The following is a 115,343-nucleotide window of genomic DNA, read 5'->3' on the forward strand; positions in this document are numbered from 1 at the left end:
AGCACGGGGTATTACGATTAATACTGCTCACGTCGAATACGAAACCACAGGTCGGCACTATGCCCACGTAGATTGCCCCGGACACGCTGACTATGTGAAAAACATGATCACCGGTGCAGCTCAAATGGACGGCGGCATCTTAGTGGTATCAGCAGCAGACGGCCCCATGCCTCAAACTCGCGAACACATCCTGCTGGCAAAGCAAGTTGGCGTTCCCAGCTTGGTTGTGTTCTTGAACAAAGAAGACATGGTGGATGATGCTGAACTGTTGGAATTGGTAGAACTGGAAGTTCGCGAACTTTTGAGCTCTTACGATTTTCCGGGCGATGACATCCCCATCGTCACAGGTTCGGGATTGAAAGCTCTCGAAGCGATGCTTGCTAATCCCAAGACTGTAAAGGGCGAAAATGAGTGGGTTGACAAAATTTACAAGCTGATGGAAGAAGTAGATGCTTACATCCCCACCCCAGAGCGCGAAGTTGACAAGCCTTTCTTGATGGCAGTTGAAGACGTATTCTCGATTACTGGTCGGGGTACTGTCGCCACAGGCCGGATTGAGCGCGGAACCATCAAAGTCGGCGAAACAGTCGAATTGGTGGGTCTTAAGGACACTCGCAGCACTACGGTGACTGGTGTGGAAATGTTCACCAAGTCTCTGGAGGAAGGTTTGGCCGGCGATAACGTGGGCCTACTGCTGCGGGGGATTTTAAAGGCGGATATTGAACGCGGAATGGTGATTGCTAAGCCGAAAAGCATCCTGCCTCACACTCAGTTTGAATCTGAAGTGTACATCCTCAAGAAGGAAGAAGGCGGCCGGCACACGCCCTTTTTCTCTGGATATCGCCCTCAATTCTACGTCCGTACCACTGACGTGACCGGCACGATCGCACAGTTCACCGCTGATGACGGTAGTGAAGCAGAAATGGTGATGCCTGGTGACCGGATCAAAATGACTGTTGAGCTGATTCACCCGATCGCGATCGAACAAGGAATGCGCTTCGCTATCCGCGAAGGCGGACGCACCGTCGGCGCCGGCGTTGTTTCCAAAATCCTCAAGTAGGACTCCGATAACAGCTTAAATAGCAGAAAAGCCGCAAAATTTAATTAGGCTTTTCTGCTATTTAGTGATTAGTTATTACTCAGAAGTCTGCTGTTAGCAGTTAGCCCAAAAACAACTGCAAAAAGACAACAGACAACAGACAACAAATAACAAACTGAACCTAGAAAATTCAAGAAACAAAAATGGCAACAATTCAACAACAAAAAATTCGCATTCGCCTCAAAGCTTTCGATCGCCGAATTCTAGACGCATCCTGCGAAAAAATTGTAGATACAGCAAATCGCACAGCAGCCACAGCGATCGGCCCGATTCCCCTACCGACAAAACGGCGGATTTACTGCTTGCTGCGATCACCCCACGTAGACAAAGATTCTCGCGAACACTTTGAAACCCGCACGCACCGACGGATTATCGACATTCACCAGCCATCGGCCAAAACAATTGACGCTTTGATGAAACTGGATTTGCCAGCCGGCGTAGATATCGAAGTCAAGCTGTAGATTGACTTATCGAAAACTCGGAAAGAAGGAACAAAGATTAAATAAATTGTTCCTTCTTTTTGTAGAAATTTCCCTAGTCATTACTTATTAGGTATTAGTTATTAGTTAATAATCAGCAATAATTTCTGCTCCAACACGAACTTAAATAATTATTCTTAATTAAGGCGCGATCACTACAAAAACGCTCCTTTAGCAGTCGCTATCATCGCCTTCGGGATCACTTAGTTTAGCAAAAAGGTATATTTAACATTTTGACGAAATAACGCCTGTGTCAAGCTGCCAGCACCGGAGATAGCGAGCCGTCGCTCCCGTTGCCACCGAAAAACCCCGCTCGCTCCTGCCCCGGAATTGCCTTTAATCAGTTAAAGTAAGAAAAATAAGCGCAAGTACCGTCACTTTTGAGCGACAATGGCATCCTCTTCCTCTGTAGCAGTTCGCGAACTCCCCTTATTTCCGTTGCCGGAAGTGGTTCTATTTCCAGGTAGGCCACTCCCACTGCAAATCTTCGAGTTTCGCTATCGAATCATGATGAATACGATTCTGGAGGGCGATCGGCGTTTCGGTGTACTCATGTGGGACCCCAACCAAAACAAAGTCTCTGCCGTTGGCTGTTGCGCCGAAGTGATTCACTGCCAACGCCTGCCCGACGATCGCATGAAAATTATGACTCTCGGGCAGCAGCGGTTCCGAGTGCTCGACGCCGTTCGGGAAAAACCGTATTTAGTCGGTCTAGTAGAATGGATTGAAGACGAACCGCCCCAAAAAGACCTCAGACCTTTGGGAAAAGATGTCGAACAACTGCTGAGAGATGTAGTTCGCCTCTCCAGTAAATTGATGGATCAGCCGATCGACCTGCCGGAAGACATTCCTAGTTTGCCCACCGAATTGTCCTACTGGGTAGCCAGCTACCTTTACGGTGCAGCGACAGAACAGCAAACTCTTTTAGAATTGCAAGATACTGCTGCGAGATTGGAACGCGAAACCGAAATTTTGACTTCTACTCGCAATCACTTGGCAGCGAGGACTGTACTTAAAGATACCCTCAAGTAGCCAATTTGCCTAGGAAAAAGCACGATCGGTTTGACCTGCTTTGAAGAAAGAATTACACACAAATCATACCATTTTCGATTTTCGATTTTCGATAGGGAATGAGTTATGAACTAAGAGTTGGGAGATTGCCTACAGTTCCATTCTTTTTTGGACCTGGTATCTGTTTAATTCTTAACTTCAAACAGGTTCGGATAGGTTCCTTATAGCAGTAGCTTGTGTTAGACAATCACGACCAACCGAAACCATACGATGCAGTTAGAGGCGGTCAACTGCCACCTCCTGTGGGCGGTGTAGTGCTCGGCGGATTAGCAGGAGTTAAACATCGGCTGTCTAGTTCTGTCAGCGAACATCGAATCGCCGCCCTGAGAGAGACATTGAATTACGGCGATGCCGGCTTAAAAATAGTCATCAAGATTTGTCAAAGCGAAACAGGGCCAGTGCAGCGGGCGGCCTGCGATTTGCTTCGACAAAGGCTGAATTCGATCGCCCGCGAAAAATTACAGGCCTTTGTAGCTTCAAGTTCAGATTCAGAAGCTAAGGTAGACAGCAGTGAAAAAATATTAAAGCACTCATCCGGTGCAGTCTCAGAAAAAAATTACGATCGGCAAATGTCCGAAGCACAGTTAATATTTGAGACAGTTACGCAGCAGATGCAACCAAATTTGTTGCTCTTAGAAGCACTGGTAGCCTCTGTAGAACGCGAAGAATTTACCAGCGAACTGATGAATCTTTGGGAACTATTAATCTTAGAAATTCAGGAACCTCTCAAAGAACTGCGTCAGGCTGTTGGCACTGCGATTTCCGCCCAACTGCGGATTCAGTGGCTGTACAATCAAGCTGAATCTCAAGCCAACCAGTGGCAGCAACGAGCTTTGCTAGCTCTTCAGACACAGGATGAAAATTCAGTCCGCCTCGCCGTGGTTGGCAAGCAGGTTCAATTCGATCAGGTGGCAGAACTAAAAATTGACTTAGACTACCAAACTGTGCGAGTAGAAAATCTCAACCGCAACTTGCTGGCTTTGGAAAGTAAGATTGCTCAAGCTACTTCCAAGAAAGAGATCCTCAAGATGCAGCTTCATTTTGCTAAGGTACAGCAGCAAATAGACTTCACTTTCAGCCAAGTCAACAGTATATTTTTTAGTCCTTAGTTGTCGGATTCTCTGCTGATATATTGCCTGATGTCAGACTTGTCTGACGCAAAAATGTATTGTCCCACTGAAAATTGTTTCCTCATCTCGCTTAGCTCCTTCGAGATTAGCGCCGCACAAAAATGCCCCGCTCAAATTAGCACCCCTCAAGTCAGCTCCTCTCAAGTCTGCGGCCTCAAGGTTACTTTCACACAAAAAAGCGCCTTTCAAATTGGCTGTTCTCAGACTCGCTCCCCGCAGTTTAGCCTCGCTTAGATTGGCTTTTTCGAGGTTTGTATGGTCCAAGCAAGCATCTATGAGGTTTGCTTCCATTAGGTTGGCGGCGTACAAGGAAGCTCCGCTCAAATTAACACCTATCATTTTGGTGTCGCTCAAGTTGGCGTTTTCCAAGTTTGCTTCAATCAGGTCAGCTCCTGTTAATCTGGCGAAAGTGAGATCTGCTTGGCTCAGGTTAGCCCCATTGAGCTTTGTCATCACCAGGCAAGCATTCTTGAGGTTGGTACCTATTAAGTTTGCCCCCCCCAGGTTGGCCAAAGCAAAATTTATTTCTTTGAGATTCGCGCAGGCTAGATTAATATGAATTAGGAAAGCTTCTCGCAAAGAAGCGTCTTTCAAGTTGGTTTCATGAAAATTTCTTTCTCCGGCTGCGTATCGCTTGAGAAGTTCATCAGCATTCATCTCACCAGCCTCCTAAGCTTTACTTAAAAAGTATACTACATACAAGAAAATTATACTACTGACAGTAGACTATAGCAACCAAATATTTTTAAAGTTTCTGTGTGATTTTTTAATTCTTCGAGTGCCGATCGAACAAATGCTTGGCAGGCGTTAGCTTCAACGTCCATAAAGAAAATATATTCTCCGAGCGATCTTTTAGTAGGTCTAGATTCAATCCGACTTAAATTAATACCGCGACTGGCAAATACTTGCAAAGGTTTTACCAGTGATCCCGGCATATTGGCAGGTACGCTAAAAGCTAGTGAGGTATGGGTGCAATTAGACGGTGAAGCATCGAGGATCAACTTAGAAGCAGATTGTGTAATGGATTTAAGGGATGAGCGCTCCCCTGCTTCTACGTTGGCGATTTCTCCAAAACTCCTGCTGAGTACCCAAAATCGAGTGTAATTATCGGGATAATCATTAATGGGTTGAGCTAACACTGGCAAATGGTAAAGTTCAGCAGCTCTTGGCGAAGATATCGCTGCTACATTTCTATCTTCCAGATATTGCAATGCTTCCGTGGTAGAATTGGCCGGAATTAATTGAGCTGAGGGAATAAACTGCCCCAACCATACCTGACACTGAGCTAGCGCTTGCGGGTGAGAGTAAACTTTTTGAATCTCGTTAAAATTTTTAGCATTAGACACCAGAGCGTGGGAAATTGGCAAAACTAAGGCGTGTTGAATGCGGAGTTGATCGAGTCGCCACAGTGTATCTAAGGTGACAGTCACACTGCCTTCGATCGAATTTTCAACGGGCACAACTGAATAGTCAACCTGCCCTACGGCCGATGCCTCTAGCGCTTGGGAAATGGTGGAATAAGGACACAGGGTGCATTCCAAGTTAGTTTCCAAGCTCAACCAATTGACATAAGCTAGAGCCGCTGTTTCTGCATTTGTACCAACAGGGCCGAGATGTGCGATCGAAATTTTCATTTAGAGGCAATTTTAGGTTACAAATGTTTGCTTTACTCTCATCAGCTAGGAAGTATGATGAAAAATTAGCAATGTCCCGAAAGCTTTTATCGGTGATTTCTCGGATGACATTGCTGGGTACACGACTTAGTGCGCGACTTATGTCACCTTAGAAAAGGTGATACTTTATTAAGATATGCTTAGGAATCCTATATTTTGATATCTTCTCATGTATATACGCTTTAATGCTTCCCAATCGGTTGAGATCTCGGTACCAGAGGAACGGGTTCCCATTCAACATTATCTGCGCCAGCCGAGGCGACTGGTGAACGCCCTTGTCGATCAAAGTCGCACAGAACAGCTAAGCGATGACTGTTTCCGCCTAAAAATGCGACCGTTACAATTTATGATGCTGAGCCTTCAACCCACAGTAGACATGAGGGTGTGGGCGCAGTCGGACGGTACAATCAATTTGGAGTCCGTCGCGTGCGAAATTCGCGGCGTGGGTTATATCAACGATCGCTTTGCTCTCAATCTCAAAGGACAGCTTTGTGTACACCAAAGCAGCGGGGTAGCATACTTGAAGGGAAAAGCGGATTTGGAAGTGCAAGTAGAGTTACCGCCGCCGTTTTGGCTGACGCCCAAGCCCATTTTAGAAGCAACAGGCAATGCTTTGCTCAAGAGCGTACTGATGAGCGTCAAACAGCGGTTGATGCACCAGTTGCTCTCCGATTACCGTCGGTGGGCAAGCAGCGAAAGTGAGCTAAAATCGCTCGAGATCCCCCCAATCTTATCTTTAGAAGGGTGAAATCCTACTAGAGAACTTGTTAATTAATGTATAGGGATATGTAGGCACAAATCAGGTCTCTTACCCAAATATTAGTTAGACGCTCGAATTGGGTACCTGGAGCTTTGTTTGAACTAGCCCGCACGGATAGATAGCTGCCTGTCAGTCAAGATCGATTTGAGTGAGCCCCCCATGTTCATCGTCTTCGATGATTCCCACGCCCCCAGGCCAAGCAGTAGACCTGTTTTTTGAAACTTCGTCCTTTTGGCGGAGGTCCCGCTGCGGTGGCTTGATTATTTTGCCCGGTTGATTCGTGGCGCCCACCCCAATTCTGATTTTTGGCCCGGAATTGCCCAAGCGAATTGTCATCCCGTCCACAACTGACACCTGAGCGATCGGTCTATCATCTACATAAGTGCCGTTAGCACCAAAATTAATAATTTCCCAGCCATTGGCGTGATTCCACAGCTCTACATGGTGGCGGGAAACTACAGCGCTGTAAATAATTACATCATTGTCGTTCGATCGACCGATCCGAACCACCGGTTCTGATTCAAAACACCAACTTTGAACCGCGACAGACTGGATAGGATGTAAAAGAGTTAAGGTAATCACTGATGTTTAGACACTCCACCGCCAGACAGAAACGGGGATACTTCCAGAGAGATTTTTTGGGAGAAAACTGCAAAAAATTTGATTTTTAAAGGCGTCGTCAGTGGGCCCTGATTCCCTCGCTCTGCCGTAAAAGTTGAACTTTTGGCTGCTTGAGGCATTGGAACAAACTTTTGATGGTTAGCTTTTGGCGCAGGCGCAAATTTTTGCTGTCCTCGGTAACCACCAAACACGATGTTCTTAATCGGGTGAACGTCGCAGTGATTGACAGCGGTCTTAACCGCTTGATTAATGTGGTCTGGGAGGGAGCGATTGTTCGCATGGGTGAGCCGCTCAATTTGAGCGGCCAAATCACCCTTTTCCCGCTGACGAACCAGAGAATTTAACTCAGACCCGCGCTGGTTGCAGCCCTGATTCGAGTTCTCGATCGGGCGACAGTCAACGATCGAGGAATCGCTGTTTGTAAAGAAAGAAGTTAACCAATTATTAATGCTGGGGTCTCTAGATAAAATACTTGTTGGTTGTATCAAACAGCATAGGTCTTTTTGAGTTGCTAACATTTTCCTTATTGATGCGATACCTTTAAAATACAATGCTTTGAGCAGCACTGGAATTTTGAGCGACAACACATCAATCTCTCATAGCGAAAATACAGATCGACCTTCCTCGCGCGCGCCGGCCCAAAATGCGATCGGCAATTAGTCGCAGGGCGAGCGGGAAGGCCAAACTTCAGCTCAAATCTGACTCGGGCGGCTCCGGGTTCGGCTCTGGCGGGACAGATTCTTGTCTTTGCCGCTTCAACTCTGCAACTTTTTCTTGAGCTACATCCCTGACTTCTAGAGCTTTATCTTGGAATTTTTCCGCCAGACTTTGAGCGCCCCGCTTCACACCTGCCACATTTTTGAGAGTTCTGTCGAAATCTTCCTGTAAAAACTCTGCTACCAGACCGACTTTTTTGTGCAGTCCCTCCGCGTACTGCACTGGCTCCGATACAGCAGCTTCAGAGACGATCGCCCGCTTGCTGCCGATGGTCGAAATAGCTGCCACAGGTAACAAGTAAATGTCGTCTAAAACACCGCGCCAGCCGCTCGATTTAAATAGGTAGTGGGTGACTGAACCCGTGCGGACATCGAATAGGTAGTCAACCACTGCACCTGCCTGATTCCCAGCGTCCGTGAGCACCTCAAGCCCGATCGGACAAACAGCTTGTTCCGGCTGATGCAATTCCGGCAGTTCCGGGTTAATGGTGACAAAAACATTTTCCCCCACCGTATCAACTTGCGCCCAAGCGAACCAAGTTTTTTTGCTGCCCAAAAGTCCCGACTTGCAAGTAAAGCCGATCGCCCGCTGGGAGTGAGCATCGAGCCAAACCCGATCTACCCTGCCGACCTCTTCCGCCGTTCTGCGGTCGATCGTGCGGCGGTTGAGCAGTTCGCTGCGCCTAACAATCTGTGGTGATGTACTCATAAATAAACTCCTGAGTGCCGCCTTTGAAAAATGTCTATCGTCCAAAGAAGCCGATTTAATATTCTTCTTCCGAATAATGGCGATTATTATCTGCCTCGGTTAACTCCTCCTCTTCCCTGGAAGTGCCAACTTCTTTTTGGTCGGGAACAGGAATCGTGCTAATTTGCACGCCGCCCGAGGGAGCGTGAATTTCCTTAGCCTCCCTTGGCTTGACGCTAATTTGTCCTAACTGGACTGAGGACTGATTTGGGCCTACGTTGATTTGAATTTTCGGACCTGAGCGAGCCAAGTGAACGATCAGACCGTCCACAATGGGAACCTTAGCGATCGGCTTACCATCGAGGTAAGTGCCATTGGTACCTAAATTGATCAGTTCCCAAGTTATGCCGCTGCGCCGCAATTCGATGTGGCGACGAGAAACCACAGCGCTAAAAAGAACGACGTGGTTTTCGGTCGAGCGCCCGATCCGGACGACCTGCTCGTCTTCAAAGATCCAACTGCGGACGGGTATAGACTGGAGTGGATGTAGCAAGGTCAGCTTAATCACATTGGCAGCATTGAGTTTTGGTAGAGCGCCTCAAGATGCGATTTTAGATTTTAGACTTTCGATCGCCCAATCCAAACTCGCTCTAAGAGATTTGAAATAAAAACGTAACCAGGTCTCCTTTGCCCAGAGAGATGCGGTCTCCCGGTCGCAACCGGTGGCGGTTTCCCTTGGGTAGCGGAGTATTGTTGACGTAAGTGCCGTTAGAACTGCCTACATCTTCTAGGTAGCAAGCATCTCCCTCCACCCGGAGATTTGCGTGTACCCGAGAAACTATCTCAGAATTAGCAAATCCCGAAACATCAATATCCGGCGGTACTAAGTCATTTGGCTTGCCTATGTGAACCACAGAGAGACTGTGAGGCAATTCCATCGGCGTATTTGTCTGAACGTGTAGCAGGCGCGCCGACTGCTGTTGCAGTTGAGTTTTAGCTACACCTGCTGGCTGTGGGCCCGGAACCGGAGGAGAGATATTTACTGGTGTTGCCACCGATTCAGTTGTAACAGGAACCGAGGGCGAAGGCGGGGGATCTGGAATCGTCGGAATGCTGGCGGGACTTTTTTCCAAGTTGAGTCCCTTATTCAGGGTAACTAGAGGTTCGGCCATCAGGGGAGCGGGTGGCACTAAATCCGGCGCCGGTGACGATACCACTGTGGGGCCTACAGGCGAGGGGGACGGTACTGTCACCTCAACTTCTGGAACTATGGAACCCGGACGCAAGTTAAAGCCACACTGGCCGCAAAATGCTGCATCTGTCTGAACTGCTGCACCGCAGTTCGAGCAACTTGCGGTAACAGGTAAAGGCGTGTAGCAAGCCTCACACTGGCTGGCCCCGTCGGGGTTCTGGTGATTGCAATTGGGACAGACAATCATCGATTTCTCCTTGCTATCGGCCAGATTTTCAAATCAGCCTCATAAAAATACTCGTGTATATGGTCAAATTTTAACTTTAACCGCCACAATTCTTATATTGCTTCGCTAATACTAGCAACTGAGCTGACGCCGTGACGTTAGCTGTGATGGGCAAGATTGAGTTAGTGATAATGCTGACTGTGTTGGCACGCTTGCGGCTCTGTCGGCTATTTTACTGCTTGGCCAGCCGCCGCATCGAGCAGCCACCAAAGTTCGCCCTCTGGTTGAACGAGTCTGGCTGGATAGGTCATTTCGTCGGCTGCGGGGGCAAAAATTTGAGCTAGGGCCGGTTGTTTGCTGGCTCCTGCGACCATGAACATGACGCACCGGGCCCGGTTGATTAAGGGGACTGTAAAGGTAATGCGGGGTTGACCGTCTTTGTTGCCGACAGTTACTAGGGCATCCCGGACTTCCAAGGCTGCTGTGCCGGGAAATAGAGAGGCGGTGTGGGCGTCGTCTCCTATGCCCAATAAAATGATGTCGAAGGCAGGAAACTCGCCCTCGGATACTTTGAAGAACTGCTGTAATTCGGTTTGGTGTGCCGCAGCGTCGGCTGCGGGGTCGCCGGCGCCTGTGGGCATGGGGTGGATGTTGCTGGCGGGGATATTCACTCGATCGAGCCACGCGAGGCGCGCCATTTTTTGATTGCTGTCTGGGTGTTCTGGGGGAACGTAGCGTTCGTCGCCCCAGAAAACGTGAATTTTGTCCCAAGGCAGGTCTTGGGCTGCGATCGCTCTGTAGAGCGGTTCCGGTGTGCTTCCGCCCGCTGCGGCGATCGTACAAAGTCCGCGTTCTGCTATGGCTTCTGAGATTTTCGACAGCACAATCTCCAGCGATCGATCTATTAGTTGTTCCCGATTTGCTAATACTTCAACTACTTTTTTCATTCATTTCCTCTCAACTTTCCTTGGGGGTTATTCTCAGCAATTGCCAATTTTACCTTAACATTTTGGTTTGAGGTCGATCTACTGACAGACCCGGCAGGCCTGGCACCGCATCGCATAACATTTTATCATCTTATGCCCCTTGATTTGAGGAAAGCAAGACATATTTCTACCAGTGCTTTATGGATTTTCACCCGTTGCATTGAGCTTTCGCAACTTTCAATCAAAAGTTTGATCGTACTCGGAGCATCTCTGCAGAAAGTAAAAAGCGTTTTTTGGGAATCCGATCCGTCCCGCACAGCAAAGTCTATAAATATAGCGAGCCGGACGATCGCACACCGGCAGTAAAAGCCAAACCGAGATGCTCCCGATCGCACTTACCCCGGCATAGCAAAAATAATCAAGATTGATGTGGTAGAGTAGGAAAAATAGTTTTAAATCCGCACGCTCGGATGGAAGCAAAACTATGTCAAGTTTTAAGCGATTTCCTACATCTGTCCGCTATCTGATAGCGCGGTTGCGCCACTGGACCCAACCGGCGGTTTGGGCTCCCCTAGCCGTACTCTGTGCAGGGGGGTTATTTATCTGGGAGGTCTCTGTAAATCCAGAAAGGTTGAGCATAGATGGCGAAGAAGAACCAGCCTCAAACTCTCCAGCTTCGCTATCGGGGCTATCGGCTGAAGATACCGCCATTGCGGCTGAAATCGACAGCTTACCAGTGCTAGTCAATCAGTTTAATGGCTCTACTGCTTCTGAAGTGAACTTGTTAAATTCATCAGTAGTAAAAAGCAAAGGTTTATTCGAGGAACTTCGATCTCGGGGCTTAGAAACTCCTCAGCCATCTTCAGCCCCCAAGCGGGTAGGAAGCAGCGGATTTTTGCCTGTGCCAAATTTAGCAACTCCTGCTGTCGATGATGCCGGAAACAATAACCCTCAAAATTCCAGCTTGCCAAGTTCAAACGCAACATCAGCATTGAGTTTATCGGGCAGTGGGAGAGTGACTTCCGGGATAAAAACGATCCAGCCTGAGTCTGGGGGTACAGCGACAGCAACTTTATCGCAGGCGTCGAGTGATGCTAATTCAGATAAACAAAACGAAAATTCTCTGCCTTTGAGTCCGCTGCAAGCAGCTATGAAAAAATACGTCGTTGCTAACACTTCGGCAACGGCGGCTTCGGCTGAGAAAACAGCAGACTCGGCTACATTGCTCGATCGACCGGCTTCCGATCCAGCAGCAGTAAATGCGACAAATTTGCTCCCAACGACCGCTAAAGCTCAAGCTGGAGCAAATCCTGTGAATGTTCCCACAGCACTTCCCCCACTTGTGGCTCCAACAACTACTGTGAGCAAGGAATCTCAAGAATTCTTAAAACCGACTGCTACAGTCCCTGAATCATTGGCGGGGTTAACTTCCCGAGTACCGACCCTCCCCGAAATTAATGCAGGGGCTGCAACGGTGGCTTTGCCGAAAAATCCCTACCAAACTAATTTATCTGGCTCAGGCTTCGCACCTGAAGTTCAACCTGTGGCACTTCCAGTAGCCATACCTTCGCCAACACCTCTACTTCCAAATGTCGATCCATCTCCCTTTCCAAGTGGGATTGGGGGAAGCAAGATAATTAGCCCTCAATTCTCTCCCAATGCAGCGAATTCTCAATTTCAAACAGCTCCACCGAGTCAGCTTAATTTGCCGGAGCCACCTAACTTTGGAGTGGTTCCCCAAAATACAAATCAGGGCGTGCAGCCCATTCAACCTCAACCTTTTTCTACACCCCGCTCCCTGCGTCCGGGACGCTACATTGGCGGTGGCGAAATCAATACTTTTTCTAATCCTTAAATGAAGGAAGTTCGGCCACGAAAACTATATTATCAATTCCCAATACTTAGGCTACGCGGTTCCTGCCCTTGGACTTAGGTTCTCCTCAGGCTAGTCGAAGAGCTCGCGTAGTTGAAGGGCAGGGAGCCGAAGGCAGTGGAAGGGCAGTACAAGTTCCGAATTACCCATTGCCAATGTTAGTGGTAAAACTTACCTAGCGGCTGCCCGCACCAACAACAATCCCCCGATTCCCAAGCCAAACATTATCGGCAGCCAAGCCGACAGAATCGGAGTCAAAACAGCTTTCACGCCCATAGAACTCGTGATGAAAGAAAATACGTAGTAAGTAAAAATCACAATTACGCTAATACCAAAACTCGTTCCTCGACCGGAGCGGCGCGGTTGAGTTCCCAAAGCGGCTCCCACTAAACCAAATACCATGCACACGAAAGGAAAAGCATATTTTTCTTGAATTCGCACCTTTAATTTGCGAATTTGCGGTTCGTCGCCGCTGTTTTTAATGATATCTAAACGCTCTAAAGCTTGGGCAATATTCATTTCCTTGAAATCCCGCGCTCTAGCCGCTAAATCTAAGGGCGTGCGGGGGAGTTGCAATTGCTGGTGTTGAAACCTAACTATATTGCGGTAAGAGCCATCAGGAGCTACTATATAAGCGGTTCCGTTGAAAAAATCCCAGGTATTTTCTGAGGGATTCCAAGTAGCTGATTCTGAAGAAACGATTTGATTGAGGCCGGGGGTGGAGCGATCGATAATTGTTAAACCTTTCATTCGCTGGCCGTCAAATTGTTCTGCATAAAAAAAGCGGGCCAGGATTTCGTCGCCGCCTTTTTCTGGTTTGCGAAATTCTGTGTAGATAATATTTCTATCTTGAAATATCGGTTTTTCTCGCTTCAGGGCTCTGTCTAAAGTCAGAGTAGCTCTGTAGCTGGCGGCGGGTACAACTAACTCTTGCAAAGCAAAGGTGAAGCCTGCAACAATTAAACTCATTATCACAGCAGGCAGTATCAATCGGTAAACGCTAACTCCGCAACTGCGGAGGGCGATGAGTTCGCTGTCGCTGGACATTCGGCTGTAGGCCATTAAGGTTGCTAGCAGCATTGACATGGGGAAAGCCAATACTACGAAGTAGGGAATTTGGAGGAGAAAAATTTCTATGGCGGCGCTGTAGGGGAGGCCGGATTCTGTGACTCTGCGGACTAATTCAAATAAGGCTCCAACTGTGACGGCGACGGATGTAAAGAGTCCGACGCCAAAGAGAAATGGCCCGATTAGTTCTTTGGTAATGTACCAGTCCATTACTGAAATTCTCGGCAGCCAGTTGATGGGATTCAAAGAATTGGATATTGCTATTTTCATAGTTGCGCGTTCTCGCCGATTGCTCCTCAATCTAAAATCTAAAATTCTGCTGTTTGCCGAATGCCTTCAAAAGACTAGCGCACGAAGCTGTCGCCCAAGTAATACTGACGCACTAAAGGATTGCTGTAGAGTTCTTCTTCAGCCCCGGAGGCTAAAATTTGGCCGTCTCGCATGATGTAGGCTCGATCGGTAATTTCGAGGGTTTCTCGGACGTTGTGATCTGTGATGAGGATGCCGATTTTGCGATCGCGCAGTTTGGAAATAATGGTTTGAATTTCGTCTACGGCGATCGGATCGACGCCTGCAAACGGTTCGTCTAAAAATAGGAACATCGGCCCGTCTCGTCCCGCGGCTAATGCTCTGGCCAGTTCAGTCCGCCGCCTTTCTCCCCCTGATATTTGAATTCCCAAACTGGATGCTATTTTTTCTAAGCGAAATTCTTGCAATAGGAAATCGACTCGATCGCGCCATTCCCAGCGCGGCACTTGAGTTTGTTCTAGGACTAACAAAATGTTGTCGCGCACGCTCATGTTTCGGAAAATGCTTGCTTCTTGAGCGAGATAGCCAATTCCCAAATGCGCTCGCTGGTGCATCGCCAATTTAGTGATGTCTAAATCATTTAGCCAAACGGTGCCTTGATTTGGTTTTTCTAATCCGGTTGCTATGTAAAATGTGGTGGTTTTGCCCGCACCGTTGGGGCCTAGCAGTCCTACGATTTCTCCTTGGGCTACCGAAAGGTTGACGCGACTGACTACATTGCGTTTTCCGTAGGATTTGTGAATATTTTCGAGTACAATTTTCATGTTCGCCGAGGCAACCTCTACAAGCTAAATTTCAGACTGCGGGTTTGTGCGATCGAGTCTCTAATTTAAATTTTACCTTTTCAAGTTTGTTAGGTTTATAAAGACGAAATTTCGCATCTATCCCAAGTAGTATGTTTTGGCTGAGGCGAAATTTCGCTGCTGCGAGCCACTGTTACCGGGGGGCTGTAGTTGGACGTGGGGAGCCAACTGCTTTTTGGGCTGCTGCATCTTGTTCCGGGGCAACCAGATAGACAGATTCTACCTGTCCTGGGTTGTCTGGCAGGGCAATAAACCGCCCTTCGTCAATGAGGTATGTTATGGTTTCGCCGCGCAGGCTGTTGCCCTGCTGCAATACGTAAACATCTCCGCTGAGAATGATCCGGCGCTCGCGGCTGAAATATTGTGCTTGAGCTGCGGTTGCTTGTATTTGGCGGGCTGGATAGTTGATTTGGACGTTGCCGCGGGCTGTCACGATGCCGGTTTTGGAGTCGGCTTCTTGAATGTCCGATCGCACACTGAGAGTGCGGGGCGGCGCGGCTTGCGGGTAGGTGGGAGAGGCAATCGCGCCTGCCAGGGTGAGGGGCAACAGCAGCGATAATCCTTTGAATATTCTGGAATTGAGTAGTTTAGCGGAGGGCATCATAAGCTTGGAGCCTCAAATTTTGTGAAATTGCTGAAGGGTATTATCTCCAGTTAGGTATTTTATCTTAACGGCCAGAAAGATTCCCGTGAGGTCGATCGATTGACCCGAGAGTCTCAACCAATTATCCTAGCAAGACAACAGCGAATTTAATTGATTATTTTGCTGAGTGGCTGCAACTGTCTTAACCGGGAACGGGCAAGAGGCTCGTTCCACAGCAAATTAATATACTTGGGCAGCCGGCAAGAAAGCCAGCCCTCCTCTGTGTAGAGGCCAAGTATACTGCACACCCTAATACAAACATTTATTTAACTTTTTGGTAGTTTGATAATTCGCGGCAATTGCAAGCCTGCAACTTCTGTACCTGCAAACAACTGTTGAAATTTAGCTACTTCTTCCGGGCCAGCTTGTTGCAAAGCGCTCAAAAGTTTAGCACTTTGTCCGAGCAAGTCTTCAACGGCAATTCCGGCATAACTTGGCTGATAATAACTGAGCCGATTTATTCCTTCTCCCAGCAAGATTACCGCACCGCGCCAGTTTTGATTTCCTAAGTGATAAAGCGCGACCGCAATTTGCAATATTCCCTGATAAAACCTTTTTTCCGGCTCGCCGGCTTCCATCCACAAAGCCTCTAAAGTATCGTGACAAGCGTAAAATTCTTGGCTGTTAAACTGTTCGATACATTGGCAAAACTCCAGCGAGATATCCTCTGTCATTCCATTGAAAATTGGGGATTTTCGATTGCGGATGTGTGTTTGAGTAGGCGGCGATCGATTTCTTTTAAATAGCTAAGTCTTAAAAATAGGAAAAATAACAACCTGTTTTCAAAACTGCTGCCATTTCACGACCGCCTACTTAACCGATTACATAGTGTCTCTGACAGCTTTAATCTGATCCATTCCAATTTCCTGAGTAGTTCCAGCGAAATCGTTATCTGGTGTCAGAAATAACATACAGTGACACTCTTTGCGCTCGCGCATGGGAATGCACGGACAGTTCCAGTAGGCGGCTTTTACTTCGGCTTCTTTATCTTCGTAATGGCGACAAGGGCATAAAGGAGCACCTAGTTCATCCTTGTGTTTTGCTAGTCCTTCTATGACGACAGCAGTGACAGAAGGCTCGGAACAAAAGTAAGTTCCGGTGCGCTTGGCGTAGGTTTCGGAGAAATTCTTCATCGCCTCCAAAGTTTTTTCGTTGGAGAGTTTAGATTTTTCTGTTGTGTTCATAGTTTAGGATCGGAGTTGAGGATGCTACGAGCTTTTGACAATTGTAGCGCAGAATAGGATTTTAAACACTTGTATATTTCTGTTTACTTACAAGGAGGAAAACCTTGACAAAGATTGAGTTTTAGGTTGTCGGTTTTTTACTGGTTTTTCTCTATCCCGGACGGTGCGCGAAACTGGCGGCCGACCGGGTTTTTGGAGTGCCCAAAAGATGGGGGCAGTCGATCGCCCTCAACAATCATCCCCCAAAGGGGATAAAAATCGGACAAGATAGCACAGCCCTGTCCCTGTTAGTGGCATCTGATGGCAACTTCCCCGAACCGCACGCGCACCCGCGATCGAAAATCTCCTCCGTCTGGGCTGATTGGGCCGGCTGACACCGAGTTAGTCGGATTAGTGTTTGAATTGACTCCCGGCGCTGCTAGCTATCTGTACGCGCAGTATGCTATTGGCTTGCACGCTTGGTTTTTAGGTCAAGTGCAGCAAACTGACCCGGATTTATCGCAACTTTTGCACAATGAACAGTCCGAAAAAGCCTTTACTATTTCGGGATTGGAAGGTGATTTGCTCCCTGGCGGCAAAGAATTTCAGCTTTTGGGCGATCGAATTTATCGCTGGTACGTAACAGGACTTTCAAAGCGAGTAGTGCAGTGGCTGAGTCAGTGGCTGCAAAATTTGCCCCAATAGATAGATTTGCGAAATGCTCCGCTGCTAATTCCCTCTTGGGATATTGCTTTTGCTCCCACAACTTACCAGCAATTATTAACAGCAGAACCCGCATTGTCGCCAACCATCAAACTTAGTTTTGTGACTCCTACAAGCTTTCGTAGCAAAGGCTATCACTTCCCTTTGCCAGTTCCCGAAAAGGTTTTTCACAGCTATTTGCGCCGCTGGAATAACTTTTCGGGGCTAAATTTTGACCAAGCAGAATTTTTGAATTGGATTGATGAAAATGCAATTATTAGCCGCCACAAATTGGAGTCGCAAAAGGTAGCGGCGGGCAAAAAAGGCATGGTAACGGGATTCACTGGGGCTGTGGAATTTGGGCTAGGGCGATCGGCTCACAATCGCCCTGATTTTGTACAATTATTTTATGCTTTGGGGCGGTTAGCGCCTTACTGCGGCACGGGTCACAAAACAACTTTTGGATTGGGACAAACGCGAGCACAATGGTTGACAGAAGCGCTACCTGAAGTGTCGATACAAAGCGTATTGGCGACGCGAATAGATGAATTGACACAGAAGTTTATGGCGCACAGAAAGCGTACAGGTGGAAGTCGCGCTGCTGAGATTGCTGAAACTTGGGCGACGATTTTGGCGCGCCGGGAATTGGGGGAATCTTTGTTTGATATTGCTGCTGATTTGGAAATGCCTTACGAAACCGTGAAAACTTACGTGAAGTTGGCAAGAAGGGCTTTGAAAGTGGAGCAGTAAGGTTAAATTGATTTGTAAATGATATTTGTTTTACGAACCGCTTTCGTCGCGAAGGGCGCGCAGGAGGAGAAGATGATTTATTTGTTAGCGTTTTGGGTAAATAGGTATATGTCGTCTCGCTGATATTTTAGTTGAAATTGAGGGGTGTTTTTTAGTTGAGTTACTAGGTTTTTAACAAATTCTCGATCGCTCATCCAGCCAGGATATCTGAGATTCAGCAATACATAATCAAATTCTGCGAGATTGGCAGGCGGCGCGTTAGCCTGAGTTAATTTTACTACAGGGCGGTGCGCTAAATGCGGAGCAATCTGAACATTTGTTAAAACACTGCCTTTGGTTTCAACAAGAGAAATTGCCTCTCGGGTAGCGGGCAAAGTGTCGATCCCATTTAAATAAATAGTCCAAAAATAGCCGTATTTCGCTAAAGCTAAGAAAGCAATCAACGACCAAATTACAATGACTCTAGGCAATGGATAATTAGGAATTGGCAATCTCTCAAATATTGTCTTTCCCTTTTGCTGATTGCTAGCTGCTAAACTGGAAATTACGGCAACCAACAAAAACGGCAATATCGGCACAGAATATTGATGAATTAAATCCCGCTGAGCGGGGCTATCGGAAAGAATATTCATCGCCAACATCGGCACAGCACTAATTAAAGATGACAGATGACGCGGGGACAGCCACCAAATTACTGGTAATAGCAATAAGGCTAAATATTCAAAAGTATCTAAAGAAAACAAACGCTCTAAAACTAGATAGGGTTTCACTATTAAATTAATAGCAATTTCAAAAACCGAGTTCCCCAAATATTGATACCGCCCGATTCCCGCGAGTTCTCTTGGATTAAAATACGGTATAACTGCCTGAGTAGCTACCAGGAACCAACCCGCGCCTAGAAATAGAGCTATGAGTCCACAATTGCGTTTTTTGTCAAAACACAACAGCCACAAACCCATCCCAGCCACAGTTAAAGATAGCATGTCCTTGCAAATCAAAACTAATACAATAGCAGCACAAAACCACAAGGTTTGATTCAGCCTCGCGGCTAAGATTGCTGCTAGCAGTGCTGGTAAAGCAATTACTTCTGGGTGGAAGTCGAAGAGATTGACATTAAATACTGCGGGATAAAGCAGATATAGGGCGGAAATTGCAATTGCTTTTCGTTCGTTTAATCCCGCTTGACGTGCCAAACTCCAAGTCGGCCAAGCGCCTAAAGCTAGGGAAACAGCTTGCACTAAAAAAAGCCAGTGAACATCTGGATATATTTTGTAAAGTAAAGCTAGTGGATAGAAAATAAAAGCGGCGTGATCGCCCCAAATATTTATTGCGATTAAAGAGGAAAATGGCGTTTGATTTTGGGAGATTAAATAAATTGCTTGGTCAAAAATTGCTAAGTCGAATGCAGTTGAATGAAACAAAGCGTGCCGCGCGCTGCTGGCGGTAAATAAGACTATCGTTGTCACGACAATCATTAAAAATACTGGATGAGATTTTAGGGATTTTAAAGTTAGCATTTTATTGGTTTAATCAGCCATTCGTTTAAATAGGAGAACTTGGTTTTTTTGATAAGTTAATTTAAAATCGGGAGATTTTTTAAGTTGATTTGCTAAGGTATCACCAATTTTTTCAGTATCAGGCCAGGGATGGCGCAGGTTTAATAATATGTATTGAAATTCAGCTAAATTGGTTTGCGGCGAAATTTGTGAAAGCAATTTTACTATTGGGCGGTGGGCAAAGTGAGGGGCAAGTCTATTATCTGTTAAAATACTGCTTTGGGGTTGAACTTGTGCGACTGCTTCGCGTGTAGCTTGCCAGGTATCTAGTCGATTTATGTACAGATAAAAATCTTTATATTCGCCCATACATAGGAAAATTAGTAATGACCAAATTATCATGATTCTCGGCAATTGAATTCCCTGCCAAAGTTGAGAAATTCGGAAGTTTTTAAATTGTGGCAGATTGACCCATGTTAAAAACTGTTGCTTATTTGCTTTATCCTCTTCCTGGTTGCCTTTTATTCCTTCCCTGTTCCTTGTTTCTTCCTTCGCGATTACTGCTAAAAATAAAAATGGAATTACAGGCACTGAGTACTGATAGGCTAAGCTGCGTTGAAATGACAAGTCTGAGAGGATATTGATGAGCAGGGTAGGGATGGCAGGAATTAGCGCTGTTAAATATTTTAGGCGTAGTTTGCCCGAGAATGGCAATAGCAGCCAAATCACAGGTAAGGTGAGGAAAAATAAATATTTGAAGGTATCGAAGGAAAGGATTTTTCCTAATACTAACTGTGGTTTTAATATGAGATTGATGATGATTTCTAGTACGGATTTGCCTAAATAGCTGTAGCGCCCGACTCCAGCGACTTCGCTGCCGCTAAAGAAGGGGATGATTTTCTGGGAAGCTATCAAAAACCAAGCTGCACCGAGCAAAAGTGCGATCGCCCAGTACCGTTGCTTTTTTTCGCAAAAAAACAGCCAGACACCCATAGCAACAACGGTTAGGGACAAAACCGCCTTGCAACTGAGAACTAACACAATAGCGCTACAAAACCACACAATTTTATTTAAACGCGCCGCCAAAATTGCTGCCAAAAGTGCGGGTAAAGCGATTACTTCCGGGTGAAAATCAAATAAATTGATGTTAAATACCACCGGATAGAGCAAATAAATCAATGCGATCGCACGGGATTGTTCTTGATTTAAACCTGCCAAACGCGCTAAACTCCACGTAGGCCAAGCCCCCAGGGATAAAGCAACTGCTTGTACCAACAGTAGCCAATGCACATCCGGGGAAATTTTGTACAGCCAAGCTAGCGGATAATAGATTACCGCTGCGTGATCCCCCAAAATATGAATCCCCATTAAAGAAGAAAAAGGCGTTTGGTTTTGGCTGATCAAGTAAATTGCTTGGTCAAAAATTCCCAAATCGAAAGCAGTTGATTGGAATAAAGCGTGCCGTAAACTGCTACACAAAAAGAAAATTGTCGCAGCAGTAGCGATCGCCCAAACCAAACTCGACGGTAGCTGCGATCGACCTTCCTCTATATTTTCGGCGATCGAGACACTGATGTCCTCACTCGAATCAGCAAAATTTTCCCTATTCTGCATGAAATCTGGCACTAGGTGGTCACTCAAAATATGATTCCATCGAATGTGCTTTCCACGCAATAGTTAACCACTAATTTTTATCCCCGCAATCGTAATATTAGAATAATCCACAAAACCTTAAAAAATTGTGAAAGCAATAACTCTTCTCGGCTCGACAGGCTCCATCGGCACTCAGACTCTGGATATTGTAGCTCAATACCCCGACAAATTTCGGATTGTCGGGTTAACCGCCGGACGAAATGTAACGTTGCTGGCCCAGCAAATTCGCCAGTTTCGACCGGAAATTGTCGCGGTTTGCGACGAAGATAAATTACTGGAATTGAAGGAGGCGATCGCAGATCTCGACCCTCTACCTATTTTACTTGCTGGCGAGTCAGGCGTTGTCGAAGTTGCCCAATACGGTGACGCTCAAGCCGTCGTCACCGGCATAGTTGGCTGTGCCGGTTTGCTGCCAACAATTGCGGCTATCAAAGCAGGCAAAGATATCGCCTTAGCCAATAAAGAAACATTAATCGCAGGGGGTCCGGTTGTCAACCCCCTCATCGAAAAATACGGCGTTAAAATATTACCTGCTGACTCGGAACATTCGGCAATTTTTCAGTGCCTCCAAGGTGTTATGGTTGGCGGGTTGCGGCGAATTATTCTCACGGCTTCGGGGGGTTCTTTTCGAGATTTGCCGATCGACAAATTAGCAGGAGTAACAGTAGCCGATGCTTTGAAACATCCGAATTGGTCGATGGGGCAGAAAATCACGATCGATTCTGCTACTTTGATGAATAAAGGATTAGAAGTAATTGAGGCTCATTACTTGTTCGGAATGGATTATGACGACATTGATATTGTCATCCATCCTCAGAGCATAATTCACTCGTTAATTGAGCTGCAAGATACCTCTGTTTTGGCGCAATTGGGCTGGCCGGATATGCGCTTGCCGCTGCTTTACGCTTTGTCTTGGCCGGAGCGAATTCATACAGATTGGGAACGGCTGGATTTGGTAAAAGCTGGCGATTTAACTTTCCGAGAACCAGACCACGAAAAGTATCCTTGTATGCAGTTGGCTTATGCAGCGGGACGTGCGGGCGGTTCGATGCCTGCGGTGCTGAATGCGGCAAACGAACAGGCGGTCGCGCTATTTTTGGAGGAGAAGATTCAGTTTTTGGATATTCCCAAGTTGATTGAAAAGGCGTGCGACAAACATCAAACCGATAACTGTGAAAGTCCTGGTTTAGACGATATTTTGGCCGCGGATAGGTGGGCGCGGCAGGAAGTTTTGGCAGATAGTATGGAATTGGGCGATCGTATTCTTTCGGTTCGCTAATTGTATCAGCCGACTTGCACTTACCCACAAGCCCGCCGGGAATTAATTCCCCGTCTCAGAGCTAAAGTTGGTTGAAAATGAGATATTGCACCATTCTCAAGAACAGGCAAGATGCCTGTTCCACAAAGAGTGAATTTTGTTGTGGGCCGTTGCTCCTAGCCCGCCCATAAAAGGCTTATTGAGAATGGTGCAATATCAGAGTTGAAACAGACTGCCAAACCTTAATAAATATTCACTTTTCTTTGAGAGGACTTTAGCTATGAGACAGGGGTTGAAACCCCGGACGGACTATGCCAAAAAGTGCAAAATATCCCCCCAACCATGTTAAAAGTTGACCAGATGTTAGCCTTTTATTGACTAACTCCCAACTTTCGTCGCCAAATCAGCCGCACTCATCTTTTCGTACATTTCAAAAGGTTGGTGAATCCAAGGATTGTCAGCCAAATAATCTACATAATAATCCGGCTTTGCAACAGAACAAGCCTTGTACCAGAGTACAGCAGTCCGAATTTCCTGAATATCCTCGCCGTAGCGACTCTTCAGCCAAGCGATACTTTGATCTAAACTAATTCCCGAATCCACCAAATCGTCAATCAGGAGAATGTGGCTGCCCAAATTATCCCCCACCATTGTCAAATCGCGGGCAAACTCGATCGCACCCCGGACATTTCCCTCGGCCCCACCATAGGACGAGGCAGCTAAAATCGCCAGAGGTTTGTCGAAAATCCGCGACAGAGTATCCCCAACCCGCAGCCCTCCCCTCGCCAGACAGACAATGCGATCGAATTTCCACTGAGATTCATCAATTTTTACAGCCAAATCCTCAATTTTTAGATGGTACTCAGGCCAAGAAACGTAAAGGTCGCTCATTCCTAATATTATTGAAATATCAAAGGTATTATTAAATATTTTGGGGAAAATGACATGGATGCAGAGGAACTTCTCAGACGCTATGCAGCCGGAGAACGGGTTTTTCACAAAGTAGACCTGACCGGGGTCAATATGTCAAGGACAAACTTGCGCGATATTGACCTGAGTCACGCTAATTTAAAAGGTGCAAATTCGATCGGCCTCACCCTCTACAGAGCTAATCTGTATCAAGCAGATATCAGCCAAGCCAACCTCTCCCAAGCCAACCTCATGTCCGCTAATTTTGGCGAATGCGACGCAGTGGGAGCGAACTTGAGCGGAGCCATTTTGCGGAGTGTCGTGTTCAGCGGGGCCGATTTAACGGGGGCGAGTCTCAGGGGTGCAGACATGAGAGATGCAAACCTTCAGGGGGCAATTTTGATTCAAGTTTATGCAGTTAACGCTAACTTGCAAGGTGCAAACTTGACAGAAGTAAAACTTTGCGGAATCAACCTCAGTAAAGCAAATTTAACCGACGCGAACTTAACACAAGCTGACCTTAGCCGTGCTAACTTAACTCAAGCAAATCTGAGCTGGGCAAATTTGACGGAAGCAAATCTGGAAAAAGCGGATTTGAAGGGAGCCGATTTGAGCGGAGCTAACTTGAGCTGTGCAAATCTCCATCAAGCAGATTTGAGCGGAGTTTCCCTTAAGGGAGCAAATCTCCGGGGAGCAAACTTACATCAAGCTTCTTTGCGCGGGACAAATTTGAATGAAGCGAATCTGAGAGAGGCGATGATGCCTGACGGCAACATCTGTGAGTAAATAAGCTGGCCAAATAGAAGTTAAAACCGCAGGGTGCTGGTGGCGCACCCTACATTTAGGCTAATGCCTGATTTTTTTAAGGGGATTTAATTCTGCGTTAATCTCATGCGCCCAAAAATCGAGAGAAGCCCCGGACTCCTGTTGTGGAGAGGCAAAAATTTTAGAGTCTTGTTCAACCTCCCAGATTCATCTGTGGAGTAAATCTAAAATCTCAAATTGTTAGAGTGAGCGGGACTCCACGGTTCGACTGAGCGCTTGCGGAAGTCTAAAATCCAAAATTGACTGACAGTTCATTTAAAGAGAGTGGCCAAAAAAATTGGCGATAATTTAATCTACAACCTTCAGCCAGCCCCGGCGAACGGCGTGGAGCAAGCGGTTGATGGCTATTTGATCTTCTTCGGTAAGACAGTCATTTAAGAGCGCTGTCTGGAGTTGTTGTCGGTGAGTGGGAGTCAGCAGACCGGAGTGATATACCTGAAAGACTAGCTCTGCAATAGTAAATTGAGGTAAAAGCGTTTGGGTTGTCATCATGTGTTTTTTTTTTGAACTCACTTTTGACAGTATTGACTGATTTTTCCAAAATTTATGTGATTCAACTACGGAAGTAAATGTGATCGATTGGCTCTTGATGAGTGATTTGTGTCAGCCGAACTAGGCGATCGGATATTTCCTCGATAGCCCTGCTACTTGAAACACAAACCCCGTCCCGATTCCTCGCTTCTGGCAACCCCCACATCTCTACTTTTGGTTAAGAAACGGTGACAAATAAATTAATATTTATCTATCAAGAGATTACTAAGGACTGCTAGCCAAATCGCTCGGCTTAATTCAACGTAAAACTTTTAGCGTGTTTATAAGCCCGCTTTTACCTACATTTACCTAGTTTCTTGGTGTGGTCTTTTTTCCGTGTATATACTTAATGACCCGCCCAAAGACAGATACAAGTTTTCGATAGGAGCCCCCAGCAGCCCCAAATTTTAGGCCCTAGTTCAAGCTCCCAGATTCATATGTGAAGTCCATCTAAAATCTAAAATCTAAAATCTAAAATCTAAAATCGACTGACTGCTTCAAATCAAAAATCCCGGCTTCTTCAAGAAACCGGGTCGAGCTTTTCGATCGCAGTACAATTTTTTTTGGAGAGGGTTAATGGAGCGACCTACTCATGAAAATCTTATTGTTGGCAAAGCTTGACAGGAGAGAAAGTAGAAATACTGATCTCAACTTCTTGTGTGAGGGGACTAATCGGAAATCCTGACCCATCCGCGGCGGATGGCGTGCAGCAGGCGGTTGACTGCATCTCGGGCGTCTTCGCTGAGAGCGCTTTGGCAGAGTTCGCGCAGTCCGTGGCTTTCAGTGCGAGTCAGATTGCCTGAATGAGTGACTTGATAGAACAGTTCAGCGATCGCGCGATCAGATTTTAAAGTCAGAGCTTGCATGAAATCTCGTTGAACTCGACTATTATAATATCGAACATTTGAGAAAAGAGTAGGGTGATTGCAGTCGGGTAAGCTGTGTGATCGTTCTTGGCTCGATTTGTGACCGAAATCTCCGAGTATACGTGAGTTAAATCACAGTAAACCAAAGACCTCGATCGCATAAGCTATGATTGGGGTGGTAGCCTCAAGGTTTGACAAAACCTCGAAAAGCACTGAAAGCAAGGCTTTGAGTTCCCAAGACCGCCGCGCAGCGGGAGTAAGTCCGCTCTACATCGCAGGTCTGGACTCGGAGAGCTGTGAAACTTTGGGTTTTAGACACTTGCAGCTTGCAGCTCAGGGCATAAAGTTGCGATCTGCGAGCCACGGCCTGAGATACAATAATTATAAATACTTCTATCTCATCTATAGGCAGGCAGGTAAAAAAATGATAATGATTAGCTACTTTTCGATTGCCTTAATCGTTTTTCTTGTTTGGTTCAAAAGTTTTTGGAATGATACAGCGACATCTAAAAAAGACGTGATATCTTGGATAGCCTTAATAATGGGGCCTCTGTTTTGGCCTGTTGTTGTGCCCCTATCCCTTTTGCAAATTACCAGCAAAAAGTCTGTTGTAAAAACAGCTCAGTGCGATCAAGAATTATAATAAATTGTGGAAGTAACTGGCTTCAACATAGTTGGTTATCTCGTCCTAAATTATTCGGCAGGCATCGCTCCTGGCAGCGAGTAAATGAGCTTGTTTCCTTGTAAAAAAAATGCAGCTAGAAGGTAGAATTCAATAAAAATTCTGAATCCTAAAACAGTATTTTTTTACCGATATCAAATTCTGCCTTCGGCTTTTTGACCCCGCCCACAAACGGATACAAGTTTCCGACAGGAGCCGGCAGCAGCCCAAAATTTTAGGATCTTGTTCAAGCTCTCAGATTCATCTGTGGAATAAATCTCAAATCTCAAATCGTTCAACTGAGCGAGATTGACTGAGCGCTAGCCGAACGTCTCACGCCGAAGTCTCCAATCTACTGATGCCTACTTTTCTTCTGTCACATCGTGATTTAAGGGTGGGGCTCAGTCAAAATTGTCAGATCCAAATTCTCGGACAGCCACAGCAACATTTTTTTATTCAAAAAATATCGACCACCTCAACCAAGCTCAAAATTAATATGTAATGTAACAGGGCTTGTTGCTTGCAAAAATATAACTTCAGACATATTTTCGCCTTCCGCTGACTAACTTAAGAATTTTTATTACTTCCGGCCACGGCGTACCATTAATCGAATGTGGGAAAATCCTGGCTAGGCGTTGAAAAACAGCTACGCTCTTGGGTCTGTAACCTTTTCCAGAGTCTTCTCTTCAAATCGTAGCAGCTCTAAACAGAAAATTGTAGAGTTCGTTTATCCCCCAATTGCCTAACTCTTACCGCAGTTAGATAGACTATTCAAGGCAGAGACTGCAATATGAAATAGGCAACAAAAACTGTTTCAAATCTCAAGTACGACTTATTTTAGGCGATCGGGCATCAGGAGTGTATAACGCGAGCCCGCTAAATTTTTAGAGGTGCGAGATGTTTGGGAACATCTAAAAAAAAACTGCCGTCACGGTATCCAAATTCGTTATTTGCATAAAAAGTAGGAGTCAAAATGAACGAAGTATCTGAGAAACCAATTTATAGAGTTCTTAATCTATTGTCGCTGCTAGCGCTGACCTACTATGCAGCTACTTCCATCAATTATATTTTCGAGAGTGACGCTCAAATCTACAGGTACGATAGCCAGAGCACTTCCAACGGCTCAACAGCGCAACTAGCAGCACACCGCTAGGAATAAATAGTAGCGATTTTCTCTGAATGAATGAGGAACCAAATTTCATGAAAATTGCTAATCGTTAATGATCAGCTCGAATTTAACAACAATTAGTAAACAACTCTTGGCTAAAAACTTAATATTTTAACTCACAGGTATTAGCCATCGAATGTACCACAAAAATTAACTATTTAATTAGTTCTCAAAAGAGACCAGAGTGATGAAAGGATGGCCAAGCATTTTCATGAGTAAAAGCATTAACAGCTTTAGTAATCGCTTCATCAAGAACATTTGAAGGTGGATAGGCTTCAGAACGGAAAATCGCTTTGATTTTGGCCCACTACAACTCTATCGGAAATAAATCCGGCGAGTATGGAGGTAAGAATTTTACCTTGGCTCCGATAGATGCAATCAAAAAACTGCTGGCTTCACCATTATCAACAGGTAAATTATTCATAACTACAATTGCGCCAACCCATAACTGGGGCAGGATTCGCCAGCAGCCCAAAATTTTATATCCTAGTTCCAGTTCCCAAATTTATCTCTGGACTAAATCTAAAATCTCAAATCTAAAAATCTAGTGACAGTATCGTCACAAATCTACCGGCCCACCGTTCATCCCAACTTCACCAAAAGACGAGCGCTGCCTTGTCTGATTGTCCGGATGGATGTGGATCATGGTTGAAATGAGGGATTGTGGTTGAAAAACTGGGTTTTTTAGCCAAAATCCTGCGTTGAGCGTCAGGGATTTGGCTGGAAACATCAAGGTGAGGAGGCTAAAAAGCCCGTCCGGGACTGTGTTGGGAGGCACTTTTGATTGAATGCGACCTCCAGCGTGCACGGGCTTGCTTTGAAAGCCAGCTAAAAAATTTTGATTTCTGGGGAACTATTAGCAAAAATCAAAAGTCAGGTCAACTATAGTGTACTCAAAAGAAATCGCAGCTCAGTTCCAGCCCCATTGCGGGCGATCGAACTATCCGGCGATCGACAGTGCCAAGGGCCCGGTGCAAGTTCTCAATCTTGAGAGCATACTCAGATTAAAAATGGTCTCTGTGTATCTTCCGGCTATTGTTTTAATAATGACTAGCCACGCCGACGGTCATTATGGTAAACTCGCAAACGTTTAACGGGAATATTTTCGTGTTAGAGGAGGCAGTGGTGGAGTCGAGAGTCAAAAGCAGGAAACAACCGATATTTGCTGCTCAACGAATACAGGATTCTACTCGCGCTCCGAGGCTCGCTGCTGACAATTTAAATTACATGACAGCTTATAGCAGCCGGGTCAATTAGGGTCTCAACCGATGTCCGGTTTCATTTATTGAATCCCTTTGGAGGGAAAAGTGTATTGTAGAAAAATGATTGATCTTTTAGGAGGAGTGTAAATGACACAGGTAACTAATCCAACACAACCAGCAAGTTCACTACCTGGAGGTGGCGGTGGTTCAAACATTATCGGCATCCAGACCGCTAACAGGTTGAACGGCAGCTCCGGGGATGACATCATCCTGACTTTTGGGGCCCCAGATGTCATCGCCGGTGGCGCTGGCAACGACGTCATTTTGTCCGGTGGCCAAAATGACAGTGTCGGTGGCGGCGACGGCAACGATATCATCGCTTCTGGTTCGGGCAACGATGTGGTCGCTGGTGGCAGCGGCGACGATCGGATATTTGCCGGTAAAGGCGATGATCTCGTCGACGGTGGTGATGGCAATGACTTGGTTTCTGGCGACAGAGGCAACGACACCGTACTCGGCGGATCGGGCAGCGATACAGTCTACGGTGGCCAAGGCAACGATATTGTCGATGGCGGCGACGGCAACGACACTGTATACGGCGGTAAAGAAAACGATACTGTCAATGGTGGCGGTGGCAATGACTTTATCTCTGGCGACAGAGGCGCTGATGTCCTGACCGGCGGTGCTGGCAGCGATACGTTCTTCTTCTTCTCCAGCGGTGGCGATTATGGGCTAGACACGATCACTGACTTTGCCCCAGGTGAAGATAAGATCCGCTTGAAGCAGGGTGGTGTGTTCTCTGGTTTGGGCAGCAGCTTCGAGGCAAGCGAGTTTGTCGTCGTTTCTAATTTCAACGAAGGTACTCCAGGAACAGCCACGAGCAACAAGTTAGTCTACGACCCAACAAGCGGTAAGTTGTTCTTCAACGGCACCAGCGGCGTGCTAACTATTGCTCAGTTGCAGCCTGGCCTGACAATTACCTCGAACAACTTCGAGTTGTTCTAAAACAACTGGCTGTTGTGGGGCAGCACCGGATAAGATTCGGGGCTGTTCTCACAAAACCGGTAGTTTTAAAGGATTTCAACCTCACTCTGCCACAAGCGGGGTGAGGTTGAAATATTCAATGCAGGAACTGAAGCAGGGGCAGTTAAAAAAAATCGATCGACAGTTATTGATAAAATTAATTGATCGCCCGATCAGGCAAAATATAAATACAAAGTTTTTAAATTAGAATTTCTAGGTTTTACTGAAGCGGTAAAGAAACCGCAACTGCTGGCTAGCAATGAGCACTGAAGAATATATCCGGCAAGCGCAAATTTATTTGAACCGGGGTAAGTTAACTGAGGCGATCGATTGTTGCAAAAGGGCGATCGAACTTCAACCGTTTTCGCCCTCGGCTTACACGACTTTAGGCGAAATTCTCGAAGCTCAAGGCGATCCGACGGCGGCAAGAGACGCTTTTGTGCAAGCTTTGGAGATTTCGCCGCAGTTTTTTCTGGCTCATGCTTATTTGGGTCAACTTTACAGCGACTATTCGTGGCTGGATGAGGCGGTTTTTCACTACCGACAAGCTCTGGATTTGAAACCAGATTGGGCGGAAGTTCATTATAACTTGGGAAATATTTTTCACAAGCAGGGTAATTTGTTGGGGGCGATCGACTGTTACCGAAATGCGATCGCCAAAAAACCGGATTATCTGGATGCTTTCTACAATCTGGCTGTGGTTTTAGATGAAAATAGTCAGCTCGAAGCGGCAATGGATACCTACCGACAGGTGATTGCTCTGAAGCCGGATTACGTGGAAGCTTACAGCAATCTGGGTGTGATTTTGCTCAAGGACGATCGGGCTGCTGAGGCGATCGAGGTTTACCAGCGGGCGATGGAGATTAAGCCGGATTGGGCGACACTGCACAATAATTTGGGTCAAGCCTTGCTGGACAAAAGTCCGGAAAGGGCGATCGCATCTTACCTCACAGCTATTGAGTTGGAGCCGGACATGGTTTTGGCTCACTACAATTTGGGGAAAGCGTGGCAATTACAGGGGGAACATTCGGCGGCGGTTGCTTGTTTCGATCGCGCGATCGAGATCAATTCCGACTATATTTCGGGCTATACAGACGCCGGGTTTTCTTTGATGGTTTTGGGCAAAATTGCTGAAGCCATGCCTTATTTTGAGCGGGCAATAGCTCTGAAGCCTGATTTTGTTGAGGCTTACTGCCGCTTGGGAGACAGTCGCAGAGTTGCGGCGGTAGAAGATGATGAATTGTCAAGGGCGATCGCTGCGTGCGATCGATTTCTCACAGCACTAACTGGAAGGAACAGAGAAGACACCACACCAATTTTGACAGGGATACACGGATTAATTATCGAGCATGAGTCTGATGTTGAAAGAACAGGGAAGAAGTCCGAGGGAAGGCACGACACGGATTTTGACACGGATACACCGATAAATTCTCCACAACAGGGAAGAGGGAAGCAGGAAAAATTATCCATGCCCAATGCCCCATGCCCAATGCCCAATGCCCAATTACCAATTGCTGAAATTTGCGATAATTTAGCCGAAATTTACTTGCATTTGGGAAATGCTTTAACAGAGTACGGCGGACATGAATCTGCCGCCGCTTATTATCAAAAAGCTTTGCAAATTCAGCCACAGAATGCAGAGATTTACTGGCGGCTGGGAAATTCCTTAGCTCAGGAAAAGCGGTTCAGTGCAGCAATTGCAGTTTACCGCATGGCTTTGACGATTCAACCTGCTTTACCCCAGGTTTATTTTGAGTTGGCAAAACTGCTGGAAAAACAGGGGCGCTGGGAACGGGCGATTGATTATTATCAAAAGGTTTTAGATCTGCAAGTACACGGGTATGGGGAGCAGAAACAGTGGAAAAAAGAGAGTTTTATCTCGCCCGCTCACAATTCTCTAAAACCTCCTCACGGAATTTATTTATCGAGTTGGGATTGGCTGGTTAATGCTAATTTGGATGCTGATAATTATGTGGAATTATTTTGGAAATCTCCACAAAAAGCAAGTGCAGAAAATATTCCGAATTCCCAATTTGCGATCGCCAATTCCAAATTGGCAAATTCCGAGTGTGCCGGCTTAACTTGCGGGCTGTGTTTGCAGCGACTTTCTAAGTGGTTCGATCCTGTGCATTTGGGTTGGGGAGTTTGCCGTTTGTCCAACTCGCAACCGATACCTGTGGCGCAGCCAAAGACTTTTGTGGCCGCAATTCCCAACGGGCGAGTTTGGAGTGTTCCGCAGGAAAATTATTGGCTGATTTGCAAGGCGATAGCTGTAATTACTCCTGACAATTATTTGTTGGCTGATGTGTCGAGAGATTATCCGGGGTTTTTACCTGGATGCGAAAAGCATGATGTTAGAAAACACAGCGTGTTTAAGTTAGAATCCTTCCCGTCTCTCAAGCAAATTGACGGCAGGGTGGCCGTGCTTTCGGGTTTGTCGGGAAATGTCTATTTTCACTGGATGGTTGATGTTTTGCCGAGGATAGAATTGCTGCGGCACAGCGGTAGGGATTTGGCGGAAATTGATTGGTTTTTGGTGAATAGTTGTCAGCACCAATTTCAGCGGGAAAGTCTGAGAATTTTGGGCATTCCTGAAGAAAAAGTCTTGGAGAGCGATCGCTTGCCTCACATACAAGCAACCGAGTTGATTGTACCTTCTTTTGCGGGATATTTGGGCTGGCCTTCTGGGTGGGGGATGGATTTTTTGAGGCGGGAGTTTCTCAAGGGAATTCTACCTAGTTCGAGCTATCCAAAACGCATTTATATCAGCCGCAGCAAAGCAAGATATCGACGAGTTTTGAATGAGGAAGATGTGGTTGAGGTTTTGGAGAAGTTTGGCTTTGTTTCTATTTTACCTGAGTCCCTGTCTTTGGCAGAGCAAATTGCTCATTTTTACCACGCTGAGGTGATAGTGGCTGCCCACGGTAGTGGCTTGACAAATACAATTTTTTGTAGCCAGGGAACTAAAGTAATTGAGTTGGTGTCGCCTCACTATATCAGCCATTATTACTGGGGAATCAGTCAATATTTGCAGTTGGAACATTACTTTTTAACGGGCGAGGCTTTTGAATGCTATCCTATTAGACAGTTGATGTATCAGAATTCGCTGACTGAAGATATTTTAGTGAACTTGAGTTCGCTGAAAAAGATGGTTGAGGTGGTGGGTTTGGGTTAGTTGGTGTCTGGAGCAAGTTTAATTATGCCCTCGATTGAGAAGATGGAAAAGGCAGCGGTTGATTTGAGTCGGCAAGCAGAAGTTTATTTAGCCGAAGGAAAGTTGAATGAGGCAGTTGCTGCTTGCGAGTCAGCGTTGAAAATTGAACCGAATTTGGCGGCAGCTTGCCAGACGCTGGGAAAGGTGATGCAGGTTCGAGGTGAAATCGAGCAAGCTAAGCAGTGGTATGAAGCGGCAATTGATCGTAATCCAAATTTGCCGGAAGTTTATGCTAATCTCGGCATTTTGTATTCTCAGGGGAAACAGTGGGGAAAGGCGATCGCTAATTGTGAAAAAGCAATTTCGCTAGCACCGAATTTTGCTGCTGCTTATCGGCAGTTGGCGAGAGTTTGGACGCAGTTGGAGAAGCAAGAAGAGGCGGCAGACTGTTGGTATCAAGCTTTTAATATAGACCCGAATTGGGCAACTGCTGAGGAGCACGTAACTCTGGGAAATAGTTTGGTTGAATTGGGAAAGTTCGATCGCGCTATTGAGTGTTATTCGCGGGCAATTAAGTTAAACCCAACCCTGGCAAAAGCTTATCACAATTTGGGGGAAATGCTGATTGGCCAAAAGCGATGGGATGAGGCGATCGCCAATTACCGACAAGCTATTGCCATCAATCCAAATTCGTTTGAATCTTACCACAGTTTGGGTAAAACTTGGGCGGAGCGAGGAGAATTCGATCGGGCGATCGCCTGTTACAACAAAAGCCTCGAACTCAATCCCAACTACGCTCGTGCTTACGTGGGTTTAGGTAATGTTTTCGCGCAAAAACGCGACTTTGATGCAGCCATTAAATGTTACCGTCAGACTCTGGAAATTAATGATAATTCCTACTGGGCATACAATTGCTTAGGGGACGCTTTTGCTCAAAAACAAATGTGGCAGGAAGCTATTAGTTGCTACCGCAAAGCTATTGAAATAAATCCAAATATTCCTTGGTTTTATGTCAATTTGGGAATTGCCTTCACCTGCGAAAAATCCTGGGATGAAGCTGTGGCTGCTTTCCTGCACGCGGTTCAGATTGAGCCGAATTTGACGGGAATCAATCAGAGGTTGGGATATGTTTTGCGGAAGCGCAGCGAATCGGGTTTAGACAGCACAATCGCAACTTACTGTCAAGCTATTGAGGTACTTGCAAGCGGGAAAATTTACCAGAACTTGCTGGGAATTGAGTTAGATGGAGCGGAGTTTTATATAAATTTAGGAAATAGTTTAGCAAAACAGAAGCAGTTGGAAGGTGCGATCGTATTTTATAGCATGGCACTGCAAATTGAACCCAATGCTGCGGAAGTTGTCGCCCAACTGGATAAGGTGCGGGCGAAACAACAGGAGTTATACGCACAAATTGCCGCTTACCGCCACCAAATAGAAATCGAGCCGACCAATTCTAAGCCTTACAACGATTTAGGAAATATTTTACCGCAATTAGGGGAATTAGAAGAAGCAATTATTTGCCACCAAAAAGCGAGCGAATTGAGGGGTTGGCCTGAGTGTGCAGCGAAAGATTATCAATTTACCCAAGATTGGTTTACCCACAATATTCCTATTTGGCAACGGCATTTGCATGAATTTACCGGAATTCCGGAATTTCAAGTAGTGGAAATCGGCAGTTTTCAAGGAATGTCGGCTTGCTGGCTGCTGGATAATATTTTAACTCATCCGACGGCAAAGATTACTTGTATTGATTTGTATTTCCAAGAACATTTTAAGGGCAATATTGTTAAAACGGGAGCAGCAGAGCGGGTAATTGAATTAGAAGGTTACTCTCAAGAGTTGTTAATTAATTTGGCTTCGGAATATTACGAGGTTGCTTACATTGACGGCTGTCATAAACCCACCAGTGCTCTGCAAGATGCGATTTTATCTTGGAGGTTAGTGAAAGTTGGGGGGTTGATGATTTTTGATGATTACGAGTTTACGTTTCCCGACAGCCCGGAGCACGATACTAAAATTGGGATAGATGTTTTTTTGGAGATGTTTGGAAGCCAGTTAGAAGTTGTACATAAAGGCTATCAACTGATTGTCAAAAAAATTGGCAATCAAAGTTTGGGCGAAGAGCAAACTCTGTTGTCTCTGGGTTGGGAAAAGTTAGGGGATATTGCGGCCAATACGGGTTATTTGGATGAGGCGAGCGCCCGCTATCAAACAGCTATTAAAATTAAGTCGGGCAACTACTTAACTTACCACAAGTTGGGTAAAGCTCTGCAAGAGAAAGAACTGTTTGACGAAGCTCGGGCCGCTTACCAACGGGCGATCGAACTAAACCCTAATTTTAGTTGGGCTTACCACTTTTTGGGGGAAACTTTACAGGCGCTTGAGGAATACGACGAAGCCACTGCTGCTTACCGCAAAGCTATTGAGTTAAATCCCGATTTTTGTTGGACTTACAACAATTTAGGCGATGTGCTGATGGAGCTTTCTGAGTGGGAGGAAGCTGCTGTTGCTTACCGCAAGTTAGTTGAACTAAATCCCGATTTTTGTTGGTCTTACGAGAGATTAGGTAAGGCTTGGGTTGCACTGGAAAATTGGGAGGACGCGACGGAGGCTTACCGCAAAGCTATTGAATTAAATCCTGATGATTGTTGGTTGTACAATAGTTTGGGGGAAGTTCTGGAATTCCAAGAAAATTGGCCCGAAGCAGCAGTTGCTTTTGGTCGTGCTATTGAGCTAGAACATGAGCATAGTTGGCTGTACAAAAAGTTGGGTGATGCACTGCGGAATCAAGGGGAATTGGAAAGGGCGATCGCCATTTACGAAAAAGGTATCAATCTCGATCCAAAATCTTGTTGGTGTTACGAAGGATTGGGTTTGAGTTTAATTGCAAAACAGCAGTGGGAACCTGCAATCACTAATTTAGTTCAAGCCCTGCAAATTAAACCCGATTTGTTTGAAGCTTACGATAATATAGGTTATGCTCTGGAACAACAAGGAGAAGGCGATGAGAGCGATCGGGCAAAATGCAGTAATCAAAATTTACCCTTAAGTATTCTCGAAAAATACTGTGCGTTTACAGAAGATTTGACCGTTGCAGCAGAATCAAATCCTAACCTCACCTGCATTGACATCCATCCTGCGAGTCAAATCAATTTATCTGATTCCAAAACAATCGACAGCAGCCGCAGATTTTGGGAACATCAAAGTCATTCCAGAAAAGCTTTTGTTGCCGTCTTGCCAAACGGACGAGCTTGGGCAGATGTTGTGACTACCGCCGTGATTACTTCAGACAATAAACTTGTTGCTGATATTTCAATGGGTTGTGCGGAATTGGTAATCACTTCCGACAAATTGCCTCCCGCTGAACACGTCGATGGAAATGTAGCTTTTTTATCTGCTCGCTGGGGTGGAGCAGCTTATTTTCATTGGATGTTTGATGTGATTACGCGATTTGACCTTTTACAGCGGAGCGGATTTATAGAAACTATAGATAAGTTTGTTGTCAATGCCTCGGATTCTTCCTATCAAGCAGAAACTTTAGATACTTTAGGAATTTCTCAAGATAAACTTTTAGAAAGTCGCTGTAATTTACACATTACCGCCGATAAATTAATAGTTCCGTCAATATCTTATGACGGATCGGGGGCGGTTTCTAAATGGAAGTGTGAATATCTCAAACAGACATTTTTAAATGAACAACCGCCAATAAATACAGACTATTCAGAGCGCATTTATATCAGCCGACAACAAGCATCCTATCGGCGAATCGTCAATGATGAAGAGGTAATTAAATACTTAGAAAAATTAGGGTTCCGCAGTGTCAAGTTGGAAACGATGTCGATAGCGGAACAAGCATCGTGTTTGGCTGCTGCTAAAGTAGTTGTCGCACCCCACGGAGGGGGGCTGACAAATCTAGTTTTTTGCAGTCCGGGAACTAAGGTAATTGAGATTTTTTCTCCCCTTTACGTGCCGCATTGTTATTGGATGATTAGCAATTTGTGCGGTTTGGAACATTACTATTTAATTGGTGATTTGGTTGATGATGGAGCTCAGACCAAACCTTTACATAAAGATATGCAGTTGGATTTGAACTCGCTGGAAAAATTACTAGCTATGGCAGGAGTTTTGCATGGATAATGACTACCACAATTTGGGTAATTCTCTGCAAGAAATCGGTCGCTTTGATGAGGCTGTTGCTGCTTACAAAAAAGCTATTGAATTAAATCCAAATTTTTCTTGGTCTTATCACAGTTTGGGCGATGTTTTGCTGAAACTTGAAAAATGCGAGGAAGCTGTCGCTGCTTACAAAAAAGCGGTTGAGTTAAATCCCGATTTTTCATGGTCTTATCACAATTTGGGCGATGCTTTGCTGAAACTTCGGCAATGGGAAGAAGCTGCTGCTGCTTACCGCTGCGAGATTGCACTCAATTCGGATTTTGCTTGGTCTTTTTGCAATTTAGGTGACGCTTTAACTAAAATAAAGCAGTGGGATGAAGCTATCCCTATGTATTTAAAAGCTATTGAAATTGACGGAAATTTGCCGGGAATTTACGATAAGTTGGGATATGCTCTCGGACAAACAGAGTCGGATTTAAATTTAGTGTTAGAACAATCTCAATTGCAAATTACACCGGAAAATTGGGAGTTTTATTTGCAGTTAGGAAAGAATTTAGCCAAGTACGATCGCCCAAAAAGCGCAATTATTTTTTACAAATGGCTATTGACAAATAGGTCGAGTTGTGCAGAACGGTCAGCGGAATTAGAGGAGTTGTTGCAGCACCAAGAAAAGTGCGTAAGCGTTGCCCTCGAAGAGGAGCGCGCATTAGCCTCATCTCGCGCAACTGTCGCCCAAAAACCAGATGATTGCTGGTCTTATTACAATTTAGGTGCGGTTTTGAGCCACCAAAAATATTGGGAGGAAGCCGCGGCGGCCTTTTTCCAAGCAATAGAAATAAATCCCGATCTTCCTTGGTGGTTTTATTACAATTTGTGGGAAGTTTTTGTTAGGCAAAACAAGCTAGATGAAGTTGAGAACTTGTGCCGCGAAGTTGTTGCAGCTAAACCGGAGGCTTTTTGGCCTTATCTGAATTTGGGAGAAGCTTTGACGAGGCAAGGTAAAATTCCCGAGGCGATTGAGTTTTATCGAACTGTCAGTTTTAAACAAAGTTTTGCATCTATTATAAGTAATAGAACAGGCAAGATGCCTGTTCTACAAGCAGATACAGGCAAGATGCCTGTTCTACAAAATTGGAACTTAAAACCAGTCCAATTTCCTAACTTTATAATTATTGGTTCTCAGCGGTGCGGCACCACTTCTCTTTATACTTATTTAGCCCAACACCCGCAAATTTTGACTCCGATTAAAAAGGAGATGGATTTTTTCTCGTGGCACTTTGAGAGAGGGATTGATTGGTATTTGGCTCATTTTCCGCCAATGCCTCCGGGAGAGCAATTTTTGACTGGTGAAGCAAGTCCCAGCTATTTTGATTCTCGGGAAGCACCGGAACGTCTCTACAGCCTGTTTCCAGAGGCTAAACTGATTGTACTTTTGCGAAATCCGGTCGATCGGGCGATTTCTCAATTTTACCGCTTGACGGGCTTAAATTGGGAAGCGCGATCGCTCGATCGAGTAATTAGCGATGAAATTGAACGATTGAGTCAAAATCCAGAATACATCATAGGCGAGGAACCAGGAAATTATTTAGCTCGCGGTAGGTACATAGAATTTATAAAAAACTGGCGGGCTTTCTTTCCCCAAGAACAGTTGTTAATTTTGAAAAGCGAAGATTTTTATGCAGATGCGGCGACAACAGTCAAGCAAGTTTTAGAATTCTTAGATTTGCCAGAATATCAATTGTCTGACTACCAAAATGCTAATCCCGGTTCTTACCAGCCGGTCAATCAATCGGTTCGGGATTGGTTGAGGGATTATTTTCGACCTTACAATCAGCAGCTAGAGGAGTATTTGGGGACCAAGTTTGATTGGTAATTGGGCATTGGGCATTGGGCATTGGGCATTGGGCATGGTTAGCTGTTGACTGTTGACTGGAAAGCTGTTGAGTGTTGACTGGAAAGCTCACCACAGTCAACTGAGAACCGTCAACACTCACCAGCTAACTGAGAACCGTCAACTGACAACTGACTAAAAAAAACCCGCCTACCCTTGACAAGTCATACTCGTTATGAGTACGCTAAAGTAAGCAAAGGAATTGAACCCAAGTACCCAAGAATTTAAAATCATGCTGACGAACCAAGAAGGTCAAAGAGTACCCAAAGTCACCTTTCGCACTCGCAAAGACAATGAGTGGGTCGATGTCACCACGGATGATATATTTGCAGGTAAAACCGTAGTAGTCTTCTCGCTGCCGGGAGCTTTTACTCCCACTTGTTCGTCAACACACCTCCCCGGTTACAACGAATTGGCCAAAGTTTTCAAAGAAAACGGCGTAGATGATATCGTTTGTATTTCCGTCAACGACACCTTTGTGATGAACGAATGGGCAAAAAACCAAGAATCAGACAATCTGACGTTAATTCCCGACGGTAACGGCGAATTTACCCAAGGCATGGGAATGCTGGTAGACAAAACAGATTTAGGCTTTGGGAAGCGGTCTTGGCGTTATTCGATGCTGGTAAAAGATGGCGTGGTTGAAAAAATGTTTATTGAGCCACAGGAACCAGGAGACCCTTTCAAAGTGTCCGATGCCGACACCATGCTCAACTACATCAACTCCGCAGCAACCAAGCCGAAGCTAATTTCGCTGTTTACAAAAATGGGCTGTCCCTTCTGCGCTAAGGCTAAGGGAATGCTGAGTCAAAAGGGCTTGGATTATGAAGAAATCGTCTTGGGTCGGGAGATCACAACCAAATCGCTCCGGGCTATGACTGGGGCTACAACTGTGCCGCAAGTATTTATCGACGGCAAGTTGATCGGTGGTTCCGAAGCCCTAGAGTCTTATTTGGCAGTTGCTTAGTTAAACCAAAATACTTAGCCTGCAGGTGCCCAGTGCAAACCTTCGTTGTAGGGTGCGTACTGTGCGCCTTTGCCGTATTTAGCGGTATTTAGCCCGATCGAGCTTTCGCGTCCAAAGTTTGATCGGTCTATTGATCCATTCTCGTGCCACAATTACTGGGGAAGTAATATCAAAAACGCAAGAAATGGGAGTTACCTATCGTGGATTTGAGTTTAGTAGCGTCAAATATCTTAAATCCCCCAATATTAGCTTTTTTCATGGGAATGCTGGCAATTTTTCTCAAATCTGATTTAGAAATTCCAGCGCCCATCCCCAAACTGTTTTCGCTGTACCTGCTGTTTGCGATCGGATTTAAAGGCGGCGTCGAACTGTCCAGAAGCGGAATTGACCAGCAAGTCGCCCTGACAATTTTGGCAGCGATGCTGATGTCAATGCTAGTACCAATTTATACTTTTTTCATACTGAGAATCAAACTCGACTCCTACAATGCCGCCGCGATCGCAGCTACCTATGGTTCCATCAGCGCCGTCACATTTATCACCGCAACCTCCTTCCTCACAGCACAGGGGATCGACTTTGACGGTTACATGGTAGCCGCGCTAGCATTAATGGAATCCCCAGCAATTATAGTCGGTCTCATTCTAGTCAGTGTATTTGGCGGGGAAGAAGGAAAACGCGAAATAGTTTGGCCAGAAGTGCTACAAGAAGCATTCTTAAACAGTTCAGTTTTTCTGCTGATTGGCAGCCTAATTATGGGAATACTGACAGGAGAACATGGTTGGGAAGTTATGAGTCCGTTTACTCAAGACTTATTTTACGGAGTTTTGACTTTTTTCTTGCTAGACATGGGGCTGGTTGCTGCTAGCAGAATTAAAGATTTGCAAGAAGCAGGAATTTTTCTGATCGGCTTTGCAATCCTAATTCCGATAGTCAACGCAGTAATTGCTTTGCTAATAGCGAAATTAATCGGAATGCCACAGGGAGACACTTTGCTGTTTGCCGTATTGTGCGCGAGTGCTTCTTATATAGCAGTACCAGCAGCCATGCGCCTAACTGTTCCCGAAGCGAATCCAAGCCTTTACATTTCAACTGCCTTAGCAGTGACATTTCCCTTTAATATCATTGTAGGCATCCCCATGTATCTATACGGAATCAATATGTTTTGGAGGTGAGATGATGGAGTCAGTCAAAAGAGTAGAAATCATAGCCCACTCAGTGGAACTAGGCAAGATTTTAGACGGTTTAGACAAAGCTGGCGTACCCGGTTATTCGGTGATTCGTGATGTCGCTGGAAAAAGCACCAGGGATCACGTTTCTCGTGGTTCATCAATGACGGCACTGGATAACATTTATGTGCTTGCTTTTTGTTCACCAGCTCAAGTATCAGCAGTTGCAGAAAACATTAGACCAGTGCTCAATAAATTTGGTGGGTCGTGTTTTATTTCCGATGCGGTGGAATTGCTAATTACTAGGTGCGTCGGGTAGTCATTAGTCCTTAGTGATTGGTGATTATACCGCTTCCCAAAAGTAGAGCTGCATATAGATTGTACGCCATATGTGTAAGGACACGGCATTGCCGTGTCTTTGCGCGTATCTGCGACTTGAATCCTAGGCTTCGGGCCCGGACAGCCGCTGGTGAGAATGCCACTGCGTTTTTGCTTTGGCCTAAGTTTTTTCTAATTACTTTAGCGTGATTAAAAAAAGGCGATTTTGAAAATAATTTCTGTCTATTATAGCACTTTTACCAGTTTATAATCATCAGGCATCAGCCATTAGCCAGCGGTCATTTCAGGATTAATTGCGCTTCCCGGCGGCAGAATTCAGAATTATTAAGAGATAGAAAAGAATCAGTTGCCAAAATCCATTAGCGTGGTAAATTCTAAGCCACCACAGGCGATCGCCCGATCGACTAACGATATTTTCAATAGGAGTTTAAACATGGCTGCATTAAAAGTTGGCATCAACGGATTTGGTCGCATCGGACGGCTAGTCATGCGTGCCGGCATCAAAAACCCCAACATCGAATTTGTCGGCATTAACGACTTAGTTTCGCCAGAAAACCTGGCTTATCTTTTCAAATACGACTCCACCCACGGCATTTACGACGGCGAAGTTGAAAGCAAACCAGACGGGATTATCGTTGACGGACATTTTATCCCCTGTACAGCGATTAGAAATCCTGCCGAATTGCCCTGGGGTAAATCCGGCGCCGATTATGTTGTAGAATCTACCGGATTGTTTACAGATTTTGAAGGCGCATCCAAACACTTGACGGCAGGAGCAAAACGAGTAATACTTTCAGCACCGACAAAAGATCCGGAAAAAGTACCAACATATCTAGTAGGCGTCAACCACCACAAATTTGACCAGGCAAAAGATACTGTTGTTTCTAATGCTAGCTGTACGACGAATTGTTTAGCACCAATTGCCAAAGTTATCAACGATAACTTCGGTTTGGAAGAAGGTTTAATGACGACAGTTCACGCAATGACAGCCACTCAACCAACTGTAGACGGCCCAAGCCAAAAAGATTGGCGGGGAGGACGCGGTGCGGCTCAAAATATTATTCCATCTTCGACCGGTGCAGCGAAAGCTGTTACTTTGGTGTTGCCAGAATTGAAAGGAAAATTGACGGGAATGGCTTTGCGGGTGCCAACTCCCGACGTGTCTGTGGTTGACCTTACTTTCAAAACGGCGAAGGAAACTAGCTATAAAGAAATTTGCGAGGCCATGAAAAAAGCTTCGGAGGGGGAACTCAAAAACATTCTTGGATATACTGAGGATGCGGTGGTTTCGACAGATTTTCAGGGCGACGCGCGATCGAGCATTTTCGATGCAGGTGCGGGAATTGAACTGAATTCTAAGTTTTTCAAAGTCGTTTCTTGGTACGACAACGAGTGGGGTTATTCTAGCCGCGTGATTGACTTAATGCTGTCGATGGCCGAGAAAGACGGAATTTTGAATAATTGATTTTTTGTGAGGTGGCATTTTGCGCGGACTCGCTTGCCCACCCCACAAACAAATTCCTATGATTGTTTGTGGAACGGGCTCGCGTACCCGTTCCTGATAATGTTATCTAATGTGAGTTAAACTTTTTTTATTTTCGATTCGATCGCGCTCATGTCTGAATTACCACCGCTGAATAACGAAACTATTTGGGCTATCCTCAACGAAGAGATAGACGATGCTGCTGTCAACCGATTAGTTTGGCAGTATCTGGGCTACCGCTGCGATGCCGAGACTGGCAAGTGGAACAGTGCAGGTGTTGCACCCGAGTGGCGTCAAGAGTACCCGGAACCGCCCGATTTTATCGATTCTAGGCCGGCGACGGTGAAATTGACTCGATCGACTCCTCCAGAAAACAAGCAGTTGCTGAAGGAAAAATTGGGGTTTAAAGGCTATAAAATTGGGGAATTTGGGCCCCGACAGACTCGCAGGGCGACAATGGCTAATTGGCTGATGGGTTTTATGGAAGCTGGGGCGTAAAAGGAATTTTGGATGGCTGTGCGGTTGTGGCCACCGTTACAGTACAGAGATATTAGATTTTTTGGCAGGAAAACCAGCATTTCCCTCGCTACCCTAATGCTAGCAGGCGTTTGAGTCAATGCGATCGCTACACCAGCCACCACCCAACCCGCAACCCAACTCGCCCAAGCAACTGCCAAAAAATGCCTCGTCGTCATGGACTTCGACTACGGCACCACCAACAGTTATTACACTTCCTACAGGGGAGTCGGCGCTGCCAAAGGCATCAGCGAACTGCTAATCAACGAACTCGTCAACAATGGCACTTATACAGTAGTCGATCGTAGCAAACTCGAACAAGTGCTCAAACAGCAAAATCGCAGCGGCGCGATAGATGCCGGCACAGCAGCCGAAATTGGCAAACAATTAGGAGTTGACGCCGTACTCATCGGCACCATTACCAAGTTTAATATCGACAAACAATCCGGCGGCGGCAGTTTCATTGGAATCGGCGCCGGTTCACAAAAAACCAAAGCTACCGTTCAAATAGACGTGCGGTTAATCGGTACAGATTCGGGAGATATGATTGCCACTGCGAAAGCAGTAGGAGAAGCGGCTCAAAGCGCTTCTAATGTTTCCGTTAGGGGTATGGGCGGCAATTCCAGCAATAGCAATGAAGACTCACTTTTGAGCGAGGCCGTTGACAAAGCCGTATCCCAAATGGTGACTAAACTGGCAGAAGTCTCTAAGAAATTAGGTTAAAAATTTTTCAGCTCCTTGACCTGCAATTGTACCCGTTAATATTAGTTTTGTTTAGGAATCTGCATTTTCCTTTAGACTAAACTTTATCAATTTTGCTCAACCTACTCAAGCATTAACAGTTTAATTAGCATTGGGATTTGAGTCAGCATCAACGCATTTTCCCTTTTGAGTGGGGTTTAAGGCTAGGTTAGAGACTACTTTAGAAACGCCAGCTTGTTCTTGAATCCATCCGATTTCCCCCGGTTGCAGCTTGGCGCTTTCTACTTCAACTGTTGGCTTAACTGCCGGCGAAGGCGACGGAGTTGCCACAGCGGCAGATGGAGTCAGTGCGGGTTTTGAAACTGTAGAAAAATCTTTATTTGGCTCGGGTTTGGGAGAGTTCGATCGCACTATTTCAGGAATCGAACAAACTTTCAATTCCAGCCAATTGCCTTGAGGCGTAAGCTGTTTGTTTGTCACCTGTAAAACGCTGCCGGGTGGGACTGTTCCTTTGACAGTCAACTCACCCATTGCGACTCGCAAATCCAAGCGATCGCCCTCTTTTTCCACTTCCCCAGCCCCAGAACTTTTAATCTCTATAAACGAGCCGATTTCTAAAGATTTGACCGGAGAAGGTACAGATTCAACAGCTTTTTCTGGCGTGCTTCCAGGATTAATTAAACCGCGTTTCCCAAAAATCGACTCCCCGGCAGTATCGATCGCCCGACCCACCGGAGGGATGAAAAAATAAGCAAATACACCTCCCAAGCCTAATAAAAATAAAATTTTCAGCAGCAGCGAAAATGGGCTTTTGCTTTTTTCCGGCTGTAACAACTGCGTTTTTCCTTCAGAATTCCCACGGCCAAAGGTTGTGATACCGGTCAAATCCGTTGGCATATCCTCGCTGTCGGAAATTAGTTCGATCGGCGTATCTAAAGGTGGGACAGACAGTTCTGTCAAAGTATTGCCGTCTTCCCTCAAATGTGCTTGACAGTGAATTAAAGCAACAGTGACGTTATCGTGACCGTTTCTAGTATTAGCAATCTCAATCAGCCGATCGCGCGCCTTAGCCAAATTAATGCTACCGTCGAGAATTGGCAAAATCTCCGCTTCCCAACATTCCTCAACCCGGTCTTTATCACTCAAACCGTCGGAACACAGCAGCAAAACGCAGTCTTCATCCACCGGAAAACGCTGCACAGTCGGGTGCAAAGTGTTGGACGAAGTAATCCCCAAAGCTTGAATCAGAGCTCCGGCGGCCACTTGTTCCAAAGCATCCCGGTAGAGAGAGAAGCCCAAACGCACCTCGCGGCAAGCCACATTATCATCGAGAGTAACTTGATAGCAGCCGGTGCGGGTAATCCAGTAAGCGCGACTGTCTCCGACGTGGGCGACGTAGAGTTCGTGAATGTGGGCTAAACCCATAACTAGGGTAGTTCCCATCCGCTGGCGGCCTTGGCGGTGTTCGCTGTCGTTGCGACTGGCTATCTTGTCGTTAGCAGCACAAGCCGCCCGTTCCAGCTTGGAAGTCAGGCTCAACGGGTCCCAATTAGCCTGATGCAGGGGCATTTGCTGCAACTTGTCGCGCAGCACACCAATTGCTTCTTCCGAAGCGACTTCGCCGCCGTCTTGTCCGCCGATACCGTCGCAGACGATCGCGCAAGCTTCCGCACCCGGGTTTCCTGCGAACAGCGTACCGCTGGGCGGATAGCAAGCATCTTCGTTGTGAGCCCGGGATCTGCCTACATCCGTGCCCGTGGCAATTTCAACGTGACGATCGTACAATTTGCCGCACTTTGCCAGAGCTTTATCCAACTGGCTCATCAGTTGTTCGCCGTGGCGCACTTGACCAGCAACCATTTGCTGGCAAAGTTGCCTCAAAAAATTGGCAATAGCCGGGTGAGCATCTTCGAGCCACTGCTGCCACAATTTGCCCAACTGCGACAAATGAGGCGGTTTGCGATCGGGCTGCAATTCCAGAAACCGCACTAATTGCCCTTCCACCCGTAGCAGTTCCGGAGTCAGCAGCGTCGAAGCCACGCCCTGAGCGATACACGGCTGCCACAACTGGGCCATTTGCCACAGCCAATTGAGCTGGCGCATCGCTGCGGCGCCTTTCCAGGAATCCGCCAATTCCGGCATTAAAGATTCCGTCACCTTCAAAATAGGCCCGTTTTCCAGCAGCCAGATATCTCCCGAGAGCTTGCTCATCTTGGACGATACCAGGCCGTATACTTGAGGTACGTGCAACTGATAGGCAAACAGTCTCAGATAAGGAGTGACAACACTCGGAATCTCTTCGGGCAGTTCCGGCAAGTGTTCGGGTTGAGTATCGACAAGAAGTCGATCGCGCTTGACCAAGTAGCGACCAGCGATCAGATCGCCTGGCTTACACCCTTTGATCCCTTCACCTAAAGCCCATAAGTAGTGTTTTGCCACAGAGTTTTGCATAAGGGTTCCTGACGCCTTTGGGCAAGCGTGCTGATCTGAACTATTTTAGCGATTGAACCTCGACGGGTTGATACGTGGCGATTATTTGACACCCCCGCTTTCTCAACAGACGGAGATTCTTAAGACTTCGCAGTCCTAATATCCTGATTTTTCAGGTTCCCGGGCTCACCACGTTTCCACTGTTGTGTGCGTAGTGATATCTCCTGACAATGTTTTAGGCGTGACTTTCCCCCAGTCCAGGGGTAGGTTTTAATGTCTTGTACTGACACAAATAGTCTACCATTTTGTTAACCCACCGATGAATTTTGCTAGGAGCTTTCAGAGTTAGACGATCGCGCTATGCCCAAGTCCTCGGCTTGAAATCACGCTGTTTTCAGCATATTCCTGATAGTGGCCATTTCCGAAGAAATCGCAGCACTCAAGGGAATTGAAATTTTAGACTAACTATAATGGTATGATGCAGCTAGGTAGAAATCACCTGACCCGACAGGTATAAATAAATATCAATTCTCGGTTTTCTCGTCAAGGGTGTTCATTACCTCGTTCCCGAGTTTCGCAAGTAAAGTTAAATTTAACCTGACCCAAAGACGGATAAAAGCCCCCAGATTCATCTGTGGAATCCATCTAAAGTATAAAATCTACAATCTCACATCTCACATCTACTGACCGATGCAAGCCCCCGACAGTAGTCGTGGAGAGCAAAAAAAATTAGATATTAGTTCAAGCCCCCAGATTCATCTGTGGAATCAGTCTAAAATCTAAAATCTAAAATCTAAAATCGACTGACCGGCCTCTGCAAGCTGTTGAGTATTTAACCATGCCCCCACAGGAACCCAGCGCCTTTCCCAAGAAGTTGCCCGATCCGAAGCTACTGCCTGCAGTGGAAATAGACGAAATACTCACTAGCATTCAACATTCTCACAGTTTTTATTACAAAGTGATGAATCTTGAGGTTTGGGCGCTGGTGGAAACCTTGGATGGGCTGTTTCCCGGCGCTTGGGGTCAGTTTATGACCAACCGCCAGGTTGCAGTTAAACAGTTTTTGGAACGCGATCGCGTTCCACATTCTCCGGTTGATGCTGGGGAGGCGGGGGAGAAGTCCGATGACCGTCGGAAGAACGAAGAAGCCGGGAGTCAGGAGTCAGAAAGAAGCAGGAAGAAGCAGGAAGAAGAATAAAAGCAGATTTTCCCAATTCTCCCCATCTCCACCTTTCCTCGGTATCCAAGTCTAAATCCCCCTCAATCCCCAAAGCGAGAGACGAAACAGAACCCTCTTTTCCCCCCGTACTCCCCTGATTAAGAGCAGTAGGAGGGATCAAAACTCAGCTACAAGCGACATTTATTATGGGTTTCAATCTTAAGTTGACATAAATGCCGATCGCCCGATCACCCTTACAGGTGAACTTTGGAATCAACTTGAGGCAATCCCATGCTGTAGTTAACAGCGCGGCCGTTGAGGTTGTAGCTGATTTGGCCTTTTTGTAGGAGCGATCGTACCAAGTGTTCCAAGTCCGAACCGATACGGCGGAGGTTGTACTCGGTCAAATCTTGGCCCTCGTATGCGTCTACGAGTTGGTCGAATTTGGCCTGTACCTGTTTGACTGACTCGTCGTTCCAGTTAAGTTCGTTATCTGGGTCAATATCGAGCGTCAAAAGGTCATTGCTGGGTACGAGTTCGTTATCTTCGAGGATGGCGGTGTATATGCGAATATGGCGGGTTGTTGACTTGAGCTGCATGAGTTCTTATGTGTAAAGATTTTTTGCTGAGTTTATTGTAATGGCTGAGAGATGCGCGGGGAGGGCGGGCGATCGTCAATTTCTCGGAATCCCCAAATATTTTAGTTGTTCGGCAGTCCAATTTTTGTAATATTCAGTTTTCTCTAAAGAATCGGAAGCTGGCTTCAGCTTAGAATTTACTTGAACAGTGAAGCCCGGATAGGGCATCCTCCTAGTATGAAGCCCGTCAATATTAAAATCTTCTTCGGGATGGACGTGAAAAGCCAGCAAGCCCAACTCTGAAATCTGATTATTCAGTTTGTCTATCAATTCTTTAGTTTCTGGCGCAGTAATTGCTGTTTTTTCGGGATTAATTACTACCATTATTTCAAATTCCGAATTGTAAAATTCATCAATCGATTTCATTATGGCACAATCGCGATCGAACTCAGTCAGCGCTGAAAAAGGCTCGATTTTGAATAAAATTTGATTTGCCAAGCGTGCTTTTTTAGTGAAGGGACAAATCGGTAAATCGCTGAAAACTGGATGCGGGAACTCGACAAACTCGGTCATCCATCTGAGGGTCGATTCTATGATTTCTGTGTCTAATTCATTCATCGAAAATCTATGTATTTGACATTTCACACTAATCATACTCTATTTGTAGGCTCGGCCTTGCCAGCGGTTAAAACCACTACTACACAAACAAAGTCCGCCTACGCGGACTAAAGAATAAAGCAGGATTTGGTATGAGTTATTCAGTCCTCTTGAGAGGACTTGAGCTATGAGGCAGGGGTTGAAACCCCTGCCGGACTTCGGGAAACAGCGTTAAATTCACACCAATACATTGCCCACCTTGCTGTTTAATATTTGCGCTCGAATTCATTCGTGAATTGTCCCATCTGGCATAATTGCACCTGCGAGTTTTGCATTGTCCAGATTGGCTCCAACCAGTTTAGCTTCCTTCAGGTTAGTTTTCTCTAAGTTTGCATAGCTCAAATTTGCCCCACACAAGTTTGCAGAATGTAAGTCTGCTTCACTTAAGTTTGCAGAATGTAGGTTAACCCCAGAGAGATTAAACGCACTCAAGTTTTGCGCGCTCAGATTAACGCTCTGTAAGTTTACCCCAATCAAATTTACTCCAGTGAGGTTAGCACCATCCAAGTTAGCACCTACACAGTTTGCCCCACTCAAACTTGCTCCACTTAAGTTAATCCCAATCAACTTGGCATAACTTAGATTTGTGCCAGTCAAATTTACCCCACTCAAATTCATGCCACTAAGGTTAACTCCTTGAAGGTTTACCCCAGTCAAACTTACCCCTGTTAAGTTAACACCACTGAGGTTTGCACCACTAAGGTTGACTTTAGTTACCTTTGATTGGCTTAAATCGGCTCCTGTCAGGTTAGCACTACCTAGACTTGCCTGAGTTAAGTTAGCTCTACTGAGGTTTGCTGTAGTCAAGTTTGCCTTATCTAACTTTGCTTCACTTAAGTTGGCTTGACTCAAATTTGCGTGGATTAGTCTTGCATAATACAAGATTGCCTTAGTTAAGTTAGCCCCACTTAAGTTAGCTTCAATCAAATCAGCACTTTGCAAGTTGGTTGAGTTCAAATTTGCGCCTTGCAAGTTAGATCCAATCAAATTTACTTGAATCAACTTGGCATTTGCTAAATTGGCACTGCTCAGGTTTGCTTGACTTAGACTGACATTAGAGTCGAGAGTTTTGCCACTTAGATCCACTCCTGCTAGGTTAATCCCTGTAAAGTCGCGTTCTCCTTCTTCATACCGTTTCCAAAATTCATCAGCAGTAACAGCGGCTTCTTGACTTTTGTGACTAGAATGATCAGTTATTTTGTCAGCATCAGATTCTACAGTATCCGCATTTACAGGAGTAGCAGCCGGCTGTTCTACCGCTTCGCTAGATACTGGAATCGGTGTCTCCTCGATCGCCTCTTCGCGCAATAGCCTGTCCACCCGATCGCTAAACTGCCTCAAAACCTCAGCATCATCAACCTTCTCACTAACCTTGGAGCCTTTCTCAACCGCATTTTCAACATAATACTTGTCTACAAAACTTTGCAACCCAGCATTATATCCCTGTCCTACGGCCTGAAACCTCCATTCGCCATTCTTCTTATACAACCGTCCAAATTCTAAAGCCGTTTCTTGCGAAAATATCTGATTTAAATTGTACCGAACCAATTCGCTAAGAGTCTCCGAATTGTAAAGCCGGATAAAAGCATTTTCAACTTGACTAAAACTTTGATTTTTTTCCTGTCCGTCGTGCATAGTCACCACAAACACAATTTCCTGAATCGCCGAATTAATTTTACTCAAATCTAGATAAACCGTCTCATCATCTCCCTCAATTTGTCCATTCCGGCTGTCTCCTGAATGTCGCACCGCACCGTCCGGTGATGTCAGATTGTTGTAAAATACAAAATACTTTTCATCGGGAATGCGACCGTCCGCGGCTAACATAAAAACAGATGCGTCAATGTCGCAGTTTTGGGCTGTCTGGCTGACTTGCCACCCCAGGGCGATCGCAATTTTACTGAAATTAGGAGTTTCTTTAGAAAGATTGAATCTTTCACCCTTAGTTAATTCGATGCTCATGTGCGATAATTCCCTTACCTGAGAAATGGTATTAATTATCTTATCTATGTTAACCCGAGCGCAAATTGGATTTTATCTCGAAGACATCGAAACCCCAATTGGCAGAACCGTCAATTTAACTCTTACCGGACTCATTCTTTTATCTTCCGCCAGCTTCATCGCCGAAACTTACCCGCTTTCGGGGCCTGTTAGAATTAATTTCCAAACTCTCGATACTGTTCTTTTAATCGTTTTTGTAGTTGAGTATTTATTGCGGCTGTGGTGTGCAGAAAATCGAGTTAAATTTATTTTTAGTTTTTTTTCAATTATTGATTTGCTGGCAATATTACCATTTTTGCTGGGATTTGTCAACGTTAGTTTTATCCGAATTTTTCGCTGGTTTAGAATTCTCCGACTCATCCGTTTTCTGGAATTAAAAATTTCTATTTTCCGCATCAGCAGCGAAGATGGGGTTATTTTTGCTCGGATTTTGTTTACTTTGCTGGCAATAATTTTTGTTTATTCTGGTTTGATTTATCAAGTCGAACATCCGGCAAATCCCGAAGGTTTTGGGACTTTTTTGGATGCGGTTTATTTCTCGGTTGTCACGATGACGACGGTGGGATTTGGCGATGTTACTCCGATTTCGGAATCCGGTCGTTTTCTGACTATTTTGATGATTTTGACAGGAATTGCTCTGATTCCTTGGCAATTGGGGGATTTGATTAAACAATTAGTTAAAAGTGCTAATCACGGAGAAGCTGTTTGTAAAGGTTGCGGTTGGTCTGTACACGATGCTAATGCTAGATTTTGTAAAATGTGCGGCAGTCAATTAGATAATGGTTGACGGTTGACTGTTGACAGTTACAGCAGTTTTCAGTTGAGTGCAGTACAGATAATCGGTAGGGAGACGGCATTTCCGTGTCCTATACTTCATAAATCAGGAATACACTGTAACTTCTTCCCTCTAGCTGACATCCGTTACATTCGTTACATCCGTTACAGAATCCGTTGCCGAACTTCCTTCTTCCTGAGATCCGTTAAATCCGTTACATCCGTTACAGAATCCGTTGCCGAACTTCCCTCTTCCTTCTTTAAGCTAAGGGTAACAAAATTTCAAATTCAGTGCCTCTGCCTAACTCGGATCGCATTCTGAATGCACCGCCGTGTTTGCCCGTCACTATTTGATAGCTAACTGCTAAACTGGTTTCTTTGAGGGCGCGTTTTTCCGTAGAGAATGATTCTATGATTTTTTTGTACTTGCTAGGGGACATTCCTGGCCCGTTATCTGCTATGCAAATCGAAACCCAGCGAAGATGAAGTTTGTCTAAATCCGGCGCAGGTTCGGGACAGCAGACTTGAGTTGTGATTTCAATTTTAGGCTGGCGATCGGCGTCTCTGAGTCCTCCACCTTTGAACTCTTTCGCCAATTCTTGACCGACTGCTTCATTAATTAATGTATGAATAGCATTGGTCAAGATATTCATAAATACTTGGTTTAGTTGCCCTGCATAGCAGGGCACTGGCGGCAGGTAGCCGTAGTTTTTCACTACTTTAATTTCCCGGGTCAAACGACTTTTGAGCAGCAAAAGTATGCTATCTATGTTGGCGTGCAAGTCGGTCGGTTTGGGATAAATATCGTCGATGTGGCAGAAGTTTTGCAAACTGGTTGCCAACTTGCTCAAACGTTCTGCTCCCGATTTGATACTGGCAACAGTTCGGAGGAAATCGTTTTGCAAAAAGTCATAGTCGATCTCTTCCTTGAGCCTTGCTATTTCCGGCGGGGGCTCAGTACAGTATGCGTCGTAAACTGAGAGCAACTCCATCAAGTTTTTGCTGTAGTCGCTTACGTAGGTTAAATTCCCCCAGATAAAGCCTACCGGATCTAAAATTTCGTGGGCTACTCCGTTGACTAAACGCCCCAAACTAGCCATTTTTTCGCTTTGAATCATTTGAGTTTGGGCTCTTTCGTAGCGGACTTGAGTTTCTATGCCACGAATTTGCCAGTACGCGATGTTTAGTGCGTTAGGGTCTAAGAGTCGGTAAGATTGGGAGTCTATTTGGACGACGATTGGTTCTGACTGCAATTCGGGCGATCGACGCAGAGCTTGTGGAGCGGCTGCCAAAATGGTTGTACTCTCTGGAACCAATAATATTTCGAGGCGAGCGTAACTGTAGAGAACTTTTAGCGGTAGGTGCAAAAATAGCTCGGGGCCTTGGGGTTTGAGCAAATATTCCAGCAGTTGCCTGCGAGATATCATGCCAGCAAACTCTCCTGCTTCCATCAACACGACTCCCGGCACTAGGGGATGCTGTTCAAACATTTCGGCAACTGCCACAGCCAAGCAGCTCGATTTAACCTGAAAGTCATACAGGGGCAAATCCCAGAGCGTAGACTCTAGGGAAAGGTCTTGATGGCTGCCTTCGGAGACTGAAGGGCCAATGAGTTTGGAACTGAATTTATTTGCCACTGGAACTTTTAGTTGCCGAAACGCTGGGAAAGTGAATTTGAGAACCTACTACTAAGCTACCCTATCATTTCACCGCAGGAGGGAACAACCGAGAATATTCTTGAGTTAATCATGTTTTGGGAACTATGGGCAGGAGAATTTCAAATTCAGTGTTCTTACCTGGTTGCGATCGCAATTTCAGTTGGCCGCCGTGCTTTTCTGTGACGATTTGATTGCAGATAGCCAGCCCCATACCGCTGCCTTTGCCTGCTGGTTTAGTGGTAAAAAAGGTGTCAAATATCTGCTGGTGATTTTCTGGAGGAATGCCGGGCCCGTTATCGGCAATGCAAATTGCCACCCGCTTGCCGTGTTCGGTTTCTATCACTTTAGTGGTAATTTCGATTTGGGGCTGCCAGTTTTCCCGGCACGGGGTGTGTATTTCTTGATCGGCTGCGTACTCTGTCAGGGCGTCTAGAGCATTAACTAACAAATTCAAAAACACCTGACTCAACTGACCGGAGTAGCCGCTAACTAGCGGCAGTTCGCCGTAATTTTTAACCACTTCTATGCTGTTTTTAAAGCGGTTTTTCAAAATTAACAGCGTCATCTCCACGCATTCGTGAATGTCTGTCTCCACTGGTTTTGTCTCGTCCATGTGAGAGAAGTGGTGCAGCCCGTTAACTATTTTTAGCAATTGCGAGGCTCCCAACTCCATCCCTTCTAAGGTGATAGGCAAATCTTCTTGTAAAAAATCAAATTCAATTTCTTTTTTAAGGGCTTCAATTCGGGGACACGGCGCCGAATATTCTTCTTCATAAACCGACATGAGCTGAAGCAGGTGTTCAAAATAGGACAGCAGAAAAGTTAAATTTCCCCAAATACAGTTCAGCGGATTTCTGATTTCGTGAGCGACTTCTGCTACAATCCTCCCCAAACTCGCCATTTTTTCTGTTTGGATGAGTTTGGCTTGGGTTTGTTTGTGGAGTAACTTATTTGTTAATTCGTGGATTCTTGATTGAGCGACCATTAATTGGTGTACGTCTAATAGTTTGTAGCTCTGAGGTGCTACTTCCACTACTACAGGTTCGTAAATTAATTCTGCGGATCTGTAAAGCGATTCCTGTGCGGCTTCTACTATTAATTTACTGCCTGGAAGGATCAGCGGATCTGGCTTGGAAAACTTGTATAATACCTCTATTGGTCGCTTAAAAAACATTTCTAATCCGTAGCGGCGGTTAACTTTTTCAAAAAAGAGACGCCTGGATATTATGCCGACAAAATTACCCCGCTCTGTCAAAATGACGCCGGGAAGCATGGAATTGTCTTCAAAAGCCTGGGCTACTTCTTTTGCCTGTTGAGTTAATTCAATTTGGCAGTTGTAGAGCGGCAGGTCTAGGAGAGTTGATTCTAAGGAGATGTTCCAACTACAAATCTCAGCTATATGCAACACTGATAACTCCGAGCTAGTCTCACGCACAGCAAACATCGAGGAAACCCCTGTTAAAAATTGTATTCATGAACAACTTAAGTTGCTATTAATTCGTAACGGGTAATGGGTAGCGGGTAGTTGCTAATTTGTGAAATTACAACAGCACCCGATGGGAAAACCCGATCGCAGTAGCATTGTCTGCTAAAGATTTTGTTTCTAACTCAATATTAAACGATCGAAGCTTTTGTGGAACTTACGGAGTAGGCGCTTTAAACTTTTTACCATCATATACCTGCGATCGGGTGTTTTCCGAAAATTTTTAATATTTATAACTAATTATTGTGATAAATTATACCATTTTTCTAGTGATAGAAGGGAATTGGAGAACCGCGAGCGGGTTATCAGTGAATATACGGGCATCCTTCGAGGGTTGGAGGGCCCGGATTAGCCATCGTCCAAGGGGCTTGAGGCTCCAACTGTACCGTCAAGACAGGGGTCCAGGCAACAATCGGCAGATTGTACAGCAGAAAGAAGTTCGGCCACGGATTCGCTTTCTTCGGATGTAACCGAATGTAACGGATGGGAGGCTTTAGTTATCTAGCAGAGAAGGAAGAAGCAATGTTCCGCAAGGGTTTGTGCAATTAAGAACGTTCTAACCGTATTGGCGGTTGCTATACCACTCAAAAGAAATGCAACTTTAGGCAACTTCCAACCTCGATGGTAGTCGGTTTTTTGCAATCTGCCATCGGCCATCGGCCATCGGCCATCTGCCATCTCAAATCGTCTTAGGGTTCCACCTCCGGCCAGAGGCGTTCTAGCTGATACCGCCAAGCGGCGAGAGTCTTTTCGCTAGACTCTCGCCCTAGTTCCATTTCACCCATCAACCCCTCTGCGTAGAAACGGTCTAAAGTCTGAAGGGTAGTTTCCACAGACTGTCCCTGCGCCTTCGCAGCTTTGATGATTTGACGGATGCGGCTTTCTATCAAACCGCCGAAAAAGTCGGATAAACCTCGCTCTTGCAAAGCCAGCACTCTGGCGACGGCGGCCGAGAAATCTGCGGCCGCGAGTGTGGCACAACTGTGCTGAAATACTCCCCACAAAACGTTTTGATGTAAGGCGTAGCGAGTTTCCAGGGTGGTGTCAAAGTTAGCTTCTAGGAGTTTATCAAAAAATGGTTGAGCTTCCTGGGCATCGGCGATCGGCAGCAAAATCCGCAGCCAAGTCCCGTCTTCTGAAAGGAGGACTAACAGGCGAAAATAGGGGGTTTCTACTTGCCAAGAAGTAGCAGCCGGCATCTCAACACTGTCACCAAATAAGTCTTTAAGGGTATTGCTAATTTCTTCGGGAGTCATGCGAATTTTAGATTTTAGGTTTGAGGTTTTAGATGTGGAATTGCAGGCTGGTGAGTTGGTTTCAAAAGTTTGTAATATTTACCAGTATGGCTTAGTATCCACTCAATTTCAAATCTCAAATCTCAAATCTCCAATCAATTTAGTAAAAGTAGGGTGTGCACCGCGCACATTTCAACGCTTGGTGTTTATGGGCGCACCTTACCCTATTGATATTTACCCATATCGGTCAATCTCAAATCTCAAATCTCAAATCTCAAATCGATTTAGGGGAGCCAGCGGGGGTGATAGCCGGCAAAGGGAAGTTCTTCTGGCTGTAGTTTGGCGGGAGAACCCTCTGCAGGTATTTCTACTAAGGGTAGCAGCCAGAGGCGGCTGGTGGCGATCGACTGTCCACTATCGTTGCGGGGACTGTCTGCTGCTGAGGGAGTTGCTGCTGTGACTGATTGGTCGAAAATTAATGCCAGTCCGTCGGGAGATAAACTGATTTGGGTATCTAATTGGTTGGGCAAAATCAGCAGCGGTTTGATGGTTCCTACCAAACGAGCACCCTCTTTTTTGAGGTCGATGGTGGCGATGAAAGGCTGTTCTTTGTAGCTTTCTGTTTTGAGGCGTTGGGCTAACAAACAGTAGAGACGCTGAACTTGGTTGTCTTCGCTTTTGCGGGGGTCGAAATAAACGGCCATAATGCTGCCGGGAATACGCAATATTTCTTGTTCTACACCTTGGTTATCTAAGATGAAAAGCGATCGAGTAAAGTCGCTGTTGTATTTAACATAGGCGGCGGCAGAGTTGTCGCGGGCCATGCCCAATACTTGTTCGTATTTTGGCAAAAATTCTACTGGGTCTGCTTCCGGTTTGAGGGGGACGATCGCTAATCCTTGTTTTTGAGATATTACCATGGATTTGCTGTCGGGGCGAATCATAAAATCTCCGCCTTGTTCATTTTCCAATGGTCGGGGTGGCACTTTTTCTTCTAAAATCCAAGGACTGAAATCGCCGGGATTGCTGCGGTTGACGCGCTGGACAACTATGATTTTTCCGTCGGCTGAGAGGTCGAATTTGAGGTTTTGGTAATCTTTGGAGTCTAAGATTTTGTCGATTCTACCCGCTGGGTATTTTTGTTGAGTTCCTGAGCCCGATTGGGGGTTGAGGCCGGTGGTGACTGTGAATAGTTCTTGATTTAGAGTGCCGCGAGTACGGGCGATTGATCGATCTGTGGCGGAGAATAAAATGCGATCGCTGTCGGGATACGGTTTAAAATCGGTAACGACTAAATCTTTGGGAGTCAGCGCTATCGGTTTCGATTCGCTGCTGGTGAGATTGACTAGCATTAATCTGCTTTCTGTTTCGCCTTGGACACCGATGTAAGCAAAAGCTCGATCGCGGCTGCGAAAGGAACTGCTAAACGGTTGCATTGGCGTTCCTTTATTTTCGTTGTTGTCTCCGAAATACTTGTCCGTTGCTCCTGCGAGTTTTACTGTGTAGGTAACGCCGTAGGGTGCTGGATCTTGGAGGGTGTAAGCCATGCGTCTTCCCGCCCAACTAAATTTACCGGGGAGGGGGGGTTCTAGCTTTAAGTTTTCCTCAACGGTGGACTGGTTCATCGGCCGAAAGAATGTGAGGATAAAGCCGGTATCTTCGGCGCCGATTTGTTTGTTTTCCCAGGTAAATTCTCGCACTCTGGGTGCTGTGCGATCGCCGCTCAGCAGCAGCAGTCCGATTAAGACGCTCAGCACTAGCATGAGGAAGATGGCCGTGCGGTCGATCGGCTGTTTGAATGGCAGATTAGCGAAGGGTGAAGGATTAATTTTTTTCTTAAAAATACTCACAAATCTTTCTCTCCTACTTTCTGCTGAAAATTAACTGCCAAATTTTCCCTCTTAAATTTTACTGCCTTGGGCGTACTCCCGACCCTCTGAAACGTTTTTTTTACCAGCGAAAAGGAATGCAACGAAGTATCTTGGTAAAAAACTCGGTTTCTGAAAGTGTTGGTGTCTCCAGGACTGAATTAAACTCACAAGCTTAAATCCGTGGAGTATGCGGCACTTCCAACCCTATCAACCGAGTGGAGATTTGAAATTATAGATTTTACCTTTTAGAATGCCTCAGAGCTAAAAATTGCTCGATCGAGAGAGGCTTTGAGGAAAGTAGAGCACCCTACCATTGTGCCAGTTGCGTCCAACACTGTTTGAAATTTTAGATTTTTAATTTAATCTCAAATCTCAAATCGCTAGTTCTTTAATAGGTTGAGGGGTAACCCTGGCGCTGTACCCATCCTACTAAGAATCATGACCACTACTTATCTCCCTTTCACGAATCCTTGACGCTTGGTGGGTGGGAATTATTAACCGCTGATAGTGTATACGGAGATTCCGGTTCGGGATATAGCTTAGAATATTTGCTATCGTAATGCCTGACCTCAAAATAGTTTAAGTTTGACGGGTGAGGCTTATATATGGAGAAACATTCCAAAAGACAAAAAGTTGCTGCACTCTCTAAAGGCCCGACATTCACTACTTGATTTTTGAAGATGCGACCTGATTTTATCCAGTGTTTCATCTGGCTTTTTGACAAGCAGTAAAATGCTGAATGAGTATGGCTAGATTCAGCAAATTTTACACTTTCTATCTCTACACTAGATAGCTGATTCCACCATACTGGCGGCTCAATGGTCAAATCAATGTATCTCTTGGTTCCTTGATACATTTCAAAACGGTTTGGGTAAAGAATAGCATTCTCATACCCGCTTTGTCGGTTAAAGTTTTCTAATTTTTCTAGAATGAAAGCATCGTACAAAACAATGTCATCTTCTATGAATAAAAACCAGTCAAATTTTTCTACTCTTTCGACAAATTCTTCCTGAAGTCTAAACTCTACAAACATGGGGTCGCATTCAGGGCCTTCTTGTATCTGAATGCACTTAAGTTGATATTCAGGTAAGTAGGCTGTAACGTGCCTGTTCGGTAGAGTTTGGATAGTAATAGTCAGGTCGCAATGAGCAAAACTCGTCAACAGTCCATCTATTGTGTGCCTGAGTCTCTCTATTTTTGCTGCGCCTTTTTCTGGATTGTTAGATTCTTCAACTGATGTAATGTGTGCGACAGCGGCAAAGACTTTGGCGCGTTCTTTTTCGGGCTGTTCGTTTTCTTTGAATAAATTTATAATGCGATTTCTTTGATAAAAAAACATCAGTTTAGTATACCTCGTGGCTACTCGCGATATTTCTTGTAAGAGAGCCATTTGTAAAAAGATAAAGTGCATTACTTTTCTTCTTGTATTGTGTTCGGCTGACATAGAGACAATCTCCTTTTTGTTTACTGAAACAGTTGATTGATTGGAACTAAATCCATCGGTGATATTTTATCGATCGGCAGACCCAAACCAAAAGCGACTCTACACCAAAGTAGAGTTGCCAGCACCCCTACAAACAGCCCTGTTAATTGAATATCCTGCCAAAAACAAGTTAGTCCTTCTTTCCACAAACCGTAGTTAGTTACTGCATAGGTAGGAAGGTCGCCGAGAGCTACAGCAATCACGGCACCTAAATTACCTTTTAAGTGGTATCCCAGCGGTATACTTATACATAGATTCACAAAAGTCAGCAGATTGCCCATAGCTGGGTACTGAGACTTTCCTACGGCTAGCAGACAAGAACCCATCATATTGTGCAGCGTGGTGTGCCAGATACCTAACGCCAAGATTGGCATCATCCAAGATGCAGCCTCATACTCTTTCCGATACAGTATTAAAATTAACTGATCTCCAAAGCTCACAAAAATTGCTAAACCTACGGCTAATGGTATTAGAATTAGCTTGCGGTTGTTGAGTATCTTGGCGCGCAACTCCTCCCGCGGCAAATCGGCCAGCATAGAAATTGAGGGAAAAATCACCCGGCCACTAATTGCGATGATGACTTGGCGTGGCATATCCCCCAGGGTAAAAGCGATTCCGTAAATGCCCAACATTGTTAAAGTAAATATTTTCCCGAGGATGAGTCTATCGGCTTGAGAACACAAGAAAAACAAAGCCGTAGACACAAAGATCCATTTGCCATAAGAAAATATTTCTTTAGCTGCTTCTTTATCCCAAGCAAAGCGGTTTGACTTGCCGGGAATCAAAAAATGGCTCCATACTAGCTCCATTAAAGCTGCAGTAAAGCCGGCGACGAGGATCGCCCAGATGCTGCGATCGAACCAGGCCCAGACAATCATCACTGTTGTAGAAACAATCTGTATGCCCAACTCAAAAATTACTACTTTCTTCACTGCCATTTTGCGTTCTAGGCTGGCTGTGGCAGTGGATTTAAACCCTCCTATTACGGAATTTATACCTATTATTGGAATCAACCACCGAAGACGGGGATCTTCATAAAAACTAGCAACGGGCTGGGCAATTATAATCAAACAAATGAAAATGAACAAGCTGCGAATAACTTGCAGTGTCCAAGCGGTGTTGAGAAATTGAGGATCTTCCCCGCGCTTATTCTGGATTATGCTTGGGGCCAGACCTATGTCTGAGAATAAGTTAATCCCTGTGATGAAAACGTAGGCTAGACCTACCAGACCAAATAATTCGGGCAAAAGCAGACGCGTCAGGATTAAGTTACTGCCAAATCGGATAATTTGACTGCTTCCATAGCTGGCGATCGTCCAGGCAGCACCTTTGATAGCTAATTTTTTTTCTGATGACATATACTCAGAATTTATTTCCTAATTACGAGTGTAGTTGCTGAACTTGTTATTTGCAACTCCTACAGGATGCTGCTGCCACTTTTATTGCTGACTTTACCATATCTTCATCTGTATACGGATGTTGGATCTGGACTGTCCATCTCGCAATAAAGGTAAATTTTAATCTGATACTTACTCCACATCTAATAATCATAAGGATTTTTTGGTTCAGGAATTGGTTTGAGGGAGGATGCTTGAATGATTAATTTGCGCTTGCCTTGAAGTTCTTCTACGATCGTTTCTCCTTCTATTTCTAGCCAACTGTCTGGGGCAAAGGTGGTGCGGCTTTGACCGATAAGTAATTTTACTGGCAACCCGATCGGATAGGCGTCTGCCGCGCAGCAGGTAATGATAAAACGCCCGATCCACATATATTGTTCTGCTAGGTTAGGGGGATGAATTACAAACCCTTGAACTTTGACTTTTTGACCTCTGTATGTATCCGGTTCGGGGTTGAAATTTAACAGCCGCACCCATTCGACGAGCGATCGCAGTTCGGGTTTTGTAGTATTGCGAAATTCTTGGGGTTGCAGTCTGGTGATTGGCAGGGATTCGGTGAGGCCTCGTTCTAATGCTGTCTGGCTGGTAAAAGTGCGTGGCGTTGTTAGTAAACCTATTAATGCGACGCTCAACATTAAGGTGCTGCCGATGCTGGGGGGAAACAAAGTCACGTGTTCAACTTCTGTAATTCTGAGAGAGTTATTTGCTGGTGATGTCCGCGATTGCTTTGTGGTGCGATCGAGTTTTAAGAGTTCCCAAGTTTTTAAACCCCCAATAACCATTAAGCCGATTCCTCCAGCTAAAGTCAAGCCAAAGTAATGGGGGTGAATGAGAATGCTTAATTTGCCGGTGATCCAATATTTAAGAAGCAGTATTCCCCACGCTAAGATAGCTAGGGCGTCCAGCCAGGGGCTAATTTTTTTAAGATTCATTTTTTAAGAGTCATTGAGAATTGGAAACTAGAACGTGGCAGTAAGGAAAAAAGAAGAAAAAGACGAAATAAGGAACAAGGAAGAAGGAAAAAATAGCTATCTGTATATCGATTTCCGTGTCGTGGCTCCAAATAATTAAAGATCGAAAATCTACAATGGTATTAGTTCTCTGTTCCCGCTAATTTATTAACCTAAATGCAAGTTTACAGCGAGGGTCATTAAAAAGGTTAACTGAGCTGCCAAGACAATGATGTAAACTACGGCTCGACTTTTAAAAATTGACAGCATTAAACCGATGCCTTTGAGGTCAATCATCGGGCCGAAAACGAGAAATGCTAACAGCGAACCGCTGGTGAATGTGGAAGCAAAAGACAGGGCAAAAAAGGCATCTACTGTAGAACAAATCGATACGACTGCGCCTAAGAGCAGCATGGCTAGAATCGAGGAAACGGGGCCTTGGCCGAGGTTGAGAATTAGTTCGCGGGGGGCGCCAACTTGAATGATGGCTGCGATCGCACTTCCGATTACCAACACTCCTCCCAATTCGCGCAACTCCTGTACCATAGTATCTAAAAGCAGACGCAGACGCTCTTTAGAAACGCGGTGGAACATCGAGGAACGTTTCGAGGTTTTTTCTGTTTGGTCTGTTTGTAATGGCTTCCAGTCGTCTTGTAGCAAGGATTCGATCGGCACCGCCCCCCCTGGCTGACCGAGCATAAATGTTCCCGACTGCAACAGCAGCGGAGTGTTAGCTTGGACGAGTTTTTTTTCGGAAAACTCTGGTTTTGGCAGGGGGATAGCGCGGGCTACAGAGGGTTGCAGCAGCGGCCGCAAGTCTTTTTGGGCGCTGAACACCCAGCCGATAATTGTGGCTGTGACTAGAGAAAATACCACCCGCAAAACTACAATTTCTGGCTGATCGCGAAATGCCGTCCAAGTCGCCCAAATTACCACGGGGTTGATGGTGGGGGCCGCAAGCAAAAAGCCGATCGCGGCTGGTGCGGGCACTCCCTGCATCAGTAGCCTGCGGGCTACGGGCACGTTACCGCACTCGCACACGGGAAACAAAAAGCCGATCGAACTGCCCATCAAAGCCGCCAGCAGCGGGTTTGGCGGGATGCGCGATACGAGTTTGCGTTCGTCTACAAACCCCAGCAGCAAACCTGAGAATAAAACTCCCAGCAGCAGAAAAGGTATTGCCTCTACTAACAAGCTGAGAAAAAGGGTAAAAGCATTGTTTAACTGATTCGTGAGGGCGGGTTGCATCGAGCACCTACTGGTAAATTGCTATTTAGTTACACGTCTTTGGCAGAACCCCCTGTCGATCATACCAAAGCACAGCACTAAGTTAAGATTTAGTTGAAACTTTTTTCCTCCAATCCTCTATCTTATACCCATCATTAAAAGTCGCAGAGCCTGGTAAGGACACGGCCGTACCGTTTCCCTATAGAGATGGCGTACAATATATATGTGTCCCTACTTTTCACCATTGGTATATGATTAAATTTTAAATTTAATAATGCCTTTTCTGGGCTGCAATTGGTACAGTTTATAATTTAATCAATGCTAGGTAGTAAATAATTTGGAATGGTTAAAGTTGTTTGAATTACACTCAAATTTTCTGCCTGATATCTAATTCGGTGGCATGGGAATTGATATTACCCACAGTCATGACACCGCGCCTGGTCGTTTCCCTACAATTAATCGGCGGGCGATGGTTAAATATTTCATCGAAAAAAAGTGATTATGGTGGGGTAGGGAAACGGCAATGCCGTTTCCCCCGGTGTCTTCAGTTTCCAATGCCGTAGCTTGTGGGGCGGGACACCATCGCGGTTATTTTGCGACCTAAAACTCAGGGACGCGCACCCACGGGTACATTCGGCCGCGAGGCGGGCGATCGGGCAATTCCGATTTTCCTCTATTGTGACTTTATTATATTTGGGAAAAATGTAATCTTATTATTAAAAATAGGTTAAGACGAGAACTCCAGGTTAATGAATAATTAAATAGTCGAACCAAGCGTTAATACCCCTCAAGTCAGTATAAAATAAAGTCAGGTATAGCCAGGGCGCATTTATATCGGTAATACTTAAGATTGCCTCATACTTTAAGTGGTAAAATCCCATTTACTACAGTCAGTTTTTTGTGTAATTAAAAAAGCAGTTTGTCAGGATGATCCCGGTCAAAGCACTCAGCAACTTATCTGCTGACCTTTGGTAGCTGAATGTCTGCTAGCAAATAGAACCCCAAAAAAGCGTACTGATGAATTTATGTTGAATACCTCCTGCGTAGAAAGACCAGTCCCACCCATCTCCGAGGCTGACCTAGGAGAACTTTGTTTAGACTCTACTCTCAAAGAATTGTCGCTTTACGATTTTCAGGTAGAAGCTACGGATTGGGGAATGCGAATTTCTCAGATGTTAGAAGCTAATCCGCTGTTACCGGGAGTCATTGTGACCCATCAAGGTGAATTTGCGGGTATGATTTCCCGGCGGAGATTTTTAGAATTTATCAGCCGTCCTTTTGGGCGAGAATTATTTTTAAAGCGACCTGTGAGGGCTTTGTACCGCTTTGCCGAAACTGAGAGTTTAATTTTTCCCAGCAATACTTTAATCGTGGATGCAGCAAGGAAGTCGCTGTTGCGATCGAAAGAACTGCTTTACGAACCTATTGTAGTTCAAGTGTCGCCTCAAACTTATAGTTTGCTAGATGTACACGAACTGTTAGTAGCCCAATCCAACATTCACGAACTAGCGACAAAATTGCTGAGGCAGCAAACTCAATCTCAACTAATTCAAACCGAAAAACTAGCCAGTTTGGGGCAGATGGTAGCTGGAGTCGCCCACGAAATTAGAAATCCCGTCACCTGCATCAGCGGAAATCTAGGCTTTTTGTCCAACTATTCGACAGACATCATGGACTTGCTGTCTGCTTACGAACACATTGTCGGTGAAAACGAAAAAATTAACCAACTCAAAAAACACATAGAATTTGATTTTTTGCAAGAAGATTGGGTGGAAATTCTCAAAAGCATGAAAGTTTCATCACAGAGGCTGACCGAACTCGTTACCAGCCTCCATACCTTTTCTCACATGGACGAAACCCACTTGAAACAAGCTAACATCCATGAATGTATTGACAGTACGCTGCTAATTATGAAAAACCGTCTCAAGTACGGAATTGAAGTAGTTAAAAGCTATGGTGATTTGCCTTTAGTCAAGTGTTACTCGGGTCAGTTGAGCCAGGTATTTATGAATATCGTCAGCAATGCGATCGACGCTTTGGAAGAGGTAAAAGAAGAAAAAGATTTTGTGCCTTCGATTACTATTGAAACCGAGGTAATAGACAGTTCTGACGGAGACTGCGTGAATTCAGAATTAATTCAAAATTATGTTATGGGCGATCGACAAAATTCAAAACAGCTATCCTGCACCACCCAAAACGCCGGTTTCAGCCCAGAAACAGGCGAAAAAAATCCAAATAACGCTTGGATAGCCATCAGAATTGCCGATAACGGGCCGGGAATTCCGCCAGAAATTCAGCGGCGGATTTTTGAGACATTTTTTACTACTAAACCTGCCGGCAAAGGTACCGGTTTGGGATTGGCAATTACCCATCAAATTGTTACGGAAAAGCATAAAGGCAAGTTGAATTTGCATTCAACCCCCGGTACGGGTACGGAATTTGAAATTTTGTTGCCATTGATTTGAAGGGCAGGGGGACTGGTCGATATGGATTTACCGCCCAAGCGGGGGCGGGTTTATTAGACGAGCAATTTTAGGCGGAGATTGTTTGTAAAACCCCCCCCTATTAATCGGTTACGCTCGAAGCTGAACTGGCATCACCAAGAATGTAGCATTGACTCCACCCAAAGGCTGGAAAATTACGGGGGCTAAAGCACCGTTTAATTGCAGTTGAATTTCTGGGGATTGAGCCGTTTTTAAGATATCAATCAGATATTTCACGTTGAAAGCAATATCTATACTGTCTCCAGAAATTTGTGCGGGCATTGACTCTTTGCCACAGCCGACATCTTTAGCATCTACAGACAAAGTAATTTCCTGATTCTCCTCATCGATGCTGCATTTGAGAATATTATTTTTTTGGTCTGCAAACACTGCAATTCTTTCTACTGCTGCTAAGAACGATCGCCTTTCTAAGGTAATTTGCCGCTCAAAGGAGGGCGGAATCAACTGGCGATATGCGGGATACTGCCCTTCCAAGGTGCGGGTTGTCAGCCGCTGGTCTGCCCATTCAAACACTACTTGACCGTGTTCAAAATGCAGGGTGACAGGTTCAGTCCACTGCCGCATCACCAGCATTCTTTCTACTTCCCGCAATGCTTTAGCGGGGACTGTCACCTCAAATTCTTCTTGCGTTTCTTCGCCTTCAGCTTTTTCATTTGCAGTTTGAACTACTGCCAATCTGTGGCCGTCTGTAGCTGCAAATTCCAGGCAATCTTGCAATACCTTTAAATGCACGCCTGCAAGTACCTGTTTTGCCTCGTCGGGGCTAGTAGCAAATAAAGTTCCTTTGAGTCCTTCTATCAAGGCTTCCGGCGGCAATTTGAGGATTGTTCCGGCTTCGATTGCGGGCAATTCTGGGAATTCTTCCGGGCCCATGCCTCTAACTTGATAGCTGCCAGAACTGCAAGTGAGATATGCTACGGTGTCCCCCGCTTCGTCTTCTAAAGTAATCTCTCCATCTGGGAGTCTCGAAACAATATCGTTAAGTAATTTTGCGGGTATGGTAAAACTGCCGCCGCCAGTCACTTCTGCTGCGAAGCTGGTACGGATGCCCAAACTGAGATCGAAAGCTGTCAAGCTAACCCGCTGATTTTCCTCATCCGCTACTAAGAGCACGTTGGCTAGTACCGGATGTGTCGGGCGGGAGGGAACGGCCCGACTTACCAACGAGAGGTTGGCGTTGAGGTCACTTTGGGTGCAAACCAATTTCATGGTAGGAAGGTTAATTAACCGGATTTGAAACAGAAACAAATCGTATCACAGAAAGCCGGCGGGTCAGTTTTTCTGTGTGTAGGGGTTAATCATGGGCCTAGAAACCCGGTTTCTAGGCAAAATTTTGCCTGTAAAAACGAGAAATCTTCGTAGAAACCGGGTTTCTGAGGTCAGCGCGCGTGGCGAACTATGTGTGTAGGGTACGCAGGGATCACCAGTTTTTTTTAATTTATTCAATTATTTTTGTATCGATCGCCCTGTGGAAACTGTGGAAAAAAAAGCTAACTGCTGGCTGGGCATCACCTCTAGGTAATAAATACCTGTGGAAAACTTGTGGAAAAGCTGTTGCGGTCGATCGCCCGCCCATTTTTGTGCAAAAACTGTTTCGGGCGATCAAGTAAAGTTTTCCACAAATGGAGGGCAAATTTTCCACAGGTTTTTCCACAGGCAATATCAAATCTGGTGGCATCGAAATTGATATTACCCACACTCGGGACAGGGCGCGGTGCCGTTTCCCTACAATTAATCGGGCGATGGTTACATCTCTCATGGAGTGCTCATGATTATTTGGGGGTAGGGAAACGGCATTGCCGTGTCCTACGTTGCCTATCTGTTTATCCGTGTCCGAATCACTGGTTTTGCTTTCCTTCTTCCTTAAAACTCACATCTTGCACCATTCTCAAGAACGGGCAAGATGCCCGTTCCACAAAGAGTAGATTTTCTTGTGGGGTGGGCATCCTGCCCGCCCATGAAAAGATTATTGAGAATGGTGCAACATCTCAGTTCAAATTAACTTTTGCGGCTGACAACATTAATTCGATCGCTCAACTGACGCAAAGTTTGAGCCAAATTCGGGTCAGTGTTCCGCAACTGAGCAATTTTTTCGCAACTGTAAAGCACAGTCGTGTGATCTTTGCCACCGAATACTTCGCCAACTTTCGGCAAACTCAAACCAGTATGCTGCCGAATTAAATACATCCCTATTTGACGTGCCAGACTAATTTCTCGTCGGCGGGAAATTCCTTTCAAATCTTCAACAGAAACATCAAACTCCTCAGCCACAACTGCAATTACTGCATCTGGCGTTGCCTCTACGCTTTCAGTTTGCGGATTCAAAACCGGGGCAATATTTTCCACGGTCATCGGCAAACCAGTAATTGAAAGATATGCTACCGCCCGAATCAAAGCACCTTCCAATTCCCGAACGTTGGAAGTGTAACTAGAAGCAATGTATTCAATCACATCTCGCGGCAGCCGCATATTTTCATACTCGGCTTTTTTCTGCAAAATTGCCATCCTAGTTTCCAAGTCGGGCAATTGAATGTCGGCAATTAATCCCATGGAAAATCGGGAACACAAACGCTCTTGCAGACGGGGGATTTGCTGTGGCGGACGGTCAGAAGCTAAAACTACTTGGTTTCCGGATTCGTGCAGCGTATTAAAAGTGTGAAAAAATTCTTCTTGAGTGTATTCTTTGCCTTCAATAAATTGGATGTCATCTATTAATAAAACATCTGCGGCCCGATAATGATCGCGGAAAGTTTGCATACTGTCTTTGCGAATGGCGGCGATTAAATCGTTAGTAAATTTCTCAGTAGAAACGTAAAAAATCTTGGCGTTGGGGTCAATTTCCAAGCGATAATGACCGATCGCCTGCATCAAATGAGTTTTGCCCAAACCGACGCCACCGCACAAAAATAGGGGATTGAATTCTCTGCCCGGCGACTCGGCTACCGCGAGGGAGGCAGCGTGAGCCATGCGGTTGTTAGAACCGACAACAAAGCGGGAAAATAGGTATTTGGGGTTTAAATTGGCGGGTTTGGGGGGGTGAAGCGAGTGGCTTTCCGGGACATCCGCGATGGGGGAGGGCCAAATCATGCCGGAGTCATTGCTGCCGCCTGTTTCGTTTCCCCCGGCAATTGTCAAGTAAATTTCTACGGGATAGCCGAGAATTTCGTAGACTGCATCGGCAATGGTTTTGACGTAATATTTTTGCAACCAATTGCGAGCAAAGGGGTTGGGGGCGCTGACAATCAAACAGTTATTTTCGAGTTGTTCAGCCCTGGCAGTTTTGATCCACGTCTCAAAGCTAGGTCTGCTAAGTTGTACCTGGAGACGTTCAAGTATCTGATTCCACAGACTTTCGAGCGGAATGTCCACTGCTCACCTCTGCCGATCGGCATTCAAGATATTAATTCTACAGTCTAGAGAGTTTAGTCCTCAGATGCTAAAGTTTAAGGGAGTCTGCCGATCGCCCAAAAATTTGGCGGCTCTGCAGCCCAAACCAGGTATCGAGGAGCTGCTCAGCAAATATTTAGATTTGGCAGGAAAGCCTTAAAACATGGCAATGAAGAGTTCTACTGGCAAATTTTGGAAGCAACCGGCAATTTACATATTGCTGCTGGTAACGGGAGCCGGGGCCGCCATGTTGGGCGATCGTCTGACGGTTTCTCAATTTCGTGCAAATTCTGGCGATTCGGGACAAAGGGCGCTGGAACCGAAATTGCAACTGCCTCGTAATACAAAGGATCAAGCTAGCAAAGTCTTGCCGCCTGCTTCCTTGTCGGGGGACGGGACTAATGTGAATTTTATTGTGGCTGCGGTGGCAAAAGTTGGGCCGGCAGTGGTTCGGATCGATGCTTCGCGGCGGGTGAAACCGGGAAATAGAGGCTTGTCGCCGGAAGATTTTTTTGGCATAGAACCGAATTCGGGTGGCAGGGGCGGGATCGAACGGGGCACGGGTTCGGGTTTTGTCATCGGTGCCGACGGCGTGATTCTCACTAACGCTCACGTTGTAGAGGGAGCCGATACGGTAAATGTAACTCTCAAGGACGGCCGCAGCTTTCAGGGGCGGGTGTTGGGGGCGGATAAGGTGACGGATGTGGCTGTAGTGAAGATTGAGGCGAATAATGTGCCTGTGGTGGCGATCGGCAATTCGGATAAGCTGTTGTCTGGGGAATGGGCGATCGCGATCGGTAATCCTTTGGGTTTGGACAATTCCGTAACTGCGGGGATTATTAGCGCTACGGGGCGATCGAGCTCTGATGTGGGCGTACCCGACAAGCGAGTCGGTTTTATTCAAACAGACGCTGCAATTAATCCGGGGAATTCTGGTGGCCCGCTGCTGAATGCTTCGGGCCAAGTTATTGGCATGAATACGGCGATTATTCAAGGTGCTCAAGGATTGGGGTTTGCCATTCCCATTCAGGCGGCCCAACAGGTGGCCAAGGAACTGATTACGACTGGGAAAGTCGAACACGCTTATTTGGGAATTGAAATGGCGACGCTGACTCCGGATGTTAAGGAGCAAATTAACAGCAACGCTAACAGCAGCCTGCGAGTTGCAGTCGATCGGGGTGTGGCTATTGTTAGTGTAGTTCCTGCTTCTCCCGCTGCGGCGGCAGGTTTGCGGGCTGGAGATGTGATTCAAAAAATTAACAATCAGCCAATTATTCAGTCGGAAGCTGTTCAGGAGTTCGTGCAAAATGCTAAGGTTGGCGGGCTGTTGCAAATGGAAATCAACCGCAACGGGCAAATAGTTAATTTGAGTGTTAAACCGGGGAGTTTGCCGGTTCAAAAAGTTAGATAGGAAGGAAGAAGGAAGAAGGAAGAAGGAAGAAGGAAGAAGGAAATAATAATTTGTCAGTAGTTAACGACTAACCAATAACCACTAACCAATAACTATGGCAGAACTCTTACAAATCTCACAATTAGGAAATCCTGTACTGCGCCGCAAGTCGCAACTTGTCGAGAATATTAAGGACGATCGCATTCAAGAGTTGATTGACAGCTTAATCTCCACCGTACAACACGCGAACGGAGTGGGGATTGCCGCCCCTCAAGCGGCTCAGTCCGATCGCCTGTTCATCGTCGCATCCCGTCCCAATTTGCGGTATCCTCAAGCACCCCACATGGAACCCACAGCGATGATTAATCCCCGGATTGTGGCTGCATCAACAGAGACAGTCAAAGACTGGGAAGGCTGTTTGAGCATTCCAGGGATTCGGGGATTGGTGCCCAGAAGTAGGGCGATCGAGATAGAATACACCAGTAGAGACGGCAAACTCCACCAACAAGAATTGACAGACTTTGTGGCTCGAATTTTTCAACACGAACACGACCATTTAGATGGAATCGTGTTTTTAGACAGAGTGGAAAATACCCACGAACTGATGACAGAAGATGAGTACCAAAAGCAAATTGTCAACCTGCTATAGCCGCAAACATTCAGGGTACAAAGCGCCCGGATTTATGCGTGGGGTCAATTCTAAAATCTAAAATCTAAAATCGATTGACAGAAGATAAGTACCAGCAGCAATTTGTCAAGCTCCTCTAATAATTGATATAATTGCGATCAATAACGCCATTGATGTTGTGAATAGGAGGGCGAATGTCTATCAATTTGGAAAAAGGCGGGAGAATCAATCTCTCTAAAGAAGCACCGGGGCTAAAAAATGCCGGGATTGGTTTGGGATGGGATACCAATGCTACAGACACCGGCGCAGCATTTGACTTAGATGCTTCCGTGTTTATGTTGGGGGCTACTGGCAAAATTCCTAGCGAAAAATACTTTGTTTTCTACAACAACAAGGAGTCGCCGGACACTGCTGTAATACATCTGGGAGATAGCAGAACCGGAGAAGGATTTGGCGATGATGAAACCGTTACCGTCGATTTAACCAAAGTCGATCCGGCGGTGCAAGAAATTGTGTTTGTGGTAACTATCCACGAAGCAGAATTGAGAAGGCAAAACTTCGGTCAAGTGCGGAATGCTTTTATCAGGATTTACGACACTACTACCAACACAGAGGTAGCGAAGTACGATTTGGACGAGGATTATGCTAAGGAGACAGCGGTAGAATTTGGCAGACTTTACAAGAAAGACGGCGAGTGGAGGTTCCAAGCTGTAGGAGATGGCTACAATTCCGGCTTGCAAAGCTTTGTAGATAAGTATGCCTGATAAAAGGTCGATCGCTAGTAGCTAAATAAATCGAGGGGAAATTCGGAACCAGGAATGTTTCCCTCGATTTTAAGCAATCAGACTCATGAGGTGATAAACCAGATGGGCATTCAATTAAAGAAAGGTGAAAGATTTAATCTTTCTAAAACATCTCCAACTTTAACAAAAGTTGCGATCGCCCTGGGATGGGAAATAGCAACTGACCTCAATTTATCGGAATCAAACCAGCAAAGCTGCGATATCGATGCCTCTGTTTTTGCATTAGGTTCGGACGGCAAAATTCCCGATGAAAGATACTTTGTATTTTACAATAACTCGCAGTCGCCGGACGGAGCAATCGCCCATTCGGGAGATAATCAAACGGGTCAAACTCAAGGAGATGACGAGACAATTTATGTAGACTTAGAAAAGGTAACGGCTGCTGTTGAGGAAATGGTTTTTGTGGTCACGATTCACGACGCACAAGCTAAACATCAAAATTTTAGCCAAATCAGAAATGCTTTTATCCGATTGTACGATCGCGAAACCGGCAGCGAACTAGCCCGCTATGATTTAACAGAAGGTTTTTCTGAAGAAACAGCAGTCGAGTTCGGACGGTTGTATAAAAAAGATGCAGCTTGGAGATTTCAGGCCGTAGGACAAGGATATAAAGCAGGGTTACAGAGTTTTGTTGACAAGTATCATTCTGAGATTCAACAGCAAGAAAACCCAGCAAAAATTACAGTAGAACTGCCTAAATTACCAGTTATTGAAGATAGCCACAAAAGTCATAAATCTATAGCATTAGACAAAAAGCTTCAGGAAAAAGCGCCGCACATTTTCAATCTGGCGAAGAAAGCCGATATCTCGCTAAAAAAGGCAAATCTCACAAATCACGATGCTCAAGTAGCGCTTTGCCTCGATATTTCTGCTTCTATGTCTTCCCTATACCGTTCAGGAAAAATTCAGCGTTTGGCAGAGAAGATTTTGGCTTTGGGGTGTCGGTTTGATGACAACGGATCGATCGACATATTTCTGTTCGGAGTCAACCCCCACAATCCCGGTGAAATGTCGATAGACAATTTCTCAAACTTCATTCACCATATATTGCAACAGTATCCTTTAGAAGGAGGTACTTACTACGGTAAAGTGATGAAGGAAATTAGAAAGTTCTATTTTCCTGATGGTCGCGGTAGCAGGCGCTACGCAGCTATGAAAGCCGATCGACCTGTCTACGTGATGTTTGTAACGGATGGAGAAACTGCTGACGAATCGGAAAGCAAGCAGCAGCTACAATGGTCGTCCCACGAGCCGATATTTTGGCAGTTTATGGCGATCGGCACGTCGCAGAAAGATGTCAAAAGTAAGGGAGTTCGAGGGTGGTTAGCAAGATCCGTAGCCAGCGATTTTAGCTTTCTAGAACAGCTTGACGAAATGGGCGCTCGCTACCTAGACAACGCCGATTTCTTCAGTTTAGAAGACCCGGAACATATTGCCGATGAGGAATTATACGATTTGTTGACCGCCGAATATCCGCATTGGGTAAAATCAGCACGAATCAAAAATCTCTTACCCTAGAAACAGCTTTTGCCGCCCAACAAAATGCTAGCTTAGGGCAATCATTCAACTTCCCAATAAACCTTACACAATCACAAAACTATGGCTATCAACTTGACAAAAGGACAATCGATCGTTCTCAGCAAAAGCGAATACGACTTATCCCGATTAACAATGGCTTTGGGTTGGGATGTAGCGCAAGCTAAAAAAGGTCTTTTCGGCCGCAGCAGCGGTGCAAATTTTGACTTAGATTCCTACGCTCTGCTGCTGGGAGAAAATGGCAAATTAAAGAACTACAAAGAAGATGTAATTTATTACTCTCATTTGGAGTCAAATGACAAAACAGTGGTTCACTCCGGCGACAATCTCACGGGAGAGGGAGAAGGAGATGACGAACAAATATTGGTGAAACTGAGTTCTTTGCCAGCACAATATCACAAAATAATTTTGGGCGTAAATATTTACGATGGAAAAGAGAGAAAACAGCATTTTGGTCTGGTACAAAATGCTTTCGTGAGAGCTGTAGATGCCGCCGGGAAAGAAATAGCTCGCTATCGCTTGTCAAATGACCCTTCTTATGAAGGAAAATTAAATATGTTGATGGGAGAAGTTTATCGAGAAGGCGGCGAGTGGAAGTTTAAGGCTTTGGGAAATCCTTTGGCTGAAGATTTGAACGGTGTTGTCGGTTCGTTTATGCGGTGATATCAAAAATGTTTTTTTAACCGCCGATCAAGGCAGATAAACGCAGATAAACGCAGATGGAATTTCATCTGCGTTTATCTGTGTTAATCCGCTGATATCTGCGGTTAACAAATCCCCATTTACTTATTAGACATCTCCAAAAAAGCTACTCCCATCAATCTTTAATCGGCCGCATTGTTGGGAACATCACCGCATCGCGGATGCTTTGAGTATTAGTTAAAAGCATCACCAATCTGTCTACACCGATGCCCATCCCCGCACAGTTAGGCATTCCCAAAGATAGCGCTTGAATAAAGTCTTCATCCATTGGATGCGCTTCATCATCGCCCGCATTTTTCTGTGCTAACTGTTCCTCAAACCGCTTTCTTTGCTCTTTCGGATCGTTCAATTCTGAGAAGCCGTTCGAGTATTCTGTACCGTTGATAAATAGCTCGAAACGTTCTACAAATCCCGGCTTGCTGCGATGTCCTTTTGCTAAGGGACTGACTTCAACAGGGTAGTCGATGATGAATGTAGGTTGAATTAGTTTGGGAACAACTAATTTGTCAAAAACCGCGTACAGCACGTAGCCTAGACTCTGTTGTTCTAACTTAGACAGGTGCAATTCTAGTTTGGTTGCAGAAGCGATCGCACTTTCCAAGTCTAAAGTGTCAAAATCCAGCCCAAACTCGTCTCTGACAGCTTCTACCATCGTTTTCACTTGCCAGTGTTTGCCACTAAAACCGGGATATTTTTCGCTGTAGTCGAACTTGCGTTCTAAACTAATCGTTTCCCCCTGATTTTCAATTTCCTTGACATCCCCAAATACCGCCGCCGCTGCGAAACACATCACGTCTTCGACAACTGTTAAAATGTCGAAAACATCAGCATAAGCTTGGTAAACTTCTAAAGAGGTAAACTCTGGATTGTGGGTGCTGTCAATTCCCTCATTTCTAAATGCTTTCCCTAGTTCAAATACTCGCTCGAAACCGCCGCAAATTGCTCTTTTTAAGAATAATTCGGGAGCCACTCGCAAATACAAATCCACATCCAAAGCATTGTGGTGAGTGATGAAGGGCTTAGCAGCAGCACCGCCGTAAATAGCTTGCAGTGTTGGCGTTTCTATTTCGTAAAAATTGGCTTGCCAGAGATAGGAACGGATGCTTTGAACGATGCGGCTGCGAAGCATAAAACGGTTGAGCGCATCTTGGTTGCTTGCCAAATCCATTTCGCGGTGACGGCGGCAAACTTCGGGGTCGTTAATTCCGTAATAAGCATCGGGAAATTGAATGGTAGCTTTTGATAAAAGCTTTAATTCCCTCACTAAAATAGAAAGTTCTCCCCTGGGGGTGCGGCAGCCGATACCTTCGACGCCGACAAAATCCCCAACATCGAGCAATTTTTTAATTTGTTCAAAGCTCAAACCGACTTCGCCGGTGACGATTGCTTTCTCGATTTTGAGTTGAATTTTGTCTGTGGCGTCTTTTAAATCGATAAAACCAATTTTGCCGCTGTCTCGCTTGGAAGTGATGCGGCCAGCTAATCGCAGGGAAATTTCTTCGGGGTCAGTTTCTCCGTTTTCGAGTTCTTTTCCCGGCTGACTAAATATTTCGCGAACTTGCTTGGCTGTGTGCGATCGCGCGTAGGATTCACTGGGATACGGTTCTATGCCTTGCGATCGCAGTTCGTCTACTTTTTGACTGCGGACTTCGGCTTCACTGAGAGTCATTAGTTATTGCCTGATTAAAATTACAAATATCTGACATCTTGCACTATTCTGGCGATCGTGCGATCGGGTGGGCTAGAAGAGCCCAACCCCTACTCCCCACAAGAAAATTCACTCTTTGTGGAACAGGCATCTTGCCGGTTCCTGACAAAGCTGCAAGATGTCAGAAACACCAAACTCTATCATAACAGGGTGGTTTTGAGAGCCAATTTGCCAAATAATAAGTTACACCCTCTCGTAACCCGATCGCACAGAGCCGCACTCGCCCCAGAAATATCTCCGATAACAATTTGTGATCGACTGCACAAAGCGACCGAAACATTAAAAAATTAAGTTGTCTGTCGAGCGCAACTGGTGAGATGATAAGTAGTGCAGCCTCACGGCAGTTCCATAGAAACTGAACAGCAGAAACGCGAGCGATCGAACTCGGCTCATCGCACCTCTGTCAGAATCGACCACACACACTCTCTCTTAACATATAAAAACCAGAATTATGGCTGTTGCAACCCAATCACTCGAAGAACTCTGCATCAACTCTATCCGCTTTTTGGCCATCGATGCGGTAGAAAAAGCAAAATCAGGACACCCGGGACTGCCGATGGGCGCTGCCCCTATGGCCTTTGTGCTGTGGGATCGGTTCATGCGGTTCAACCCCAAAAACCCCAAGTGGTTTAATCGCGATCGCTTCGTCCTCTCCGCCGGCCACGGCTGTATGCTACAGTACGCCCTCCTGTACTTGACCGGCTACGAGAGCGTCACCATCGACGACATCAAGCAATTTCGCCAGTGGGAATCCAGAACCCCCGGACACCCCGAAAACTTCATGACCGAAGGCGTAGAAGTTACCACCGGCCCCCTGGGACAAGGAATTGCTAATGGCGTCGGTTTGGCAATGGCAGAAGCTCACCTCGCTGCTAAGTTTAACAAGCCCGACCACACAATTGTTGACCACTACACCTATGTAATTTTGGGTGACGGCTGCCACATGGAAGGTGTTTCTGCCGAAGCTTGTTCTTTGGCCGGACACCTCGGACTCGGCAAATTAATTGCCTTGTACGATGACAATCACATTTCTATTGAAGGCGACACAAGCTTGGCCTTTACTGAAGATGTGGGCAAGCGTTTTGAAGCTTACAACTGGCACGTTATTACAGTAGACAATACCGCTCTAGACGAAGATACTAACCTAGAAGCAGTTCACAAAGCTATTGAAGAAGCCAAAAAAGTCACGGACAAACCGTCCATGATTAAAGTCCGCACCGTCATTGGTTACGGTTCTCCAAACAAGCGCAATTCCTACAGTGCTCACGGTGCTGCTTTGGGTACCGATGAAGTGCAAGCAACTCGCGATTTCTTGAAGTGGGAACACGCACCGTTTGAGATTCCTGAGGATGCTTTGTCACACTTCCGCAAAGCAGTCGAACGAGGCGCTCAAGCTGAGCAAGAATGGCAGAAAGCTTTTGATGCTTATAAAGCAGCATATCCTGCAGAAGCTGCAGAATATGAGCGCACGGTTGCCGGCAAACTTCCTGAAGGTTGGGATAAAGTTTTGCCGACATACAACCCGGAAGATAAGGCAGATTCGACTCGGAATCATTCTGGAAAATGTTTGAATGCTTTGGCAGGTGTCCTACCTGAATTGATCGGGGGTTCCGCTGACTTGGCATCTTCTAACATGACTTTGCTCAAGGGTGAAAAAGACTTCCAAAAAGGTCAGTACGAAGGACGTAACCTGCGCTTTGGTGTGCGGGAACACGGCATGGGTGCGATCGCGAACGGTATGCTTCTGCACGGTGGTTTAATTCCTTACTGCGCCACTTTCTTGGTATTTGCTGACTATATGCGGGGAGCAATTCGCCTCTCTGCACTATCGGAAGCTGGAGTTATTTACGTAATGACTCACGACTCCGTAGCCTTGGGCGAAGACGGCCCCACTCACCAACCCGTGGAAACCATCGCTTCTCTGCGAGTAATTCCCGATTTGTTGGTAATGCGCCCTGCGGATGGTAATGAAACATCCGGCGCTTACAAAGTGGCAGTTGAAAGCCGCACTCGCCCAACTTTAATGGCTTTGTCGCGCCAAAACTTGCCTAACTTAGCTGGAAGCTCGATCGAAGGAACTGCCAAAGGCGCTTACGTTTTGTCTGACGACGGCGGCACTCCCGACATCATTTTAATCGGCACCGGCGGCGAAACATACCTCTGCGTTGATGCCGCTGAAAAATTGCGCGCCGCAGGCAATAAAGTGCGCGTAGTTTCGATGCCTTGCTGGGAATTGTTTGACTTACAAGATGCCGCTTACCGCGAATCTGTACTGCCGAAAGCTGTTACTAAACGGTTGGCAGTTGAAGCAGCTTGTAGCTTCGGCTGGGGACGTTATTTGGGTTCCGAAGGCGACAGCATCAGCATCGACACATTCGGCGCTTCTGCACCGGGCCCCGTTGCTTTAGAAAAGTTTGGCTACACCGTTGATAATGTGGTAGCTAAGGCTCAGGCGCTGTTGGGTTAATAGCAGCAGCATAATTTTTGGTGGGGCGGGCTTTGAGCTCGCCCCATTTTTTATAGAAGAAGGAAGAAGTTCGACAACGGATTCTGTAACGGATGTAACGGATGTAACAGATGGATGGAAGAAGGCTTTAGTTATCTAGGAGAAAAGGCTTTAGTTATCTAGAAGATAAGGAAGAAGGAAGGAAAAGCTAAAATCTAAAATCTAAAATCGGAATATGGGGTTTCACTTCGTTCTACCCAACCTAGAGCTCGCTACAGCTCGCGAATCATTGAGAATTGCTATATTAAGAGTTACGGAAGAAAAACCAGTTTCTACCACAATATTCGGTTTGGCAACGAGGCATCCAACCAGAAACCGGGTTTTTAGCCCCCGGTGCGTTCAAGACTGTATCTTTCAAAAATTTGAGATAGGTTATAAGTCATTGGGTTAAATTACCAATTACCAATTCCCGCTTACCAATTACCCATTACCCATTACCAATTCTCGATTACCCATTCCATTTATGATGATTTGGAAATTTTTAAATCACCTATTATTCACCGGGAATTATATTCCTCAAGGCTACTGTTACCTTTGGCAGCGAGAGCTAGTCGCGCTCCACATAGTGTCAGACTCTATAATTGCCCTGGCCTACTATTCAATACCGCTATCCCTAATTTATTTTATCGGTCAGCGAAAAGACTTGCCCTTCCGTAACATCTTTTGGCTGCTTGCAGCCTTTATTATCTCTTGCGGCACTACTCATATAATGGAAGTTTGGACGCTTTGGCATCCTGTTTATTGGGTTTCTGGCAGTCTGAAAATTATTACCGCCGCGATTTCTGCTTACACCGCTTTTGCATTAATTCCTTTAGTTCCCCAAGCATTAACTCTCCTCAGTCCAACTCAATTAGGGATGATCGATTCAATACTGCAAAAAGAAATCATTGAGCGCCGAGAAACGGAAGCTCGCTATCAAACTTTAACTGAAGCTTCGCCGGTGGGAATATTTTATGCAGATGCTGTAGGAGACTGCTTGTATGTCAACGAGCGCTGGTGTCAAATTTCGGGAATTACCTGCGATGAAGCTTTGGGCAAAGGGTGGTTGCAAGGCATTCATCCAGACGACCGCGAGCGGGTTTTTACTGAATGGTATAGCCCCACGCAGGACAAATTGCCGTTTAAATCTGAGTACCGCTTTCAAGGTATTAATCACACTCAAATCATTTGGGTATTCGGTCAAGCTGTCGGTCAAATCGGAGAAAAGGGGGAGGTTAAAAGTTATGTTTGTACTATTACTGATATTACAGAACGCAAGCAGGTAGAAGAGGAAAATCGACTGCTCAATGAAACTCTGGAGCATCGAGTTGCTGAGCGCACTGCTCAAATTGAAATTTCTAACCAGACATTGCAAAAAGAAATAGCCTACCGCGAAAAAATTGCACTCACTTTGTTGGAATTGACGCAACTGCAAAATGCAATTCTTAATAGCGCTAACTACACAATTATTTCTACAGATCCCGACGGTACAATTAAAACATTTAATCGGGCGGCAGAGCAACTTTTAGGTTATTCGCTAGAAGAAGTGGTCGGAAAAGTCACGTTAGCAATAATTCACGAGCCTCTGGAGATAGCTAAAAGAGCTGAAGTTCTTTCTCAAGAATTGGGAGTGAAAATAGAGCCGGGAATTCAAGTATTATTTGCCTTGCCGTGCCGGCAAATAGCTGACGAAAATGAATGGACTTACATTCGCAAAGATGGTTCGCGGTTTCCGGTACTGCTGTCGGTGACTGCCTTATTTGACAGCAACGGAAATATTAACGGTTTTTTGGGTATCGGCCAGGATATTAGCGATCGCAAACAAGCTGAAAAAGAGCTGCGCGACCTCACCAGTGCCATGCAAAATGCGGTGGAAGGCATTTCGCGGCTGGATATTGAGGGGCGCTACGTGAATGTTAACCGAGCTTACGCTCATAAATGCGGTTACGAACCGGAACAAATGCTTGGCATGAAATGGCAGCTCACCGTACATCCGGGCGATGTTGAGATGATGCTCTCAGCTTATCAGGAAATGCTAATTTTTGGCAAAGTAGAAGTAGAAGCTAGAGGCGTTCGGAAAAATGGCTCGTCTTTTTACAAGCAATTAACGATGGTAAAAGCTTGCGATGCACAAGGTATCTTTAACGGTCACCACTGTTTTATGAAAGATATCACCGAGCGCAAACTAACTGAAACAGCTTTGCAGGAAAGCGAATTCAAATACAGGCAAATAGTTGAATTAGCAGAAGAAGGTATTTGGGTAATTGACAGCAATGCCCTGACAACTTACGTGAACCACGCAATGGCGCGAATGCTCGGCTATAGTGAATTAGAAATGTTCGGGCGGTCGATTTTTGATTTTATGGACGAACCGGAAAAACCACAAGCTCTTGATAATGTTGATCGGCGCAAGCAAGGTATTGGTGAACAACACGAATTTAAATTCAAAACCAAGGACGGCAAAGATATTTGGACTGATATGTCTACCAGTCCAGTTAGGGACTCCCAGGGGAATTTGCTGTCTTGTTGTGCCTTGGTTTACAACATTACAGACCGCAAAGAAGCAGAGCAGCAAATGCTGCAACTTACAGAAGATTTGAAGCGTTCCAATGAGGAATTAGAACAATTTGCTTATGTGGCTTCCCATGATTTGCAAGAACCGCTCCGAGCCGTTACCAGTTACACTCAATTGCTTGCCCAGCGCTATCAAGGAAATTTGGACGATCGCGCAGATAAGTATATTAATTATATTGTCGATGGCGCCACCAGAATGCAGCAGTTAATTAACGATTTGTTGGCGTATTCGCGCCTGGGAACGAGGGGCCAGGAGTTTGAGCTGGCCGACTGCAAGGCTGTGGTTAAGCAAACTATGTGCAATTTGCAAATTGCGATCGCCGAAACAAAAGCTGTAATCACCTGCGACGCGATGCCAACCGTGATGGCGGATGAATTTCAACTGGTGCAATTATTCCAAAATTTGCTCGCCAACAGCATCAAATTTTGTCGCCAAGATATCCCGTTGATTCATATCGCTGCCTGCAGGCAAGAGAGTGAATGGGTGTTCAGTGTCAGCGATAACGGCATTGGCATCGATCCGCAGTATGCCGATCGCATTTTTATCATTTTTGCGCGCCTGCACTCCCGTCGCCAATATTCCGGTACTGGTATAGGTTTGGCGATGTGCAAGCGCATTGTTGAACGCCACGGCGGTCGGATCTGGGTGGAATCTCAGGAGGGAAAAGGAGCGACTTTTTACTTTACTATTCCTATAATTAGTACCTGAAGCCTCAAAGTTCAATTTTGTTTTTATACTAAGGATACGCCGATTATGAGCGATCGAAGCACTGTTAGACCTATAGAGATTCTGCTGATTGAGGATTCTCCCAGCGATGCCGATTTGGCAATAGAAGTCCTCAATCAGGGTAAAATATTGAATAACTTGCATTTTGTGGAGGATGGAGTCGAAGCAATCAAGTTTTTGCGCCGAAAAGAACCCTATCTTAGGGTACCTCGTCCCGATTTGATTTTGCTCGATTTGCATCTGCCAAAAAAAAGCGGTATTGAAGTGCTAGAAGAAATTAAAACTGACCCAACCTTAAAATTAATTCCTGTAGTGATTCTCAGCACTTCAGCAGCTCCAGAAGATATTTTTAAGTCCTACTCGCTCCACGCCAACTGTTACATAACCAAGCCGGTAGACTTCGTAGAATTTACTAAAGTAGTCAGGTTAATTGAGGACTTCTGGCTGGCCGTCGTCAAACTTCCTCTAAATTAAACGAACAGATGCTTTGCTTATGAGCGCTCTAAAAACTTTTAACCTATGGAAATTTGGGTGGTGGATGATTCGCTCAGCGATGCTGAATGGACTTTATAAAAGCTGCCGACCAGCCAATTTTTAACAATTTGCAAATAGTATAAAATATGGTATAAGCAATAATTTGATTGAATAAAGCAGGCTTTTCTGTTCGCCTTCTCGTCCCAATTTAATTCTGCTTAACTTGATTGTGCATAAAAAAATGGTTGGAAATATTAATAGAAATCAACTCAGCACTCAAGTTAAAAATGATTCCAGTGGTAATTATGACAACCTCAGCAGCCGATGAAGAGATGCTCAAGTTTTATGCCCTGTCAGCCCGGTGCTACATCACTAAGCCTATAGATTTTAGTCAAGTCGCTAAGCTGGTGAGATGGATTAAGGATTGGTGGCTGGTGGTGGTGACAGTTCCCAAATAATAATTTTCAAGTTGAAAATGGCATGGGAAAGCGGAAAAGTTTAACCTAAGATTGGTAGAGTAAAAATTTTACAGTCAAAAACGTCTAAGCTATGTGGATTAAAATTCTGTTAGTAGAAGACAATCCTGCTGATGCTGATTTGCTTGCAGAACTGTTAGAAGTATCTGTGGGTGTCGAGTGGGAACTGGTGTCTGTTGAGTTCCTGCATGAGGCGATCGCACAACTGTGTAAACAACCCTTTGATGTAGTTTTGCTCGACCTTTCTTTGCCCGACAGTCGCGGTTTGGAAACGCTAACTCGCCTGCGAGAAGTTGCTCCGGATGTGCCAATGGTGGTAATGACAGGCTTGGACGATGAGGCGATCGCCCTCGAATCAGTTCGCTTGGGAGCTCAAGACTATATTGTTAAAGGTCAAATTACTACTCAATTATTAGTGCGGACGATCCGCTACGCGATCGAACGCTCTCAAACCTTTCAAATGCTGCGGGAAAGCGAGCGCCGCTTTCGGGCGATTTTTGACTCATCATTTCAGCTAACCAAGCTGCTGACTCCCGAAGGAATTGTGCTGGAAGTGAACGAGACAACCCTCGATTTTGCCGGATTGCGATCGGAGGGTATTGTGGGCCGCCCGATGTGGGAAATGGCGATTTGGGCCCAGTCGCCACAGGTTTCCGAACAATTGCAATGCGCGATCGGCAAAGCAAGTCGTGGCGAGTTTTTCCGCAGCGAAATCGACTTGTTAGGCAAAAGTGGCCAAATTATGACCGTTGATTTCTCACTGAAACCTGTTAAAAATGAAACAGGACAAGTTTTGCTGCTGATTGCGGAAGCCCGTGACATTAGCGATCGTAAACGAGCAGAAGCGGAAATTCTCAAAGCCCTCGCACGAGAAAAGGAACTTTCAGAACTGCGAGCTAAATTTGTCACAATGGTTTCCCACGAGTTCCGCACACCTTTGACAACCATCCAATTTTCCGCTGGATTGCTGCAAGATTACAGTTCTCAGTGGTCCCAAGATAAAAAATCTACTCATTTTGTGCGGATTCAATTAGCAATTAAACGCATGACAGAGTTATTAGAAGATATCCTCGTAATTGGCAAAATCGAAGCCAATACCTTGCAGTTTCAACCGGTTTCCTTAAACCTCGAAAAATTTTGCCGTCAACTGGTAGAAGAGCAGCAGCTCAACGACAGCAACCAACACCCGATCGCCTTTCAATATGAAGGCGGCAACTGCGAGGCTCAAATGGATGAAAAACTGCTGCAGCAAATCTTGGGAAATGTCCTCTCAAATGCCATCAAATATTCCCCCGTCGGCAGTACAGTTTCCTTGCACCTCAACTGTCAAAACCAAGAAGCTGTTTTCCAAGTTCAAGACCAGGGCATCGGCATTCCCCAAGCCGATCGAGAGCGGATATTAGAAACTTTTTACCGAGCTACAAATGTCGGCACTATTTCGGGAACCGGTCTCGGTTTAGCAATTGTGAAGAGGGCTGTGGAACTTCACGCCGGCCAACTCGCGATCGACAGTCAAGAAGGAAAAGGCACAACTTTCACTATTACCTTGCCTCTAATTTGCCCTCCCAATCAATAACAACTGAATTCTCAACTATACATATCTCCTACTTAACCATTAATTAAGCGCCTAACAAACAAACTTATCAAGTGTCTGAACCCAGAATTTTCCAAGAAACTACTAACTAAAAGGAGCTATCACCGTGGCTAAGATTTTGGTAATAGAAGACGAAGAAGCGATTAGAGAGAATATTTTAGAGTTGCTGGAAGCCGAGAATTTTGAAGGAATAGGAGCGATTAACGGCAAAGTCGGCATCAAATTGGCGATCGAAAAAATCCCGGATTTAATTTTGTGCGACATGATGATGCCGGAAGTAGACGGTCACGGCGTCATCAAAGCTTTGCGCTCCGAACCCTTGACTGCCACAATTCCCTTTATTTTCCTCACAGCCAAAGCCGATAAAATTGACGTTCGCACGGGCATGGAACTGGGAGCTGACGATTACATTACTAAGCCGTGTACGCCGCAAGAACTGCTAAAAGCCATTGCTATTAGACTTGAAAAACAAAAAACAATTAGCCGACAATCTCAAAAGACGCTAGACGAATTACGCACTAATATTAGTATGTCGCTGCCCCACGAATTGCGGACTCCTCTGAATGCAATCCTGGGTTTTTCTGAGCTGATTCTGTCAGAATATCAGGTCTTAGAGGAATCAGATATTTTAGAGATGATCGGTCAAATTCAAACTTCCGGTCATCGCTTGTATCGACTGATTCAGAACTTTTTGCTGTATGCAGAACTGGAGATAGCAGCCACAAATCCCGAACTGCTAAAGGAGATGCGAAATAGCGAATTTAGCTGTGTAAAGTCTTTGCTGAGTCAAAAAGCGCGGCAGCAAGCAAAACACGCGAATAGAACCGACGATTTACAATTAAACTTGCAAGATTCGTCAGTAGCTATGGATTCTGTCAGACTCGCAAAAATTGTTGAAGAATTATTGGACAATGCCTTCAAATTTTCTTTAGAAGGAACACCGATTTTATTAAGCACTTTCGTCGAAAATCAGACTTTTATTCTGTCTGTCAAAGACAAAGGCCGCGGCATGACTGCCGATCAGATTGCACAGCTAGAAGCTTACAGGCAGTTCGATCGCAAACTTTACCAACAAGCAGGTTTGGGATTGGGGCTGGCTATTGTTCAACGCCTTGTAGAATTGCACGGAGGAGAATTTAAAATAGAAAGTTTACCGCAGCAAGAAACCATAGTTTGCGTTTCCCTGCCTGTCTAAAAAATGATTATACCAGTTTCAAAAAAAATGTAACTGTAGGCAAACTCCAACCATTATGGAATAAATCCTGCTCAATTCTAAACTCTAAAATTTAAAATTGTATTATGGAGGAGCGATCGCCGGTTTCAGACACCGCTTCATATAAATTTGAGCTACCTTATCCTGAGGGTTGATTTCCAGGCACGCGGAAAACAATCTTTTAGCTTCGACTAACCTGTCACTATTGTAGAGTATCAAAGCTTGCTCAAACATTGTCTTTGTCTCTAACTTTTTCTGTCGTAACTCTGGCGGATCGGCCGCAAATACTTCATAAACTGTTACCATTCGTGATTTGCCTTTAACTGCTAGGCGATCGATCAACCTAAAATCATAAATATCGTTCAACTGTAGAAAAGTATTGTGAGTAATTAACATCGACACTCCATACTCTTTTGTCAAACTTTCCACGCGGGAGGCTAAGTTTACCGCATCACTAATCACCGTGCTGTCCATCCGACTTTGACCGCCAACGGTGCCTAACATCAAAGAACCCGTATTGATTCCAATGCCAATTTGCAGCGGCGGGCGATCGGGCTGAGTACGACTAATATTATACTCGTTAAGCTGTTCTAGCATAGCAATTCCAGCTTTTACAGCATCGTCCGCACTGCCATCAAACAGTGCCATAATCGCATCGCCAATGTATTTATCAATAAAACCAAAATTGTCAGTAATTCCCGGTTCCATCCGCGAAAAATAATCATTAATGAATTGAAAATTTTCTTCGGGATTCATCGTTTCAGAAAGAGAAGTGAAATCGCGAATATCTGAAAATAGCACCGACATTTCTTTCTGTACCTGATCGCCTAATTTGACTTCCAGAATACTTTCATATCCCAGAAAGTGGAGAAATTCGTGCGGCACAAACCGCCCGTAAGCATCTGTTAATTTTTCTTCCGCTGCTAAAGCTTTTTGTAACTCGTCTGTGAATTGGCGGCGCTCGGTTTCTACCTCTTGACGTTCTGTGATGTCTTGAAAAGCTGCGATCGCGTAAACTATGTTTTTCCGTTCGTCGTAGATTGGAGTCGCCCAAACCTCGATCGGCACAATCCGATCCGACCCATGAATTTCTAGATCGTCCATACGCACAAATTCTCCCCGCAACGCCCGAACAATCGGTTGCCTATCCCTCGGATACAATTGATTAGTTCCAGCGTCGTAAAAATGATAAGCTTCAGGAAATTGGTCAGTACCCCCATCAAAAATTAAACCTTGGGCTAGTATCCTTTCGCCCCAAGAATTCATGTAAAAAGGTTGACCCTTACCATCCACAACAAATATTCCCACTGGCATCGCTTCCAGGAATTGAGTCAATCGGCTTTCGTTTTCTGACAGTGCCTCATTTAACTTTTCCTCGGCTGCTAAAGCTTGTTTTAAATCATTAGTAAACCTGATTCGTTCCACTTCCACCTGTCTTTGCAAACTAATATCCTTAGCAAAACCCTGATAGTAAAGCACTTCACCATTAGCATCATAAACTGTGCGCGCATACTCCGAAATCCAGATAATGCTGCCATCTCGACAGTAAACCTGAGAATCAAACTCACACAGAGTACCGTGCTGTTTCATCAGCGCCCGAAACTCTTGACGGCGGTTCGGTTCGACGTACAATTGCTTCTGAATATCATTAATACTTTCTATCAATTCTGACGCGGAATCGTAGCCGTAAATTTCCGCCAGAGCAGGATTCGCACTGATAAAATATCCGTCCGGCGTCATCTGAAAAATACCTTCTAGAGCATTTTCAAATATCCCGCGATACTTTTCTTCAGCTTGAATTAGTGCCGCTTCAGCTTGTTTGCGTTCAGTTATGTCAGTAAAAGCAATAATCGCATAGGAAATGTCGCCTGTAGAATCATAAATTGGAGTCGCCCAACTTTCTACAGGAATAATCTTATTAGCTGTACGAATTTCTACAGCCTCAGTCCGCACATTTTCACCCCTAAGCGCCCGCATAATTGGCAATTCTTCCACGGGGCATCTTTGATTAGTTCCGGCTTTATAGAATTGATAAATAGCTGCTTTTTGCTCTGAATTAATATGCGGCACAGTGCCTTTGCCAAATACATCCCGCGCCTTCTGATTAGCGTAGAAAGATTGCCCATTTGCATCAAGTACACACACACCCAATGGCATAGCTTCTAAATATTGCGTCAAGCGACTTTCGTTTTCGTGGAGTTGGGCAATCAGCATTGCCTGCTTGCGATTTAATTTCACCAGCTCCTGATTCATTTCCTGAAGTTCTATTTGTTTTTTAGCTAACTCCTTATCTTGAAAATATCTATATATTGCCTCCGTAACAGTTAATTTTAAGTCGTCACCTTGCCAAGGTTTAGGTATGTATCGGTACAATTTAGCATAGTTAATAGCATTGGCCACCGCCTCCAAATCGGCCTGCCCCGTCAGCATAATCTTAAGAGTGTTCGGCGAGATAGCATGAACGCTCCTTAATAGTTCGTCTCCTTTCATACTAGGCATGATATGATCCGAAATAACCACAGGAACTTCATACTGTTCTGCTAAAAGTTCGGACAGCAACTCTAAAGCTTCTTCGCCACTTTGAGCCGTTTCAATTAAATATTTATCTTCAAAGGCTTTGAGCAGGTCTATTTCCAGACTATCGAGGATAGTCTGCTCATCATCGACACAAATAATGACTGGTTTTTTCATAAATTTGCTAGACCAGACTTAATCGCTTCAATTAGTTCTTGATTTTGCCAGGGTTTTTCTATGAAAGCATGAAGGTTTGCTTGAATTTTTGTTCGTTCGATGGCTTCTTTGTCTGCTTGTCCCGTCAGCATCACTGTCACAATTTGCGGATATTTTTGATGAATTTTAATTAGCAACTCATCTCCTTTCATTCCGGGCATCAACCAATCCGAGACAATCACTAGGATCTTAACCTCAGCTTCAGATAGGTCTTCAATAATCTCTAGGGCTTCGGCAGCACTTTCAGCAAATTCCCAAAGATATTTACCGTTAAAAGCCTGTTGCAGTTCAATTTCCAGACTTTCCAACACCCCTACTTCATCGTCAACACACAAAATTGCTGGTTTAGACATCGCTAGTTTCCTTCTTTAGTTTGGGAGGGTGAAGCCCGATGGGTAAGCACACCGTTTTCCAAATTCTACATTCCGCGCGGGTAGACTGCAAATTTTCAGCCCCCCGACTTCAGTTTGCGACGCTTTACTTACTCAGTTAAATTAATCGGCAAAGAAACTTTAAATACTGTATTACCGGGTGCCGACTCGACATCAATTTTACCCTGATGTTTTTCAATTATTTTTTTCACAATATCCAATCCCAACCCGCTGCCTTCTCCCGCAGGTTTAGTAGTAAAAAAAGGCTGAAAAATTTTGGGAATAATCTCCGGTTGCATCCCCTTACCGCTGTCAGTAATTTTTACCAAAACGCTGGTATCTTGCTGTACCGCGTCAATTGTTAAAGTTCCTTGATTGTCCATCGCTTGTAAGGCATTATGAATTAAATTTGTCCAAACCTGATTGAGTTCGTCGGGATAACACAGTACCACAGGCAATTGATCTTGATAGTTTCTGACGACTTCCACACCCTGCTTGATTTGGTTTTGATAAAGAGTTAATACAGTTTCAATTCCATGCGTAATATTCACCTGTATTTTTTCCCCATTTACATCGTAACGCGCATAATTTTTCAGGGCAAAGACGACTTTGGCAGCGCGTTCAGTAGCGGTAGCGATGGTTCGGGCGCTTCTGTGAATGCTAGCAAAGTCGTAGGCTGTTTTTATAATATTTTCGCTGTCCGGGTCTTTGAGCAACGGCAAGAATTCTTGCAAATTTCCCTGCAATCCGATATTGACTAAAATGCTAGCAAGGCTGTCAGCATTGTCAATCTCTTCCGACTCTAGTTGCTGCTTCACGGTTTTTTTCAATCCCCGTTTTTCTCGCGTAGATAAAGAGTAAGTTTGTTGGCTGGAACTGTACATCAAACGCAAGAAATCGTGCTCGCGTTCTGCAGACAGTTCTTTAAAAAAAACTGGCAAACTTTCGAGATTGTTATCCAAAAAGCTGGTAATATTTCCAATAGACGACCGAATCGCGCCCAAGGGCGTATTAATTTCGTGAGCAATGCCCGCAATCAGTTGCCCTAATGCCGCCATTTTTTCCGATTGGACTAATTGATTCTGAGTAGCTTGCAGTTGGTCTAAAGTGGCTGTCAGTTCATCGTTTTTCTGTTGGAGCTTTTTTTGCAACAGACACATCGCTAAATGGGTTTCTACCCTCACTAGAACCTCTTCCACCTGAAATGGCTTGGTAATATAATCTACCCCACCCACAGCAAAGGCTTTGACCTTATCTAGTACGTCATTAATCGCGCTAATAAAAATCACCGGAATGTCGCGAGTGCGTTCATCAGCTTTGATTTTTTCGCAAACTTCATACCCATTCATTTCGGGCATCATAATATCCAGCAAAATTAAATCGGGAGGCATACCTTTTGCTGCCGAAAGGGCTAACTCACCGCTAGGTACGGGGCGGACTTTATAGCCCTTGCCATTCAAAATTCCGGCTAGTAGTCGCAAATTAGCTGGCGTGTCGTCAACTACTAAAATATTACCGCGATCGGTGCTAGCAAGGTCGTTCTTCATGTGATATTGCTTGAGATATTAACTTTAAAATTTTGTCGTACTCGAAATTTTCTATACAATTGGCGATCGCACCAGCCGTTACTGCATCCTTTAATCGAATTTGCTCGATCGAGCTATCAATTACATCCATATCTGCATTTAGTATCGCCAGCTTTAAATCTGCTACCAGCGACTCAGGCAATTTCACGAAATCAGTCGCAGTAATTGGGCGAGCGCCATCTTTGATTGCCGATAAATTAGTTTGACCCGGATCTTCATAAATATAGCGCACTCCGATATGTTTGTGCATAGCATCAAAAATATCGGCTTCCCGGAAAGGCTTCCTCATAAAAGCATCGCAACCCGCCGATAAAATAACTGCCCGCTCTTCCTCCAAAACGCTCGCAGTCAGCGCAATAATCGCCGTAGCTTGACCTTTAATAGTACCTTTAATGTATTGCGTAGCTTCGTAGCCGTCCATCACAGGCATTCTCATGTCCATCCAAATTAGATGCGGTTCCCAACTATCCCAAATCTCAATAGCTTCTTGACCGTTAGTAGCTTCTTTTAGTTCAAAACCCAGAGGATAGAGGAGTTTAATTAACAGTTGGCGGTTGAGCAGTTTATCGTCTACTATCAAAATTCGATAGGTGTGTTGGTTGGGAACTAGGGCAATAATATTCCGGCTGGGTTTTGGGCTTTCAATATCAGCCGCATCGACCGCAATAACTTGAATGTCAAACTTAAAATTAGTTCCCTTACCCACAGCAGAAGAGACGCTCATTTGGCCGCCCATTAATTCCACAAATTTGCGGCTGATTGGCAATCCCAAGCCTGTACCTTCTTGCGAATCTTTGCCTGTCTTGGTTTGCACGAAAGGTTCAAAAAGAGCGTCTAATTCATTGGTAGCAATACCGCAACCAGTATCTTCAACTTCAAAATGAAGGAAGAAGGAAGAGGTAGAAGCTGAATCGTCATTTTGCGTGGCAATAACCTGGTTTTTCGAGTGACTTAGTTGAGATATTTTAAGACCATTACTTGCTGAAAATTCTGTATTTGGTGATACTTCGGAGTGAGCAAAATTTTCCCCTTCTGCCTGCTGAATTCTACCTAATGACTGCTTGCTAACTCTGACGGTTACACCCCCCTCATGGGTAAATTTAAGAGAGTTATTGAGCAGATTAATTAAGATTTGCCGCAACTTTACCTCGTCGGCTTCTACATATTGCGGCACCTCTGGACTGCGGTCAAAAACTAACTGCAACTGCTTGTCATCTGCTTTGAGTTCAAACATATCTTCCAAGTCGTTTAGCAGGCGATAGAGGTCAAATTTTTTGAGATTGAGGGTGGTGCGCCCGGATTCAATTTTAGATAAATCGAGCACGTTATTAATTAGGGTGAGCAGGTGTTCTCCGCTGCTGCTAATTATGCTAATGTTTTCTTGATGTTCTGGGCATAGAGTTTGGCTGCGAGTCATCAGTTGGGAAAAGCCCATAATTGCATTGAGAGGCGATCGCAATTCGTGGCTCATGTTAGCAAGAAATGTGCTTTTAGCTTGATTCGCTACTTCCGCTTTGTCTTTAGCTACAGCCAATTCTGCCGTCCGCTCTTGCACTCGCTGTTCTAAAGTTTCAAAAGATTGTTGCAGTTGTTGAGCCATGCTGTTAAATGACTTGGCTAATTCCCCCAATTCGTCGGAGCGTTCACTTTCTACGGTTGTGTCCCATTCACCTTTAGCAATATTTTTTGCTGCTATATTTAAGCTCAAAATAGGATTTGTCACCCACTGAGAAGTCAGAATGCCAATCCCCACAGCTACTCCTAAAGCTGCGAAACAAAGCAAAACCGCTGTGCGGGTATTGGCATCGATTTCTGCGGTGAAATCAGCTTCGGGAACAACTACGACAATCAGCCAGTCTAAACCTTTGCCATCTTGGAACGGCAGGACTTTTAAAAATTGTCGCTTGTGATTTATTTCAAAGCTCAATAACTCCGATTTTTTAATTAGGTGTAATTTTTGATACTGTGCAGTTAAATATTTAGCTGTAGAGCGAGTAAAAGGGTTGCGGCTTTCTTCCACTTTAAACAATTGCCTTTCATTACCTTTAGTGCGAAACGGTTTTTCTGAGGTGGAAGTTGCTAACAAAGTCCCCTGGCGATCTATAATAAATGTTTGACCGGACTTGCCGACTTTGAGACTGTGGAGAAATATTCCAAGATGATCGAGACGCAAAGCAGCAAATAATCCTCCTTCTAGCTTGTTTTTGTCGCTGTATACGGGTTGGATAGCGCTGATAATTAAGGTCGGCTCTAGTAAGGAAATATAAACCGAACTCCAAGTAGGTTGACCGACTCTTACGGCTTTTTTGTAGGCAGTATTTTGCCGATTATCAAAGTTTTTGACAACGGTGGCAACAGTAGTGCGATCGCCTCGCTCGTTCGTGTTGTAAGAATAAAAATTTAACCCAGTAGATTTTTCTATCACATTCATCGTGCGGGAGCCGTTAGAAAGTTGTTCACCGGATCTATAATCTCCCTTCTCGTTGCCAACCGAGGTAAAATTGATATAGGGATATAATTGTACTTGTCGCCAAAGATATTTCTCCCAAGCTGATAAGTTTTCCATTTTTAACAAGCCGAGCTTGACAGCATCCAGCTTGCTTTGATTGATTTGATGGGGAGTTGTCAGGTAAACTTGCAGGTTTTGCTCGACACGCAAACTCACCTCGCTCATTAACTGACTGGCAAGGTTATTAACTGCTTTTTGTCCGTTTCTAAAAGACAGATATCCTACGAGTCCCACGGCTCCCACGATTTGCAGTACAAATGGAACTATGAGAACAGTTCGCAGGGGTAATTTGTCTAAAAGTTTAGAAACCATAAGATTGAGAGGTTTGGTGAACTTAGTCTAGAACCGTATTTGCACAACCGGTCTTAATAGCAGCACCATTTATTTACTGCCGCTTAGCTAGGGGGAATTGATGCGGGCGATTTTAGCTGTGGTAGATGCTCGACCCCGATCGAATCTGAACCTAATGTTTACTCGATTAAAATCTATTATTTTACCCATTGTCGTATTATTGTTACCATTTAGGTAAAAGTTGCAGTCTCTGGCTTCGAGCACAGCCTGATATTCGATCGCGCGGGCGAGTTGAACCCGCATGGCTCAAGCGGTTTGGAGACTGGTCAGGAAATTTGCGATCGGCACTCGCCATTTTCCGCAAGACGTGTTATACTGTAAACAGTCGAGGGCACGTAGCTCAGTGGATAGAGCATCAGGTTCCGGTCCTGAGGGTCGGGGGTTCAAATCCCTCCGTGCTCATTTAAATTTATTGAATGACTTACTTTGAGACACTGGGGACAAATTTTTGTCCTCGGTGTCAATTTTTGTGATTTAAGCGTCAGTATCAAAAATCGAATCGCCACTGTACTCGCATATCGCGGACTGATTGCGCCCCTGTTGCTTGGCACGGTATAGTGAACGATCGGCGATCGCAATCAAGTCAGCCGATGATAGTTCCGAAATCGGAATCAAGTTAGCGATACCCATACTAATAGTAACTACATCGCTCACATCAGAGGTTTTGTGAGGAATATGTAAAGCTTTAATAGCAGCGTGAATCCGTTGGGCCACCGAACTCGCTCCTTCAAGATCAGTATTAGGCAAAATGATGGCAAATTCTTCTCCGCCGTAACGCGCCACCAAATCCGCCGGACGGTACACCACCTCTTGCACAGTCTGAGCAAGTTTGAACAGACAATCATCCCCCATTTGATGACCGTAGCAATCATTATAACGTTTGAAATAATCCACATCAAACAACAAAAGAGAAATAGGTTTTTGTTCCCGGTATAGCCGCTGCCATTCATGCTCTAAGCGGCCATTAAAACAGCGGCGATTAGCAATTTGAGTTAATCCATCAATATTGACCACTTGTTCTAAGAGGTGAGTAGCCCGGGCTAGTTCTTCGTTAGAGAGTGCAAGTTGTTGATTAATTTCTCTCATTCGCGCTTGGGCCTGCTGCCTTTCTGCCAATTCCTTCTGCAACTTCTGAAAAATATCCGCTTGTTTAATGGCGATCGCTAACTGATTAGCAATCTGTTTAACAAGGTCAACTTCAAATTCTTCCCACTGCCGAGGAGCAGAACATTGATGAATACATAACAACCCCCACAAATCTTGTCCATTGAGCAAGGGCGCAACTAAATTAGCAAGAACAGGAAATTGTTTCCAAAGAGCGCGGTAACAGTGTTGAAGGTCAATCTTATTTATATCTTGAACTACCTGGATTCTCCCTTCTTGATATGAATCAGGATATTGTTCACCAGCACACGGGTCGTTAAATTGATTTCTGCTTACCAATTTACATCCTTCGCCTACGGATTCTGAAACAAACTCACCATATCCAAATTTACTGTCAGGAGAGAACTTAAATATGCCGACGCGCTCGGCATCAAGAAACACGCGAATCTCCTGCGAAGCAATCTCAAAAATTGTAGACAAATCAAGAGATTGACGAATGTGTTGAGTAATTTCTTGAAGTAAGATCGCCTTGTCGTACTGTTTCCGCAGAGCTATTTCCGCTTGCTTTTGGGCGAGAATAGCTGCCTCTGCTGCCTTTTTTGCTTTAATAATTTCACCTTCGTACAGGATACGCTGGCGGATACAGAGCAAGATGCAATCGTTGACGAAGCTTCCTCCCTTCTCCCGACGCCTAGCGTTGATCAGCATAGGTATATCACTACCCTGCTTTGACCTTAATGAGAAGTAAATTTCCTCTACTTTACCGTCGAGCTTCAACAGGGGGAAGAAATGGGTTTGAAAAAAAATCCGGCTGGCCATTGGCAGAATAAAGTCCATTTTCCGTTCCCGCAGTTCATCGGTTTCGTATCCGAGTAATTGCAGTAATGTGGCGTTGACCATTAGGATCGTACCATCGTCAGCAAACGAGAGGAATCCACAGGGTGACGTGTTGAGTAGCTCGTCTATCTGGTAGGTCATGTTTGCCATACAAATCAGGTAGTATGAGGTTCACTCAAATACTCCTTAATCAGGTCGATGGTCTCTTCTGGATGACTCAGGTGCGGGCAATGTCCCGTAGCTTTCATCAGCCGTAGCGTACTTTTAGGCAGGTGGCGGTGGAGATAATGCCCTACCTCGGTGGGAGCTACCATGTCCTCACTACATTGCAATATCAGTGCAGGTACTGAGGCATTCGGTAAATCACTGCGATTGTCAGAGTAAAAAGTCACCTCGGCAAAGCGACTTGCAACCACCGGATCGGTGGAGCAAAAACTTGCCTCAAGTTCCTCACTTAACTCAGGACGATCCTGATTCTGCACCACCATTGGCGCCATAAAGCTTGCCCAACCAAGGTAATTTTTATCCATGATATCGAGGAGATCCTCAATATCTTTGCGCTCAAACCCTCCGTAATAATTTGGTAAATCATTGATGTAGCAGGGTGAAGGCCCTACGAAAATCAGGCGATTAAAGTAATTAGGAGCTTGAATTGAGGACACAAGGCCGATCATACTGCTGACAGAATGACCGACAAAAATCACATCCGTCAACGCCAATTCTTCACAGATATCGAGGACATCCTGAACATAGCCATTGAGGTCGCTGTACCGTTCATAACTGTAGGCACTAATATCAGACTGTCCCGAACCTACATAATCAAATAGGAGGATTTTGTAGTCCTTCTCGAAAGCCGGTGTTACGAAACGCCACATATTTTGATCGCACCCAAATCCATGAGCAAACATCATCGTCTGGGTGCCTTGTCCAATCACTTTTATATTATTCCGCCGTAAAATTTTTTGAGTCATTTGATCGACACGAGGATTAAATTGATTATAAGACTTTTGCGCGCTTTTATGAGGATTGCTCATCCCAAAGACTGGTAGACAACAATTCAGGATGTCGGATTAATTGAGTGGCAACCTCAGCACTGACAGGCTGGCTAAACATAATATAACCCTGCCCGATTTCACAGGCGATCGCTTGTAACTATTGCAATTGCGCTGGGGTTTCAATTCCTTCGGCAATTGTGCTCACATTTAAGCCATGTGGGATTACAACTATGGGTTGGGCAATTCCGCGAGCGATCGTAGCGCTGGCTAAATCGCGCACAACTGAGCGATCAATTTTGAGCGACTTCACCGGAAAATTTTTTAGGTTGTTAAAAGCAGCATAGCCAGTCGCAAAATCATCGAAATAAATCCTAATATTATGCTCCGATCATTGGTTCAAAAGATTGTAGGTAATGTCAACATTAAGCATCCTTGCCGTTCCCGTAATCTCCAGCTATAGATATTTTGGCTTCTTATCGGTGCGCTCAACAATGCGATCGCTCTTAGCGATTAAAGTCGGTTGGCTGAGTAGACGTGCAGAGTTGACGTGCCGACAGATTCACCGCGATATTAGGAAGAATTAGTCCTGCTGCTAGCCACTGCTGATATTGCCAGCAAGCTTGCTCTAAAATCCATTTGCTCTTCGGGCAAAATCAATCCAGTTTTTTCGGCGATGGGAATACATCGATGGCGATGAATCCAACCTAGTTCAGGAGAATACCCTCCTACTATAACTCTAACACCAGCAAGGCTACCTGTTTGCCAATGGAGCTGAGGTTGATCATACAGCAAATATTGGCTTTCCAAGCACAATTCAAGAGATTTGCGATCGCCAGGGTATTGGATTTGGCCCCAGGTATTGTCGCTGTGTAAAAACTATAGGTATTGGGGCCGAACCCTTAACGTAATATAGGGAAATATCTGCATTTTTGAGCAAGCTATCAAAATTCATTTCATCTTGTGGATCTAGGGAGACGCCAATACTGGTGATGAGGTGTAAATAAGGATTTTTGATAATAAAATTAGTTTTAATATTTTTGTACAGGAATTCCCCGTGGTTCCGCTCATCTAGGGGTAGTAGAGATAGGCACGACGCGGGACTAAGCTGCTATGCCAGAAAGATTTTCTGTTATGTTCGAGAATCGGATAGAGAGAGGATTTTATAATTTTTGAGATGTCATTGAAATATACAATAGGGACAACAGCTTACCTCTAGATTTTTACCAAAACCTATTTAGTGGGATTGCTATAGCAGAAGGCGCTGATGCAGAAGGCAATAAAAGCTCCTATTTAAGCAATTAAGAACCTCCAAAACATTGTCGCGGTTGCTATAAATCTTCACAAACTCCTCAAATTAAAAAAGTTGGGTTTCCTAGCTCCACCCAACCTACTTTTAATAAAGAATGACTGCTAAATCTCAAATATCCTCCTCGTCTTGGCCTTGCACACCCTGCAGAATCCGCGATAGCTCACTCTTTTCATTAATCGTAATCCGACTCGGAGAACCGCTGATAATCCGTTCGTAACCACGGAACGAATCTTTAATTTGCGGCCCTCTTTCAGTAATCGTGTATTCCCGGATTCCTTTGTCGTGCCACGAACCGCGCATCTTAAACACATTAATTGCCCGCGACATTTCTCCTCGAATCTCTACATACTGCAGCATGATAATCGTGTCAGTAATCGTAGAAATATGCGAGTCCGTAATCGAATGAGCCCCCATAAACTGGTCGCTTGTATTTGTGAAAAACCCGGTTATTTCTTCCTGCTTCGCAAAACCTGTCACTCCGATCACAAATTGCCTGAAAGCATTATTGCTGACACCCCTAGCTAAGGCCGACAGCGAGTCTATAGCAATTCGAGAAGGTTTGAACTCAGCAATTTCTGATTTAATAGTCTGCAAGTGGTCTTCCAAACCTGCAGATTCCGGGTAAGTACACAGCAGCTTTAGCAGTCCTTTCTCTTCCATTTCCTCAAAATCAATGCCCCAAGAATAAGCATTGCGGAACAACTGAGCACGCGACTCTTCATAGGCAAACAGCAGCGCCCGATTTCCGTTCATACAAGCATTCTGCAAGAACTTGCTCACCAACAGCGTTTTGCCGGTTCCCGTTGCACCCGTAGCTAAAATAATCGAGTCTTTGAAGAAACCGCCACCGCACATCTCGTCGAGAGTTTTATCCCCGGAAGAAACCCGCACGTTTGAAGACTTTTGAGTTAATCGCATCGCCCCCAATGGGAAAATATTAATTCCGTCATTAGTCATAGTAAAAGGATATTCGCCCTTCATGTGAGTTGTACCCCGCAACTTCAAAATTTCCATTGTGCGGCGGCGGCGTTCTCCTTCCAATACGTTGCGAACAATCACCACATTATCCGACACAAACTCTTCCACTCCAAACCGCGCCACCGGGCCGTATTCTTCCACCCGTTCCGTCGTCATAACTGTAGTTGCTCCGACTTGTTTGAGGCGCGCAACTAAGCGGAAAATTTCTCGGCGCACCACCGATGCAGCATCGTACTGCTGAAATACGGCGGTCACTGAATCTATAGAAACCCGCTTGGCTTTGTACTTGCGAATGGCGTACTGGATTCGCTCGATTAAAGCAGATAAATCAAAATTCCCTACGATATCTTGACCTTCCGGGTCCGGGGAAGCGTCCAAAATAAATAGCTTGCCTTCCTCGATTAACTGTGCCAGATCCCAACCGAAACTGCAAGCATTTTTAATAATATCTGCCGGAGATTCTTCAAACGTTACGAAAACTCCAGCTTCGTCAAAATGGGTAATTCCATTATAGAGAAATTGTACGGCAAATAAAGTTTTTCCCGTTCCTGACGTGCCACTGACTAGGGTGGTTCTGCCGAGCGGCATTCCGCCGTGACTGATGTCATCGAAACCCTCAATCATCGTGCGAATTTTTTCAACTCCTGCCGTTCCCAATCCTTGTCGTTGAACCGTTTGACTAATTTCATTCATGTCGATTTTTGTCAACTCTCAGTATTCTTTAGTTGTCACTCCTTCACCCCCAATCATGAGTCTTTGTACCCAGCTTTTAGTTTTGGCTCTTGCTCAATAACTAATGACTGCTGACTGCTGACTAATGACCCCCCCAAAAAACCGATACCGTGCCACGTACTCCTGTCGTGGAAAGATAAAAATTTTAGACTTTTGTTCAACCTCCCAGATTCATCTGTTGAGTAATCTAAAATCTAAAATCTAAAATCGTTCGACTGAGCGCGACTCGACGCTTCGACTGAGCGCTCGCCGAACGTTTCACGCCAAATCGAAGTCTTAAATCTAAAATCGATTCACTCTCACCTGATTATCTTATGAATTCAGGTCTTCTTCGCGAAGTTCTTCATAGAGCAAATCTAATCCTATCAGAACTTTCTCGCGATCGGACAAATCGCCAATAATTTTTCGCACCGGCGGCGGCAGGATTTTGGCCAGCGTTGGGGTTGCTAATATTTTGTCCTCTTCTGCTAGCTGAGGATTTTTGAGAACGTCTATGACTTTCAGCGCGTAGACTCCTTGAAATTCTTGTTCTAGGATGTCCTTTAGGGTTTTCAAAGCTCGCACTGAGTTGGGAGTATTGCCCGCAACGTACAGCTTCAGAACGTAGGTTTTCTTCAGAGGACTCATGAACTTTTTTAAATGTTGAGTATTAGTTGCCAGATGTTAGTTGTAGTTGTTATTTGTCTTAAATCCGCTGTTCTTTGTTATTTTATAATAATTTCCGCCTCGCGCTCGCGCGGCCGTTTGTCGGCTCCTTTCTTTTTTGTTAGATTCTACCTTCTACCTTTTCTTTCTTAAATTATGCCGAATCCCTTCTACATTCTACCTTGAGAGGTTTCTTTCGGAATAGATCGCCGATACATCTCGCACATATGAGCGATCGCGTCAATCAGAGTCAACCGGTAATCGAGCAATATTTCCTCGCTACGCCCTTCTATTTTTAGCTGTTTAGCAAACTCGTCCATCAATTCCATGTGAATTTCTACAATTTGAGTCACGGGAACGTCAGCAAAAAAAGCCAAATTCACAAATTCATCTATTTGATTGTTGACCGCAGTATCTTGAGAAAAATAATTCAAAAGGATGTCGCGATAACTCGACTTGAGTTGATCCAAAAACTTTTGTTTCTCAGGTCCCGACAGATTTTTCAAAAAAATCTGGGAATTTCTTTTATAATACACACCTAAGTATCCTAATCGCTCCCGTAATTTTTCCGCCAGCCGCCGCTGCTGTCGGCTGAGCAAACTTTGAGCAGTCAATTGGGCTGTCGCATCGACTGTTACGGATTGGTAATTGACAGGAACCGGAGTTGAAAGTTTCAGAAATTGTGCGATCGCCCGATCGATACCGGCAGCTATTTCGCTCGATCGAGCGAGTGCCAGTTGCACCTCACCAGGGTGATAAAAAAAAGCACAGCTTTCGTCTTGACTCTTGTTTGCGGTACTGGCTACGGCCTCAAAACCATCTGAATATGGTGCTTCGGGCCTGCCATCTACCTGCAGGTGAGGCGAAAAAATCACAGCAGGCAAAAAGAGCGATCGTTCTTGCAGTTTGCCCAGAAGCGATCGCAGATCCCCATCCACCTCCAAAACCAAACAATCAAGGTGATAATTGTGCTTAAGGAACCCCAAAAACTCCACTGCCGACTTAATGTGCGTTAAAGCATAGCGTTCGCCCCTCAAAAGCTCAATCGCAGAGGCTGCGATTTCCTCAGAGCGGACAAAAATACCGATAGAAAGTTTAGGAAGCAAAGCTGTAGGTGCACCACCTAAGTTGCCTGAAAGTGCTGGATCGCTCAGAGTTGATATCTCCTTTACAAAAAACGTAACATTTTAACAATCATCTCAACATTTATTTTAACCAATCTTAACCGCAAAATAAGTGAGGCGCTTCTACCAGAGGAAGAATCAAAGTTTACTCCGTGGTTTTTGTGTCAAGCACCCTGAGCGTGATTTCTGCAATTAAGCTTAAGCCTTAAAATAATTGCTAGTCGCCTCAAATCAGGTGTAGGCATCGAACTCCCAGGTCTCGGTGCAGCTCCCGGGCCTGATAGAGAACTGATATAAAACAAATAAGATACACAAATCCGCAGCTACATTGAGAATCAAAAATATTACTGCTCTCGCGAGCAGACTCTCAGGTTTGTTATGCCACTCACCAGCCCCAGTATCAAAAATTTTATCGAGCCAGTGCCGCTGTGCCTCCAAACAGCAGCGCTAGAATCGCTGCAGTCAATTTTCAGATCCTGCAACTGCGATCGAGTCGCAGTAGTCAACGAACAGCTACAGCCGGTGGGATTAGTTTACCTCCGCAGCCTTTGGGCCCGCGCGACCGATCGCACAAACGACGGGCAGCAACCTTTGTCAGAAAGCCCGATCGCGATCGAACCAGTCAGGGCATTACCCGCCACTATGAGCGTCAGCGAATTCTGGCAGTACCTGCAAACAGAGGAACAGAACACCCCAGCCCGACCAAACCGCCAAACCGCCGGCATTTCATCAAACAACCCGATCGCCCTTACAGATGCCAGTGGTCAATTTTTAGGAATGCTAGACAGCCTGAGCCTGCTGCAATTCGCCGCACTTAACAGCAGCTCGCTCTGCAGCCTCACAGAGTCGGCCACAGCCGTCAAAGAAATCGAATTAAAGCCGGTGTGCGAAGCCATCGCCACGGTCCTAGAAGCTCAAGTGCGCTTTCTAGAAGCAGGATTGAAACCTTCGGAAAACCTAAACTCCCTAGTCCAACTGTTGGAAAAACTGCCCCTGCCCCTGAGATTGCAAACCCCTACCGCACAAATAGTCAGCCAAAACGCAGCTTGGCGGATTTTGCTCGGATCAGGCCCAGAACCAGTTCCAGAACCAGCAGCAAATTTGGGTAAACACTCGCCCCGCAAACCAAGCCATTTAACAAGCGAATACAAGAGCGTGCAGTTAGAGGCCATCACCAAAGAATGCAGGAGCCTAGTAGGAGCAAGTAGATCGGACGATCGCGATTCAACCGCAGCCACCAGTTGCCCGCTGCCCCTGTACGCTGCTGCCTCGCCCTCAACCTTAACCGCTCCAGCTTGGTGCCCCACCGCCGGCAAACCAGACACCTACATTTGCGAGTGCCCCGTACAAAAAGGGCAAGAACGGATCTGGCAATTTGTCAAACAACCGCTCTCAGGCCAGCTAATTTTAGTAATGGGACAAGATGTCACCGAAGAACATTTAGTCGCCAAAGAACTAGCAGCGAAAAACGCAGATTTAATCCACCTCAACCGACTAAAAGACGAATTTTTATCCTGCATCAGCCACGAACTAAAAACCCCGCTCACCGCCGTCCTAGGTTTGTCCAGCCTCCTCAAAGATAAATTGATCGGAGAACTCAACGACCGCCAAACACGCTACGCCAAACTAATCCATAAAAGCGGGCGGCATTTGATGACAATTGTTAACGATATATTAGACTTGACCCGGATGGAAACCGGGCAGCTAGAACTAATTCCCGAAGCAGTCGAAATAGCATCAACCTGCCAAAGAGCTTTTGAACAAGCAAAACAACTGCAACAGCAAGAAGAAAAAAACCCTCCCGCCCCGAGCAAAACGGACGGTACAGCAAACGCAGAACCATCCGCCCAAATAGAATTTACACTCGAAATAGAACCGGGACTGAGCCACTTAATTGCCGACGAACTGCGGCTGCGGCAAATGCTGGTTAACCTCCTTTCCAATGCCCTAAAATTCACCGAACTCGGCGGCAAAATCGGATTGAAAGTAAAGGTTTGGGAAGGCTGGATCGCATTCACTGTTTGGGACACTGGCATCGGCATCCCCGCCGACAAACAGCACCTAATCTTTCAGAAATTCCAACAGCTAGAAAGCCCCCTCACCCGGCGCTTTCAAGGAACCGGACTGGGGCTGGTACTGACTCAACGCCTAGCTCGGCTCCACGGCGGAGACGTTTCGTTTATTTCCTCAGAAAACCAGGGCTCTCAATTTACCCTGTTGCTGCCACCAAATCCTCCCGGAAACAGCAGCGAAGAAGTCCCGGCACCAGGAGCCGCCGAGGAAGAATTATTAAAAACCCCATATCCAACTCTGATCGCCAATTCTCGCTCTCGTTTAGTATTAATAGTCGAAGCAGTTCCCAAATATATCGAAGATTTAACCAACGTCCTCTCGGGTTTGGGCTACCAAGTAATAGTTGCCCGTTCCGGCACAGAAGCGCTGGAAAAAGCTCGCAGGTTCAGTCCCGAAGCGATTTTCCTCAACCCGCTGCTGCCGCTGCTGTCGGGTTGGGACGTGCTGACGCTGCTCAAGAGTGACCCGGATACCCGATCGATTCCGGCCATCGTCACAGCAACCAGAGGCGAAAAAGAACGGGCCAGTGTCAACCGAGCCGAAGGCTTTTTGAGCTTGCCAGTGGAAGAACCCGCTTTGCGGCTGCTGCTGACCGACTTGATCGGCAAAAGTAATGCTAGTAGCGCCAAAGTGAGGAGTTCTTTAACCGTTTTGTGGCTCAGCCCGCAAAACAGTTCCTCTCAAGGTTCCGCTTTACTGCTCAACCCCAACTACTGCCGGGTTTTAGAAGCAGACGACCTCGGCCAAGCAGAACTCGTGGCACGAATTTGGCGGCCCGACGCGATCGTTTTGGACGGTACAAGTCAACTGCAAAACCCCTTAGCTTTTATCGAACAGTTAAGTCGATCTCGAAATTTGGGTTCTCTCCCCTTGGTGACTTTAGACCCCGCAACTACCCAACTGGCAAATCAAGTCAAAGGATTGTCGGTATTTCCCTGTTTAGCCACTAGCAGTCCCGACGACAGTGAAACTTCACCAACCGGGTTAATGCCAAGTGCTTTGTGGCAAGTGATTCAAGTTGCTGCTGGCATGAGTTGGAAGCCCAGCATTTTATTAGCGGACATTTCGACTTTACCCGATTTGCACCGCACTGCTGGGGGGAACCCGACGGGAGAATTGGAACATTGCGATCTATCGACAAATGCCGAGATTCCCCTCCCCAATTCTCAGTTTTCTACTCCTAACTTTCAAGCTTTGATTCAGTACATCCACACCGCAGGATTTCGAGGGTCGATCGCTTCCTGCTGGACAGAAGTTTTGCAGCAGTTGCAATATCAAAGCGTTGACTTAGTTTTGCTGTGTTTGCGAGATGCCCCCTCAGAATCCCCCGCTATGTTGCAGGCGCTATCGAACCTGCGCCAAATGGCAGTAAAACTGCCAATTTTAGTCTGGGATTATCGGTCTGCTGTAAATTCGGAATCCGAGGCGATCGACTTTCTACTGCAAGAAGTATCTGCCAAAATTTTGCCTTCTTCCTTATCGGCAGCACAATTATTAGACAGAATTCAACAGACTTTATTAACTCACTCAAGTTCCTGAAAATGAAGAATTTACCAGGTTTGTAGTGAGGAATTCACTTTTCTCTAAACCTGTAAAGACCAACTCTTATTTCTGAGTGAAAACAGAGTTTTGGAATTCTTTAACGGAAAACCGCGAAGCGTTATTTATTAACTCGTGCAAGTTTGTAATAACTCATAATTTTGCCTATTTGTAGTGAGGTTCTCAGTCGTCTATACAAGAGTGAAGAAAAACGGCTACCCTGAGTGGAAACATAATTTGAGAAATATTTAAATGAAAACCCCAAAGTGTTGCGAGTCAAGAAGCAATATCAAAACTCAAAAATATGAGTTATTATAGGCGATCGAGAAACCCTTATATTTTTTTCTGGGGCTGTACAGTGCCTAATCGCATTCCTTTAATATCTTTGCTACTCGCACTCGGTTTGGGGGCAATGCCCGAGCCTGCTGTCGCACAGGCACTCCTGCCTTACACCCTGCAAATCGACTCGGCCCAACTCGAACAAACAGCCTTGAGCCTTGCAGAAGAAGCCGTCCAGCTAGCCAGACTCCAGCAGTACCAACTAGCCGTACCCAGAGCCGAACTCGCCACACAGTTAGCCCCCAAGAATGCTCAAACTTGGACTTTGTTAGGCAGCTTGTACCTTCAAGTCGAGCAGTTTGACAAAGGTATTGAAGCTTTGGGGCAAGCTCAATCTCTGTCGCCAGAAAATCCCTCAATTAAATTTGTCTTGGGAGAAGCTCACTTTCGGAAAGCGAACTACGAGAAAGCAGTCGAATATTTGCAAGCAGGGTTAAAGTTAAAACCAGACACTCCAGGTGCATTATTTGATTTAGGCAATGCTTTTTATAAGCTGAAGCGGTTTGATCAGGCGATCGCCCAATACGAAAAAGCCTTTGCTTTAGAAAAAAATCTGTGGCCTGCTATTAACAATATCGGATTAGTCAAATACGAAATGGGAGATGTTGATAGCGCCATCAAACGCTGGGAACAGGCGATCGTGATCGACAACAAAGCAGCAGAATCAATGCTAGCTCTAGCAGTAGCACTCTACGGCAAAGGCGACAAAGCAAAAGGCTTAGCGATGGGAGAAGCAGCTCTGAAACTCGACAAACGCTATGCTACCGTAGAATATCTCCAAGAAAACCTCTGGGGCGATCGTTTAATCGCAGATACCCAAAAGTTGCTAGCCACTCCTGAAATGAAGGCAGCACTGGCTAAAATTCAAGAGGCCCCACCCCCTCCCCAAATGTCGCCTTAATTGTAGTTAAGTTTTTAGTGAGGACTTCAGTCCTCAAAGCCTTTTTTAACTGATAACCAACTATCTTATTCAGGACTAAAACCAAAAAATAGTTGAATGCGCTATGGGTAGGGGTAAGGTGCGCGCACAGCGCACCCTACAGATAGAGTTGGTGCGTAAGTTCTATTATTGCCACGAAGCAGTCGCTGTCTTCAATTCTCCAATCTAAAATCTAAAATCTAAAATCTAAAATCGCATGACCCCTCTAAGCTGGACAGAATTAGAAGCCCTCACAGACTTTCAAATCGATCGCACAAACGGCCCCACCAACGCTCAATCCCGCTTGCGCCTCTTCGGTAAAACCGAATCCGATGTGCGAGTCACCCTGTACCGCGATAACCATGCTTGGTGTCCCTACTGTCAAAAAATCTGGCTGTGGCTGGAAGAAAAACAAATCCCCTACCGCATTGAGAAAGTTACTATGTTCTGCTATGGGGAAAAAGAAAGCTGGTACAAGCGCAAAGTGCCATCGGGAATGCTACCGGCGATCGAACTAGACGGCCGCATCATCACCGAAAGCGATGATATATTAATCGCCCTGGAACGAGTCTATGGCCCCTTGGGTTTGGGCATGGAAAACCCCGCAGTAATACCCCTGCGGCGATTAGAGCGACTGCTGTTTAGGGCCTGGTGCTCTTGGCTGTGCTACCCAGCAAGTTCAGCCAAAGTAGAACAGCACAACCGCAACCAATTTATCAGCGTCGTCACCCAGGTAGAAGCAGCCTTGGCTAGCACTCCGGGGCCTTATTTCCTCGATGAATTTGGCACTGCGGATGTCATCTTTACGCCCTACGTCGAACGGATGAATGCCAGTCTTTACTACTACAAAGGCTACTCGATGCGGGAAGAAAACCCGCGCTTTGCTGACTGGTTTGCGGCGATGGAAACCCGCCCTACCTATCGCGGCACTCAGAGCGATTTTCACACCCACGTCCACGATTTACCACCTCAGATGGGCGGGTGTTATGAAAACGGCGAACCTCAGATGCTACTCAATAAAGCCCGCGTGGATAATGGGCCTTGGGCTGGACTCCCGGATGTGATGTATGCAGAACCGGAAACCTCCCGCGCTGAAGCACTTCATCGCGTCATTAAGCACCAGCGCAACATCGTTCGAGTCAATCCTGCTGATGACAAGTTATTCGATGAGGCTTTGCGTTGTGCTTTAACTTTGATGATGACTGGCGAAGTTTGTACGCCGCCGGCTGGTTCTGATGCGGCTTTGCGGTATTTGCGCGATCGGGTGAATGTGCCCCGCGATATGTCGATCTACGCGGCCAAGCGGCTGAGGGAAGCGTTGGAGGAAACGGCGGCTTTGGTGGGTGATGGTCAAGGTTCTCCGATTCTGCTGAAGCATCGGCGAGATCAAGATCCGGCTAATTTTGTGTAGGGGGCGATCGGAATCAGACGGAATCGGCGTTGCTGCTGCTCTACTTCATCAGCTTGCTATCTGCTCGATCGATGAAACTAAAGGTTGATGTGATTTTTAATCCGGTTCTGTTTGAAGAGGAGGATACTGGGCTGGTGGAGTTGGCGATCGCTCTTGAAGATGAGGTTGTCTATATTTTTAATCCTCGTCAACAGAGATGGAATACTCACTTTGTTTGGAATGGTGTGGAAGCGATCGGGTTAAGGGCGATCGGTCGAGCAACGGTACAAGCCCTTGATTTGAATCGGTCAACTATGTTGGTCATTCGGGCACAAGAGGAATTACGGGGTCGTCATCCTCCCGCGGAAGATATCAATCCCGTAGATACTGATTTGTAGGTACTTCTTTTGACTGAGGTTAGAATCAAGATGGCTTCAGAATCGTGGGTATGAATTTGGGGCGATCGCGTGTTAAATTAACTTTTGGGCTCATGGTTAGTGATTACTTTTTGGGTTAGAACGGAGGTAAACACAATCTAACTATTTTGAAAAAATTTTTTAATCATTTATTAATCTGTGCCAGTTTATATTTAGCTGTTGCTGCTGAATCAATCTGATCGGTAATTTCAGCCAAATAATATAGCTTATCGCAAATCTCACTTATAGACATTTGATGTTCTGAATTCAAAGTAAATTTTCCAGCAAAATATTGAAGAAATTTTTCATCTACAAAGCCGTTTCTATGAGAATACAAATGCCTTATTTGAAGTATCTTCTCTATTTCATTTTGTTTTGATTCATTAAGAACACCCAAATCGCTTATTTGTTTATTTTCTTTTATAAAACCTTTTACACTACCTTTTTGCAACTTCACAAGTTTTTCTTTGGCACAATATTTTACAAATTCTTCCATGTCTGAACAATTTAAAACCTCTTCAAGAGTAACTTGCTTTTTAGATTTTAGTGTTGCCGGATTTGCTAGAAAAATCTCATACAACAAGTCCGACAAATATGTTTCAAAGTTATCCACAAAGGAGGAAAACAATATTCTTGTAAGTATTGTCCCTTCTTGATTGATTGTAGGCTTATTTGCATCTATTGGATAAAGCATCAGAGCAAGATCATCTATTATCTTTAAAATACTTTGATAGTGTTCAATCAACTTGCACTTGGCATTTGTTGCCTTTTTTTTATATTCTTCAAGCTGCTTATTTATAATTTTAATTCTTAAATCTCCGTTCACTTTTAATTGAATTTCACTAGGATTTAAAAGTAGAATTTGAGCGCCCAGTCTCTTATAAATCTTATCTTCTACAACAACTAAAATGTCAGATTTTTCAATCTTTATTGCATAAAGCTTTTTGCCATTATATACAACGTATTGATAATATACCTGCGGTTGGGGTGAAAGAATATCTAATGCTTTATGAATAATTGTGTTGGCATGAAATTCTTCACTTAAACCGTTGATTTCGATATTTCCTTGCCCAGCCTCTGACACGCCCAAAATTATGTATCCACCATCAGCATTAGCAAATGAACTGATTAGTTTAGCAATGTTATTGGATGGTGGCAAAACCGCTTTATATTCAAGCGTAGAGCTTTCTGCCTGTCCAATTATTTGGGCTACTTCATTTGTAATATCCATGTTTAAACTCGAATCCTATTAATACCTGTTGTTTTAATAAATTTGCCTAGACTTAAATGTCTTGGTTCATTAACCCCATTATAAATCCATAATTCTGCATTAGGATTATCTAAAGTATCTTTTTCAGAGGTATAGTAAACAATCACCGCTCGATTGTCCGACTGTCTTACAACAACTTCTACGAAAACGCGATCGTCGCTACCCAAGATTTTAGCCAAACTTTTCTGCATACCCTCACACGCTTTGACGCTACAATCTGCCTCATCACCGACTCATCCCATCCCATCATTCCCACTTTCTCACCTCAAGACCCCCACCCGATCGAATCTATACTTACCTGGCTGCAACGCACCTATTAGAAAACTAGCCGATAAAACTTACTCTTCAGATTTGATATTACTCCCAGTAATTTTCCCAATCATCCTTAAAAGCTTGCTGCAATCTCTGCATATACGCATAAGTCTTAATCTTCACCATCCACAGATTATTAGAATTGCGGCCTCCCTTGCACACAACACCTTCATCTACACCGTATTTCCCCTTGCGAAGATCGTCCATAAACTTGCCCGTCAGTTTGCCGCGATAAATCACTCGCGCAATATTTAATTTACCAAAATCCTGAATAAACCGCTCGGGAACAACCATACCGCCCTCAGTTTCCACATCAAAAAGAACCAGTTGTTTGCGATCGTCCTTTTTGTGCCTTCCCGCAAACGAGTTAGCACCAAAAAACTCTGTAAACACAGTAATTTCAGGGCAGTGATAGTGTTCGTTCTCTCGAAATATAGACTCTAAGGGACTAGCAAAGTCTCTTTTAAATATTTCCGGTGCTTCTTCTAAACCTGGATGTGCAGCATTAAATTGTGCAATTCCCATCTCATCCAAATCAAATCTACTGCGGCGCGTACCAAAAGCATACCAACCAAGTTCAACTTCCCAAACCCAATGCAAATTAGTGCCATCGTACTTCTCAAAAGCTACACATTGTTCGTTAGGGCAATTTTTACTATCTGGAATTTTGGGATACGCAAGAAGCATGATATCGATTCCGGTTGCACCGGAATGCTTGTTGACTGTTGACTGTTGACTGTTGACTGTGAGTCAAAAAAATGAAAATTGCGCGAATTATTTCTTGGCAGCTTGATTCGACTTTACGCCCGACGATGAAGCGCGGATTTGATATCATTCCGGCGCAGCCGGAATTGATATGAGTCGTGCGTTAGCGAAGCCCTCGAAGACGATCGCGCAGCAACAAAAGAGACTATTCTCAGTTTACCCCATAACCGACGAAAGCGTTTGCCATAACACGATCGCGGTTTTTCCCGTACCGAACTCCTGGAGTATTGCTATCTATATCTTTGAAGGCGTAAAAAGTTAACTGATATCTTGCACCATTGTCAAGAACGGGCAAGATGCCCGTTCCACAAAGAATGAGTTTTCTTGTGGAACAGGCATCTTGCCTGTTCCTAAACAAGTAATTGAGAAGGGTGCAAGATGTGAGTTAAGCTTAAAAACTTAAGTTTTTACTTGCTGATATTCAAGTAGCCTCGACGAACACACCGCTGCGAGCAAACTCCTCTTCTTCAGGAGTGAAGACAGGAGCTTCATCCACAAGCTCAGGGTCAAAGTAGTATGTCTCTTGTAGGAATTGTCCCGTGACGATCGCCTCGTCCAACTCCTGGATGTAATCTTGGGCAACTAAGCATACCTCTTTGATGCCTTCCTCATCCCTCTTATCCAACAGCTTTTGCAATATTGCTCTCACCCCTGTCAGTCGTGCTGCGGGCTTGAGTATAGTGTAGAGGCGGTACATCCGATCGGTGGCAATGCTGATTTGTTTGAGGGCTTTGGCTCGTGCTAGCTCAGACTCAATGCTGGGCCAATAACGGGTGGTGTAGAATGCTTCCTCATCCTTTTGATACCACTCCTCCGATCGCGCAATTGATGAGGAGACAGTATTGTGCAACTTCCAGAAGAATAAGCGCAGGGAATCGCCATCTACTACGGTGGACAGCTTGGCCTCCATTGATACCTCAAAGCTATTGAGACGCGGGTCGCGCCCAAGCACGAGGTACTCCAGAGGGTACATTTCCACCTCTTTATTCTGCACGACGTAGGCGTTGAGGTGGTGGCGGCAGTAGGGGCAGGGATACATAGTGGCAAACAGGTTGAAGAATTCCTTGAAAATTGCCACCAGAGTTTTTTGCTGTTCGGGGGTCTTGGTAGAGACGATTTCAGCCGTAGTGTGGAAGAAACGCCACACCGCAGGGCCAATATAGTAAGGAAAGCTGACGCGCATTTGTGAATTCTTTACTTCAGTGCGATCGATATAAACATCGATAAACGCCACATATTGCGAGAGTTCGCCAGACTCGCGCCCACACTCTAAGCTTTCGCGCCGTTTCTGTATCCCATTGAGGTAGTGGTGCGTCAAGCGCCATGCCTGTTGAAGCATCAGTTGCTGTTTTGGAGCGCATTTGGCAAAGTTTTCTGCAACATCCGCCCCATAGCGCCCAAATTCCCCTGACGTTTTAGTCGCTTCGTACCACTCGTTTAAAGCTGCTTCATCAGGCACCGTGTTGAAGGGGATGTCTGCTGCGGTAATGACGCTGAAGGCAGCCAGCAACTTCGGCATAAAGTCTTCATACCAATAGGCTACTGGCATCATCGCACCATCTATTTCCTCTAATGCCTCCGAGACGATGACGCGGTTCCACTTCTTCAGGTACTCCTTGGGATCTCCCTCGGATTTGGGTGGTGGCGCCATGTTCTCACTCAGCTCCAGGTTTCGCAGTCGGTTGAGTTCGTTGATTGCAAGCACACCCTCCGCGATGTCACGCAAGTTGAGACTATCCTTTTTGATCGTCATTGCCAACTCGACTGCCGCCCCAAACTTCTCCTTGGCCGTGGCCGACTTACCCCGCGCCTCCAACATGGCTTTTTCTTCTGCCAACATTTCAGGAGTTTTTTCTATGGTTTTCCAATTCTTGATGCGATGCTCTAGTCGGCCATATTCATCTTCGAGCGATTTAACTACTGCATCCAGTAGAGGGTTGCACGCCGACTCTACTACACCCAATCCTTTATAAAGCGCGATCGCACTCCTGACAAATCGCACAAAATCAACGATTCTGTATGGCAAGTTTCTCACGCACAGGTGAGTCTCGTGGTTGGCGGAAAAACTCTCCCGGAAGCTGCGGTAGGCTGCTCCCTGGATCAGACGAAACAAACCAATCTGCATCTCCAAGCGGGATGTACCGCGCTTCTTATCAGCTTGTGGGTGTTGGGCGAGTAGTTCTTTTAGTCGCGCTATTTCTCGATTGCAATCGGTGGGTGCTTCTTGTAGCTCTTGTAGATGAGGTTCAATAGTGGCAGAAGCTGGCTCGTTGACAGCAGTGGCTATACTTTCGATCGCAGCCACTGTACTATCTGAAATCTCGGTTGTCTGTGCACTGACAACGGGAATCGGCGAGTCTTGATCTCCTGTTGTGATATCTGACTCATCGGGTACGAGTGTGCAGAATTCCTCAAAGTCAATTAAGGCATTGCCGTCATGATCTGCCTCTTTGATAATCTCATCGAGCTCTGGCTCTGTCAGCCCAAACGGGCTCATCATATCCTGCATCTCGTTTTTAGTGATTTGACCGCTACCATCCTCATCAAATACACTAAATGACCTTTTGAGACGACTCTGGCGATCGCCTTGTTCGGACATCATCAGCATTTTGAATTCCTCAAAATCGATACTGCCCGACAAGTCTACGTCCACTTCTTTGATCATCTCGCGCAGCTCGGTTTCGTTAGGACTCTGGCCTAGCGATCGCATCACTTGACCGAGTTCTTCTAATGAAATAGCACCGCTCCCGTCCGCGTCAAATACTTGGAACGCTTCCCATAACTTTGCCTCCTCTTCTTCTGTCATGACTTTTTTTTCAATATCCACAGATGTCATACTAAATTTTCCCTGATTTTTTTATTTTATGTCTATTAATTATGGCTAATATAAGTAAATAAGCGCAAAAAAACAATAATATTTTGTAAGGTCTTGCCGGGGCTGGTTTAGCCTAGGATCTATACTAAGAGAGATGTTATTAGTGCAAAAGCTGGTCTACCCTGTAATGTTTATTTAAACCCACTTATTTTAATTGCTGATAACTTACGGAACTGTTACAAACGATACTATAACTCTGCATAGTTGCCAGCGTCATCGCAATGGTTGGGCGTTTTAGTGGGTGAATTAAAGAGTTAGAAAGCCATCCCTATTTAAGTCAATCAAGAGTTTTTCTTGTTAAGCTTTGACAGTTGACTGTGAGTCGATAAACTCAAATTAGCGCTGATATATCGAAAATACATATAGTTGCCACTTGACTCAACTTTGTAATTCCCATGAAGCACGGATTTGAGCTAAAGCGGTTAGAGTGCGATCTAGACTGAAGGGCGAGATCCTTTTACAGGAGCATTTGAGTTAAAAGTAGACGCAATATTCCGTCATAGTTGAGTGAAGTTAAATCATCTATGATAGCAATCCTATTTCATTTGTGAACAATTTTTAGGCCCAGCACGCGATCGAGTCGAGGAGGGGGTTTTAGCGATTTCCCCCCTTCCCCTTCTAGTTAAAAATCTCTCAGTTGAGCAGTTTGAACCGGAACTTCTTTAATCTGGGCACCGCGGCGCACCTTCAGTTGCAGAATTTGACCGATTTTGCTGTTTTCCACCAAATTTTGCAACTGTTCGGGTTCAGTCACTCCCTCGCCGTCAATTTGAACGATGACATCCCCCTTGCGAATCCCTGCTTCCTCAGCAGGCGTATTTGGCACAACTCGCATCACTAACACCCCTTGGACTTCCGGCACAATTAAAGGAGCATTGGGGTCCGAATTATTCTCTCTGGCCATTTCAGGAGTCAAAGCAATCATCTGAATCCCCAAAAACGGATGGCTGACTTGTTCTCCCTTGGCTAACTGCGCGTAGATGGCCTTGGCTTTGTCGATCGGAATCGCAAAGCCTATACCCATTGCATCGGCTCGAATCGCCGTGTTGATGCCAATCACTTCTCCTCTGCTGTTTAACAGCGGGCCGCCGGAATTGCCGGGATTGATGGCGGCGTCGGTTTGAATGAAATCAAGCCGCTTGTCGGGAATGCCGACGGCTGCACTGGAGCGTTTGAGGGTGCTGATAATGCCCAAGGTGACGGTGTTGTCAAATCCCAGGGGGTTGCCCACGGCGATCGCCCAATCTCCCACTTTCACCGCGTCGGAATCTCCCAAGGTGGCCGTCGGCAGGTTTAATTGCTTAGTATTAATTTTGACAACAGCCAAATCTGTTACTTCGTCAGTACCTTGGACTTCTCCTGGAAATGTCCTGCCGTCGTTTAAGGTGACAGTCACTCGATCGGCTTTGTCAACTACGTGAGCGTTGGTTAAAACAATCCCGCTTTTGTCAATGATGAAGCCGGAACCTTGACCGCGTAAGCGTTCTTGTCTGGGGGTCAGGCTGCGTAAATCTTCTCCCAAAAATCTGCGGAAGAATGGGTCTTCCATTAAAGGATCGATGTTGCGGCTGACAGTGCGCTCGGTATCAATGCGGACAACTGCCGGCCCGACTCGATCGACAGCCGCTGTCACAAAACTGGCCGTATCCGCCAGGAGTTCCCCGCCCCGCAGCGCTAACTGTTGCGGATTCGGGGGGGTGGCGGGGGAACTCGGGAACTGTAAGTTGGGCGGATTTGTGCCATCAGCGGCGGCAGCGGGTGCAGCATTGATACCGAGCGCACTCAGGGCGATCGTCATTCCTAAAATTAGGGCGAACCAACGAGCGCCGATTCGAGGTGTGGGGAGAAAAAACTTAAATAGTCGCATAGCGTCAATCTTTGTTAGTCTGGGTTAGTCTGGTAAACGTGTGCGATCGTGCGGACTCAATAATCTGCCGCTATGAAGATCCTAAATATATTTTGACAGTTACAATACATGAGTCAGGAGCCCGCACCAACTCAACATATTCAGAATTCTAACTTTTAAAAATTCCCTCGTAACCCCAATGATTCTATCTGATACTTCTACTGACAAATCCTTGCCCTCAAATTCCCACCACCATCACGACGATAAATCAGTCCACCCTCACCATCACGATGAAGAATCGATGCGACGGCTGGTAAATCGCTTGTCTCGGATTGAGGGACACGTCCGCGGCATTAAAACAATGGTGCAAGAAAACCGTCCCTGTCCCGAAGTTCTCGTGCAAGTTGCAGCAGTTCGAGGCGCCCTCGATCGCGTGGCGAGAATCATTCTTGATGAACATTTAACTGAGTGCATTGCCAGAGCCGCTAAAGAAGGCAATATCGATACGGAAATCGAAGAGTTGAAAGCGGCTTTGGATCGGTTTTTGCCTTAGCCGCTGCCAATTTTTACCGAAAATTTGGGTGGAAAGCCCCGCACTAAAAACGAGAAATATGCCAAGGTGGCCCGAAGCGTGCAGGTAACACCCAAAAAAAAGGGAGGCGTGAGCGTTTCAATGCGATGAGTTATGGTCATTGGTAGAAAACAAAGACAACAAGCAGTGGGTTCCGTTGGCGCTTGATGCAGACAAAGAGTGAGATTGTTGGCGTTTACATTGGCGCACGAGATGAAGCAGCAGCCCGCAAATTGTGGGAATCGTTGCCTCCGGTCTATCGCCAATTTCTGGGCAGCGTATGGAGCCGTTCTACGCCCGCTGTCCGACAGCAAAACCAGCTACCGAAGAGCGATTCAACAATACATTGAGGCAACGGGTGTCTCGGCTAGTCCGAAAAACCTTGTCCTTTTTAAAATCGTTGGAGAATCACATTGGTGCCATCTGGTATTTCATTCATCACTACAAGGCATCATTACTTGTGTAGCACTACCAATACTTGGTGAAGGGTTTTAAGTGTTTAGAAAGCTACGAGTTATAACTGGCATAACGAGCTGTTCCTTTTCCAAAGGACATTAATTAAGTTTTAAGCCTAATGTTGTTGGGAATATTTTATCGACTATCTTCTATCAAAGTGTAACCTGTGTTCAACTTACTTCTTCAAGTATGGGGAGGATTATTTTATCTTCTCAACAAAGTTTTTTTCTCAAGGGCGGAACGCAGTAAAAACAGTCAAGGCAAGCAAAAATCGCGTTTTTGGGCCTGGGCATTCTATCTCATTGGTGTACCAGCATGGGTCATAGTCCTGGTATCGGGACGCAACTGGATAGCCGCAGCTATCGAAACTGGGGGCGCT

General features: G+C 45.3%; 95 protein-coding genes, 1 tRNA gene and 2 pseudogenes (2 of these 98 only partly in view). 47 read left to right on the plus strand and 51 right to left on the minus strand.

Features of this window, described 5'->3' with window-relative positions; all coding sequences use genetic code 11:
* The 4 genes from tuf to D0A34_22420 form a co-directional block, all read left to right on the plus strand.
* Positions 1-1,060: the 3' portion of an elongation factor Tu gene (gene tuf / locus D0A34_22405; GenBank protein ID UNU21225.1), read on the plus strand. The gene continues 170 nt to the left of window position 1, outside the view; only the last 1,060 of its 1,230 coding nucleotides appear in the window; the start codon falls outside the window, past its left edge; the stop codon is at positions 1,058-1,060.
* A 182-nt stretch (positions 1,061-1,242) separates the two neighbouring features.
* Positions 1,243-1,560 carry a 30S ribosomal protein S10 gene (locus tag D0A34_22410; protein ID UNU21226.1) on the plus strand — a complete coding sequence of 106 codons (318 nt, stop codon included), beginning with the start codon at positions 1,243-1,245 and terminating at the stop codon, positions 1,558-1,560.
* A gap of 408 nt (positions 1,561-1,968) precedes the next feature.
* Positions 1,969-2,610, plus strand: coding sequence for an ATP-dependent protease (locus D0A34_22415; protein ID UNU21227.1), 642 nt, complete (start codon positions 1,969-1,971; stop codon positions 2,608-2,610).
* A gap of 215 nt (positions 2,611-2,825) precedes the next feature.
* Positions 2,826-3,758 (plus strand): PspA/IM30 family protein, encoded by a 933-nt coding sequence (locus D0A34_22420; GenBank protein ID UNU21228.1) that lies wholly within the window; start codon positions 2,826-2,828, stop codon positions 3,756-3,758.
* 33 nt (positions 3,759-3,791) lie between these two features.
* Here D0A34_22420 and D0A34_22425 read toward each other — a convergent pair whose 3' ends face one another.
* Positions 3,792-4,436: a pentapeptide repeat-containing protein gene (locus D0A34_22425; GenBank protein UNU21229.1), complete on the minus strand. Its 645-nt coding sequence runs from the start codon at positions 4,434-4,436 to the stop codon at positions 3,792-3,794.
* A 50-nt stretch (positions 4,437-4,486) separates the two neighbouring features.
* Complete coding sequence (locus tag D0A34_22430) at positions 4,487-5,413, minus strand: prephenate dehydratase (protein UNU21230.1); 927 nt, start codon at positions 5,411-5,413, stop codon at positions 4,487-4,489.
* A gap of 208 nt (positions 5,414-5,621) precedes the next feature.
* Between D0A34_22430 and D0A34_22435 the strand changes: the two genes are divergently transcribed.
* A complete protein-coding gene (locus D0A34_22435) occupies positions 5,622-6,200 on the plus strand; it encodes a DUF1997 domain-containing protein (protein ID UNU21231.1) in 579 nt (192 codons plus the stop codon).
* A gap of 141 nt (positions 6,201-6,341) precedes the next feature.
* Here D0A34_22435 and D0A34_22440 read toward each other — a convergent pair whose 3' ends face one another.
* The 6 genes from D0A34_22440 to pgl all read right to left on the minus strand — a co-directional run bounded on the left by D0A34_22440 (position 6,342) and on the right by pgl (position 10,602).
* Positions 6,342-6,794 (minus strand): FHA domain-containing protein, encoded by a 453-nt coding sequence (locus D0A34_22440; GenBank protein ID UNU21232.1) that lies wholly within the window; start codon positions 6,792-6,794, stop codon positions 6,342-6,344.
* A complete protein-coding gene (locus D0A34_22445; protein ID UNU21233.1) occupies positions 6,791-7,399 on the minus strand; it encodes a hypothetical protein in 609 nt (202 codons plus the stop codon). The genes D0A34_22440 and D0A34_22445 overlap by 4 nt, the downstream gene beginning before the upstream one ends.
* 121 nt (positions 7,400-7,520) lie before the next feature.
* On the minus strand, positions 7,521-8,258 hold the full coding sequence (locus D0A34_22450) for a photosystem reaction center subunit H (protein UNU21234.1): 738 nt from the start codon (positions 8,256-8,258) through the stop codon (positions 7,521-7,523).
* A 55-nt stretch (positions 8,259-8,313) separates the two neighbouring features.
* Positions 8,314-8,805, minus strand: coding sequence for an FHA domain-containing protein (locus D0A34_22455; GenBank protein UNU21235.1), 492 nt, complete (start codon positions 8,803-8,805; stop codon positions 8,314-8,316).
* An 82-nt stretch (positions 8,806-8,887) separates the two neighbouring features.
* A complete protein-coding gene (locus tag D0A34_22460; GenBank protein UNU21236.1) occupies positions 8,888-9,676 on the minus strand; it encodes an FHA domain-containing protein in 789 nt (262 codons plus the stop codon).
* Positions 9,677-9,882: 206 nt separating this feature from the next.
* Entirely contained in the window at positions 9,883-10,602 is a 720-nt protein-coding gene (gene pgl, locus D0A34_22465) for a 6-phosphogluconolactonase (GenBank protein UNU21237.1), read from the minus strand.
* Between the two features lie 463 nt (positions 10,603-11,065).
* Between pgl and D0A34_22470 the strand changes: the two genes are divergently transcribed.
* Positions 11,066-12,436 (plus strand): hypothetical protein, encoded by a 1,371-nt coding sequence (locus tag D0A34_22470; GenBank protein ID UNU21238.1) that lies wholly within the window; start codon positions 11,066-11,068, stop codon positions 12,434-12,436.
* A gap of 189 nt (positions 12,437-12,625) precedes the next feature.
* On the opposite strand, the gene D0A34_22475 is transcribed toward D0A34_22470, so the two are convergent.
* The 5 genes from D0A34_22475 to D0A34_22495 form a co-directional block, all read right to left on the minus strand.
* Positions 12,626-13,792, minus strand: coding sequence for a YjgP/YjgQ family permease (locus D0A34_22475; GenBank protein ID UNU21239.1), 1,167 nt, complete (start codon positions 13,790-13,792; stop codon positions 12,626-12,628).
* Positions 13,793-13,866: 74 nt separating this feature from the next.
* Entirely contained in the window at positions 13,867-14,595 is a 729-nt protein-coding gene (gene lptB / locus D0A34_22480) for an LPS export ABC transporter ATP-binding protein (GenBank protein ID UNU21240.1), read from the minus strand.
* Positions 14,596-14,767: 172 nt separating this feature from the next.
* Positions 14,768-15,238 carry an OstA family protein gene (locus D0A34_22485; protein ID UNU21241.1) on the minus strand — a complete coding sequence of 157 codons (471 nt, stop codon included), beginning with the start codon at positions 15,236-15,238 and terminating at the stop codon, positions 14,768-14,770.
* A gap of 305 nt (positions 15,239-15,543) precedes the next feature.
* Complete coding sequence (locus D0A34_22490; protein ID UNU21242.1) at positions 15,544-15,951, minus strand: DUF309 domain-containing protein; 408 nt, start codon at positions 15,949-15,951, stop codon at positions 15,544-15,546.
* A 147-nt stretch (positions 15,952-16,098) separates the two neighbouring features.
* Positions 16,099-16,461: a ferredoxin--nitrite reductase gene (locus D0A34_22495; GenBank protein UNU21243.1), complete on the minus strand. Its 363-nt coding sequence runs from the start codon at positions 16,459-16,461 to the stop codon at positions 16,099-16,101.
* 357 nt (positions 16,462-16,818) lie between these two features.
* Between D0A34_22495 and cas6 the strand changes: the two are divergent.
* Positions 16,819-17,892: pseudogene (gene cas6, locus D0A34_22500) on the plus strand (CRISPR-associated endoribonuclease Cas6).
* A 77-nt stretch (positions 17,893-17,969) separates the two neighbouring features.
* On the opposite strand, the gene D0A34_22505 reads toward cas6, so the two are convergent.
* Positions 17,970-19,367: a DUF2079 domain-containing protein gene (locus D0A34_22505; GenBank protein ID UNU21244.1), complete on the minus strand. Its 1,398-nt coding sequence runs from the start codon at positions 19,365-19,367 to the stop codon at positions 17,970-17,972.
* A gap of 51 nt (positions 19,368-19,418) precedes the next feature.
* Entirely contained in the window at positions 19,419-21,032 is a 1,614-nt protein-coding gene (locus D0A34_22510; GenBank protein ID UNU22418.1) for a DUF2079 domain-containing protein, read from the minus strand.
* A gap of 97 nt (positions 21,033-21,129) precedes the next feature.
* On the opposite strand from D0A34_22510, the gene D0A34_22515 reads away from it, so the two are divergent.
* On the plus strand, positions 21,130-22,320 hold the full coding sequence (locus D0A34_22515; GenBank protein ID UNU21245.1) for a 1-deoxy-D-xylulose-5-phosphate reductoisomerase: 1,191 nt from the start codon (positions 21,130-21,132) through the stop codon (positions 22,318-22,320).
* Positions 22,321-22,677: 357 nt separating this feature from the next.
* Here the strand turns inward: D0A34_22515 and D0A34_22520 are convergent, their stop codons facing one another.
* A complete protein-coding gene (locus tag D0A34_22520) occupies positions 22,678-23,190 on the minus strand; it encodes a phosphoribosyltransferase (protein ID UNU21246.1) in 513 nt (170 codons plus the stop codon).
* Positions 23,191-23,244: 54 nt separating this feature from the next.
* Between D0A34_22520 and D0A34_22525 the strand changes: the two genes are divergently transcribed.
* Positions 23,245-23,994 (plus strand): pentapeptide repeat-containing protein, encoded by a 750-nt coding sequence (locus D0A34_22525; GenBank protein ID UNU21247.1) that lies wholly within the window; start codon positions 23,245-23,247, stop codon positions 23,992-23,994.
* Between the two features lie 327 nt (positions 23,995-24,321).
* On the opposite strand, the gene D0A34_22530 is transcribed toward D0A34_22525, so the two are convergent.
* Both D0A34_22530 and D0A34_22535 read right to left on the minus strand, forming a co-directional pair.
* Positions 24,322-24,525 (minus strand): hypothetical protein, encoded by a 204-nt coding sequence (locus D0A34_22530; GenBank protein UNU21248.1) that lies wholly within the window; start codon positions 24,523-24,525, stop codon positions 24,322-24,324.
* A 707-nt stretch (positions 24,526-25,232) separates the two neighbouring features.
* Positions 25,233-25,430, minus strand: coding sequence for a hypothetical protein (locus tag D0A34_22535; GenBank protein ID UNU21249.1), 198 nt, complete (start codon positions 25,428-25,430; stop codon positions 25,233-25,235).
* A 424-nt stretch (positions 25,431-25,854) separates the two neighbouring features.
* Here D0A34_22535 and D0A34_22540 point away from each other — a divergent pair, with 424 nt between their 5' ends.
* From D0A34_22540 to D0A34_22550, 3 genes are all read left to right on the plus strand, one after another.
* Positions 25,855-26,073: a hypothetical protein gene (locus D0A34_22540; protein ID UNU22419.1), complete on the plus strand. Its 219-nt coding sequence runs from the start codon at positions 25,855-25,857 to the stop codon at positions 26,071-26,073.
* 991 nt (positions 26,074-27,064) lie between these two features.
* On the plus strand, positions 27,065-27,244 hold the full coding sequence (locus D0A34_22545) for a hypothetical protein (protein ID UNU21250.1): 180 nt from the start codon (positions 27,065-27,067) through the stop codon (positions 27,242-27,244).
* 308 nt (positions 27,245-27,552) lie between these two features.
* Complete coding sequence (locus tag D0A34_22550; GenBank protein ID UNU21251.1) at positions 27,553-27,807, plus strand: hypothetical protein; 255 nt, start codon at positions 27,553-27,555, stop codon at positions 27,805-27,807.
* A gap of 11 nt (positions 27,808-27,818) precedes the next feature.
* Here the strand turns inward: D0A34_22550 and D0A34_22555 are convergent, their stop codons facing one another.
* Entirely contained in the window at positions 27,819-28,067 is a 249-nt protein-coding gene (locus tag D0A34_22555) for a hypothetical protein (GenBank protein UNU21252.1), read from the minus strand.
* Positions 28,068-28,330: 263 nt separating this feature from the next.
* On the opposite strand from D0A34_22555, the gene D0A34_22560 reads away from it, so the two are divergent.
* The 11 genes from D0A34_22560 (at position 28,331) to D0A34_22610 (ending at position 43,839) form a co-directional block, all read left to right on the plus strand.
* Entirely contained in the window at positions 28,331-28,516 is a 186-nt protein-coding gene (locus D0A34_22560) for a hypothetical protein (protein UNU21253.1), read from the plus strand.
* 92 nt (positions 28,517-28,608) lie between these two features.
* Entirely contained in the window at positions 28,609-29,466 is an 858-nt protein-coding gene (locus D0A34_22565) for a calcium-binding protein (protein UNU21254.1), read from the plus strand.
* A 277-nt stretch (positions 29,467-29,743) separates the two neighbouring features.
* Complete coding sequence (locus D0A34_22570) at positions 29,744-32,659, plus strand: tetratricopeptide repeat protein (GenBank protein ID UNU21255.1); 2,916 nt, start codon at positions 29,744-29,746, stop codon at positions 32,657-32,659.
* A gap of 24 nt (positions 32,660-32,683) precedes the next feature.
* Positions 32,684-36,775, plus strand: a complete 4,092-nt coding sequence (locus D0A34_22575) for a tetratricopeptide repeat protein (GenBank protein ID UNU21256.1) — start codon at positions 32,684-32,686, stop codon at positions 36,773-36,775.
* Entirely contained in the window at positions 36,768-38,627 is a 1,860-nt protein-coding gene (locus tag D0A34_22580; GenBank protein UNU21257.1) for a tetratricopeptide repeat protein, read from the plus strand. The genes D0A34_22575 and D0A34_22580 overlap by 8 nt, the downstream gene beginning before the upstream one ends.
* 250 nt (positions 38,628-38,877) lie before the next feature.
* Positions 38,878-39,612: a glutathione peroxidase gene (locus tag D0A34_22585; GenBank protein ID UNU21258.1), complete on the plus strand. Its 735-nt coding sequence runs from the start codon at positions 38,878-38,880 to the stop codon at positions 39,610-39,612.
* 200 nt (positions 39,613-39,812) lie between these two features.
* Positions 39,813-40,784 (plus strand): sodium-dependent bicarbonate transport family permease, encoded by a 972-nt coding sequence (locus tag D0A34_22590; GenBank protein ID UNU21259.1) that lies wholly within the window; start codon positions 39,813-39,815, stop codon positions 40,782-40,784.
* A 4-nt stretch (positions 40,785-40,788) separates the two neighbouring features.
* Positions 40,789-41,097 carry a P-II family nitrogen regulator gene (locus D0A34_22595; GenBank protein ID UNU22420.1) on the plus strand — a complete coding sequence of 103 codons (309 nt, stop codon included), beginning with the start codon at positions 40,789-40,791 and terminating at the stop codon, positions 41,095-41,097.
* A gap of 453 nt (positions 41,098-41,550) precedes the next feature.
* On the plus strand, positions 41,551-42,582 hold the full coding sequence (gene gap / locus D0A34_22600; protein UNU21260.1) for a type I glyceraldehyde-3-phosphate dehydrogenase: 1,032 nt from the start codon (positions 41,551-41,553) through the stop codon (positions 42,580-42,582).
* 150 nt (positions 42,583-42,732) lie between these two features.
* The gene (locus D0A34_22605) at positions 42,733-43,098 is read left to right on the plus strand and encodes a DUF1823 family protein (GenBank protein ID UNU21261.1); all 366 of its coding nucleotides are present in this window, start codon (positions 42,733-42,735) and stop codon (positions 43,096-43,098) included.
* Between the two features lie 195 nt (positions 43,099-43,293).
* Positions 43,294-43,839, plus strand: coding sequence for a penicillin-binding protein activator LpoB (locus tag D0A34_22610; GenBank protein UNU21262.1), 546 nt, complete (start codon positions 43,294-43,296; stop codon positions 43,837-43,839).
* A 120-nt stretch (positions 43,840-43,959) separates the two neighbouring features.
* On the opposite strand, the gene D0A34_22615 is transcribed toward D0A34_22610, so the two are convergent.
* Positions 43,960-46,269, minus strand: coding sequence for a serine/threonine protein phosphatase (locus D0A34_22615; GenBank protein UNU21263.1), 2,310 nt, complete (start codon positions 46,267-46,269; stop codon positions 43,960-43,962).
* 817 nt (positions 46,270-47,086) lie between these two features.
* Between D0A34_22615 and D0A34_22620 the strand changes: the two genes are divergently transcribed.
* Positions 47,087-47,446 (plus strand): hypothetical protein, encoded by a 360-nt coding sequence (locus D0A34_22620; GenBank protein ID UNU21264.1) that lies wholly within the window; start codon positions 47,087-47,089, stop codon positions 47,444-47,446.
* A gap of 215 nt (positions 47,447-47,661) precedes the next feature.
* Here the strand turns inward: D0A34_22620 and D0A34_22625 are convergent, their stop codons facing one another.
* The 3 genes from D0A34_22625 to D0A34_22635 form a co-directional block, all read right to left on the minus strand.
* Positions 47,662-48,006: an NAD(P)H-quinone oxidoreductase subunit M gene (locus tag D0A34_22625; protein ID UNU21265.1), complete on the minus strand. Its 345-nt coding sequence runs from the start codon at positions 48,004-48,006 to the stop codon at positions 47,662-47,664.
* Positions 48,007-48,081: 75 nt separating this feature from the next.
* Positions 48,082-48,603: a hypothetical protein gene (locus tag D0A34_22630; protein ID UNU21266.1), complete on the minus strand. Its 522-nt coding sequence runs from the start codon at positions 48,601-48,603 to the stop codon at positions 48,082-48,084.
* 264 nt (positions 48,604-48,867) lie between these two features.
* Positions 48,868-50,604, minus strand: coding sequence for a stress protein (locus D0A34_22635; protein ID UNU21267.1), 1,737 nt, complete (start codon positions 50,602-50,604; stop codon positions 48,868-48,870).
* 46 nt (positions 50,605-50,650) lie between these two features.
* On the opposite strand from D0A34_22635, the gene D0A34_22640 reads away from it, so the two are divergent.
* Positions 50,651-51,430, plus strand: a complete 780-nt coding sequence (locus tag D0A34_22640; protein UNU21268.1) for an ion transporter — start codon at positions 50,651-50,653, stop codon at positions 51,428-51,430.
* A gap of 247 nt (positions 51,431-51,677) precedes the next feature.
* On the opposite strand, the gene D0A34_22645 is transcribed toward D0A34_22640, so the two are convergent.
* The 8 genes from D0A34_22645 to D0A34_22680 form a co-directional block, all read right to left on the minus strand.
* Complete coding sequence (locus D0A34_22645; protein UNU21269.1) at positions 51,678-53,054, minus strand: sensor histidine kinase; 1,377 nt, start codon at positions 53,052-53,054, stop codon at positions 51,678-51,680.
* A 109-nt stretch (positions 53,055-53,163) separates the two neighbouring features.
* Positions 53,164-54,519 (minus strand): ATP-binding protein, encoded by a 1,356-nt coding sequence (locus D0A34_22650; protein ID UNU21270.1) that lies wholly within the window; start codon positions 54,517-54,519, stop codon positions 53,164-53,166.
* A gap of 728 nt (positions 54,520-55,247) precedes the next feature.
* Complete coding sequence (locus tag D0A34_22655) at positions 55,248-55,814, minus strand: hypothetical protein (GenBank protein UNU21271.1); 567 nt, start codon at positions 55,812-55,814, stop codon at positions 55,248-55,250.
* A 263-nt stretch (positions 55,815-56,077) separates the two neighbouring features.
* Entirely contained in the window at positions 56,078-57,643 is a 1,566-nt protein-coding gene (locus tag D0A34_22660; protein ID UNU21272.1) for a hypothetical protein, read from the minus strand.
* A gap of 481 nt (positions 57,644-58,124) precedes the next feature.
* A complete protein-coding gene (locus tag D0A34_22665; GenBank protein ID UNU21273.1) occupies positions 58,125-59,108 on the minus strand; it encodes a hypothetical protein in 984 nt (327 codons plus the stop codon).
* A 20-nt stretch (positions 59,109-59,128) separates the two neighbouring features.
* Entirely contained in the window at positions 59,129-60,505 is a 1,377-nt protein-coding gene (locus tag D0A34_22670) for a polysaccharide biosynthesis protein (GenBank protein ID UNU21274.1), read from the minus strand.
* Between the two features lie 182 nt (positions 60,506-60,687).
* A complete protein-coding gene (locus D0A34_22675; protein UNU21275.1) occupies positions 60,688-61,476 on the minus strand; it encodes a TIGR03943 family protein in 789 nt (262 codons plus the stop codon).
* Between the two features lie 186 nt (positions 61,477-61,662).
* Entirely contained in the window at positions 61,663-62,742 is a 1,080-nt protein-coding gene (locus tag D0A34_22680; GenBank protein ID UNU21276.1) for a permease, read from the minus strand.
* Between the two features lie 1,004 nt (positions 62,743-63,746).
* Between D0A34_22680 and D0A34_22685 the strand changes: the two genes are divergently transcribed.
* The gene (locus D0A34_22685; protein ID UNU21277.1) at positions 63,747-65,186 is read left to right on the plus strand and encodes a sensor histidine kinase; all 1,440 of its coding nucleotides are present in this window, start codon (positions 63,747-63,749) and stop codon (positions 65,184-65,186) included.
* Positions 65,187-65,294: 108 nt separating this feature from the next.
* Here D0A34_22685 and D0A34_22690 read toward each other — a convergent pair whose 3' ends face one another.
* Positions 65,295-66,434, minus strand: a complete 1,140-nt coding sequence (locus D0A34_22690; GenBank protein ID UNU21278.1) for a DNA polymerase III subunit beta — start codon at positions 66,432-66,434, stop codon at positions 65,295-65,297.
* Positions 66,435-66,613: 179 nt separating this feature from the next.
* Between D0A34_22690 and D0A34_22695 the strand changes: the two genes are divergently transcribed.
* Positions 66,614-66,835 carry a hypothetical protein gene (locus D0A34_22695; protein ID UNU21279.1) on the plus strand — a complete coding sequence of 74 codons (222 nt, stop codon included), beginning with the start codon at positions 66,614-66,616 and terminating at the stop codon, positions 66,833-66,835.
* Positions 66,836-67,223: 388 nt separating this feature from the next.
* Here D0A34_22695 and dnaA read toward each other — a convergent pair whose 3' ends face one another.
* Positions 67,224-68,588 (minus strand): chromosomal replication initiator protein DnaA, encoded by a 1,365-nt coding sequence (gene dnaA / locus D0A34_22700; protein ID UNU22421.1) that lies wholly within the window; start codon positions 68,586-68,588, stop codon positions 67,224-67,226.
* A 193-nt stretch (positions 68,589-68,781) separates the two neighbouring features.
* Between dnaA and D0A34_22705 the strand changes: the two genes are divergently transcribed.
* From D0A34_22705 to D0A34_22725, 5 genes are all read left to right on the plus strand, one after another.
* A complete protein-coding gene (locus D0A34_22705) occupies positions 68,782-70,023 on the plus strand; it encodes a PDZ domain-containing protein (GenBank protein ID UNU22422.1) in 1,242 nt (413 codons plus the stop codon).
* Positions 70,024-70,117: 94 nt separating this feature from the next.
* The gene (def, locus tag D0A34_22710; GenBank protein ID UNU21280.1) at positions 70,118-70,651 is read left to right on the plus strand and encodes a peptide deformylase; all 534 of its coding nucleotides are present in this window, start codon (positions 70,118-70,120) and stop codon (positions 70,649-70,651) included.
* Positions 70,652-70,824: 173 nt separating this feature from the next.
* Entirely contained in the window at positions 70,825-71,394 is a 570-nt protein-coding gene (locus tag D0A34_22715) for a TerD family protein (protein UNU21281.1), read from the plus strand.
* A 54-nt stretch (positions 71,395-71,448) separates the two neighbouring features.
* Positions 71,449-72,951, plus strand: a complete 1,503-nt coding sequence (locus tag D0A34_22720) for a stress protein (GenBank protein ID UNU21282.1) — start codon at positions 71,449-71,451, stop codon at positions 72,949-72,951.
* 81 nt (positions 72,952-73,032) lie between these two features.
* Positions 73,033-73,632: a TerD family protein gene (locus D0A34_22725; protein ID UNU21283.1), complete on the plus strand. Its 600-nt coding sequence runs from the start codon at positions 73,033-73,035 to the stop codon at positions 73,630-73,632.
* A 154-nt stretch (positions 73,633-73,786) separates the two neighbouring features.
* Here the strand turns inward: D0A34_22725 and lysS are convergent, their stop codons facing one another.
* Complete coding sequence (gene lysS, locus D0A34_22730; GenBank protein ID UNU21284.1) at positions 73,787-75,340, minus strand: lysine--tRNA ligase; 1,554 nt, start codon at positions 75,338-75,340, stop codon at positions 73,787-73,789.
* Between the two features lie 57 nt (positions 75,341-75,397).
* Here lysS and D0A34_22735 point away from each other — a divergent pair, with 57 nt between their 5' ends.
* The 7 genes from D0A34_22735 to D0A34_22765 all read left to right on the plus strand — a co-directional run bounded on the left by D0A34_22735 (position 75,398) and on the right by D0A34_22765 (position 84,904).
* Positions 75,398-75,670 carry a hypothetical protein gene (locus D0A34_22735; GenBank protein ID UNU21285.1) on the plus strand — a complete coding sequence of 91 codons (273 nt, stop codon included), beginning with the start codon at positions 75,398-75,400 and terminating at the stop codon, positions 75,668-75,670.
* A gap of 160 nt (positions 75,671-75,830) precedes the next feature.
* A complete protein-coding gene (tkt, locus tag D0A34_22740; protein UNU21286.1) occupies positions 75,831-77,846 on the plus strand; it encodes a transketolase in 2,016 nt (671 codons plus the stop codon).
* A gap of 505 nt (positions 77,847-78,351) precedes the next feature.
* Positions 78,352-81,147 (plus strand): PAS domain S-box protein, encoded by a 2,796-nt coding sequence (locus tag D0A34_22745; protein ID UNU22423.1) that lies wholly within the window; start codon positions 78,352-78,354, stop codon positions 81,145-81,147.
* A 45-nt stretch (positions 81,148-81,192) separates the two neighbouring features.
* Positions 81,193-81,639: a response regulator gene (locus tag D0A34_22750; protein UNU21287.1), complete on the plus strand. Its 447-nt coding sequence runs from the start codon at positions 81,193-81,195 to the stop codon at positions 81,637-81,639.
* Positions 81,640-81,884: 245 nt separating this feature from the next.
* Entirely contained in the window at positions 81,885-82,097 is a 213-nt protein-coding gene (locus D0A34_22755) for a response regulator (GenBank protein UNU21288.1), read from the plus strand.
* Between the two features lie 91 nt (positions 82,098-82,188).
* The gene (locus tag D0A34_22760; GenBank protein UNU21289.1) at positions 82,189-83,691 is read left to right on the plus strand and encodes a hybrid sensor histidine kinase/response regulator; all 1,503 of its coding nucleotides are present in this window, start codon (positions 82,189-82,191) and stop codon (positions 83,689-83,691) included.
* Between the two features lie 124 nt (positions 83,692-83,815).
* On the plus strand, positions 83,816-84,904 hold the full coding sequence (locus tag D0A34_22765) for a hybrid sensor histidine kinase/response regulator (protein UNU21290.1): 1,089 nt from the start codon (positions 83,816-83,818) through the stop codon (positions 84,902-84,904).
* Positions 84,905-85,006: 102 nt separating this feature from the next.
* Here the strand turns inward: D0A34_22765 and D0A34_22770 are convergent, their stop codons facing one another.
* The 5 genes from D0A34_22770 to D0A34_22790 form a co-directional block, all read right to left on the minus strand.
* Positions 85,007-87,613 carry a PAS domain S-box protein gene (locus tag D0A34_22770; protein ID UNU21291.1) on the minus strand — a complete coding sequence of 869 codons (2,607 nt, stop codon included), beginning with the start codon at positions 87,611-87,613 and terminating at the stop codon, positions 85,007-85,009.
* Positions 87,610-88,005 (minus strand): response regulator, encoded by a 396-nt coding sequence (locus D0A34_22775; GenBank protein ID UNU21292.1) that lies wholly within the window; start codon positions 88,003-88,005, stop codon positions 87,610-87,612. Before D0A34_22775 ends, D0A34_22770 begins: the two co-directional genes overlap by 4 nt.
* Before the next feature lie 128 nt (positions 88,006-88,133).
* The gene (locus D0A34_22780; GenBank protein ID UNU21293.1) at positions 88,134-89,570 is read right to left on the minus strand and encodes a hybrid sensor histidine kinase/response regulator; all 1,437 of its coding nucleotides are present in this window, start codon (positions 89,568-89,570) and stop codon (positions 88,134-88,136) included.
* Positions 89,551-92,430 carry a response regulator gene (locus D0A34_22785; GenBank protein UNU21294.1) on the minus strand — a complete coding sequence of 960 codons (2,880 nt, stop codon included), beginning with the start codon at positions 92,428-92,430 and terminating at the stop codon, positions 89,551-89,553. The genes D0A34_22780 and D0A34_22785 overlap by 20 nt, the downstream gene beginning before the upstream one ends.
* Positions 92,431-92,517: 87 nt before the next feature.
* Complete coding sequence (locus D0A34_22790) at positions 92,518-92,712, minus strand: hypothetical protein (GenBank protein UNU21295.1); 195 nt, start codon at positions 92,710-92,712, stop codon at positions 92,518-92,520.
* An 86-nt stretch (positions 92,713-92,798) separates the two neighbouring features.
* On the opposite strand from D0A34_22790, the gene D0A34_22795 reads away from it, so the two are divergent.
* Positions 92,799-92,871: transfer RNA gene (locus D0A34_22795), tRNA-Arg, on the plus strand.
* 72 nt (positions 92,872-92,943) lie between these two features.
* Here D0A34_22795 and D0A34_22800 read toward each other — a convergent pair.
* From D0A34_22800 to D0A34_22830, 7 genes are all read right to left on the minus strand, one after another.
* Positions 92,944-94,551, minus strand: coding sequence for a diguanylate cyclase (locus D0A34_22800; protein ID UNU21296.1), 1,608 nt, complete (start codon positions 94,549-94,551; stop codon positions 92,944-92,946).
* A 14-nt stretch (positions 94,552-94,565) separates the two neighbouring features.
* Positions 94,566-95,381 (minus strand): alpha/beta hydrolase, encoded by an 816-nt coding sequence (locus D0A34_22805; protein ID UNU22424.1) that lies wholly within the window; start codon positions 95,379-95,381, stop codon positions 94,566-94,568.
* Positions 95,382-95,562: 181 nt separating this feature from the next.
* Positions 95,563-95,781 (minus strand): EAL domain-containing protein, encoded by a 219-nt coding sequence (locus D0A34_22810; protein UNU21297.1) that lies wholly within the window; start codon positions 95,779-95,781, stop codon positions 95,563-95,565.
* Between the two features lie 194 nt (positions 95,782-95,975).
* Positions 95,976-96,212, minus strand: coding sequence for a hypothetical protein (locus D0A34_22815; GenBank protein UNU21298.1), 237 nt, complete (start codon positions 96,210-96,212; stop codon positions 95,976-95,978).
* Between the two features lie 610 nt (positions 96,213-96,822).
* Positions 96,823-98,385, minus strand: coding sequence for a circadian clock protein KaiC (gene kaiC / locus D0A34_22820; GenBank protein ID UNU21299.1), 1,563 nt, complete (start codon positions 98,383-98,385; stop codon positions 96,823-96,825).
* A gap of 351 nt (positions 98,386-98,736) precedes the next feature.
* Positions 98,737-99,051: a circadian clock protein KaiB gene (gene kaiB, locus D0A34_22825; protein ID UNU21300.1), complete on the minus strand. Its 315-nt coding sequence runs from the start codon at positions 99,049-99,051 to the stop codon at positions 98,737-98,739.
* Positions 99,052-99,239: 188 nt separating this feature from the next.
* Positions 99,240-100,175 (minus strand): circadian clock protein KaiA, encoded by a 936-nt coding sequence (locus D0A34_22830; protein UNU21301.1) that lies wholly within the window; start codon positions 100,173-100,175, stop codon positions 99,240-99,242.
* A gap of 396 nt (positions 100,176-100,571) precedes the next feature.
* On the opposite strand from D0A34_22830, the gene D0A34_22835 reads away from it, so the two are divergent.
* From D0A34_22835 to D0A34_22850, 4 genes and pseudogenes are all read left to right on the plus strand, one after another.
* Entirely contained in the window at positions 100,572-103,805 is a 3,234-nt protein-coding gene (locus D0A34_22835) for a hybrid sensor histidine kinase/response regulator (protein ID UNU21302.1), read from the plus strand.
* 412 nt (positions 103,806-104,217) lie between these two features.
* The gene (locus D0A34_22840; protein ID UNU22425.1) at positions 104,218-105,045 is read left to right on the plus strand and encodes a tetratricopeptide repeat protein; all 828 of its coding nucleotides are present in this window, start codon (positions 104,218-104,220) and stop codon (positions 105,043-105,045) included.
* A gap of 235 nt (positions 105,046-105,280) precedes the next feature.
* On the plus strand, positions 105,281-106,474 hold the full coding sequence (locus D0A34_22845) for a glutathione S-transferase family protein (GenBank protein UNU21303.1): 1,194 nt from the start codon (positions 105,281-105,283) through the stop codon (positions 106,472-106,474).
* Between the two features lie 161 nt (positions 106,475-106,635).
* Positions 106,636-106,851, plus strand: a pseudogene (locus tag D0A34_22850) (HNH endonuclease).
* A gap of 163 nt (positions 106,852-107,014) precedes the next feature.
* On the opposite strand, the gene D0A34_22855 reads toward D0A34_22850, so the two are convergent.
* The 5 genes from D0A34_22855 to D0A34_22875 all read right to left on the minus strand — a co-directional run bounded on the left by D0A34_22855 (position 107,015) and on the right by D0A34_22875 (position 113,958).
* Entirely contained in the window at positions 107,015-108,100 is a 1,086-nt protein-coding gene (locus D0A34_22855; GenBank protein ID UNU21304.1) for an ATP-binding protein, read from the minus strand.
* A 2-nt stretch (positions 108,101-108,102) separates the two neighbouring features.
* On the minus strand, positions 108,103-108,330 hold the full coding sequence (locus D0A34_22860; GenBank protein UNU21305.1) for a hypothetical protein: 228 nt from the start codon (positions 108,328-108,330) through the stop codon (positions 108,103-108,105).
* Positions 108,331-108,496: 166 nt separating this feature from the next.
* Positions 108,497-109,147 carry a hypothetical protein gene (locus tag D0A34_22865; protein UNU21306.1) on the minus strand — a complete coding sequence of 217 codons (651 nt, stop codon included), beginning with the start codon at positions 109,145-109,147 and terminating at the stop codon, positions 108,497-108,499.
* Between the two features lie 490 nt (positions 109,148-109,637).
* Positions 109,638-112,052, minus strand: a complete 2,415-nt coding sequence (locus D0A34_22870) for a histidine kinase (GenBank protein UNU21307.1) — start codon at positions 112,050-112,052, stop codon at positions 109,638-109,640.
* Between the two features lie 661 nt (positions 112,053-112,713).
* Positions 112,714-113,958, minus strand: coding sequence for a PDZ domain-containing protein (locus D0A34_22875; GenBank protein ID UNU21308.1), 1,245 nt, complete (start codon positions 113,956-113,958; stop codon positions 112,714-112,716).
* Positions 113,959-114,136: 178 nt separating this feature from the next.
* Here D0A34_22875 and D0A34_22880 point away from each other — a divergent pair, with 178 nt between their 5' ends.
* The 3 genes from D0A34_22880 to D0A34_22890 form a co-directional block, all read left to right on the plus strand.
* Positions 114,137-114,490 carry a hypothetical protein gene (locus D0A34_22880; protein UNU21309.1) on the plus strand — a complete coding sequence of 118 codons (354 nt, stop codon included), beginning with the start codon at positions 114,137-114,139 and terminating at the stop codon, positions 114,488-114,490.
* Positions 114,491-114,788: 298 nt separating this feature from the next.
* Positions 114,789-114,974: a hypothetical protein gene (locus D0A34_22885; GenBank protein UNU21310.1), complete on the plus strand. Its 186-nt coding sequence runs from the start codon at positions 114,789-114,791 to the stop codon at positions 114,972-114,974.
* 156 nt (positions 114,975-115,130) lie between these two features.
* Positions 115,131-115,343: the 5' portion of a hypothetical protein gene (locus D0A34_22890; protein ID UNU21311.1), read on the plus strand. Its footprint extends 372 nt past the window's final position; 213 of the gene's 585 nt are visible here — the first part of the coding sequence; it begins with the start codon at positions 115,131-115,133; its stop codon lies off the right edge, out of view.

The organism is Microcoleus vaginatus PCC 9802, assembly GCA_022701275.1.
Classification (GTDB): domain Bacteria; phylum Cyanobacteriota; class Cyanobacteriia; order Cyanobacteriales; family Microcoleaceae; genus Microcoleus; species Microcoleus vaginatus_A.

Excerpts from the sequence above, each read along its gene's own strand:
- D0A34_22410 (UNU21226.1), top strand. The coding sequence starts at position 1,243 with ATGGCAACAATTCAACAACAAAAAATTCGCATTCGCCTCAAAGCTTTC.
- D0A34_22415 (UNU21227.1), top strand. The coding sequence starts at position 1,969 with ATGGCATCCTCTTCCTCTGTAGCAGTTCGCGAACTCCCCTTATTTCCG.
- D0A34_22425 (UNU21229.1), bottom strand. The coding sequence starts at position 4,436 with ATGAATGCTGATGAACTTCTCAAGCGATACGCAGCCGGAGAAAGAAAT.
- D0A34_22430 (UNU21230.1), bottom strand. The coding sequence starts at position 5,413 with ATGAAAATTTCGATCGCACATCTCGGCCCTGTTGGTACAAATGCAGAA.
- D0A34_22435 (UNU21231.1), top strand. The coding sequence starts at position 5,622 with ATGTATATACGCTTTAATGCTTCCCAATCGGTTGAGATCTCGGTACCA.
- D0A34_22450 (UNU21234.1), bottom strand. The coding sequence starts at position 8,258 with ATGAGTACATCACCACAGATTGTTAGGCGCAGCGAACTGCTCAACCGC.
- D0A34_22460 (UNU21236.1), bottom strand. The coding sequence starts at position 9,676 with ATGATTGTCTGTCCCAATTGCAATCACCAGAACCCCGACGGGGCCAGC.
- pgl (UNU21237.1), bottom strand. The coding sequence starts at position 10,602 with ATGAAAAAAGTAGTTGAAGTATTAGCAAATCGGGAACAACTAATAGAT.
- D0A34_22470 (UNU21238.1), top strand. The coding sequence starts at position 11,066 with ATGTCAAGTTTTAAGCGATTTCCTACATCTGTCCGCTATCTGATAGCG.
- D0A34_22475 (UNU21239.1), bottom strand. The coding sequence starts at position 13,792 with ATGAAAATAGCAATATCCAATTCTTTGAATCCCATCAACTGGCTGCCG.
- lptB (UNU21240.1), bottom strand. The coding sequence starts at position 14,595 with ATGAAAATTGTACTCGAAAATATTCACAAATCCTACGGAAAACGCAAT.
- D0A34_22485 (UNU21241.1), bottom strand. The coding sequence starts at position 15,238 with ATGATGCCCTCCGCTAAACTACTCAATTCCAGAATATTCAAAGGATTA.
- D0A34_22490 (UNU21242.1), bottom strand. The coding sequence starts at position 15,951 with ATGACAGAGGATATCTCGCTGGAGTTTTGCCAATGTATCGAACAGTTT.
- D0A34_22495 (UNU21243.1), bottom strand. The coding sequence starts at position 16,461 with ATGAACACAACAGAAAAATCTAAACTCTCCAACGAAAAAACTTTGGAG.
- D0A34_22505 (UNU21244.1), bottom strand. The coding sequence starts at position 19,367 with ATGATTGTCGTGACAACGATAGTCTTATTTACCGCCAGCAGCGCGCGG.
- D0A34_22520 (UNU21246.1), bottom strand. The coding sequence starts at position 23,190 with ATGAGCGACCTTTACGTTTCTTGGCCTGAGTACCATCTAAAAATTGAG.
- D0A34_22525 (UNU21247.1), top strand. The coding sequence starts at position 23,245 with ATGGATGCAGAGGAACTTCTCAGACGCTATGCAGCCGGAGAACGGGTT.
- D0A34_22530 (UNU21248.1), bottom strand. The coding sequence starts at position 24,525 with ATGATGACAACCCAAACGCTTTTACCTCAATTTACTATTGCAGAGCTA.
- D0A34_22535 (UNU21249.1), bottom strand. The coding sequence starts at position 25,430 with ATGCAAGCTCTGACTTTAAAATCTGATCGCGCGATCGCTGAACTGTTC.
- D0A34_22540 (UNU22419.1), top strand. The coding sequence starts at position 25,855 with ATGATAATGATTAGCTACTTTTCGATTGCCTTAATCGTTTTTCTTGTT.
- D0A34_22545 (UNU21250.1), top strand. The coding sequence starts at position 27,065 with ATGAACGAAGTATCTGAGAAACCAATTTATAGAGTTCTTAATCTATTG.
- D0A34_22560 (UNU21253.1), top strand. The coding sequence starts at position 28,331 with ATGGTAAACTCGCAAACGTTTAACGGGAATATTTTCGTGTTAGAGGAG.
- D0A34_22565 (UNU21254.1), top strand. The coding sequence starts at position 28,609 with ATGACACAGGTAACTAATCCAACACAACCAGCAAGTTCACTACCTGGA.
- D0A34_22570 (UNU21255.1), top strand. The coding sequence starts at position 29,744 with ATGAGCACTGAAGAATATATCCGGCAAGCGCAAATTTATTTGAACCGG.
- D0A34_22575 (UNU21256.1), top strand. The coding sequence starts at position 32,684 with ATGCCCTCGATTGAGAAGATGGAAAAGGCAGCGGTTGATTTGAGTCGG.
- D0A34_22580 (UNU21257.1), top strand. The coding sequence starts at position 36,768 with ATGGATAATGACTACCACAATTTGGGTAATTCTCTGCAAGAAATCGGT.
- D0A34_22585 (UNU21258.1), top strand. The coding sequence starts at position 38,878 with ATGCTGACGAACCAAGAAGGTCAAAGAGTACCCAAAGTCACCTTTCGC.
- D0A34_22595 (UNU22420.1), top strand. The coding sequence starts at position 40,789 with ATGGAGTCAGTCAAAAGAGTAGAAATCATAGCCCACTCAGTGGAACTA.
- gap (UNU21260.1), top strand. The coding sequence starts at position 41,551 with ATGGCTGCATTAAAAGTTGGCATCAACGGATTTGGTCGCATCGGACGG.
- D0A34_22605 (UNU21261.1), top strand. The coding sequence starts at position 42,733 with ATGTCTGAATTACCACCGCTGAATAACGAAACTATTTGGGCTATCCTC.
- D0A34_22610 (UNU21262.1), top strand. The coding sequence starts at position 43,294 with ATGGACTTCGACTACGGCACCACCAACAGTTATTACACTTCCTACAGG.
- D0A34_22615 (UNU21263.1), bottom strand. The coding sequence starts at position 46,269 with ATGCAAAACTCTGTGGCAAAACACTACTTATGGGCTTTAGGTGAAGGG.
- D0A34_22620 (UNU21264.1), top strand. The coding sequence starts at position 47,087 with ATGCCCCCACAGGAACCCAGCGCCTTTCCCAAGAAGTTGCCCGATCCG.
- D0A34_22625 (UNU21265.1), bottom strand. The coding sequence starts at position 48,006 with ATGCAGCTCAAGTCAACAACCCGCCATATTCGCATATACACCGCCATC.
- D0A34_22630 (UNU21266.1), bottom strand. The coding sequence starts at position 48,603 with ATGAATGAATTAGACACAGAAATCATAGAATCGACCCTCAGATGGATG.
- D0A34_22635 (UNU21267.1), bottom strand. The coding sequence starts at position 50,604 with ATGAGCATCGAATTAACTAAGGGTGAAAGATTCAATCTTTCTAAAGAA.
- D0A34_22640 (UNU21268.1), top strand. The coding sequence starts at position 50,651 with ATGTTAACCCGAGCGCAAATTGGATTTTATCTCGAAGACATCGAAACC.
- D0A34_22650 (UNU21270.1), bottom strand. The coding sequence starts at position 54,519 with ATGTTTGCTGTGCGTGAGACTAGCTCGGAGTTATCAGTGTTGCATATA.
- D0A34_22655 (UNU21271.1), bottom strand. The coding sequence starts at position 55,814 with ATGACTCCCGAAGAAATTAGCAATACCCTTAAAGACTTATTTGGTGAC.
- D0A34_22665 (UNU21273.1), bottom strand. The coding sequence starts at position 59,108 with ATGTCAGCCGAACACAATACAAGAAGAAAAGTAATGCACTTTATCTTT.
- D0A34_22670 (UNU21274.1), bottom strand. The coding sequence starts at position 60,505 with ATGTCATCAGAAAAAAAATTAGCTATCAAAGGTGCTGCCTGGACGATC.
- D0A34_22675 (UNU21275.1), bottom strand. The coding sequence starts at position 61,476 with ATGAATCTTAAAAAAATTAGCCCCTGGCTGGACGCCCTAGCTATCTTA.
- D0A34_22680 (UNU21276.1), bottom strand. The coding sequence starts at position 62,742 with ATGCAACCCGCCCTCACGAATCAGTTAAACAATGCTTTTACCCTTTTT.
- D0A34_22685 (UNU21277.1), top strand. The coding sequence starts at position 63,747 with ATGTTGAATACCTCCTGCGTAGAAAGACCAGTCCCACCCATCTCCGAG.
- D0A34_22690 (UNU21278.1), bottom strand. The coding sequence starts at position 66,434 with ATGAAATTGGTTTGCACCCAAAGTGACCTCAACGCCAACCTCTCGTTG.
- D0A34_22705 (UNU22422.1), top strand. The coding sequence starts at position 68,782 with ATGAAGAGTTCTACTGGCAAATTTTGGAAGCAACCGGCAATTTACATA.
- def (UNU21280.1), top strand. The coding sequence starts at position 70,118 with ATGGCAGAACTCTTACAAATCTCACAATTAGGAAATCCTGTACTGCGC.
- D0A34_22715 (UNU21281.1), top strand. The coding sequence starts at position 70,825 with ATGTCTATCAATTTGGAAAAAGGCGGGAGAATCAATCTCTCTAAAGAA.
- D0A34_22720 (UNU21282.1), top strand. The coding sequence starts at position 71,449 with ATGTTTCCCTCGATTTTAAGCAATCAGACTCATGAGGTGATAAACCAG.
- D0A34_22725 (UNU21283.1), top strand. The coding sequence starts at position 73,033 with ATGGCTATCAACTTGACAAAAGGACAATCGATCGTTCTCAGCAAAAGC.
- lysS (UNU21284.1), bottom strand. The coding sequence starts at position 75,340 with ATGACTCTCAGTGAAGCCGAAGTCCGCAGTCAAAAAGTAGACGAACTG.
- tkt (UNU21286.1), top strand. The coding sequence starts at position 75,831 with ATGGCTGTTGCAACCCAATCACTCGAAGAACTCTGCATCAACTCTATC.
- D0A34_22745 (UNU22423.1), top strand. The coding sequence starts at position 78,352 with ATGATTTGGAAATTTTTAAATCACCTATTATTCACCGGGAATTATATT.
- D0A34_22750 (UNU21287.1), top strand. The coding sequence starts at position 81,193 with ATGAGCGATCGAAGCACTGTTAGACCTATAGAGATTCTGCTGATTGAG.
- D0A34_22760 (UNU21289.1), top strand. The coding sequence starts at position 82,189 with ATGTGGATTAAAATTCTGTTAGTAGAAGACAATCCTGCTGATGCTGAT.
- D0A34_22770 (UNU21291.1), bottom strand. The coding sequence starts at position 87,613 with ATGAAAAAACCAGTCATTATTTGTGTCGATGATGAGCAGACTATCCTC.
- D0A34_22775 (UNU21292.1), bottom strand. The coding sequence starts at position 88,005 with ATGTCTAAACCAGCAATTTTGTGTGTTGACGATGAAGTAGGGGTGTTG.
- D0A34_22780 (UNU21293.1), bottom strand. The coding sequence starts at position 89,570 with ATGAAGAACGACCTTGCTAGCACCGATCGCGGTAATATTTTAGTAGTT.
- D0A34_22785 (UNU21294.1), bottom strand. The coding sequence starts at position 92,430 with ATGGTTTCTAAACTTTTAGACAAATTACCCCTGCGAACTGTTCTCATA.
- D0A34_22790 (UNU21295.1), bottom strand. The coding sequence starts at position 92,712 with ATGCGGGTTCAACTCGCCCGCGCGATCGAATATCAGGCTGTGCTCGAA.
- D0A34_22800 (UNU21296.1), bottom strand. The coding sequence starts at position 94,551 with ATGACCTACCAGATAGACGAGCTACTCAACACGTCACCCTGTGGATTC.
- D0A34_22805 (UNU22424.1), bottom strand. The coding sequence starts at position 95,381 with ATGACTCAAAAAATTTTACGGCGGAATAATATAAAAGTGATTGGACAA.
- kaiC (UNU21299.1), bottom strand. The coding sequence starts at position 98,385 with ATGAATGAAATTAGTCAAACGGTTCAACGACAAGGATTGGGAACGGCA.
- kaiB (UNU21300.1), bottom strand. The coding sequence starts at position 99,051 with ATGAGTCCTCTGAAGAAAACCTACGTTCTGAAGCTGTACGTTGCGGGC.
- D0A34_22835 (UNU21302.1), top strand. The coding sequence starts at position 100,572 with ATGCCACTCACCAGCCCCAGTATCAAAAATTTTATCGAGCCAGTGCCG.
- D0A34_22840 (UNU22425.1), top strand. The coding sequence starts at position 104,218 with ATGCCCGAGCCTGCTGTCGCACAGGCACTCCTGCCTTACACCCTGCAA.
- D0A34_22845 (UNU21303.1), top strand. The coding sequence starts at position 105,281 with ATGACCCCTCTAAGCTGGACAGAATTAGAAGCCCTCACAGACTTTCAA.
- D0A34_22855 (UNU21304.1), bottom strand. The coding sequence starts at position 108,100 with ATGGATATTACAAATGAAGTAGCCCAAATAATTGGACAGGCAGAAAGC.
- D0A34_22860 (UNU21305.1), bottom strand. The coding sequence starts at position 108,330 with ATGCAGAAAAGTTTGGCTAAAATCTTGGGTAGCGACGATCGCGTTTTC.
- D0A34_22870 (UNU21307.1), bottom strand. The coding sequence starts at position 112,052 with ATGACATCTGTGGATATTGAAAAAAAAGTCATGACAGAAGAAGAGGAG.
- D0A34_22875 (UNU21308.1), bottom strand. The coding sequence starts at position 113,958 with ATGCGACTATTTAAGTTTTTTCTCCCCACACCTCGAATCGGCGCTCGT.
- D0A34_22880 (UNU21309.1), top strand. The coding sequence starts at position 114,137 with ATGATTCTATCTGATACTTCTACTGACAAATCCTTGCCCTCAAATTCC.
- D0A34_22885 (UNU21310.1), top strand. The coding sequence starts at position 114,789 with ATGGAGCCGTTCTACGCCCGCTGTCCGACAGCAAAACCAGCTACCGAA.